Annotated in this window: 88 protein-coding genes and 23 pseudogenes (1 of these 111 cut by a window edge); 58 read left to right on the plus strand and 53 right to left on the minus strand. The window is 36.8% G+C overall.

What is annotated here, in order from left to right; translation table 11 throughout:
* Window positions 1-568 precede the first annotated feature (568 nt).
* Together V3224_RS13750 and V3224_RS13755 are read left to right on the plus strand one after the other, a co-directional pair.
* Window positions 569-1,585 (plus strand): DNA-3-methyladenine glycosylase family protein, encoded by a 1,017-nt coding sequence (locus tag V3224_RS13750; protein WP_334471164.1) that lies wholly within the window; start codon window positions 569-571, stop codon window positions 1,583-1,585.
* 178 nt (window positions 1,586-1,763) lie between these two features.
* Window positions 1,764-2,738, plus strand: a complete 975-nt coding sequence (locus tag V3224_RS13755; protein ID WP_334471165.1) for an IS701 family transposase — start codon at window positions 1,764-1,766, stop codon at window positions 2,736-2,738.
* 237 nt (window positions 2,739-2,975) lie between these two features.
* On the opposite strand, the pseudogene V3224_RS13760 reads toward V3224_RS13755, so the two are convergent.
* The 9 genes and pseudogenes from V3224_RS13760 to V3224_RS13795 form a co-directional block, all read right to left on the minus strand.
* Window positions 2,976-3,581 (minus strand): annotated as a pseudogene (locus V3224_RS13760) (fimbrial biogenesis chaperone); the annotation flags it as partial.
* A gap of 101 nt (window positions 3,582-3,682) precedes the next feature.
* Entirely contained in the window at window positions 3,683-3,925 is a 243-nt protein-coding gene (locus V3224_RS13765; protein ID WP_334471167.1) for a hypothetical protein, read from the minus strand.
* A gap of 2 nt (window positions 3,926-3,927) precedes the next feature.
* The gene (locus V3224_RS30010) at window positions 3,928-4,902 is read right to left on the minus strand and encodes an IS701 family transposase (protein WP_442890620.1); all 975 of its coding nucleotides are present in this window, start codon (window positions 4,900-4,902) and stop codon (window positions 3,928-3,930) included.
* A gap of 30 nt (window positions 4,903-4,932) precedes the next feature.
* A pseudogene (locus V3224_RS30015) lies at window positions 4,933-5,829 on the minus strand (fimbrial protein); the annotation flags it as partial.
* 14 nt (window positions 5,830-5,843) lie between these two features.
* Window positions 5,844-7,205 (minus strand): fimbria/pilus outer membrane usher protein, encoded by a 1,362-nt coding sequence (locus tag V3224_RS13775; RefSeq protein ID WP_334471170.1) that lies wholly within the window; start codon window positions 7,203-7,205, stop codon window positions 5,844-5,846.
* A gap of 154 nt (window positions 7,206-7,359) precedes the next feature.
* The gene (locus tag V3224_RS13780; protein WP_334471172.1) at window positions 7,360-8,562 is read right to left on the minus strand and encodes a fimbria/pilus outer membrane usher protein; all 1,203 of its coding nucleotides are present in this window, start codon (window positions 8,560-8,562) and stop codon (window positions 7,360-7,362) included.
* A gap of 11 nt (window positions 8,563-8,573) precedes the next feature.
* Window positions 8,574-8,891: a fimbrial biogenesis chaperone gene (locus V3224_RS13785; protein WP_334471174.1), complete on the minus strand. Its 318-nt coding sequence runs from the start codon at window positions 8,889-8,891 to the stop codon at window positions 8,574-8,576.
* Window positions 8,892-9,055: 164 nt separating this feature from the next.
* Window positions 9,056-9,466, minus strand: coding sequence for a fimbrial biogenesis chaperone (locus V3224_RS13790; protein WP_334471176.1), 411 nt, complete (start codon window positions 9,464-9,466; stop codon window positions 9,056-9,058).
* 51 nt (window positions 9,467-9,517) lie between these two features.
* Window positions 9,518-9,856 (minus strand): fimbrial protein, encoded by a 339-nt coding sequence (locus V3224_RS13795; RefSeq protein ID WP_334471178.1) that lies wholly within the window; start codon window positions 9,854-9,856, stop codon window positions 9,518-9,520.
* Between V3224_RS13795 and V3224_RS13805 the strand changes: the two are divergent.
* Window positions 9,841-10,815 (plus strand): annotated as a pseudogene (locus tag V3224_RS13805) (IS701 family transposase). The gene V3224_RS13795 and the pseudogene V3224_RS13805 overlap by 16 nt on opposite strands.
* On the opposite strand, the gene V3224_RS13810 reads toward V3224_RS13805, so the two are convergent.
* Window positions 10,798-11,172, minus strand: a complete 375-nt coding sequence (locus tag V3224_RS13810) for a fimbrial protein (protein WP_334471182.1) — start codon at window positions 11,170-11,172, stop codon at window positions 10,798-10,800. The pseudogene V3224_RS13805 and the gene V3224_RS13810 sit on opposite strands and share 18 nt — an antisense overlap.
* Before the next feature lie 977 nt (window positions 11,173-12,149).
* Here V3224_RS13810 and V3224_RS13815 point away from each other — a divergent pair.
* The 20 genes and pseudogenes from V3224_RS13815 to asd all read left to right on the plus strand — a co-directional run bounded on the left by V3224_RS13815 (window position 12,150) and on the right by asd (window position 33,672).
* Window positions 12,150-12,779, plus strand: a complete 630-nt coding sequence (locus V3224_RS13815) for a bifunctional 4-hydroxy-2-oxoglutarate aldolase/2-dehydro-3-deoxy-phosphogluconate aldolase (RefSeq protein ID WP_334471184.1) — start codon at window positions 12,150-12,152, stop codon at window positions 12,777-12,779.
* Window positions 12,780-13,291: 512 nt separating this feature from the next.
* Complete coding sequence (locus V3224_RS30020; RefSeq protein ID WP_442890392.1) at window positions 13,292-13,708, plus strand: penicillin-binding transpeptidase domain-containing protein; 417 nt, start codon at window positions 13,292-13,294, stop codon at window positions 13,706-13,708.
* A 645-nt stretch (window positions 13,709-14,353) separates the two neighbouring features.
* Complete coding sequence (locus tag V3224_RS13825) at window positions 14,354-15,322, plus strand: IS110 family transposase (protein WP_032115191.1); 969 nt, start codon at window positions 14,354-14,356, stop codon at window positions 15,320-15,322.
* 26 nt (window positions 15,323-15,348) lie between these two features.
* Window positions 15,349-16,359, plus strand: a pseudogene (locus V3224_RS13830) (IS91 family transposase).
* A gap of 347 nt (window positions 16,360-16,706) precedes the next feature.
* A complete protein-coding gene (locus V3224_RS13835; protein WP_334471186.1) occupies window positions 16,707-16,874 on the plus strand; it encodes a hypothetical protein in 168 nt (55 codons plus the stop codon).
* Window positions 16,875-17,224: 350 nt separating this feature from the next.
* The gene (gene mnmG, locus V3224_RS13840) at window positions 17,225-19,114 is read left to right on the plus strand and encodes a tRNA uridine-5-carboxymethylaminomethyl(34) synthesis enzyme MnmG (protein WP_334471188.1); all 1,890 of its coding nucleotides are present in this window, start codon (window positions 17,225-17,227) and stop codon (window positions 19,112-19,114) included.
* Window position 19,115: 1 nt separating this feature from the next.
* Window positions 19,116-19,742 (plus strand): annotated as a pseudogene (gene rsmG, locus V3224_RS13845) (16S rRNA (guanine(527)-N(7))-methyltransferase RsmG).
* Between the two features lie 548 nt (window positions 19,743-20,290).
* Window positions 20,291-20,672 (plus strand): annotated as a pseudogene (gene atpI / locus V3224_RS13850) (F0F1 ATP synthase subunit I).
* Between the two features lie 36 nt (window positions 20,673-20,708).
* Window positions 20,709-21,533, plus strand: coding sequence for a F0F1 ATP synthase subunit A (gene atpB, locus V3224_RS13855; RefSeq protein ID WP_334471190.1), 825 nt, complete (start codon window positions 20,709-20,711; stop codon window positions 21,531-21,533).
* A gap of 51 nt (window positions 21,534-21,584) precedes the next feature.
* Window positions 21,585-21,824, plus strand: a complete 240-nt coding sequence (gene atpE, locus V3224_RS13860; protein WP_000429386.1) for a F0F1 ATP synthase subunit C — start codon at window positions 21,585-21,587, stop codon at window positions 21,822-21,824.
* A gap of 59 nt (window positions 21,825-21,883) precedes the next feature.
* Entirely contained in the window at window positions 21,884-22,354 is a 471-nt protein-coding gene (atpF, locus tag V3224_RS13865) for a F0F1 ATP synthase subunit B (protein WP_334471203.1), read from the plus strand.
* 14 nt (window positions 22,355-22,368) lie between these two features.
* Complete coding sequence (atpH, locus tag V3224_RS13870; protein ID WP_334471204.1) at window positions 22,369-22,902, plus strand: F0F1 ATP synthase subunit delta; 534 nt, start codon at window positions 22,369-22,371, stop codon at window positions 22,900-22,902.
* Window positions 22,903-22,916: 14 nt separating this feature from the next.
* Window positions 22,917-24,458: a F0F1 ATP synthase subunit alpha gene (gene atpA / locus V3224_RS13875; RefSeq protein ID WP_334471205.1), complete on the plus strand. Its 1,542-nt coding sequence runs from the start codon at window positions 22,917-22,919 to the stop codon at window positions 24,456-24,458.
* A gap of 49 nt (window positions 24,459-24,507) precedes the next feature.
* Window positions 24,508-25,371 carry a F0F1 ATP synthase subunit gamma gene (gene atpG / locus V3224_RS13880; RefSeq protein WP_334471207.1) on the plus strand — a complete coding sequence of 288 codons (864 nt, stop codon included), beginning with the start codon at window positions 24,508-24,510 and terminating at the stop codon, window positions 25,369-25,371.
* Between the two features lie 34 nt (window positions 25,372-25,405).
* Window positions 25,406-26,788, plus strand: coding sequence for a F0F1 ATP synthase subunit beta (gene atpD, locus V3224_RS13885; RefSeq protein WP_032115577.1), 1,383 nt, complete (start codon window positions 25,406-25,408; stop codon window positions 26,786-26,788).
* A 21-nt stretch (window positions 26,789-26,809) separates the two neighbouring features.
* The gene (locus V3224_RS13890) at window positions 26,810-27,226 is read left to right on the plus strand and encodes a F0F1 ATP synthase subunit epsilon (protein ID WP_334471212.1); all 417 of its coding nucleotides are present in this window, start codon (window positions 26,810-26,812) and stop codon (window positions 27,224-27,226) included.
* A 197-nt stretch (window positions 27,227-27,423) separates the two neighbouring features.
* On the plus strand, window positions 27,424-28,794 hold the full coding sequence (gene glmU / locus V3224_RS13895; protein WP_334471214.1) for a bifunctional UDP-N-acetylglucosamine diphosphorylase/glucosamine-1-phosphate N-acetyltransferase GlmU: 1,371 nt from the start codon (window positions 27,424-27,426) through the stop codon (window positions 28,792-28,794).
* 147 nt (window positions 28,795-28,941) lie between these two features.
* Window positions 28,942-30,774: a glutamine--fructose-6-phosphate transaminase (isomerizing) gene (gene glmS / locus V3224_RS13900; protein ID WP_334471216.1), complete on the plus strand. Its 1,833-nt coding sequence runs from the start codon at window positions 28,942-28,944 to the stop codon at window positions 30,772-30,774.
* A gap of 312 nt (window positions 30,775-31,086) precedes the next feature.
* Entirely contained in the window at window positions 31,087-32,379 is a 1,293-nt protein-coding gene (locus V3224_RS13905) for a glycoside hydrolase family 10 protein (protein ID WP_334471218.1), read from the plus strand.
* A 189-nt stretch (window positions 32,380-32,568) separates the two neighbouring features.
* Window positions 32,569-33,672, plus strand: coding sequence for an aspartate-semialdehyde dehydrogenase (gene asd / locus V3224_RS13910; RefSeq protein ID WP_334471220.1), 1,104 nt, complete (start codon window positions 32,569-32,571; stop codon window positions 33,670-33,672).
* 70 nt (window positions 33,673-33,742) lie between these two features.
* Here asd and gyrB read toward each other — a convergent pair whose 3' ends face one another.
* From gyrB to dnaA, 4 genes are read right to left on the minus strand one after another with little or no spacing between them, the layout of a single operon-like run.
* On the minus strand, window positions 33,743-36,157 hold the full coding sequence (gyrB, locus tag V3224_RS13915) for a DNA topoisomerase (ATP-hydrolyzing) subunit B (RefSeq protein WP_334471222.1): 2,415 nt from the start codon (window positions 36,155-36,157) through the stop codon (window positions 33,743-33,745).
* A 25-nt stretch (window positions 36,158-36,182) separates the two neighbouring features.
* On the minus strand, window positions 36,183-37,271 hold the full coding sequence (recF, locus tag V3224_RS13920; protein WP_334471223.1) for a DNA replication/repair protein RecF: 1,089 nt from the start codon (window positions 37,269-37,271) through the stop codon (window positions 36,183-36,185).
* A gap of 12 nt (window positions 37,272-37,283) precedes the next feature.
* Window positions 37,284-38,390 (minus strand): DNA polymerase III subunit beta, encoded by a 1,107-nt coding sequence (dnaN, locus tag V3224_RS13925; protein WP_334471224.1) that lies wholly within the window; start codon window positions 38,388-38,390, stop codon window positions 37,284-37,286.
* A 4-nt stretch (window positions 38,391-38,394) separates the two neighbouring features.
* Entirely contained in the window at window positions 38,395-39,780 is a 1,386-nt protein-coding gene (gene dnaA, locus V3224_RS13930) for a chromosomal replication initiator protein DnaA (RefSeq protein WP_334471225.1), read from the minus strand.
* A gap of 686 nt (window positions 39,781-40,466) precedes the next feature.
* On the opposite strand from dnaA, the gene rpmH reads away from it, so the two are divergent.
* The 5 genes from rpmH to mnmE all read left to right on the plus strand — a co-directional run bounded on the left by rpmH (window position 40,467) and on the right by mnmE (window position 44,325).
* Window positions 40,467-40,610: a 50S ribosomal protein L34 gene (gene rpmH / locus V3224_RS13935; protein ID WP_004906236.1), complete on the plus strand. Its 144-nt coding sequence runs from the start codon at window positions 40,467-40,469 to the stop codon at window positions 40,608-40,610.
* 13 nt (window positions 40,611-40,623) lie between these two features.
* Window positions 40,624-40,983: a ribonuclease P protein component gene (rnpA, locus tag V3224_RS13940; RefSeq protein ID WP_334471237.1), complete on the plus strand. Its 360-nt coding sequence runs from the start codon at window positions 40,624-40,626 to the stop codon at window positions 40,981-40,983.
* Window positions 40,947-41,207, plus strand: coding sequence for a membrane protein insertion efficiency factor YidD (gene yidD / locus V3224_RS13945; RefSeq protein WP_072012864.1), 261 nt, complete (start codon window positions 40,947-40,949; stop codon window positions 41,205-41,207). Before rnpA ends, yidD begins: the two co-directional genes overlap by 37 nt.
* Window positions 41,208-41,209: 2 nt before the next feature.
* Entirely contained in the window at window positions 41,210-42,847 is a 1,638-nt protein-coding gene (yidC, locus tag V3224_RS13950; RefSeq protein WP_032115588.1) for a membrane protein insertase YidC, read from the plus strand.
* Between the two features lie 113 nt (window positions 42,848-42,960).
* Entirely contained in the window at window positions 42,961-44,325 is a 1,365-nt protein-coding gene (mnmE, locus tag V3224_RS13955; protein WP_334472032.1) for a tRNA uridine-5-carboxymethylaminomethyl(34) synthesis GTPase MnmE, read from the plus strand.
* Between the two features lie 340 nt (window positions 44,326-44,665).
* On the opposite strand, the gene V3224_RS13960 is transcribed toward mnmE, so the two are convergent.
* Window positions 44,666-45,163: a TIGR00645 family protein gene (locus V3224_RS13960; RefSeq protein WP_032115590.1), complete on the minus strand. Its 498-nt coding sequence runs from the start codon at window positions 45,161-45,163 to the stop codon at window positions 44,666-44,668.
* A gap of 1,174 nt (window positions 45,164-46,337) precedes the next feature.
* Between V3224_RS13960 and V3224_RS13965 the strand changes: the two genes are divergently transcribed.
* A complete protein-coding gene (locus V3224_RS13965) occupies window positions 46,338-46,790 on the plus strand; it encodes a hypothetical protein (RefSeq protein WP_334471242.1) in 453 nt (150 codons plus the stop codon).
* Between the two features lie 160 nt (window positions 46,791-46,950).
* On the opposite strand, the gene V3224_RS13970 is transcribed toward V3224_RS13965, so the two are convergent.
* Window positions 46,951-48,306 carry a nucleobase:cation symporter-2 family protein gene (locus V3224_RS13970; protein WP_442890422.1) on the minus strand — a complete coding sequence of 452 codons (1,356 nt, stop codon included), beginning with the start codon at window positions 48,304-48,306 and terminating at the stop codon, window positions 46,951-46,953.
* Window positions 48,307-48,664: 358 nt separating this feature from the next.
* On the opposite strand from V3224_RS13970, the gene V3224_RS13975 reads away from it, so the two are divergent.
* Together V3224_RS13975 and V3224_RS13980 are read left to right on the plus strand one after the other, a co-directional pair.
* Window positions 48,665-49,639 carry an IS701 family transposase gene (locus V3224_RS13975; RefSeq protein ID WP_334471244.1) on the plus strand — a complete coding sequence of 325 codons (975 nt, stop codon included), beginning with the start codon at window positions 48,665-48,667 and terminating at the stop codon, window positions 49,637-49,639.
* A gap of 19 nt (window positions 49,640-49,658) precedes the next feature.
* Window positions 49,659-49,820, plus strand: a pseudogene (locus V3224_RS13980) (formate dehydrogenase cytochrome b556 subunit); the annotation flags it as partial.
* A gap of 28 nt (window positions 49,821-49,848) precedes the next feature.
* Here V3224_RS13980 and V3224_RS13985 read toward each other — a convergent pair.
* On the minus strand, window positions 49,849-50,721 hold the full coding sequence (locus V3224_RS13985) for an IS982 family transposase (protein ID WP_334467716.1): 873 nt from the start codon (window positions 50,719-50,721) through the stop codon (window positions 49,849-49,851).
* A 118-nt stretch (window positions 50,722-50,839) separates the two neighbouring features.
* Between V3224_RS13985 and V3224_RS13990 the strand changes: the two are divergent.
* Window positions 50,840-51,097, plus strand: a pseudogene (locus V3224_RS13990) (hypothetical protein); the annotation flags it as partial.
* Between the two features lie 197 nt (window positions 51,098-51,294).
* On the opposite strand, the pseudogene V3224_RS13995 reads toward V3224_RS13990, so the two are convergent.
* The 3 pseudogenes from V3224_RS13995 to V3224_RS14005 all read right to left on the minus strand — a co-directional run.
* Window positions 51,295-51,702 (minus strand): annotated as a pseudogene (locus V3224_RS13995) (transposase); the annotation flags it as partial.
* A gap of 197 nt (window positions 51,703-51,899) precedes the next feature.
* A pseudogene (locus V3224_RS14000) lies at window positions 51,900-52,223 on the minus strand (transposase); the annotation flags it as partial.
* 197 nt (window positions 52,224-52,420) lie between these two features.
* A pseudogene (locus tag V3224_RS14005) lies at window positions 52,421-52,663 on the minus strand (IS701 family transposase); the annotation flags it as partial.
* A 23-nt stretch (window positions 52,664-52,686) separates the two neighbouring features.
* Here V3224_RS14005 and fdhE point away from each other — a divergent pair.
* The 6 genes and pseudogenes from fdhE to V3224_RS14040 all read left to right on the plus strand — a co-directional run bounded on the left by fdhE (window position 52,687) and on the right by V3224_RS14040 (window position 61,014).
* Window positions 52,687-53,835 (plus strand): annotated as a pseudogene (fdhE, locus tag V3224_RS30025) (formate dehydrogenase accessory protein FdhE).
* Window positions 53,836-53,854: 19 nt separating this feature from the next.
* A pseudogene (selA, locus tag V3224_RS14020) lies at window positions 53,855-55,281 on the plus strand (L-seryl-tRNA(Sec) selenium transferase).
* 160 nt (window positions 55,282-55,441) lie between these two features.
* Window positions 55,442-57,307, plus strand: coding sequence for a selenocysteine-specific translation elongation factor (gene selB, locus V3224_RS14025; protein WP_334472034.1), 1,866 nt, complete (start codon window positions 55,442-55,444; stop codon window positions 57,305-57,307).
* Window positions 57,308-57,452: 145 nt separating this feature from the next.
* Window positions 57,453-58,460 (plus strand): annotated as a pseudogene (locus V3224_RS14030) (zinc-binding alcohol dehydrogenase family protein).
* Between the two features lie 361 nt (window positions 58,461-58,821).
* A complete protein-coding gene (locus tag V3224_RS14035; RefSeq protein WP_334471251.1) occupies window positions 58,822-59,817 on the plus strand; it encodes an NAD-dependent epimerase/dehydratase family protein in 996 nt (331 codons plus the stop codon).
* A gap of 30 nt (window positions 59,818-59,847) precedes the next feature.
* Entirely contained in the window at window positions 59,848-61,014 is a 1,167-nt protein-coding gene (locus V3224_RS14040) for a nucleotide sugar dehydrogenase (protein ID WP_334471253.1), read from the plus strand.
* Between the two features lie 131 nt (window positions 61,015-61,145).
* Here V3224_RS14040 and V3224_RS14045 read toward each other — a convergent pair whose 3' ends face one another.
* From V3224_RS14045 to prlC, 8 genes and pseudogenes are all read right to left on the minus strand, one after another.
* Window positions 61,146-61,466, minus strand: a complete 321-nt coding sequence (locus tag V3224_RS14045) for a spore coat protein U domain-containing protein (protein WP_334471254.1) — start codon at window positions 61,464-61,466, stop codon at window positions 61,146-61,148.
* Between the two features lie 394 nt (window positions 61,467-61,860).
* Window positions 61,861-62,662, minus strand: a pseudogene (locus tag V3224_RS14050) (Mom family adenine methylcarbamoylation protein).
* Entirely contained in the window at window positions 62,607-62,819 is a 213-nt protein-coding gene (locus tag V3224_RS30030; RefSeq protein WP_442890426.1) for a Com family DNA-binding transcriptional regulator, read from the minus strand. The pseudogene V3224_RS14050 and the gene V3224_RS30030 overlap by 56 nt, the downstream one beginning before the upstream one ends.
* A gap of 298 nt (window positions 62,820-63,117) precedes the next feature.
* Window positions 63,118-63,636, minus strand: coding sequence for a biotin/lipoyl-binding protein (locus V3224_RS14055; RefSeq protein WP_334471255.1), 519 nt, complete (start codon window positions 63,634-63,636; stop codon window positions 63,118-63,120).
* Between the two features lie 50 nt (window positions 63,637-63,686).
* Complete coding sequence (locus V3224_RS14060; protein WP_334471256.1) at window positions 63,687-65,387, minus strand: type I secretion system permease/ATPase; 1,701 nt, start codon at window positions 65,385-65,387, stop codon at window positions 63,687-63,689.
* Between the two features lie 162 nt (window positions 65,388-65,549).
* The gene (locus V3224_RS14065) at window positions 65,550-68,216 is read right to left on the minus strand and encodes a hypothetical protein (RefSeq protein WP_334471258.1); all 2,667 of its coding nucleotides are present in this window, start codon (window positions 68,214-68,216) and stop codon (window positions 65,550-65,552) included.
* A 231-nt stretch (window positions 68,217-68,447) separates the two neighbouring features.
* The gene (gene rsmJ / locus V3224_RS14070; RefSeq protein ID WP_334471259.1) at window positions 68,448-69,215 is read right to left on the minus strand and encodes a 16S rRNA (guanine(1516)-N(2))-methyltransferase RsmJ; all 768 of its coding nucleotides are present in this window, start codon (window positions 69,213-69,215) and stop codon (window positions 68,448-68,450) included.
* A complete protein-coding gene (gene prlC, locus V3224_RS14075; protein WP_334471261.1) occupies window positions 69,216-71,258 on the minus strand; it encodes an oligopeptidase A in 2,043 nt (680 codons plus the stop codon).
* A 1,078-nt stretch (window positions 71,259-72,336) separates the two neighbouring features.
* On the opposite strand from prlC, the gene V3224_RS14080 reads away from it, so the two are divergent.
* The 3 genes and pseudogenes from V3224_RS14080 (at window position 72,337) to V3224_RS14090 (ending at window position 75,187) form a co-directional block, all read left to right on the plus strand.
* Window positions 72,337-72,507 carry a hypothetical protein gene (locus tag V3224_RS14080; protein WP_334471264.1) on the plus strand — a complete coding sequence of 57 codons (171 nt, stop codon included), beginning with the start codon at window positions 72,337-72,339 and terminating at the stop codon, window positions 72,505-72,507.
* A gap of 150 nt (window positions 72,508-72,657) precedes the next feature.
* Window positions 72,658-73,323 carry a condensation domain-containing protein gene (locus V3224_RS14085; RefSeq protein WP_334471265.1) on the plus strand — a complete coding sequence of 222 codons (666 nt, stop codon included), beginning with the start codon at window positions 72,658-72,660 and terminating at the stop codon, window positions 73,321-73,323.
* 515 nt (window positions 73,324-73,838) lie between these two features.
* A pseudogene (locus tag V3224_RS14090) lies at window positions 73,839-75,187 on the plus strand (AMP-binding protein).
* A 115-nt stretch (window positions 75,188-75,302) separates the two neighbouring features.
* On the opposite strand, the pseudogene V3224_RS14095 reads toward V3224_RS14090, so the two are convergent.
* A pseudogene (locus V3224_RS14095) lies at window positions 75,303-75,758 on the minus strand (transposase); the annotation flags it as partial.
* A 70-nt stretch (window positions 75,759-75,828) separates the two neighbouring features.
* Between V3224_RS14095 and V3224_RS14100 the strand changes: the two are divergent.
* Window positions 75,829-76,041 (plus strand): annotated as a pseudogene (locus tag V3224_RS14100) (IS701 family transposase); the annotation flags it as partial.
* On the opposite strand, the pseudogene V3224_RS30035 reads toward V3224_RS14100, so the two are convergent.
* A pseudogene (locus V3224_RS30035) lies at window positions 76,036-77,011 on the minus strand (IS701 family transposase). The pseudogenes V3224_RS14100 and V3224_RS30035 sit on opposite strands and share 6 nt — an antisense overlap.
* Window positions 77,012-77,101: 90 nt before the next feature.
* Window positions 77,102-77,614 carry a Spy/CpxP family protein refolding chaperone gene (locus tag V3224_RS14115; RefSeq protein ID WP_310511053.1) on the minus strand — a complete coding sequence of 171 codons (513 nt, stop codon included), beginning with the start codon at window positions 77,612-77,614 and terminating at the stop codon, window positions 77,102-77,104.
* Between the two features lie 154 nt (window positions 77,615-77,768).
* On the opposite strand from V3224_RS14115, the gene cpxR reads away from it, so the two are divergent.
* The 4 genes and pseudogenes from cpxR (at window position 77,769) to trmL (ending at window position 81,784) form a co-directional block, all read left to right on the plus strand.
* Window positions 77,769-78,464 carry an envelope stress response regulator transcription factor CpxR gene (gene cpxR / locus V3224_RS14120; RefSeq protein ID WP_334471273.1) on the plus strand — a complete coding sequence of 232 codons (696 nt, stop codon included), beginning with the start codon at window positions 77,769-77,771 and terminating at the stop codon, window positions 78,462-78,464.
* Window positions 78,461-79,831: an envelope stress sensor histidine kinase CpxA gene (cpxA, locus tag V3224_RS14125; RefSeq protein WP_032115781.1), complete on the plus strand. Its 1,371-nt coding sequence runs from the start codon at window positions 78,461-78,463 to the stop codon at window positions 79,829-79,831. The genes cpxR and cpxA overlap by 4 nt, the downstream gene beginning before the upstream one ends.
* A gap of 397 nt (window positions 79,832-80,228) precedes the next feature.
* Window positions 80,229-81,188: pseudogene (locus V3224_RS14130) on the plus strand (NAD-dependent epimerase/dehydratase family protein).
* Window positions 81,189-81,280: 92 nt separating this feature from the next.
* Window positions 81,281-81,784 carry a tRNA (uridine(34)/cytosine(34)/5-carboxymethylaminomethyluridine(34)-2'-O)-methyltransferase TrmL gene (gene trmL / locus V3224_RS14135; protein WP_334471276.1) on the plus strand — a complete coding sequence of 168 codons (504 nt, stop codon included), beginning with the start codon at window positions 81,281-81,283 and terminating at the stop codon, window positions 81,782-81,784.
* A gap of 28 nt (window positions 81,785-81,812) precedes the next feature.
* On the opposite strand, the gene cysE is transcribed toward trmL, so the two are convergent.
* The 4 genes from cysE to V3224_RS14155 form a co-directional block, all read right to left on the minus strand.
* Complete coding sequence (cysE, locus tag V3224_RS14140) at window positions 81,813-82,628, minus strand: serine O-acetyltransferase (RefSeq protein ID WP_334471278.1); 816 nt, start codon at window positions 82,626-82,628, stop codon at window positions 81,813-81,815.
* A gap of 25 nt (window positions 82,629-82,653) precedes the next feature.
* Entirely contained in the window at window positions 82,654-83,676 is a 1,023-nt protein-coding gene (gene gpsA, locus V3224_RS14145) for an NAD(P)H-dependent glycerol-3-phosphate dehydrogenase (RefSeq protein ID WP_032115784.1), read from the minus strand.
* Entirely contained in the window at window positions 83,676-84,152 is a 477-nt protein-coding gene (gene secB / locus V3224_RS14150) for a protein-export chaperone SecB (RefSeq protein ID WP_334471280.1), read from the minus strand. Before secB ends, gpsA begins: the two co-directional genes overlap by 1 nt.
* Before the next feature lie 72 nt (window positions 84,153-84,224).
* The gene (locus V3224_RS14155; RefSeq protein WP_032115786.1) at window positions 84,225-84,662 is read right to left on the minus strand and encodes a rhodanese-like domain-containing protein; all 438 of its coding nucleotides are present in this window, start codon (window positions 84,660-84,662) and stop codon (window positions 84,225-84,227) included.
* 339 nt (window positions 84,663-85,001) lie between these two features.
* Between V3224_RS14155 and envC the strand changes: the two genes are divergently transcribed.
* Both envC and V3224_RS14165 read left to right on the plus strand, forming a co-directional pair.
* Complete coding sequence (gene envC / locus V3224_RS14160; protein ID WP_334471283.1) at window positions 85,002-86,291, plus strand: murein hydrolase activator EnvC; 1,290 nt, start codon at window positions 85,002-85,004, stop codon at window positions 86,289-86,291.
* 2 nt (window positions 86,292-86,293) lie between these two features.
* The gene (locus tag V3224_RS14165; RefSeq protein ID WP_442890433.1) at window positions 86,294-87,253 is read left to right on the plus strand and encodes a divergent polysaccharide deacetylase family protein; all 960 of its coding nucleotides are present in this window, start codon (window positions 86,294-86,296) and stop codon (window positions 87,251-87,253) included.
* Between the two features lie 102 nt (window positions 87,254-87,355).
* On the opposite strand, the gene V3224_RS14170 is transcribed toward V3224_RS14165, so the two are convergent.
* The gene (locus V3224_RS14170) at window positions 87,356-87,730 is read right to left on the minus strand and encodes an SMR family transporter (RefSeq protein WP_032115788.1); all 375 of its coding nucleotides are present in this window, start codon (window positions 87,728-87,730) and stop codon (window positions 87,356-87,358) included.
* Window positions 87,731-87,883: 153 nt separating this feature from the next.
* Here V3224_RS14170 and V3224_RS14175 point away from each other — a divergent pair, with 153 nt between their 5' ends.
* Entirely contained in the window at window positions 87,884-88,858 is a 975-nt protein-coding gene (locus V3224_RS14175; protein WP_334468201.1) for an IS701 family transposase, read from the plus strand.
* A gap of 504 nt (window positions 88,859-89,362) precedes the next feature.
* Here V3224_RS14175 and V3224_RS14180 read toward each other — a convergent pair.
* Window positions 89,363-90,235: an IS982 family transposase gene (locus V3224_RS14180; protein WP_334471286.1), complete on the minus strand. Its 873-nt coding sequence runs from the start codon at window positions 90,233-90,235 to the stop codon at window positions 89,363-89,365.
* A gap of 849 nt (window positions 90,236-91,084) precedes the next feature.
* Window positions 91,085-91,570: a hypothetical protein gene (locus V3224_RS14185; RefSeq protein WP_334471288.1), complete on the minus strand. Its 486-nt coding sequence runs from the start codon at window positions 91,568-91,570 to the stop codon at window positions 91,085-91,087.
* A gap of 825 nt (window positions 91,571-92,395) precedes the next feature.
* Here V3224_RS14185 and rfaD point away from each other — a divergent pair.
* Genes rfaD through rfaC form a run of 3 tightly spaced genes read left to right on the plus strand, consistent with a single transcriptional unit; the run spans window position 92,396 to window position 95,369 of the window.
* Complete coding sequence (gene rfaD / locus V3224_RS14190) at window positions 92,396-93,334, plus strand: ADP-glyceromanno-heptose 6-epimerase (RefSeq protein WP_334471290.1); 939 nt, start codon at window positions 92,396-92,398, stop codon at window positions 93,332-93,334.
* 11 nt (window positions 93,335-93,345) lie between these two features.
* Window positions 93,346-94,392: an ADP-heptose--LPS heptosyltransferase RfaF gene (rfaF, locus tag V3224_RS14195; protein WP_334471292.1), complete on the plus strand. Its 1,047-nt coding sequence runs from the start codon at window positions 93,346-93,348 to the stop codon at window positions 94,390-94,392.
* A 2-nt stretch (window positions 94,393-94,394) separates the two neighbouring features.
* Window positions 94,395-95,369, plus strand: a complete 975-nt coding sequence (rfaC, locus tag V3224_RS14200; RefSeq protein WP_334471294.1) for a lipopolysaccharide heptosyltransferase RfaC — start codon at window positions 94,395-94,397, stop codon at window positions 95,367-95,369.
* A 167-nt stretch (window positions 95,370-95,536) separates the two neighbouring features.
* Here the strand turns inward: rfaC and V3224_RS14205 are convergent, their stop codons facing one another.
* Window positions 95,537-97,003 carry a glycosyltransferase family 39 protein gene (locus V3224_RS14205; protein WP_334472037.1) on the minus strand — a complete coding sequence of 489 codons (1,467 nt, stop codon included), beginning with the start codon at window positions 97,001-97,003 and terminating at the stop codon, window positions 95,537-95,539.
* A gap of 181 nt (window positions 97,004-97,184) precedes the next feature.
* Window positions 97,185-98,462, minus strand: coding sequence for a lipid IV(A) 3-deoxy-D-manno-octulosonic acid transferase (waaA, locus tag V3224_RS14210; protein WP_334471297.1), 1,278 nt, complete (start codon window positions 98,460-98,462; stop codon window positions 97,185-97,187).
* A 312-nt stretch (window positions 98,463-98,774) separates the two neighbouring features.
* On the opposite strand from waaA, the gene coaD reads away from it, so the two are divergent.
* The gene (gene coaD, locus V3224_RS14215) at window positions 98,775-99,257 is read left to right on the plus strand and encodes a pantetheine-phosphate adenylyltransferase (RefSeq protein ID WP_334471299.1); all 483 of its coding nucleotides are present in this window, start codon (window positions 98,775-98,777) and stop codon (window positions 99,255-99,257) included.
* A 19-nt stretch (window positions 99,258-99,276) separates the two neighbouring features.
* Here coaD and mutM read toward each other — a convergent pair whose 3' ends face one another.
* Window positions 99,277-100,086: a bifunctional DNA-formamidopyrimidine glycosylase/DNA-(apurinic or apyrimidinic site) lyase gene (gene mutM, locus V3224_RS14220; RefSeq protein WP_334471301.1), complete on the minus strand. Its 810-nt coding sequence runs from the start codon at window positions 100,084-100,086 to the stop codon at window positions 99,277-99,279.
* Between the two features lie 106 nt (window positions 100,087-100,192).
* On the opposite strand from mutM, the gene rfaL reads away from it, so the two are divergent.
* Window positions 100,193-101,446 (plus strand): O-antigen ligase RfaL, encoded by a 1,254-nt coding sequence (gene rfaL / locus V3224_RS14225; protein ID WP_334471303.1) that lies wholly within the window; start codon window positions 100,193-100,195, stop codon window positions 101,444-101,446.
* Window positions 101,447-101,482: 36 nt separating this feature from the next.
* Here rfaL and V3224_RS14230 read toward each other — a convergent pair whose 3' ends face one another.
* From V3224_RS14230 to radC, 8 genes and pseudogenes are all read right to left on the minus strand, one after another.
* A complete protein-coding gene (locus V3224_RS14230) occupies window positions 101,483-102,487 on the minus strand; it encodes a glycosyltransferase family 8 protein (protein ID WP_334471305.1) in 1,005 nt (334 codons plus the stop codon).
* Entirely contained in the window at window positions 102,484-103,449 is a 966-nt protein-coding gene (locus tag V3224_RS14235; RefSeq protein WP_334472038.1) for a glycosyltransferase, read from the minus strand. Before V3224_RS14235 ends, V3224_RS14230 begins: the two co-directional genes overlap by 4 nt.
* Window positions 103,450-103,574: 125 nt before the next feature.
* Window positions 103,575-104,372, minus strand: coding sequence for a lipopolysaccharide core heptose(I) kinase RfaP (gene rfaP / locus V3224_RS14240; RefSeq protein ID WP_334471306.1), 798 nt, complete (start codon window positions 104,370-104,372; stop codon window positions 103,575-103,577).
* Entirely contained in the window at window positions 104,365-105,489 is a 1,125-nt protein-coding gene (locus tag V3224_RS14245; RefSeq protein WP_334471308.1) for a glycosyltransferase family 4 protein, read from the minus strand. The genes rfaP and V3224_RS14245 overlap by 8 nt, the downstream gene beginning before the upstream one ends.
* Before the next feature lie 4 nt (window positions 105,490-105,493).
* Window positions 105,494-106,564: a lipopolysaccharide core heptosyltransferase RfaQ gene (gene rfaQ, locus V3224_RS14250; RefSeq protein ID WP_334471309.1), complete on the minus strand. Its 1,071-nt coding sequence runs from the start codon at window positions 106,562-106,564 to the stop codon at window positions 105,494-105,496.
* 746 nt (window positions 106,565-107,310) lie between these two features.
* On the minus strand, window positions 107,311-107,478 hold the full coding sequence (gene rpmG, locus V3224_RS14255) for a 50S ribosomal protein L33 (RefSeq protein WP_334471311.1): 168 nt from the start codon (window positions 107,476-107,478) through the stop codon (window positions 107,311-107,313).
* Window positions 107,479-107,489: 11 nt separating this feature from the next.
* Window positions 107,490-107,726 carry a 50S ribosomal protein L28 gene (rpmB, locus tag V3224_RS14260; RefSeq protein ID WP_334471313.1) on the minus strand — a complete coding sequence of 79 codons (237 nt, stop codon included), beginning with the start codon at window positions 107,724-107,726 and terminating at the stop codon, window positions 107,490-107,492.
* A 245-nt stretch (window positions 107,727-107,971) separates the two neighbouring features.
* Window positions 107,972-108,614, minus strand: a pseudogene (gene radC, locus V3224_RS14265) (RadC family protein).
* A gap of 193 nt (window positions 108,615-108,807) precedes the next feature.
* Here radC and coaBC point away from each other — a divergent pair.
* The 3 genes and pseudogenes from coaBC to slmA all read left to right on the plus strand — a co-directional run bounded on the left by coaBC (window position 108,808) and on the right by slmA (window position 111,174).
* Entirely contained in the window at window positions 108,808-110,022 is a 1,215-nt protein-coding gene (coaBC, locus tag V3224_RS14270; protein ID WP_334471315.1) for a bifunctional phosphopantothenoylcysteine decarboxylase/phosphopantothenate--cysteine ligase CoaBC, read from the plus strand.
* Entirely contained in the window at window positions 110,000-110,458 is a 459-nt protein-coding gene (dut, locus tag V3224_RS14275; RefSeq protein WP_334471317.1) for a dUTP diphosphatase, read from the plus strand. Before coaBC ends, dut begins: the two co-directional genes overlap by 23 nt.
* A gap of 114 nt (window positions 110,459-110,572) precedes the next feature.
* Window positions 110,573-111,174 (plus strand): annotated as a pseudogene (slmA, locus tag V3224_RS14280) (nucleoid occlusion factor SlmA).
* Between the two features lie 82 nt (window positions 111,175-111,256).
* On the opposite strand, the gene pyrE reads toward slmA, so the two are convergent.
* Both pyrE and rph read right to left on the minus strand, forming a co-directional pair.
* Entirely contained in the window at window positions 111,257-111,907 is a 651-nt protein-coding gene (gene pyrE / locus V3224_RS14285; protein ID WP_334471319.1) for an orotate phosphoribosyltransferase, read from the minus strand.
* A gap of 73 nt (window positions 111,908-111,980) precedes the next feature.
* Window positions 111,981-112,697: a ribonuclease PH gene (gene rph, locus V3224_RS14290; protein WP_334471321.1), complete on the minus strand. Its 717-nt coding sequence runs from the start codon at window positions 112,695-112,697 to the stop codon at window positions 111,981-111,983.
* 118 nt (window positions 112,698-112,815) lie between these two features.
* Here rph and V3224_RS14295 point away from each other — a divergent pair, with 118 nt between their 5' ends.
* Window positions 112,816-113,679 (plus strand): YicC/YloC family endoribonuclease, encoded by an 864-nt coding sequence (locus V3224_RS14295; protein WP_334471322.1) that lies wholly within the window; start codon window positions 112,816-112,818, stop codon window positions 113,677-113,679.
* 699 nt (window positions 113,680-114,378) lie between these two features.
* Here the strand turns inward: V3224_RS14295 and V3224_RS14300 are convergent.
* Window positions 114,379-114,595 (minus strand): annotated as a pseudogene (locus tag V3224_RS14300) (transposase); the annotation flags it as partial.
* 20 nt (window positions 114,596-114,615) lie between these two features.
* Window positions 114,616-115,343 carry the 3' portion of an IS701 family transposase gene (locus tag V3224_RS14310; RefSeq protein ID WP_334470580.1) on the minus strand. Its footprint extends 247 nt past the window's final position, so 728 of the gene's 975 nt are visible here — the last part of the coding sequence; its start codon lies off the right edge, out of view; its stop codon occupies window positions 114,616-114,618.

A 115,343-nucleotide genomic window follows, 5' to 3' on the forward strand; every position in this document is an offset into this window, starting at 1 on the left:
GTCACTCCACAACAGCAATGCCAATAATTAACATAAATTCAAAATTAAAACCAAATTAATAAAAATAAACCAATCTATCATTAACATTTGATGTTAATAAAAAAATAATCCATAGTAATTTTCTTTCTTTACTTAAAAAACGCTTAATAGTTTTCCAGCTTAAACAATATTTTCATTACTATAATGTTAAATAAAAAACGGTTAATTATTATTTTCATTTAAACAATATTACAAATAAAAATAATTTTATTTAGCTAACCAGCCCATCTATTAATAACAAATAAACGCTATTTCAATAGGATTAATATTTAATAATGATAAAAACAGCAATTATATTTAATGGTAAATTTTAAAACATAAAATAAACTAACCATTTCCTTCTTAAGTGAAAATAACAGAATAAATAACCAAGGAAAATTAAAAATCAAGAATGAATGAATAAAAAGAGTTAACAATACACTATCATGTAATTTAGCTTTTCATCGCGTAGGCAACTCACAATAACATTTGGTAATATCATCCAGCCCCACAGCAAACAATAGCAATTTTTTTAGTTTTCAGCTCGCTGATGACAGAATTAGATGCGGAAATTCTTGCCTTTAATTTACTCGCTTTTATGTTACTATTTTTTATCAAATTAAACGCCAACTGTTCACTAAGTTTAAAATTAAATAACCATAACAAAATGCTAGACAAAAAAACCATTATTCATTTACCAAACAATTATCATTACCAAGACTTTCTTGCCTATCACTCACGAGATAAGCAAAATGTGGCAGAAATTATTACCAATAACCAATTAAGAAAAGGAATTACATGCTGTGGCCAGCCGACTGAGTTAACGTTTATATTAAATAAAAATAGCATTTTGGTTTCTCTGCAAACGGATAATCCAGCTGCCGTTATCACTGAGCAGCAGCTTGAAAAACTAGCAAAAAATATGCTAGGTTTATATCAACCCGTTGAGCTTTTTGAAGATAAATACCATAACCATCCAGTTATTGGTAATTTAATTTCTCGTCAACAAGGTTTAAGGGTTTATCAAGCAGCAACAGCATTTGAAGCAATTACTTGGGCAATTATAGGGCAACAAATTAGCATCGCTGCTGCAATTGCTATTCGCCGTCGATTTATTCATGCTTTTGGTAAACAACCCTCGTCAGGAATTTGGTGTTTTCCTTCTTTTTATGCGATCCATGCTGATGATGAACAGAAACTAAGAATATGTGGATTCTCTATCGGTAAAGCAAAAACCCTTATTGCATTATGCAATATGTTAAAAAATAACCATCACCTATTAAATCTTCCAGTAGATGAAAATAATCTGGCAACATGGACGCAAAATTTGAGTGAAATAAAAGGAATTGGTCCATGGACAATCAGTTATTCCTTGCTGCGCGGCTTCAATTATTTGAACGGTTCTCTACATGGTGATGTCGCCGTCCAACGTAATCTTCAGTATTTATTAAATTGCAGTGAGAGAATAAGTGCAAAAGAGATAGAAAAATGGTTAGCACAATATTCTCCCTGGAAAGCGCTCGTTGCTGCCCATCTCTGGCAACAACAATCTAACGCTAGCTATTAAACAGACAAATTATATTAATCAAAACCAACATAGAAAATATGCTGACATTTGATAATCGCATTTAGCAGTAGTTAGCTTAAATAACGAAATACCAGCCGTTTAATATTATCACGAGTTTCGCAATCTCCAAAAAAGAAGTATAAATTTAAAAACAAGAAAAAATCAGGGTGTTCATATTTTGTCGGGTTATCCATGTATTAAAGATATCTATAAAACATTCTTACAAGTAAGCAGTTTAAGATACTCTGGTTTAGCGTTATCAGAAGTAAGCCCATCGCCTTTATCTCATGACACTGTTAGCCGATGGCTAAAAAGTAGATGTTTTAGACCTAAAGACCTATGGCAATTAGTTGAACCTTCTATAGACAAAAAAAGCCCTTGCGTACTAATTGCCGATGATACATTGATTGCCAAAACACGTAGTAAAAAAATAGAGATGGTCCATTATCAATATTCAGGTAATGAACATGAGGTTATTGCTGGCATAGGTTTAGTTAATTTGCTTTGGCATGATCTGACGAAGGTTGAATCAATTCCTATCAATTATCGTATTTATGATAAAGATTCTGATGGAAAAACAAAAAACACGCACTTTTCCGAAATGCTCACTCTTGCTAAAAAAAGAGGGATCATGCCAGAAGCCGTAGTGATGGATGCTTGGTATTCTAGCCTGGATAACCTGAAATCAATTCGCTCTCATGGTTGGATCTGGGTAACCACGCTGAGGAAAAATAGGATTGTTAACCATAACAAACAACTGAACAAGTTAGACATCTCAGAAGAAGGAACGTCAATACACTTGCGAGGATATGGTTGGGTAACCGTTTTCAAATTTACAGCCAAAAACAGCCGTATTGATTACATAGTAACAAACAAAGAGAATCCCACCCGTCAATACCTCAAATCTATCATGGATGCCCGTTGGTCTGTTGAAGTTTATCATCGAGAAGTTAAACAAAACTGTGGTATTGAACGCTGTCAGGCTCGCACGAGCCGAGCGCAAAGAAATCATATTTTTCTCGCTATTTCTGCGTGGTTTGAACAACATAAACGTCGTATATCTGAAAAAATAACCCTTTATCAACAAAATTGGGACGTAATCAAAAGTGCTATTACTGAGCAAATCCGTGTTTTATTAGCGTACCCAAATTAGTTTTGTGCGAAACTCGTGATTATTTGATTTTTTTCACTTGATTAACAAATTTACCCTCATCATTAATATATTCCAACAAAATCTCATTACCTAAAATAGTCACGAGTTTCGCACAGGCCTATAAAATTCTAGAAATGGCTTAAAAGTAATGATTAATCTGCAAGTTACTGAAATGCATAAATTTACTTAATTTACAATAAGTTATATTTAATTTATAAGGTTTTATCTATTTACATATTATGCTGAATTAAACTTAAAAATAGAGCGTTTTTTTATTGGTGCGAAACTCGTGATAGTATGACTTTTATTTTCCACGGTTTGTTGTGAGAAAGGTGAGAGGATAACGGTTTTAGATAAAATATTATTTTTATTTGTTGGGTTATAAAATGCAGCCAGAGTAAAAAAATGGCCGGTTGGGTTATCAATAACAACTGATCCTCCAGCCTTACTTATTTTTATATGCTCAATGACACTCTGAGACGTTTGGCTAATATTTTGTGGTCGATAAAACAGTTTAATTCGTGTTGTTAGTGCTAACTGTAAAATATTATCCGTTTTTAAACTATCGGGTTTTGGCGCAATATCCAGCACATTAAGATAAAAAATAGATTCGCGATCAGTTGGCAACTGGTTTGCTAACTGCCGAATATGAAGCTGGGCGCCTCCTCTTGGATTTATTTTTACAACTGGGGGCGTCACAACAAAAGGTGCTTGAGTTGTATCCGGTGTAGAATCAATATTACCTTCATCAACCCAACTTTGTACCAGCGATGGGTTATCGCTGGAATTAACTAATTGAATAACAGCCTCTTTTCTTTCAGCAGAAAAAATAACTCGCGTGCCTTTAAGAAAGACACTACACTACTTGAGAAAGCCATAAAATAGAGTAAGAAAGCTAAGTAATTTTTTTTCGCCATTTTTTTGATCCTTATAATTAATCGTATTTAGTCATAAGAAAATACTAAAGTTGCCGTTGAGGTTATTTTTCCGGCTGAAATATTATTCAGATCATAAGCGTAGTAATAAGCCGCCATGTCAATGGAAAACGAGGGAGCTAATGCACTGCCAGCCGCAATATTAAAAATAGATGTCGCATTGCCTTGGACACTTTCACTGCTGGAAAATAGAATGGGTGATGATGTTTTATTCCTTTGCACAAGGCGAAACCCGACACGAGTTTCGCACAAAACTAATTTGGGTACGCTAATAAAACACGGATTTGCTCAGTAATAGCACTTTTGATTACGTCCCAATTTTGTTGATAAAGGGTTATTTTTTCAGATATACGACGTTTATGTTGTTCAAACCACGCAGAAATAGCGAGAAAAATATGATTTCTTTGCGCTCGGCTCGTGCGAGCCTGACAGCGTTCAATACCACAGTTTTGTTTAACTTCTCGATGATAAACTTCAACAGACCAACGGGCATCCATGATAGATTTGAGGTATTGACGGGTGGGATTCTCTTTGTTTGTTACTATGTAATCAATACGGCCGTTTTTGGCTGTAAATTTGAAAACGGTTACCCAACCATATCCTCGCAAGTGTATTGACGTTCCTTCTTCTGAGATGTCTAACTTGTTCAGTTGTTTGTTATGGTTAACAATCCTATTTTTCCTCAGCGTGGTTACCCAGATCCAACCATGAGAGCGAATTGATTTCAGGTTATCCAGGCTAGAATACCAAGCATCCATCACTACCGCTTCTGGCATGATCCCTCTTTTTTTAGCAAGAGTGAGCATTTCGGAAAAGTGCGTGTTTTTTGTTTTTCCATCAGAATCTTTATCATAAATAAGATAATTGATAGGAATTGATTCAACCTTCGTCAGATCATGCCAAAGCAAATTAACTAAACCTATGCCAGCAATAACCTCATGTTCATTACCTGAATATTGATAATGGACCATCACTATTTTTTTACTACGTGTTTTGGCAATCAATGTATCATCGGCAATTAGTACGCAAGGGCTTTTTTTGTCTATAGAAGGTTCAACTAATCGCCATAGGTCTTTAGGTCTAAAACATCTACTTTTTAGCCATCGGCTAACAGTGTCATGAGATAAAGGCGATGGGCTTACTTCTGATAACGCTAAACCAGAGTATCTTAAACTGCTTACTTGTAAGAATGTTTTATAGATATCTTTAATACATGGATAACCCGACAAAATATGAACACCCTGATTTTTTCTTGTTTTTAAATTTATACTTCTTTTTTGGAGATTGCGAAACTCGTGCCCGACTCCTTTAGCACCTTGTTGAGTGGTATTTATTAACACTGTTTTATCGGCACTATGTAAATTATTGCTGGCCAAAAACATGGCAATATTTCGCGTCGTTTTATTGCCTGCTAAAAGATCGCTGCAGCTAAAATTGAGGGTAAAAGGCTGATAACCAGGCCGGTCAATATTTTTAATATCACTGATACTAACGATAGGTAAATTAACCACTAATCCTTTATTTGAAAAATCACAGGTAGTGGCAATAGGATTATATTTAATAGTAATCGGTTGAAGAAAAATATCATTTTCATCAACCGGCCATTGCCAGGTTAATAAAAATTCAACTAATTTTAGTACAATCCTAACTAACCACACCAAAATACCCAACGATGAAGCATCTGATACCAAGATAAAGGGTGAGATAACCACAGTATCACCAGCCACTTCAGTATAATTACCACTTGGTTTACTCTTCAATAAGCTAAACTGTAAGGAGAAGTTATTATTCAAATTCGATGCAGGATGGGTACCTCTAGCTAAGTTGGTTACGCGATCTTTTCCTAACGCAGTCATTGTAACCTGGACAAACTGCTTACCACCATGAAATCCTATTGTTGCTGTTCGACCATTAAATGGCGAAGCAATACCAATCGCATTAGGAAAAAATAGCCCTGGGGAGCTACAGGAAAATGTTCCTGGGAACGTGGTTTTATCCGTTTTTGCTACTACCATTGATGCACTACTAAAATCAGCCGATAAATCATAATATAAACTCGGCACTGTGATAGTGCTGTTGGGTTTACAATCGGCATAAACCAATTGACTGAAGGAACACGCTGATAATAATAAAAAATTTATTGCTAATTTATTCATCTTATTTTCCCCAGCTATTGGCAAATATTACGATTGATGTTCAAGGTATGAATGGGTTGCTGGATGGTACATTCTGTTTTACCTTCAATATTCAATTTGACATTCAATGATTGTGGTAACTGATCACTTTTTATATACAGCACACTTGACTGCCCAACATGACCAACAAATTCACCCTGACTATCAGTAACCTCGGTACCAAAAGGTAAATTGCTACCATCGGCAAAAGTCGCTTTTAACATATAAGTTTTTCGCTGATCGGTTTCTAATTTGATATGACTAACCGCCCCGTCATAGGGGATCACATGCGCTATATTGTCAGTAATTTCTGCACCTGAGGTCTGACTGGTATGAGAAAGAGTATAAACATTTGTACGATAAGGAGTGGCATTGGTTACTAATCCTAACCCCTGTTTATTGGTAAGCACCGTTCGATTATTATTAACGGTTAAATTTTCAGCCATTGGTGCTTCTAATACCGTTAATGTATTCGCTGTTTCACCGGAAGCAAGAATATGGTAGGGAAATGCAACGATGGTTCCTCTGGCATTCAAACCTGACTGTCGATAATTATTAGCCTCACTATATGAAGCACCAATCGTACTATAAGGGTTACGGTAATTTACACTACCACTAATTAAATTATTACAACCGGTCTGATTTGAAGCGGTTAACGTATAATCGATCAAATCATATTTACCCGCTGTCCCACTGACACTAATATTGGCCTGTTGATAGTTGGAATTTGTCAGGTAGACACCCGAATTGAGATAAGCATTACGACCAAATAGATTAATTGGAACACTGGCGCTGAGGTAATAACGGGTTTCTTCTTTTTGATCGGTATTTCTTACCCGTGAAACGGATAAGTTATAGGTAATATTTTTATAATTATTTGAGTAACCTATTTGATATTCTCGACTGCTGCCGCCAACATTCCAATAGTTTCTCAGCGTACCAGCCAAAAAAATAACACCATTATCTTTCCCCAAATGCTGATTTAAATTTAAATTAAATGTATTTCTGGCACGGGCACCCCGTAAGGCATCAAAAGTTGCCAAATCTAAATCTGATGGATTATTTTCATTTCGATCATTAGGATTATTTTTAATCGTCGTTTGATATTTAAGCCATGCTTGATAATTATCATGGGCATAAATGGAATCAACAAAACTATAATAATCTCCCGTTGAATAACGATAGGCCGCTATAGTCAGATTGGTAGCGGTGGTTGATAAAAACTTACTATAAGCCAAGCGAAAACTTTGTCCTCGTTTGGTTCCTGTATCTAAATAAGCTGCAGCATGGGTCGCATCAACCGAAACAGCACCAAACGGAAAATTCCAGCCACTGCCAAGTATACACGAGTTTCGCACCAATAAAAAAACGCTCTATTTTTAAGTTTAATTCAGCATAATATATAAATAGAAAAAATCTCATAAATTAAAAATAACTTATTGTAATTTAAGTAAATTTATACGTCTTAGCAAGTTACAGATTAATTATTGTTCTGAAGCCATTTCTAGAATTTTATATGCCCGTGCGAAACTCGTGTATAATAGCAGCATAATCACGACTACCAATAAAGCCGGTATAAACGGTGACTAAATTATTGATACCATAATAGGCTTCTGCTTGAGCAAATTTCGGTTGGAAATGGGTATTGGTCATTTTTGCTTGCCCAGCCAAAATGCTGTAAGTATAAACACCCGCTTTCATCATATTAGGTACCGCTGAAAATGGCACCGTAAAAGACTCTTGCCGGCCATCGGCTTCCTGCACAACAACGGAAAGATCGCCCGCTCCTCCTGCTGCACGTAGATCACTAAACTCGAACGCTCCAGGCGGAACGGTTTCTTGATAAATTAGATTTCCATTCTGATATACTTTTACTAACGCATTGGTTTGAGCAACCCCTCTGACAATCGGCGTGAATTCTTGGCTGGAGTTAGGTAACATATTCATTTCCGTGGTTAATGCACCACCTCTAAAACGAATACTACTAAACAAGGCAGAGGGGGAATAAAAATCACCTAACATCAAATTTGAAGATATAGCGCTGAAAGAACGGCGTAAGTAGCGGGTATTATTTTGCCATTTATGATCACCACTGGAATAGTAAGAATAACTTGATTCATTTCGAAATTGCCAGGCACCTAAATTAATACTGGTATTTAAATTGGCAAAAAAAGCTTCATTACTCTGTTTACGATTTTTTTTCTCTTGATAGTTATAATAATTGGTATTATAAGAGAGAATAATTGCTGGGACACCATGGTCCCAATTCACTGGATCAACATAACCTATTTCCGATTTAACTAAAGAAATTTGCGGCACTGAAATATTTAATGTTAACTGATTAACATCTAAATAGTAGTTGATATCATTGACTAAATTATCTAACGAGACAGTCGTTTTTTGTTCAATCATCTGTTTTGTGTGAGATGAAAGTTTTAAACCTAATTTTTTAGCATCCTTAGCATCAATACTAATATTTTGATTTTTTTCGCCAATATTAACTTCAAATTGACCTTTCCAATCATCATTAACATAGATATCGACCAATTGTTTACCTGGCGGAATTTCACTATTCTGATAAAAACGAGATATATCTCCTTGAGCTGATTTTCCTACTAGCAAAGAAGTATCAAACTCCTCTGCAAATAACTCCGGCATACAATCCAATATACCTAATAAAATTAAGCTATTATAAAGATAATATATTTTTTTCACGATTTATCTTCTTATTTAAGGTTAATATTTCTTGTTTTATAGACGCCAAAATCATCAACATAAGTTACGGTTAATTTATTATGCTTAACCTTATTTTGTAGCGGTAATTTAAAGTCTGATAATGGAGGGATCATATTCGATTTTATCAGGCTTTTTTTTTCCTCATTAATATGAGTAATTTTTGCAATCGTGAAATAATATTTAGAATTATTTGTTACTATTAGATCATTATCCTCTAATTTATAACTTATTTTTTTATATACATCTGCCGGAGGAGTAATTAATTCCTTTGGCCGATAAAATAATTTAACTCTTGATTTAATTGCCAATTGCAAAACGCCACGAGTTTCGCACAGGCCTATAAAATTCTAGAAATGGCTTAAAAGTAATGATTAATCTGCAAGTTACTGAAATGCATAAATTTACTTAATTTACAATAAGTTATATTTAATTTATAAGGTTTTATCTATTTACATATTATGCTGAATTAAACTTAAAAATAGAGCGTTTTTTTATTGGTGCGAAACTCGTGAACGCTTTTACCTTGGGTATTTTCTGGGTATAGTGGAATATCAAGAATATTTAAATAAAAAACGCTTTCTCTATTTTTAGGTAATTTATGCGATATCATTTTTATTTTTAATTGTTGTCCTTTTAGTCCCGCTATTTTTACAATAGGTGGAAAAACATAAAAAGGTGAATGACTCTTTTCTGGGGTAGAGTTTATATTGCCATCATCAACCCATGATTGTACTAATGCTGGTAATTTTCCATTATTTGTTAATTGTACCGTAACATTCCCTTTAGCTTCATAATAAATGATACGAGTCCCTTGCAGTACAATATTGGCTAATATATTTTTAGAAGAAATAATTAATATAATAAATAACAAAAATTTTTTCATAATAAATAGTCCGTTAAAAACCAGACTCAAAAAGAGCCTGGTTAATGTTATTTACAAATAAGAGATGGTATAGATTAAGTTTGAATGCAATGGACCCGCTTTAGCAGGTTCCGCTCGCGTTTTATAATAACTAACGATAAATGTTAACTCGTCAGCTTGTGGTGCTGTTTTATCTCCTTTTACTCCTGTATCAAAAGGGGTATTTAATGGAATAGCGGTCGTGGTAGCACTTGGGGTAGACAAACTAAAACCAACATTTTTTGCTACGTTAGGATTATTTTCATCTACCGTATCATTCACTAAATCACGAGTTTCGCAATCTCCAAAAAAGAAGTATAAATTTAAAAACAAGAAAAAATCAGGGTGTTCATATTTTGTCGGGTTATCCATGTATTAAAGATATCTATAAAACATTCTTACAAGTAAGCAGTTTAAGATACTCTGGTTTAGCGTTATCAGAAGTAAGCCCATCGCCTTTATCTCATGACACTGTTAGCCGATGACTAAAAAGTAGATGTTTTAGACCTAAAGACCTATGGCGATTAGTTGAACCTTCTATAGACAAAAAAAGCCCTTGCGTACTAATTGCCGATGATACATTGATTGCCAAAACACGTAGTAAAAAAATAGAGATGGTCCATTATCAATATTCAGGTAATGAACATGAGGTTATTGCTGGCATAGGTTTAGTTAATTTGCTTTGGCATGATCTGACGAAGGTTGAATCAATTCCTATCAATTATCGTATTTATGATAAAGATTCTGATGGAAAAACAAAAAACACGCACTTTTCCGAAATGCTCACTCTTGCTAAAAAAAGAGGGATCATGCCAGAAGCCGTAGTGATGGATGCTTGGTATTCTAGCCTGGATAACCTGAAATCAATTCGCTCTCATGGTTGGATCTGGGTAACCACGCTGAGGAAAAATAGGATTGTTAACCATAACAAACAACTGAACAAGTTAGACATCTCAGAAGAAGGAACGTCAATACACTTGCGAGGATATGGTTGGGTAACCGTTTTCAAATTTACAGCCAAAAACGGCCGTATTGATTACATAGTAACAAACAAAGAGAATCCCACCCGTCAATACCTCAAATCTATCATGGATGCCCGTTGGTCTGTTGAAGTTTATCATCGAGAAGTTAAACAAAACTGTGGTATTGAACGCTGTCAGGCTCGCACGAGCCGAGCGCAAAGAAATCATATTTTTCTCGCTATTTCTGCGTGGTTTGAACAACATAAACGTCGTATATCTGAAAAAATAACCCTTTATCAACAAAATTGGGACGTAATCAAAAGTGCTATTACTGAGCAAATCCGTGTTTTATTAGCGTACCCAAATTAGTTTTGTGCGAAACTCGTGTAAATATTGACCATCCGTTGATATCGTACTTGGTGATGAAAAATGGAATTTTAAATTACTGCCTGAACCTCCAGCAGGTGCACAATCAGAAAAAGTTAACTTAAATGCTTTCTGATTTTTTTGAACAACCGCAAATGCCGCTGTTCCTGCATCAGCAACAGAAATGCGATCTAATAATATAGTAAAGTTTGCACTATCACCTCCATTAATTTTACAAGTAGTATCACTTATAGCACCAACAACTGAAATTATTCCACCTGCTGAATTTGTCGCCGCTAATATATTTGACGAAAATAAAGTCGCAGATAATAGCAATAACGGGAGTATTTTCTTAAACATAATTAACTCCAAAAAATAAATGAATAAGCCAATAAAATAAAATTTATTTTATTGGCATAATGATGAAAGGTTAATAATAAATAACATTAACCTAAATTGATATTAGATGCCCCTATCTAACTTACAAGAAAGCTAAAGTTATATTTTATTTTTTGTGATTTATATCAAAGTAAATATTTTATTTAACAATCAATAAATAAAATCATTTTTATACTTAATAAATAAGTTAATTATTAACAAATTAACTTAGATTTATGATAATGAAATAATTAAAAAGAAAAATATTACTCGAATTAATTACTGCTTTTGGTATACATTAGCAGATATTTTATCTAATTAATAAAATGAATTTTTTATTCCAGTCAAGATCTACACTTATCTAAATTAAAATCACCAAAAAATTAAAATTTTATGCTAAATTTTACACCAAAAATCATTTATTTTTTCATTAATATAAAAAATCAACATTTATTGTTATGTTTCTATTTTTCAACAAAAAATAACTAAAAATAGATATAATTTTATATTCTTCTTTAATAAAAAAATATAAAAATATTTATTCAAAAAGTAAGGCTCATTAATAGAAAAACATTAAGAAATAATAAATTGTTATAATATTTTACCGATGAATTTTTATAAAGATATCTCGCATTTTTATTTTATATAATAAAAAATCAGTATTAATAAAACATAACGTGGTAAAGTAATTTTTTAATATCAATTATAAATAAAAGATACAAACAGCGTGTTTAATGATAAAAATAAATTAACCGGTTATTTAAGTAACACGATTATTTTTTGCAACCATTAATCTTATTGAATAATCATCTTATATAGCTAATAAAAATAGTGAAAAACGGTGTAAGCTAATGATTCTGTAATTAGTAAATATCGTTATTTAACATAAAAGTGCTATCATTCCAATTCAGCAATAAAAAGCATTACTCGCCAATTTCAACACTAAAGGAAGATTGATTATGCTCACACTGATAGATAAATTACGAAAATTTAAGATCATTCCGGTTATTACCATTGAACGAGCACAAGATATTGTTCCCTTAGGCGAAGCATTAGTTAAAAACGGATTACCAGTAGCAGAAATAACGTTCCGTACGCCAGCAGCAGCAGATGCGATCAAACTGCTTAAAGAAGCGATGCCGAACAAAATTTTGATTGGTGCAGGCACCATTATCAATCGAGAACAGATTAGACAAGCCGAAGCGGTTGGCGCTGAATTTATCGTTTCACCAGGTTTAAACCCCGATACGGTAAAAGCGTGTCATGAATTAGACATACCCATTATTCCCGGTATAAATAACCCAACCCAAATCGAGCAGGCCATGCAATTGGGTATTAATTGTGTCAAGTTTTTCCCTGCAGAGCCTTCTGGCGGGTTATCTATGCTCAAAGCACTGCTTGCACCCTATCCGAAATTAGAAATTTTGCCAACCGGTGGAATCAATCTAGAAAATATTGGTAATTATCTTGCTTTGCCACAAGTTATTGCTTGTGGAGGATCCTGGATGGTTAATAATAAATTAATTAAAGCTAAAGATTGGGATACTATTGGCCAACTTACCCGCCAGGCAATTAAGTTAGTTAAGTGATATTTAATTTCAACTGTAATAAGGTCAACAGCTGACCTTATTTTCCAATCTATTCACCCTCTAAACAGCGCCGATATGCAAACGATCAATTATAACAAAGATGGCTTTACAGTTAACAGACCAGATTATAAAAATGATATTGTTGATATATTTGATAACAGCGATAGCTATAATTAACGCAGACACAACACTTATCAATGCTGATTCGATCACCATGTTCTGTTTTTCGTTAACCAAAAATTAAATAAACCATTAACTGCATTAACAAAAATAGTCAGCCACGACTTGTTTTCATCGTGAGCACCAGCTTTTCTTTGTGTGTTCAGTGTTACAAATTTGATAGCGATCTTGTTAATTTTTTTCTCTATTTTTTACTTAATACTTGAGCGGTAATGATCAAATAATAAAAAGAAACGCTGCGAACAATAAATAAAAACAGGTCCTATGTTTAGTATTAACCCTAACAAAAATATGATAGTGTCTATGGTACATATTATTTAAAGAATACAAATATGAATAAAAAATTAGTTGTTATTATTTTACTATTTTTACCACTAACTACTCAGGCAAATAACATTTCTAATGATAGTAATAACATCACCAAGCCGCTAAACAAGATAACGGAAAGTAACGTTTCTAGCGAAATAAAAAAAATCTTTCAGCAGCAGCATATACGTGGTGTATTAACCATTTATGATGGCAAATCAATTAACAACTATGGCAACCAGATAAAACGTGCAGCAACCCAATATGTTCCTGCATCAACATTTAAAATTGTTAATGCCTTAATTGCTTTAAAAAATCAAAAAGTGACTGTTAACGAAATTTTTAAATGGGATGGACAGCCCAGATATCTTAGTAGTTGGAATAAAGACACGAGTTTCGCACCAATAAAAAAACGCTCTATTTTTAAGTTTAATTCAGCATAATATATAAATAGATAAAACCTTATAAATTAAATATAACTTATTGTAAATTAAGTAAATTTATGCATTTCAGTAACTTGCAGGTTAATCATTACTTTTAAGCCATTTCTAGAATTTTATATTCCCGTGCGAAACTCGTGAAAGATATGAATATGCAAGAAGCAATGAAATTATCCGCTGTCCCTGTCTATCAAGATGGTCGCCTCCGACGACGACTTGTCATTGCTCGTTAGTACTGATATAACCTCAACTCTATTTTCTCAACCTCACGAGTTTCGCACAGGAATATAAAATTCTAGAAATGGCTTAAAAGTAATGATTAACCTGCAAGTTACTGAAATGCATAAATTTACTTAATTTACAATAAGTTATATTTAATTTATAAGGTTTTATCTATTTATATATTATGCTGAATTAAACTTAAAAATAGAGCGTTTTTTTATTGGTGCGAAACTCGTGAACCTTTTAGTCCCTTGTATCTTGAAATTTGGTTATAATAATAGCGATTAGATTTGGCAAGGTGTATGTAATCCGATTGTCCCTGGGGTTTATAGCCCGTAGCAAAGCGAATGATGCATACACTTAGCCACTCATCTGAAACCCGAACAGTTGTCCGTAATTCATAACGTATTTGCAAGGATGGGTAATATGAGTCAGCTAAATCCAATTTGTGTAGGAATTGATGTTTCTAAAGCTTCATTGGATATTGCAGGCACCAATAACATTGAGCAGTTCAGAGTCAGCAATAACCCTGACGGGTTCGATACCATCATTTATCAACTGAAAAAGAACAACATAGCCTTGATTCTGATGGAAGCTACAGGTGGTCTCGAGGCAGCGATTGCATGCGCTCTTCAGGCTGAAGGTTTTGATGTTGCCGTTATCAATCCCAGGCAAGCCAGAGACTTTGCTCGATCCATGGGCTATCTGGCAAAGACTGATAGAATAGATGCCAGAGTTTTAGCTCAGATGGCTGATGTCATTAACCGCCATCCTGAGCGGTCACGTTTTATCCAGGCTATTCCTGATGCAGAGCGTCAGATTCTTGCTGCTATGGTGGTGCGCAGACGCCAGCTGATTGCAATGCTTGTAGCTGAAAGAAACCGGATGCATCCATCTCACCCGCAAAACAGAAAAAGCATCAGTAACATCATCAATGCACTAGAAAATGAACTTAAACGGATTGACGAGGATATGCATAAGCATATTACGGATCATTTCAACGAGCTTGCAGAGCGGCTAAGTACTATCAAAGGCATTGGTATGATGACTGCTGCTACATTGCTGGCAGAAGTCCCTGAGTTAGGGAAACTCTCGCGCAGGGAGATCAGTGCACTGGTTGGGGTAGCTCCTGTTAATAGAGACTCGGGAACCATGCGTGGCCGACGAACCATTTTTGGCGGTCGGGCCGGAGTTCGAACCTCTTTGTACATGGCTGCACTGGTTGCAACTCGTTTCAATCCGGTGATAAAAGCATTTTACACACGGCTGGTTGCAGCAGGAAAAGCCAAAAAAGTGGCGCTGGTTGCCTGTATGCGCAAACTGCTGACTATCCTGAATGCGATTCTCAGAAAGAACCAAGAATGGGATGAGTCGTATCATAACGTTGCTCCATAAATATACTGTTCAAGACAGTTGCTTTTATGTCACCGCGTTTTAGTCATGTTTTTCAATTTGGTCAACGCTGGCTCAATTGGCTTAACCGTCAACCGCCTAATACCGTTCGCCCAGTTGTGATGCAAACCATGGTAAAGATTATGGCTTGCGGCACTTCGCTTATGGGATGGTCAATTTGGCGATGCCCTGACCCTGAATGTAATCATGAGAAGCGGGTTAAATTTACCTGCAAAAGCCGAAGCTGCCCTCATTGCGGCGTAAAAGCTTGCCTACAATGGATTAACAATACGCTGGCCTGGTTACCTAAAGTCCCTTGGCAACACATTACTTTTACCATGCCTGGTGAATATTGGCCTGTTATTCGCGTCAATCGGTGGCTGCTCGGTGAAATGAATCGATTAGCCGCTGATGTGGTATTAACTATCTGCCGTGATCTCAATATCACCCCCGGCATTTTCACTGCCATCCACACTTGGGGACGTGACCAAAAATGGCATCCACATATTCATCTTTCAACCACAGCCGGCGGGGTCACTAAAAATAACACCTGGCGAGATATGAGCTTTTATCGCGAAAACGTCATGACTATGTGGCGACATCGGATAACCGAATCGTTGAGAAAACATTATTACACCCTGACGATTCCTGATGAGCTTAAATGTGAAGGGCGAAGCAAATTTTCTTGGAATCGCCTACTTAACACTCACTACAAACGTGGCTGAAATATCAATCTCTCTAATATCCTTTCCAATATCACCCATGTCACCCTTTATCTCGGATTTTATCTAAAGAAAGCCCCTGTCTCGCTTAGTCGTTTAAAACATTATGCCGGTGAAGATAACATCAAGTTACGCTATAAGAGTCACCGCACAAAAAAACAGGAAAAAGAGGTCATAACATCCGACGAATTGATTACCCGGTTTGAGTCTCATGTACCTCAAAAATGGTTTCACATGATCCGCTATTACGGTTTTTTAAGTCCATCAGCCCCAATGCGAAAAATGTTAACAGAGGTTGTTTATCCGTTAATCCAGTAGGACACGAGTTTCGCACCAATAAAAAAACGCGCTATTTTTAAGTTTAATTCAGCATGATATATAAATAGACAAAACCTTATAAATTAAATACAAATTATTGTAATTTAATAAAATTTATGTGTTTTAGTAACTTACAGATTAACCATTGCTTTTAAGCCATTTCTAGAACTTTATATGCCTGTGCGAAACTCGTGAGGATAAAAAATCCGCTAAAAAAATCACCTTTCGAAACATGTATCGACATGTCTTTAAAGTCGATCCACTGGCTTGTCTCTTATGCGGGAAAGAATTACTCTTCGCAGGAATGAATTTTGGATTGAAGCTTAAAGAGCTTATGGCTCGTCACGATGAATTGGCACGTTTGCGGTGGCAATAAAAACTCACTAAAGGATCATAATGCAAAACGCGTTGGAGAAACATTGGAGATTGATATTTTGGAACATGAAGTGCCAAAAGATCTTGCAGAAATTTGGATCGAAAAGAGGAAAGATAAAATTATCGATTTGGATAAATAAAAGCCAAATAAATGTGTATAACTTTGCGAAAAAGCAGGGAATAACCCGTAGTTATCCATAGAATAAGCTTGAATGCCAAACTTGGTTGTGGATAACTAGCCATGTTAATCCCAGCTTATACGGAGTAGGATCACTTATCATTCACAGCTAAAGATCATAAATAAGATAATGATCTTCTTATGGTATTTGCACTTATCCACAGAAGATCGCGATCCTAATAAAAGATCTAATAAAGAGATCTTTAAATAAAAAGATCTTATTTATATTAGGCAAAGATCATATAACTTGCCTCTTAGCAAAACACGAGTAAAATTCACTTCCCAAGTCATACTTAATACTAAGGTTTATACATGTTTTACCCAGAACAATTTGATGTCATTATTATTGGTGGAGGCCACGCTGGTACTGAAGCAGCTATGGCTGCTGCTCGTATGGGACGTCAAACTTTACTTCTAACCCATAATATTGATACGTTGGGCCAAATGTCATGCAATCCAGCTATCGGTGGAATAGGTAAAGGACATCTGGTTAAAGAAATTGATGCCTTAGGTGGCATTATGGCTATTGCAACAGATAATGCCGGGATCCAATTTAGAACGCTTAATGCAAGTAAAGGTCCAGCAGTACAAGCAACCAGAGCTCAAACTGATCGAGTACTTTATAAGCAAGCGATTAGAACTGCGCTAGAAAATCAAAATAACTTAATGATCTTTCAACAAGCTGTTGAAGACCTGATCGTAAAAAACGATCAAGTTATTGGCGTGATAACCAAAATGGGATTAAAATTTCACGCAAATTCTGTCGTATTGACCGTAGGTACCTTTCTTGACGGTAAAATTCACATAGGATTAGAAAATTATAGTGGTGGTAGGGCTGGTGATCCCCCTGCTATTAGCCTATCACATAGATTAAGAGAACTAGCTTTACGAGTAGATCGACTTAAAACAGGTACACCCCCTAGAATTGACGCAAGAACTATCGATTTTTCCCAATTGGCACCACAATTTGGTGATGATCCCACCCCTGTTTTCTCTTTTGTCGGATCAGCTGAACAACATCCTCAACAATTACCTTGCTACATCACTTATACGAATGAAAAAACTCACCAAGTGATCCGCGATAATTTAGATCGTAGTCCTATGTATGCAGGAATTATTGAAGGAATAGGTCCCCGCTACTGCCCCTCTATTGAAGATAAAGTTATGCGGTTTGCAGATCGTTCTGCACATCAAATCTTCCTTGAACCAGAAGGGCTAACCAGTAATGAAATTTATCCTAATGGAATTTCTACTAGTTTACCTTTTGATGTACAAATGCAAATTATACATTCGATGAAAAGTCTAGAAAATGCGCGTATTATTCGACCCGGATATGCAATTGAATACGATTTCTTTGATCCCCGAGATTTAAAGCCAACTTTAGAAAGTAAATTTATCAAAGGGCTATTTTTTGCAGGTCAGATTAATGGAACAACTGGTTATGAAGAAGCAGCAGCTCAAGGTCTACTAGCTGGACTTAACGCAGCTAGTTATGCTTTTGAACAAGAGGGATGGTTCCCTCGTCGTGATCAAGCCTACATTGGTGTTTTAGTTGATGATCTTTGTACCTTAGGCACTAAAGAACCCTATCGAATGTTTACTTCACGAGCAGAATATCGTCTTATGCTACGAGAAGACAACGCTGATCTTCGTTTAACCGAAAAAGGGTACGAACTTGGTTTAATCGATGAAAGCCGTTGGCAAAAATTTTGTCATAAAGTTGAATTAATTGAACAAGAACGTCAAAGGTTACGTAGCCTTTGGTTACATCCTAATTCAGATAAAATCAGTGATCTTAATGAGATATTAACTGTTCCGCTTTCAAAAGAAGCGAACGGCGAAGATTTACTTCGCCGCCCAGAAATGAGTTATAAATTACTTACTTCGTTAAACTATTTTTCACCTGCAATTGATGATCCACAAGTCACAAGTCAAGTTGAAATTCAAGTAAAGTATGAAGGTTATATTACTCGTCAACAAGAAGAAATAGAGAGACAGCTGCGTAATGAATATACTGCTTTACCGACCAATTTAGATTACAAGCAAATAACCGGTCTTTCTAATGAGGTTATTGCAAAGCTTAATGATCATAAACCTAGTTCTATTGGCCAAGCGTCGCGTATATCAGGTATTACGCCAGCCGCAATATCAATATTATTAGTCTGGTTAAAAAAACAAGGTTTATTACGTCGGAGTGCTTAAAATGAACTTAATAACCTATTTTAAAAATTTATTAGATAAAACAGATATTATTTTGACCGATCAACAAATACAACAGCTAATTGTCTATATTGAGTTATTAAATAAATGGAATAAAACATATAATTTAACATCAGTTAGATCACCAGAACAAATGGTTGTTCGTCATATTTTAGATAGTATTATTGTTGACAAATATCTTATCGGTAAACGATTTATTGATGTGGGTACAGGCCCAGGATTACCTGGTATACCCCTTGCTATTGTTCGCCACAATGATCATTTCACACTATTAGATAGTTTGGGAAAACGGGTTAGGTTTTTGCGACAAATACAACATTAATTGATGCTTAAAAACATCGAGCCTATTCAAAAACGAGTTGAACATTACCAACCAGTAGAAAAATTTGATGGCATAATTAGTCGAGCATTTGCTTCATTACAGGATATGCTTTCATGGTGTCAACATCTTCCGAAGAAAAATGGAGGACAGTTTTACGCACTTAAAGGTATCCTTTCTGCAAATGAAATATTAACTTTTTCTTCTAATTTTAAGATAAATAAAATTATTTCGTTGGATGTACCAGAACTCGATGAACAGCGACATTTAGTAATTTTAGGATTCAACTAATATTGTTTTTGATCAAAAAAAGTGACATTTTTTAGTCATAAAAAATAAATTTTTAAATGTTACCATTATTTTTATATCAAAATTTTAAATAGAAAGTATATTAACTTTATTGTTACATTTAAATAATAAAAAAACGATAATAAATTTATTGATATATTATATTATTAATTAGTTATATAAGGTTATCTACAAGTATTTCTCCTCTTTATTTTTAATAAAGAAACAATTAATATTTTATCTTTGATTTTTCAATTTTTCTTACTTATTTCTTTTTAAGTAAATTAATAACCATATTAAAATGTGACAAAGATCATATTTTAAAATTTAATATAATTAAATAATAGTAATTAAATTGACATTATTTTGTTTATTTTCGTGTTGGATCGAAAATTTTAAATATTTGTTCACGTTTTCGCTACTTATTGATTGAATTCATTTTTAGGGGTCGTATAATTTGCAAGTTTTTGTCTCTTGACACTCTCGAGCAAAGGCAGTTTTATACGCACTCAGCAATTTAAGGTTTAAAATACTGGGAGAATATAAGAGTCATGTCTGTTTCCCTCTACAACGGTAAAATTGCTTTAAAACTGTTGTTATTTCAGTTAATGGCGCTTGTGGTCCTCAGTATCAGTATAGCTTTCTACATGAATAGTGTAGAATGGGGCTTATCTGCTTTTGCGGGTGGGATTCGCATGTTGGTTACCTAATGCTTTATTTATGCTGTTAATACGTTATCAAAAGGCAGTTAAAAAAGATGTTCCTATTCACATTGCATGGTTTTTTACCATTGGTGAGGGAGTAAAAGTTATTATAGCAATAACTGTATTGGTAATTGCTTTAGGTATATTTAAAGCAGCATTTGTACCATTAGGTTTGACCTATTTAGCTATGTTGATTATTCACATCATTACACCAGCTGTAATTAGATAGTGAGCATTTTTAAACAACAAAAGGGTAAAAGACATCATGTCTGCATCAGGAGAAGTGATGACTACGGGAAGTTACATAGGACACCATCTAAATAATCTTCAGTTGGACCTGCGTACCTTCAAATTAGTTGATCCCCATAATAACAATGATCAGACGTTTTGGACGTTAAATATTGACTCGCTTTTTTTCTCAGTTGTCCTTGGAATTATTTTTTTGTGGCTCTTTAGAAAAATTGCTGTTAATGCAACCAGCGGCGTACCTGGTAAGTTACAAACTGCAATAGAAATGGTCATCGGTTTTGTCGATAATACCGTTCGTGATATGTATCATGGTAAGAGCAAAGTCATTGCACCTTTAGCTTTGACGGTGTTTATTTGGGTGTTATTAATGAATACCATGGATTTGTTACCAATCGATTTACTTCCCTATATTGGCGAACATTACCTGGGATTGCCAGCATTGCGTGTTGTTCCAACCGCAGATGTAAGCATTACTATGTCAATGGCGATTGGTGTATTTATCTTGATCATTTTCTACAGTATCAAAATGAAAGGATTAAGTGGGTTTACGAAAGAATTAACTTTACAACCATTCAATCATCCTATTTTTATTCCTATTAATTTGATTCTAGAAGGTGTTAGCCTGCTGTCTAAACCGGTATCTCTAGGTTTACGGTTATTCGGTAATATGTATGCAGGTGAATTGATCTTCATTCTTATTGCGGCTTTGTTACCTTGGTGGTCACAGTGGATACTTAATCTACCCTGGGCGATTTTCCATATACTGATTATTACGTTGCAAGCCTTTATTTTTATGGTTCTAACTATCGTTTATTTATCGATGGCGTCAGAAGAACATTAATTTCAACTTATTAATAAATTTTTATTTAACTGAAACAAACTGGAGACTGTCATGGAAAACCTAAATATGGATCTGCTGTACATGGCTGCCGCTGTAATGATGGGATTAGCAGCAATTGGTGCTGCAATTGGTATTGGCATCCTAGGGGGAAAATTCTTAGAAGGCGCAGCTCGTCAGCCAGATTTGATTCCTCTATTACGTACGCAGTTCTTTATTGTTATGGGCTTAGTTGATGCCATTCCGATGATTGCTGTTGGTCTGGGGCTATATGTGATGTTCGCAGTTGCTTGATAACACAAGCCAAATGGGAAAGAACATTAATATGTTAATTTTTAAAGAGGTATTGTGCGATGAATCTTAATGCCACAATCCTCGGCCAGGCTATTGCATTTGTCCTGTTTGTTTTGTTTTGTATGAAGTATGTATGGCCTCCAACTATGGCGGCGATTGAAAAACGTCAAAAAGAAATTGCTGACGGTTTATCTTCTGCAGAACGAGCTAAAAAAAACTTGGACTTGGCGAAAGCTGATGCGACCGAACGACTGAGAAAAGCAAAAGCAAAAGCACAAATCATTATTGAACAAGCTAATAAACAACGAGTTCAAATGATTGAAGAAGCAAAAGTAGAGGCTGAAGCTGAACGTAACAAGATCGTTGCTCAAGCGCAAATCGAAATTGATGCTGAGCGTAAGCGTGCACGTGAAGAGTTGCGTAAACAAGTTGCTATGTTAGCAATTTCAGGTGCAGAAAAAATAATTGAACGTTCCGTTGATGTAGCTACTAATAGCGACATCGTTGATAAATTGGTCAACGAACTGTAAAGGAGGAAAGGGGCATGTCTGAAATTACTACGGTTGCTCGCCCCTATGCCAAAGCAGCTTTTGATTTTGCTGTAGAAAACCAACTTGTTGATAAATGGCAAAATATGCTCAGTTTTATTGCTGAAGCTACCCGTAATCAACAAATAGGTGAGCTGCTTTCTGGTTCAATAGCACCAGAAACATTAGCGAAAACATTTATCACTATTTGTGGTGATGAAATCGATGAACATGTTCGAAATCTAATTCGCATTATGGCTGAAAACGGGCGTCTAAGTACGTTACCAGAGGTTTTGAAGCAATTCATACAATTACGCGCTTTTCTGGAGTTAACCGTTGATATTGACGTCATTTCTCCCACTGAGCTAAATGAAAAACAGCAATTTAAAATTTCTGCAGCGATGGAAAAACGTCTGTCACGTAAAGTTAAGCTGAATTGCAAAATTGATAAGTCTGTTATCGCAGGAGTCATTATCCGCGCCGGAGACCTGGTTATTGATGGTAGCGTGCGTGGTCGTATTGAGCGTTTAACTGACGTCTTGCAGTCTTAAGGGGATTGGAGCATATGCAACTGAATTCCACCGAAATCAGTGAACTGATCAAGCAACGTATTGCTCAGTTTGATGTCGTGAGTGAAGCTCACAATGAAGGTACAATTGTTTCTGTTAATGATGGGATCATTCGTATTCACGGTTTAGCTGAAGTTATGCAAGGTGAGATGATAGCACTACCTGGTAATCGTTATGCTATTGCGCTCAATTTAGAGCGTGACTCAGTTGGTGCCGTTGTCATGGGACCATATGCCGACTTAGCCGAAGGTATGAAAGTAAAGTGTACAGGTCGTATTCTTGAAGTACCAGTAGGTAGAGGATTACTTGGGCGAGTTGTTAATACCTTGGGTGAGCCAATTGATGGTAAAGGGCCTGTTGAGCATGATGGTTTCTCTGCCGTTGAAGTTATCGCCCCTGGCGTTATTGATCGTCAATCAGTTGATCAACCTGTACAAACAGGATACAAATCCGTTGATGCTATGATCCCTATTGGGCGTGGTCAACGTGAGTTAATCATCGGTGATCGCCAAACCGGTAAAACCGCATTAGCCGTTGATGCCATTATTAATCAGCGTGATTCGGAAATAAAATGTATTTATGTAGCAATTGGGCAAAAAGCCTCAACTATTGCTAATGTGGTTCGCAAGCTTGAAGAGCATGGAGCACTCGAAAATACGATAGTTGTTGTTGCTACTGCATCTGAATCTGCTGCATTGCAATACCTTGCGCCTTATGCTGGCTGTGCAATGGGTGAATATTTTAGAGATCGTGGCGAAGATGCGCTAATTATTTATGATGATCTCTCTAAACAAGCGGTTGCTTATCGACAAATTTCGCTATTGTTACGGCGTCCTCCTGGACGTGAAGCCTATCCAGGTGATGTTTTTTATCTTCATTCTCGTTTACTTGAGCGTGCTGCCCGTGTTAATGCTGAATATGTTGAAAAATTTACTAGTGGAGAAATCAAAGGTAAAACGGGTTCATTAACAGCATTACCGATTATTGAAACGCAAGCTGGTGATGTCTCTGCATTTGTACCTACTAATGTAATTTCAATCACGGATGGACAAATTTTCTTGGAATCTAACTTATTTAATGCGGGTCTTCGCCCGGCAGTTAACCCAGGAATATCAGTATCACGTGTAGGTGGTGCGGCTCAGACTAAGATTATCAAGAAATTATCTGGTGGCATTCGTACCGCGTTGGCGCAGTATCGCGAGTTAGCTGCATTTTCACAATTTGCTTCTGATTTAGATGATGCGACACGTAAGCAGCTTAATCATGGACAGAAAGTTACTGAATTGTTGAAACAGAAACAGTATGCACCAATGTCAGTTGCGCAGCAGGCGTTATCTTTATTTGCTGCTGAACGGGGTTATCTGGAAGATGTTGAATTAGCAAAAATTGGTGATTTTGAGACGTCATTGCTGGCTTATGCTACTCGTGAGCATTCTATCTTGCTGAAAGAAATTGATCAGACAGGTAAATATAACGATGAAATCGAAGCTAAGTTGAATACCTTGCTCGATTCTTTTAAAGCAACTCAATCCTGGTAATTCTATTCGGCCTTTATTGAGACCGTTTGGTTAATAAGGAGGAGCTGAAATGGCGGGCGCAAAAGAGATACGTTCTAAGATCGGTAGTGTTCAAAATACACAAAAGATCACTAAAGCGATGGAGATGGTTGCTGCATCCAAAATGCGCAAAACACAAGAGCGTATGGCAGCTAGTCGTCCTTATGCAGAAACTATGCGTAGTGTAATTGGTCACTTAGCATTAGGTAATTTGGAATATAAACATCCATATCTTAAAGAGCGTGATGTTAAACGTATTGGTTATTTAATTGTTTCAACTGACCGTGGTTTATGTGGTGGCTTAAATATTAATTTATTTAAAAAATTACTGACAGAAATGAAAACATGGACTGATAAAAGTGTCAAGATTGATCTGGCATTAATTGGTTCTAAAGCAGTTTCATTCTTTAATTCGGTTGGTGGTAATATTGTTGCTCAGGTAACCGGGATGGGAGATGATCCTTCTCTGTCTGATCTTATTGGACCCGTGAAAATTATGTTAGAAGCATATGATGAAGGGCGTCTAGATAAGTTGTATGTGGTAACTAACAAATTTGTTAATACCATGACTCAAGTACCAACGATTACTCAATTATTGCCTCTACCTGCGGGTGATGATGAAACATTGAAAAAGAAATCTTGGGATTATTTGTATGAACCTGATCCCAAGATACTACTGGATACCCTGTTGCGTCGTTATATCGAATCACAGGTTTATCAGAGCGTCGTTGAAAACTTAGCTAGTGAACAGGCTGCTCGAATGGTAGCAATGAAAGCAGCTACTGATAATGGTGGTAACCTGATCAAGGAGTTGCAGTTGGTTTACAATAAGGCTCGTCAAGCCAGCATTACTCAGGAACTTACCGAAATAGTTTCGGGAGCTGCCGCAGTTTAATGGCTAGGTTTACGAATTACGTAGAGGATTCAAGATGGCTACTGGAAAGATTATCCAGGTAATCGGCGCCGTAGTGGATGTCGAATTTCCTCAAGATGCGGTACCCAAAGTGTACGACGCGCTTGAGGTAATGAATGGTAAAGAAAAACTAATTTTAGAAGTTCAGCAGCAGTTGGGTGGCGGAGTTGTTCGCTGCATCGCGATGGGGACTTCTGATGGTTTAAAACGTGGTTTAGACGCTGTTGATTTAGCTCACCCAATTGAAGTGCCAGTCGGTAAAGCGACATTAGGGCGCATCATGAATGTATTAGGTGATCCTATCGATATGAAAGGTGAGATCGGTGAAGAAGAACGTTGGGCTATTCATCGTGCCGCCCCTAGTTATGAAGATTTATCTAATTCAACAGAATTGCTCGAAACTGGTATCAAAGTTATGGATCTTATTTGCCCATTTGCTAAAGGTGGGAAAGTAGGATTATTTGGTGGTGCTGGTGTTGGTAAAACAGTAAACATGATGGAGCTTATTCGTAATATTGCGATTGAGCATTCCGGTTATTCGGTCTTTGCAGGCGTCGGCGAGCGGACTCGTGAAGGTAATGATTTCTATCACGAAATGACAGATTCAAATGTATTGGATAAAGTTTCTCTGGTTTATGGTCAAATGAATGAACCGCCAGGAAACCGTCTACGTGTTGCTTTAACAGGATTGACAATTGCAGAGAAGTTTCGTGATGAAGGGCGAGATGTATTGTTATTTATCGATAACATCTATCGCTATACATTAGCAGGAACAGAAGTTTCGGCCCTGCTTGGTCGTATGCCTTCGGCAGTGGGTTATCAACCGACCTTAGCGGAAGAAATGGGTGTATTGCAGGAGCGTATTACATCAACTAAAGCTGGTTCAATAACGTCAGTTCAGGCGGTATATGTTCCTGCCGATGATTTGACGGATCCCTCTCCAGCAACTACTTTTGCTCATTTGGATGCAACGGTCGTTCTTAGTCGTCAAATTGCGTCATTAGGTATTTATCCTGCTGTTGATCCATTGGATTCAACTAGTCGTCAGCTTGATCCATTAGTTGTAGGGCAAGAGCACTACGACGTAGCACGTGGTGTTCAGTCTATTTTGCAGCGTTATCAAGAATTGAAAGATATCATTGCTATTCTGGGAATGGATGAGCTGTCTGAAGAAGATAAATTGGTTGTTGCACGCGCTCGTAAAATCCAGCGTTTCCTATCTCAACCATTCTTTGTGGCTGAAGTTTTTACTGGTTCACCGGGAAAATTTGTTTCTTTAAAAGATACTATCCGTGGCTTTAAAGGTATTTTGAATGGTGATTATGATCATCTGCCTGAGCAAGCGTTTTATATGGTAGGTACTATCGAAGAAGCGGTAGAAAAAGCGAAAAATTTATAATGTCGCTGATGGGAGGTTGATATGGCTGCAATGACATACCATCTGGTTGTGGTAAGTGCTGAAAAGCAGATGTTTGACGGCCTTGTCCAGAAAATCCAGGTGACAGGCAGCGAAGGGGAGCTGGGGATTTATCCTCAACATACACCGCTGCTAACTGCCATTAAGCCTGGCATGATACGTATTACCAAACAGTTTGGTGAAGAAGAACTAATCTATCTTTCTGGTGGTATTCTTGAAGTTCAACCAAATGGTGTTATCGTATTGGCTGATACAGCAATCCGTGGCAAGGATTTGGATGAAGCTAAGGCATTAGAATCTAAGCATAAAGCGGAAGAGCATATTCGTAAAGCACATGGTGATGTCGATTATGCTCAAGCATCAGCAGAGGTAGCGAAGGCAATTGCTAAATTACGTGTCATCGAGCTGATGAAAAAATGATATAATCCTAAGAATTTATTTAAACTTTACAGCTATTTTTATAAAAATTAGGTAAATACAGGGAGTGAGACAATTTATTTATGTTTCGCTCCTTTTCTTTTATATAGACAGTAAGCTTTTTTATTTGAACGAAATATGTAGTAATTTGTTCAATAAATAGTTTTACTTTTACCTAACTGATGGAGTTATTAGGTTTTATGTCTATGAACGCAAAAAGTGTTGTGATCCTCGCGGCGGGTAAAGGTACCCGCATGTATTCTTACTTACCAAAAGTTTTACATCCACTGGCAGGAAAACCAATGGTGCAGCATGTTATCGACACATCATTATCACTTGGGGCATCTAATATTCATTTAGTTTATGGTCATGGTGCTGATTTAATTAAATTAGTTTTAGCTAATCAACCTATTAATTGGATCTTACAGGCAGAGCAATTAGGAACAGGACATGCAATGCAGCAAGCAGCACCTTATTTTGCTGATGATGAAGATATCCTGATGCTTTATGGTGATTCTCCACTTATCACAAAAGAAACACTTGAACAATTAATAGAAGCTAAGCCTGACGGAGGAATAGGGTTATTGACGGCAATCGTTAATGAGCCGACAGGTTACGGGCGTATTATTCGTCAAAAAGGTGAAGTAATTGGCATTGTTGAGCAAAAAGATACAACGGAAAATCAAGCTAAAATTAACGAAATTAATACCGGTATACTAGTTGCTAATGGTGCTGATTTAAAGCGATGGCTGAAAAAACTTAATAATAGCAATGCTCAAAATGAATATTATGTTACCGATATCATTTCATTGGCGCATGAAGAAGGCTGTAAAATAAATGCAGTTCATCCTACCAAATTGAGTGAAATGGAAGGGGTGAATAACTGTTTACAGCTTTCGGCGCTTGAACGTATTTATCAACAAGAACAGGCAGAAAAATTATTATTGGCAGGTGTTATGATTATTGACCCTGCTCGTTTTGATTTGCGTGGTACATTAAAGCACGGGCGTAATGTAATTATTGATACTAATGTTATTATTGAAGGGGATGTTGTACTGGGTAATAATGTGCATATTCATGCCGGATGTATATTAAAAAATTGTACGATAGATGATAATTCAATTATTAGTGCTTATTCAGTTATAGAAGATTCAGAATTATCTACCGCCTGTACAATTGGCCCTTTTGCTCGTTTACGTCCAGGGACTAGACTGGCAGATAAAGTGCATATTGGTAATTTTGTTGAGGTTAAAAACACCGCTTTAGGTGCGGGTTCTAAAGCAGGGCATTTAAGTTATCTAGGTGACGCCGAAATTGGTGGAGATGTTAATATTGGCGCAGGAACAATAACTTGTAATTATGATGGGGCTAATAAATTTAAAACAATCATTGGTGATAATGTTTTTGTTGGCTCAGATACGCAAATAATTGCACCGGTTACCATTGCTAACGGGGCAACTATTGGTGCTGGAACGACGCTTACTAATGATGTTAAGGAAAATGAACTTGTTATTAGCCGTGTTAAACAGCGGCATATTGTCAATTGGCAGCGTCCAATAAAGAAAAAATAGTCGCAAAATAAATAGTGATGATTAATCATCTATTTTATAAATAATAAACCCAATATCTACAGGCTTTGGGAACGGTAAAACCGAATATATTAATCAGATTACGACAGCATAAGAGCTGTATGCTCTTCTATTTTGGAATGAAAACCGATGTGTGGAATTGTTGGTGCAGTAGCACAACGCGATATAGCTGAAATTCTTATTGAAGGGCTTCGTCGACTGGAGTACCGGGGTTATGACTCTGCCGGTTTAGCCGTGGTTGATGATAAAACCAATCTGACACGATTACGTGAAACAGGTAAAGTTCAGATCCTGGCAGATGAAGTGGAAAAACATGCTGTAATTGGTGGCACAGGGATTGCGCATACTCGTTGGGCGACGCATGGTCAGCCAAGCAAAAAAAATGCCCATCCGCATACATCTGAATATATTGCGGTCGTTCATAATGGGATTATTGAAAATTATCAACAACTACGTGAACAACTTAAAAAGCAAAAATATGTTTTTACTTCAGAAACTGACACCGAAGTTATAGCCCATTTAACACATTGGGAATTACAAAAAGGTGGTACCTTGCTAGAAGTGGTACAGCGTGTTATCCCCCAATTAAAAGGCGCTTACGGTACCGTTATTATGGATAGCCGTACTCCTGGATTGCTAGTGGCTGCGCGTTCGGGTAGCCCATTAATTATAGGTTTAGGTGTTGGTGAAAATTTTCTAGCATCCGATCAATTAGCGCTTTTGCCGGTTACACGTCGCTTTATCTATTTAGAGGAAGGTGATATTGCTGAAGTGACTCGTCGGACAGTGCGTATTTTTGATCAACAAGGCTCAGAAGTTGAACGAGAACAAATAGAATCCAATATTCAGTATGATGCTGGTGAAAAAGGAATTTATCGCCACTATATGCAAAAAGAGATCTATGAGCAGCCTTTAGCAATAAAAAATACCCTCGAAGGGCGCTTTGATCAGCATGATAGTGTTATTTTTAGTGAATTAGATAAAAAAGCCCAAAATCTATTATCTCAGGTTGAACATATTCAAATTGTTGCTTGTGGGACTTCATATAATGCCGGAATGGTTGCCCGTTACTGGCTTGAATCTTTAGCAGGTATACCCTGTGATGTAGAAATTGCTTCTGAATTCCGTTATCGCAAACCAGCAAGACGTAAAAATAGCTTATTGATCACCCTTTCTCAATCGGGTGAAACAGCGGATACCTTAGCAGCATTAAGATTATCGAAACAGCTTGGTTATCTGGCATCGTTGGCAATATGTAATGTTTTAGGCTCATCTTTAGTCCGTGAATCAGATTTTGCATTAATGACAAAAGCTGGTGCAGAAATTGGCGTAGCATCCACCAAAGCGTTTACTACCCAATTGACGGTTTTATTATTATTAGTTGCTTATCTGATTCGCTTTCAGGATAAAAACATTACTCTTGAGAAAGACATTGTTCAGGCATTACATGCATTACCTGCTCGTATTGACAGTGTGTTATCGCAAGAAAAAATGATTGAAGATTTAGCAGAGGATTTTTCTGATAAAAATCATGCTCTTTTTCTTGGCCGAGGTGATCAATTTCCGATAGCGGTTGAAGGTGCATTAAAGCTAAAAGAGATTTCTTATATTCATGCCGAAGCTTATGCAGCGGGTGAGTTGAAGCATGGCCCATTAGCACTGATTGATGCCGATATGCCAGTAATTATTATTGCGCCAAATAATGAATTACTCGAAAAGCTAAAATCCAATATTGAAGAAGTCCGTGCTCGTGGCGGCTTACTTTATGTTTTTGCTGATAAAGACGCCGGTTTTATTGACAGTGAAAATATGAAAATTATTCCATTACCACATGTTGAAGAGCTAATTGCCCCGATTTTTTATACCGTTCCACTACAATTATTATCTTATCATGTTGCGCTAATAAAAGGCACGGATGTTGATCAACCAAGAAATTTAGCTAAATCTGTGACCGTCGAGTGAGTTCGGTATAAAGAGTGATATTTAGGCTATTGTCAATAAATTATTGTATATAATAGACTAAGATAGCTTTTTTATTTTTACCTTTTATTACATATTTCTATGCTAAAAAATACGCTCCATTCTAGCGTATTTTTTTAATAATATTAAAGGATAGCAAGCTAAAAATTTATTATTCAGTTAAGTTATTTTGGTAATTGATTACCTGAAAAATAAATATTTTAATATTTAATAAATTGATTAATATAATACCATCAATTAAACAATACTCACAGCTTATCAAGCCCTAACTGTAAACAAAATAAGGAATCAAGGATGCTATTGCAATTAAAGGGGATAAAGTGGTTTATTACTTCGTTATTTTGCTTGTTTTTAGTTGTTGGTTGTAATAATAAAAAAATAGCTGATGAGCAAAAGGCCACGATTAAACAAGATATACCAGTACGTGGTGTATGGTTAACGACCGTATCTCGGCTTGATTGGCCTTCTCTTTCTTCAGTTAACCTTGATTCAGAAAAGCTCAGAATTGAAGTACAGAAAAAAGAGTTAACGGATAAACTGGATAATTTGGTGAAGCTAGGCATTAACACCATTTTTTTTCAGGTAAAACCAGATGGTACTGCGTTTTATCATTCTCATATTCTCCCTTGGTCTGACGTGTTTACCGGTGTAGTCGGTAAAGACCCAGGTTATGATCCGTTGGCGTTTATTATTGCTGAGGCGCACAAAAGAAATTTAAAAATACATGCTTGGCTAAATCCCTACCGGGTTTCAATGGATACGCAACCAGAAACCATTACTTCACTGCAAAAGACACTTAATTCTCCGCCTGCTAGCGTTTATGTTTTACATAAAGATTGGATACGAACTGCCTACGACCGTTTTGTACTTGATCCAGGCTTACCAGAAGTTCGTAATTGGATCACCAGTATTGTTGCTGAATTAGTTAAAAGCTATGATATTGATGGCATACAGTTTGATGATTATTTCTATTATGAAACTCCTTCCTCCAAACTCAATGATGAGGCAACGTTTCAACGATACGGTCAGGGATTTTTAGATAAAGCCAGTTGGAGAAGAAATAATACCTTGTTGTTGATTCGAGAGGTTTCTTCAACAATCCGTTCGTTAAAACCCACTATTGAATTTGGCATCAGTCCAGGCGGTGTATGGCGAAATATTTCCGATGATCCACGAGGCTCGGATACTAAAGCTGGTGGGCCTACTTATGACAGAGTCTATGCTGATACCCGATTATGGGTAAAAGAAGGTTTATTAGATTATATAGCCCCGCAAATTTACTGGCCTTTTGCCCGCGAAATTGTCAAATATGATGTGATTGCAAAATGGTGGGCTGATGTGGTGAGATCGACTAACACTAAATTGTATATTGGGGTGGCATTATATAAAGTTGGAGTGCCATCTCAAACAGAGCCTGATTGGTCTCTTGACGGCGGTGTCCCGGAGCTAAAAAGACAACTCGATCTTAATGATGAATTACCTGAAATAAAAGGTGAGATCCTATTTAGAGAGGGGCTCCTTCAGTCTCAGCAAACGGCAGAGGCAGTAAAATATCTTAAATCCCGTTGGAATAGATCAGCGCAGTAAAGTTATTGACCGTTATTTTAAGTAAAACACCCTTAATATTGGGTGTTTTGTTTTATCAGTTATAAATAGATTTTTATTTATTAAATAATCAGCTTTAAAAAATGGCATAAATGATTTCAATTTGCGATTATTGTTTATAAATGGCGACGACTTTACTTAGCAACAACATTCAGATTGGATATAACAAAAATGAAAAATGTCGGATTTATTGGTTGGCGAGGTATGGTTGGTTCTGTACTGCTGCAACGAATGGTGGAAGAAGGTGATTTTAATAATATCAATCCTGTTTTTTTTACTACCTCTCAACATGGTGAATTGGCACCAAAATATGGTCAACATCAATCAACACTGCTAGATGCTTTTGATCTTGATGGATTAAAGGAATTAGAGGTAATAATTAGCTGTCAGGGTGGAGATTATACCGATCAAATTTACCTTAAACTGCGTGCGACTGGTTGGTCAGGTTACTGGATAGATGCCGCCTCTTCCTTACGGATGAAAGAGGATAGCATTATTATTCTTGATCCTGTTAATCGTCAATATATTGATCAGGGTTTAAATGAAGGGATAAAAACCTTTGTTGGTGGCAATTGCACGGTCGGTTTGATGCTAATGGCTTTAGCTGGCTTATTTGCTGAGAACTTGATTGAGTGGGTTTCGGTCGCAACCTATCAGGCGGCTTCTGGCGCAGGTGCGCGTAATATGCGTGAATTATTAGTGCAAATGGGTGAGTTACATGCACAGGTTGCTAATGAACTGCAAAATCCCGCGGCGGCGATTTTATCGATTGAGAAAAAAGTCACTGACTTCACCCGTAGTGGAAAGATGAGCACAGAAGCCTTTGGCGCGCCATTGGCCGGTAGTTTGATCCCCTGGATAGATAAACAATTGCCCAATGGTCAAAGTCGTGAGGAATGGAAAGGGCAGGCTGAAACTAATAAAATTTTAAATAACTCTAGTTATGTTATTCCTGTCGATGGTTTATGTGTTCGTATTGGAGCATTACGCTGCCATAGCCAGGCATTTACCCTAAAATTGCAAAAAAATGTTGCGATTGAGGATGTTGAGCAAATTTTGTCCGCACATAATGATTGGGTTCGCGTTATTCCTAATGAGCGTGAATTAACTATTCAAGAGTTAACGCCTGCGGCAGTAACAGGCACCTTAAATGTTCCGGTTGGACGCTTGCGTAAATTAAATATGGGGCCAGAATATTTATCCGCTTTTACGATTGGTGATCAGCTATTATGGGGAGCGGCAGAGCCTTTACGCCGTATGTTAAAAATATTATAAAAATATTAGATAGTTATCTATAATAAAAAGTCCCAATTTAGATATGGGGCTTTTGTTTTGCCATTTGAAATTAAATGTCTATATTTTCTGCTTTTAAGGCGTTTTCTTCAATAAAAGCTCTACGTGGTTCAACCGCATCACCCATTAGTGTGGTAAACAGTTGGTCAGTTGCGATGGCATCTTTAACGGTAACACGCATCATACGGCGGGTATCTGGGTTCATCGTTGTTTCCCATAATTGCTCTGGATTCATTTCGCCTAATCCTTTATAGCGTTGTACCATCAAGCCACGGCGTGATTCTTTTGATAACCAGTTCAATGCATCTTCAAAGGAAGAAATAGTCTGGCGACGCTCCCCTCTTTCCACATACGCACCATCCTCAATCAGATCTCCTATTAGCTGACCAATTTTAGTTATGCGTGTATATTCAATACCATGAATGAAATCGAAATCTAGATTGTAATCGGTATCAATGCCATGGGTTCTTATACGTAAAACCGGTTCAAATAATTGGCGTTCACTATTTTCATTAATATGATAGCTATAAGTACTACCATGTTCTTCATTATCGGTTAGGCGCTTAACTAGCATGTTGATCCAATTTTCTATCTTGGATTTATCTTTCAAGTCATTTTCTACCAAGGTAGGCTGATAAATAAGATTATTTAATAAAGCTAGTGGATAGACACGCTCTAAACGTTTGATAATTTTTTGAGCAGCATTATATTCAATGATTAACTTTTCCAATGGCTCACCTTTCAATGCCGGGGCATGAGGGCTAGTATAGAGCGAGGTGTTGTCTAATGCGATTGAAATCAAATATTCGTTCATCGCCTCATCATCTTTAATATATTGTTCTTGCTTACCTTTTTTCACTTTATATAAAGGTGGCTGAGCAATATAGACATGGCCTCGTTCGATAATTTCTGGCATCTGACGATAGAAGAAAGTTAATAACAATGTCCGTATATGAGAGCCGTCGACATCGGCATCGGTCATGATAATAATGCTATGATAACGTAATTTATCAGGATCATATTCATCACGGCCAATACCACAACCTAAAGCAGTTATTAAGGTGGCGACTTCCTGTGAGGAGAGCATTTTGTCGAAACGCGCTTTTTCAACATTAAGAATTTTACCTTTTAACGGTAAAATTGCCTGATTTTTTCGGTTACGCCCCTGTTTGGCAGAGCCGCCTGCGGAATCACCCTCCACTAAATAAAGTTCTGATAAAGCCGGATCACGCTCCTGGCAGTCTGCTAATTTACCGGGTAATCCTGCTAAATCAAGGGCACCTTTACGGCGCGTCATTTCGCGTGCTTTACGGGCAGCCTCGCGGGCACGGGCGGCGTCAATGATTTTGCTAACAACGATTTTGGCGTCATTAGGATTTTCTAATAGATATTCGACCAGTTTCTCATTCATTAACGTTTCAACAACGGTTTTTACTTCGGAAGAAACTAGCTTATCTTTTGTTTGTGACGAAAATTTTGGATCGGGAACTTTAACAGAAACGACAGCAATTAAACCTTCACGGGCATCATCACCAGTAGCACTAACTTTGGATTTTTTCTGATAACCTTCTTTATCCATGTAACTGTTCAGTGTACGTGTCATGGCGGTACGGAAACCAACCAGATGGGTTCCTCCATCACGTTGAGGAATGTTGTTGGTGAAACAATAAACATTTTCTTGGAAACCGTCATTCCATTGCATGGATATTTCTACATTAATACCCTCTTTTTCCGCCGAAAAATAGAAAACACTCGGATGGATTGGGGTTTTATTCCGACTTAAGTATTCTACAAAAGCTTTGATTCCACCTTCATAATGAAAATGATCTTCTTTATTATCACGTTTATCAATTAAACGAATGGATATACCTGAATTAAGAAAAGAGAGCTCCCGTAACCGTTTTGCCAAAATATCGTATTCAAATTCGGTAACGGTTTTAAATGTGTCCAAACTTGGCCAGAAACGGATATAGGTTCCCCGCTCATCAGTTTCTCCGACAATCGATAAAGGTGCTTGTGGAACACCTAATTGGTAAGTCTGTTCATGGACTTTTCCCTCGCGACGGATAGCTAGCTCTAATTTTTCTGATAAGGCATTAACAACAGAAACACCGACCCCATGTAAGCCACCAGAAACTTTATAGGAATTATCGTCAAATTTGCCGCCAGCATGAAGAACGGTCATGATGACTTCTGCGGCAGATACACCTTCTTCTTCATGAATATCGGTTGGAATACCACGTCCATTATCGAGAACAGAGATGGAGTTATCGGTATGTATCGTTACAATAATATCGCTACAATACCCTGCCAAGGCTTCGTCGATAGCGTTGTCGACAACCTCGAAGACCATGTGATGAAGGCCTGTACCATCGTCGGTATCACCGATATACATGCCTGGGCGCTTACGCACCGCGTCTAGCCCTTTTAATACCTTGATACTTGAGGAGTCATATGTATTCGACATCAACGTTTCTCGCTAATTTCTGATCCTATGGTTGAATTTCTATTTTGCCATGTTTTACGCAAAACATCCTGCTATTTCCATCTAACATATCTTTAACTTGCGCGATGGTAATCGCGCTAACAAAGACCTGAGCTTGCGTCGCTTTAAGCCGTTCGGCTAATAATTGACGGCGATCCTTATCTAACTCAGAAGCAAAATCGTCTAACAGATATAAGCATCTTTGCCCACTCTGTCGGGTGAAATATTCACCTTGTGCTAATTTTAATGCGCACATTAATAATTTTAACTGCCCGCGCGATAGTATATCTTCAACGGCAATTCCTTCTACGCGGATCCGTAAGTCAGCTTTGTGTGGCCCTAATGCGGTATAGGTAAGCATTCGGTCACGTTCAAATTGCCTTACTAATATATCTGAATAATCGGTTTCTTTATCCCATCCTTGCTGAAATGAGATGCTAAGTGAAAATTCAGGTAAGAACTGTTTACAGGTGTTTTCAATATCTTTCGTAATTCTTGCAATATAGCTGGTTCGCCATTCACTTATTTTATGGGCCAGAGGGATCAGTTCATAATCCCAATGACGCAGCTCATTATAACTTGTTACTTGGCGTAATGCTGCATTACGTTGCTTTAATAGCCGTTTTAAATCAGACCAGGCAGCAAAAAACTGAGGTTCATTGTGGAAACATCCCCAATCAAGAAAAGCTCGACGATATTTAGGGCCACCATTTAATAAGGTAAAACCTTCAGGAGTTATTAGTTGCATTGGTAATAATTTAGCTAATTCAGCAATTTTATGCCCATCATTGCCATCAATGCGAACTTTACTTTCACCGTTACGATCTTTACTTAATCCCAAAGTCAGTTCACGTGATTCTGGCTCTATAGGAACAAGACGACCATGTAAAACAAAATTATGTTGTTGATGACGAATGACACGTGCTACTTGAATGCTACGAAAAGCTCTACCATGTCCTAATGTATAGATCGCTTCAAGAATACTTGTTTTTCCGCTGCCATTTGGCCCAATTAAAAAATTAAAACCGGTTGCTAATGTTAGATCCGCACTTTCTATATTACGAAAGTCGCGGATAAGTAAACGCGAAAGCATCATAGAATTTAGATATTACAGACGCATTGGCATAACAACATAAGCTGCCGCATTACTAGCTACATCTTCGATTTGTACGCTTGAATTTGAATCAGTCAACAACAAATTAACTTGTTCACATTTTAGTGTATTTAAAACATCGAGGATATAACTGACGTTAAAACCAATTTCTATCATCGAGCTTTGATAATTAACATCAACAATTTCTTCTGATTCTTCCTGTTCTGGATTGTTTGCGGTAATTTTAAGTTGATTTTCGCTGATATAGAGGCGTACACCGCGAAATTTTTCATTTGATAAAATTGCAGCTCGTGAAAATGCTTGTTTAAGTTTATTACAATCCGCGGTCAATGTTTTATCTGGATTTTTGGGTAGAACACGTCGGTAATCAGGAAAACGACCATCAACTAGTTTTGAGGTGAAAATAAAATCACCAACATGAGCTCGGATATTATTACTACCAATCTGTAACTTAAGTGACTCGTCGCTACTATCCAGTAATCGCATAAATTCTACTACCCCTTTGCGAGGAACAATTACTGAATGAGTTGGTAAATTCTCATCAATATTAATATTAAGTGAACAGACCGCTAAACGATGGCCATCGGTAGCGACAGTGCGTAATTCTTTACCTTCAGTTTCAAATAGCATGCCATTAAGATAATAGCGTACATCTTGGTGTGCCATTGAAAACTGGGTAGCTTCAATTAGACGTTTTAACGTCGTTTGAGGGAGTTCAAATTCGACTTCACTTTGCCAATCGTCTAGGTTTGGAAAATCAGTGGCAGGCAGAGTCGAAAGCGAAAAACGGCTACGACCGGAACGCACCAGTAGACGCTCTCCTTCAAGAGTAACTTTGATTTCTGATCCATCGGGTAACCCACGCCAGATATCGAAAAATTTACGGGCAGGTACCGTGATTGAACCATTTTCACCTGGTTGTGTTAGTGTCACTTTTGCGACCATTTCTACTTCTAGATCGGTACCTGTTAATGAAAGTGTTTTTTCACTGACTTGCAGTAATAAATTACCTAAAATAGGTAATGTAGGCCGCCCACCAAGTGGACCACTAACTTGTTGTAGTGGTTTGAGTAATTGTTCACGTTCAATAGTAAATTTCATAGCATTAGGATGATAATGTTCTGATTAAGTTAGAAAAATCCTCTTTGATGTCGTGACTTTCCTCCCGTAACTGCTCGATTTTTCGACAAGCATGGAGTACGGTTGTATGATCTCGTCCACCAAAAGCATCGCCAATTTCGGGCAAACTATGGTTTGTCAGCTCTTTTGCTAATGCCATTGCCATTTGCCTCGGGCGCGCCACAGAACGGGAACGGCGCTTGGATAACAAGTCAGCAACTTTAATTTTATAATATTCAGCAACGGTTTTTTGAATATTATCAATAGTGACCAGTTTTTCTTGTAATGCGAGTAGATCGCGTAATGCTTCACGAACAAAATCAATGGTAATTGCGCGACCAGTAAAGTTAGCATTGGCGATAACCCGATTCAACGCCCCTTCCAGTTCTCTAACATTTGAACGCAAGCGTTTGGCAATAAAGAAAGCGACTTCATCAGGTAGTTGCATCTGATTTTCGTCCGCTTTTTTCATCAAAATAGCAACACGGGTTTCCAATTCTGGTGGTTCAATCGCAACCGTCAATCCCCAACCAAAACGAGATTTTAGTCGATCTTCAACTCCATTAATTTCTTTAGGATAGCGATCTGAGGTCAGAATGATTTGCTGGTTACCTTCGAGTAACGCATTAAAGGTATGAAAAAATTCTTCTTGAGAGCGCTCTTTATTAGCAAAAAACTGAATGTCATCAATTAATAATGCATCTACCGAGCGATAATAACGTTTAAAATCTTCAATCGCATTATTTTGTAATGCTTTTACCATATCTTGGACAAAACGCTCAGAATGCATATAAACCACTTTTGCATTCGCTTTATGCGCCATGATGTTATTACCTACAGCATGAAGCAGGTGAGTTTTACCTAATCCTGTACCACCATAAAGAAAAAGAGGGTTATAAGCTCCGCCAGGATTGTCTGCTACTTGGCTGGCAGCGGCACGAGCAAGTTGGTTTGATTTACCTTCGACAAAGTTATTAAATGTATGCTTAGGGTTCACATTTGAACGATAGGCGATTTCAGGTTGAACTTGGGTTTTATCCCAACTAGGGCGTACTGTTGAATTTATTGGCGTCGAAATAGTTTTATTTGCTACGCTATGCGTTGAGGTACCGCTTGCGGTTATTTGCGGTTTATTACCCACTTCAAATTTCAATGCAGGCACATCAGAACCACAAAAATCACTCAATAATTCATTAATATTATTGATGTATTTATCTCTTACCCAATCTAATACAAAACGGTTAGGAGCATAGAGTGCTAATGTATTATCACTCAATTCTGCCTGGAGAGGGCGTATCCACATACTGAATTCTGTGGCAGGTAACTCATCCTGCAATCGGGCAAGACATTGCTGCCAAAGTGAAAATGACACGACGGACTCCCCTAAAACAAGACCAATGGAAAATTATTAAATTTAATAGGTAATAAAAATTGTTAATACCCCAGAAAAGATTTACCGAAAATTTGCGTGATAAACTAAATCAGCTTGTACAAGCTATGATCTCAGTACACTATAATAGATCATAACGCAAAATTTGAATAAGATCCTCACTCTTTTACACAGTTTTAGCACTTTTTATCCACAGGATTAAATTTAGGATCAAGATGTATAAAATGAATAAGGAAGTAAAAAGAATACTAGCACATATATTAGATATACATAACACCTAGTAACAGATAACTTTAGATCAAACTAGACGATTAGTCTCTATTTTGAGCCAAATAATTTTTTGATCTCTTAATGATCCTTAAGATTTCCATGAGAATCCGTATAATTTTGCACCTTGTGTGTGATATCATCATTTTTCCAGTTTTCTGGCAGTGCTTGGTAAGAAAGAAAAGTAGGGTATTCGTTTAAGTTTTATCGTAGCTAATGGTGGAGAAAAGCGTTGAATTTTTCTCCCGCATTGCGTAATGCTAGATATTTTATTACAATCCAGCCTCTTTGCTATATTGGTGTTGTTACGATTGGATATATCAGTATTGTTTGTTCCACTGGTCACCCACGAATTTACTGAATCAATAATAACTATTTTGTTAAGTTAGGTAGAAGCCGCTATGAAACGCACTTTTCAACCGTCCGTACTAAAACGTAACCGTTCTCACGGTTTCCGTGCTCGTATGGCCACTAAAAATGGTCGTCAGGTTTTGGCTCGTCGTCGTGCTAAAGGCCGCGCTCGTCTGACCGTTTCTTCAAAGTAATAACCCTATCGAAGTGGTTATGCTTGCTTTTCCTAGGGAGTTAAGATTATTAACTCCCAGGCATTTTGATTATGTCTTTAAGCAGCCACAACGGGCGAGTTCTCCAGAAATCACCATTCTTGGACGCCTCAATGAGCTGGGATACCCGCGCATCGGTCTTGCTATCGCAAAAAAAAATGTTAAACGGGCACATGAACGCAATCGAATTAAGCGATTAATGAGAGAATATTTTCGTTTACATCAGCATGAGTTGCCTTCGATGGATTTTGTGATATTAGTAAGAAAGGGGGTTGCTGATTTGGATAATCAAGAAATCACCGAAACATTAGGCAAATTATGGCGTCGTCACTGTCGTTTGGCTCGCGGTTCTTAATCTCGATAATAAGAGGTTATCAATTGATAGTAAGTCCATTGTTAGGGCCGCGATGCCGTTTCAACCCTAGCTGTTCCCAATATGGGATCGAAGCACTATATCGATTTGGATTGATAAAAGGTGGTTGGTTAATGATGAAACGCGTATTAAAATGCCATCCTTTACATAGAGGTGGTGACGATCCTGTTCCACCTAGACAGAATGACCATAATAGAGAACATTAACGATGGATTCGCAACGCAATCTTTTATTCATCGCTTTGCTATTTGTTTCGTTTTTAATTTGGCAGACATGGGAAAGTGATAAAACACAGCCTATAAAGACTGACCAAATCGTAAAACAAATGGATATGCCAAGTCATGATGACCAAGCTAATCTAGGTAATGAGCAAGCTAAATTTATCACAGTAAAAACTGATGTGCTTGAATTACGCATCAATACCCGTGGCGGCGATATTGATCAGGCTGAGCTGTTGCTTTACCCTAAGGAATTACATTCATCTGATCCGTTTCGTTTACTGGAAACCAGTAAAGATTTTATTTATCAAGCACAGAGCGGCTTGATCGGTCAGGATGGTCCCGATAACCCTGGCTACAATAATGGATTGCGTCCTTTATATCTCTCAAATGCAACCAGTTATGTGTTGCAAGATGGCCAAGATGAACTGCGTGTTCCTCTTACCTTTACTGGTAAAGATGGAGTGGTTTATCAGAAAGTCTATCTATTAAAACGTGGTAAATATAATATTTCTGTTGAGTATAATATTGACAATAATAGTGCCAAACCATTGACGCTAGCTTTTTTTGGTCAGTTAAAACAGACTGCAGAACTACCAAAAGAGCGTGATACAGGAAGTAATAATTTTGCCTTACATACTTATCGTGGTGCAGCATATTCTTCCGATGAAACAAATTATAAAAAATATAGTTTCAGTGATATTACTGATAATAGTTTAAACGTTAATACTAAAGGTGGTTGGGTCGCAATGTTGCAGCAATATTTTGCTACAGCATGGATCCCTGGCTATCAGAACCAAAACGCTTTTTATACAATCGATTTAGATAAATCCATTGCTATTATTGGCTATAAGAGTTCGCCAATAACAGTTGCGGCTAATAGTAAAGGAAATTACACCTCAACCTTGTGGGTAGGTCCTGAATTACAATCGGAAATGGCAGCAGTTGCACCACATTTAGATTTAACTGTGGACTATGGTTGGCTGTGGTTTATTTCTCAACCGTTATTTAAATTATTGAAATTTATTCATGGTTTTATAGGTAACTGGGGCTTTTCCATCATTGTTATTACTTTTATTGTGCGCGGGATTATGTATCCATTAACTAAAGCACAATATACTTCAATGGCAAAAATGCGTCTGTTGCAGCCCAAACTTGCGGCGATGAAAGAACGGATTGGTGATGATAAGCAACGTATGAGCCAAGAAATGATGGCTCTCTATAAAGCAGAAAAAGTCAATCCGTTAGGTGGTTGTCTGCCTTTATTGATTCAGATGCCTATTTTCCTAGCTTTATATTATATGTTGATGGGTTCTGTCGAGCTGCGCCATGCTCCCTTTATTGGTTGGATCCAAGATCTATCAGCTCAGGATCCATACTATATTCTACCGTTGTTAATGGGTTTGACGATGTATATTATTCAGAAAATGTCGCCAACGACAGTAACTGATCCTATGCAACAGAAGATTATGACCTATATGCCGGTTATTTTTACGGTATTTTTCTTGTGGTTTCCTTCTGGTTTGGTTTTATACTATATCGTTAGTAACCTGGTGACGATTATCCAGCAACAAATTATTTATCGTGGATTAGAAAAGCGTGGCCTACATAGTCGCGATAAAAAATAAGTTTTGGCATTTTGTTATTTGCAATTAAAGAAATAACAAAATAGAAAATGTATTAAGGCGGTCATTAGACCGCCTTAATCATATTTATGGTAAGAATTGAGAGTAAAATGAGTATATATAACAATGATACAATTATTGCGCAGGCAACCCCTCCTGGACGTGGTGGTGTTGGTATTTTGCGAATATCAGGGCCAAAAGTTGTTGAAGTTGCCCGCATTGTTTTAGGTAAAATACCTCGACCTCGCTATGCGGATTACCTGCCTTTCTATGATAACAATGGCAAAGTGTTAGATCAGGGAATTGCCCTCTATTTTCCTGCCCCCAACTCATTTACTGGTGAAGATGTTCTTGAATTGCAAGGGCATGGTGGGCATATCATTATTGATTTATTACTTAAACGGATTTTAGCTATCAATGAGATCCGGATTGCTAATCCAGGTGAATTTTCTGAGCGCGCCTTTCTTAATGACAAAATGGATTTAGCTCAGGCGGAAGCTATTGCTGATCTAATCGATGCAAGTACTGAGCAGGCTGCTCGTTCAGCGGTAAATTCGTTACAGGGTGTTTTCTCACAGCAGATTTATGAAATGGTGGAAGCGCTTACTAACTTGCGTATTTACGTTGAAGCTGCAATTGATTTTCCAGATGAAGAAATTGATTTTTTATCTGATGGTAAGATAGAAACAAAATTGAATCAGGTAATAGCCCATTTGGATAGTGTGCGTTTACAAGCTTATCAAGGTAGCTTATTACGAGAAGGCATGAAGGTTGTGATTGCAGGACGACCGAATGCAGGTAAATCTAGCTTATTAAACGCGCTATCTGGCCGTGAAACGGCGATTGTAACGGATGTTGCTGGCACAACCAGAGATGTATTACGTGAACATATTCATATTGATGGTATGCCTCTGCATATTATTGACACGGCAGGCTTACGTGAAGCGACAGATGAAGTTGAGAGAATAGGTATTGAGCGAGCCTGGCAAGAAATAGAGCAAGCAGATCATATATTATTTATGGTGGATAGCACCACTACAGAAGCAACTGAACCTGAGCAGATTTGGCCGGAATTTATGGCGCGATTGCCGAAATCTTTACCTATTACGGTGATTAGAAATAAAGTCGATATTACTAATGAACCAGTAACAATAACAAAAGTTAGTAATTACTCACTTATTCGCCTGTCAGCCTATCGCAAAGAAGGTATTGATTTATTACGTCAACATTTGAAAGAAAGCATTGGATTTAATCATCATATAGAAGGCGGATTCTTAGCCAGACGACGTCATATTCAAGCACTTAATATTGCCGCAGAGCATTTACAGCAAGGTTATCAACAGTTAGTGGTTGCTCACTCTGGTGAGTTATTAGCAGAAGAACTTCGTTTGGCTCAACAGGCATTAAGTGAAATTACAGGGGAATTTAGCTCCGATGACTTATTAGGTCGTATTTTTTCCAGCTTCTGTATTGGAAAATAGCATGCAAACAAAAACAATCACTCTACATCAGCAGGCAGATCTATTTCAGGCAATGACTTGTTAAATTTTAAGCTACATTGATATCCTCTCGACCTAAAGGTCGAGAGTTGTTACTGTTTCTGGATCACAAATTGTTCTTTAGTTGGCTCTATTTTCGATTAAAATGTTTTGCTTTAAGTAGTTTAATATTTCAACGGCTTTAAATATTATTAAATAACGCAAATTAACTGACCATTTTTTAGTGTAATTTATCGGAATATGTTTATCTAACCCTGGCGTAAAGGAGATAATTTTTCCCTATTGTTATATAGCACTGGGGAGAATGATTTAACTCGATTCATTAGCTTTTGGTATTTTTACTCATTCTATCAATATAAGCCATGCCAAAGGCAGATAAAACAAAAGCCAAATGGATAATTACACTCCACATTATTTTATTATCGGCTACTTTTTCAGCTTCCATAAACAGTCGTAAAAGATGAACCGAAGAAATAGCAACAATTGATGAGGCAACTTTATTTTTAATGGAATTGACATCCATTTTGCCCATCCAGCTTAATTTTTGATGTTTATCATCAACGGTCATTTTTAAAATAAAGTTTTCGTAACCTGAAAACATCACCATAACTAAAAGCCCACCAACCAGTGCAATATCAACCAGTGATAAAACCGTTAATATTAATCCTGATTCAGTGATAGTAAAAAGTTCAGGAATGATATGAATTATCTGCTGAAAAAATTTTAAAGTGAGTAAAATAAATCCAAATGATAGTCCTATATAAACAGGAAAAAGTAGCCATCTTGATGCGTAAATGATTTTTTCTATCGACTTTTCCATGTTATTTATCCTTTTTTTAGGTGAATTTCTAAAATTTAATTGCCAAAAGTATTATTTTTGCTTAAAAAAGAAACAAAATTTAGATACTGTTTTATAATGTGATTTTGATAATTATCATTAGTACTAGATTGAGATATTTTCCAACATAAAAGTTTTTTGTTAAATACCATTCGTAATACGGATTTCGCGACTAAAGCTAGTTTATCATTAAGTGTAATTGGGGATCTTCATTTTCTTTCTTGGTCTTTATTTTTAATATTTTATTAACAATAAAAAAACATTCTAAGAAGACAATTGGCTTCATTACTAGCATATTGTTTTATCAATTCGTTATAATAAAACTAAATTGAATATAGCTAATGATAAATGGTATTTATTCTATTAAAATTTTTATATTAAATTAGTAATTGCTATATTATTTATTATATTAATCTATTAAATCTTATCTTGGTCATCATTAGAAATGATAGAATACATTAATTTATTTAATAATGAAATGATTTAATTGAAAATATAAGCAAAGATTTAAAAAAAATTTTAAAATTTATATAAATATTAGAGCTCATTAGATTAAATATTTATTGGTTGTGTTAATATTATATAAAGCACTGTTTGAAATTAGAGCAATCATATTTATTTTTGACTAAATATGCTAAAAATTAATATTTAATAGTGGTTAAAAAAAGACCATTAAGAGATGTTTTATCATAGACAATCAGCGCAAATAAAAACCATATTAATAAAGTTAAGCATGATTTAATTATCTATTTGAAAGATAAATTAATTGATTAATATAAAGCATGCAGATTAATATATTATAATAAATAAAAAACTCATCAATATTAAGAAATATAGTTTAGCATAATATATGAAATTTGATTTTCAGCTGGATCTTCTAATAATATGGTTAGGCGCTATCGACTAAAATATTAACATATTATTTACATTATGTTTTTATCGTAATCTCGAATTTAAAAGTAGAATTTGAGCTAGCAGATGAATTAATGTTTTTTTAGATGTCTATCAAATCTGACTATTATCAATCATCAATTTTCAATGAGACAGATCGCACAAATAAGCCAATCATAATAGCTATAAAAAATAATAAACATTAATATGTTTCTGTTTTGTTAAAATTGATAATTTTTATAGCTATCTGATTATAGGAGTGATTATGATTGTCGAATTTCTTGTTATTTGGCGCCGCTGGAACTTCCAACTATTAACGATTGCTTATTTACTGACAACTGGATTCTCCGCGAATGCAACAACCTGCAACTTAATGAATAAATTGACCAAACGACCGCTGTTAATGGAAGTCACACAACCCTATTCTGCTGATAATCCGATGGCCGGTGTACTTTATAAAATGGTTTTCTCTGCTGATGGTAAATACGATTACCATATTCTCAATAATGGCAAACAATACCACGGAAAATACCGTTATCGCCTGGTGGAGCCAAATATTGGTGTAATTGACGCCCAAGAAGAGTTTGAAGGTCAAGCTACCCACTATACCATCACCTTACTATGTGAAAATGAACATAGCGGCGTCTATTTTTATCAACAAAGTAAAGGTATTGGAGGGCAGAGAGTTAATATTGGCCGCTATTATATTGATAAATAGTGTTATTGAGAGCACTTTTCGCTGAGCCTAAGTTAAAGTATGTTACTTATAACAAAGGCTAGTGAAAACTACAAACTCAACACTGGTTGAAGTTTGGGTTATTGTTTAAATGTTAACGATTAACTTGCCAATAAGTAAATGCAGCCGTTAATCGTTGATTTTATTTTACTAATTCTCCTGATTTTTCTCGGTTTTTCTCAATAATAACCATCGTTTTATTGCTCTTATAGGGGCATATGGTGACATATTGGCGGACAGAAGGATCTGTTTCTTCCATCAGCGTGGACGATGCTTTATTAAGCGTTAAATTGGCCAGAATGGCGATCACTGTACCTATGGTGATGCCGCTATGGAGGAACATTTGCATCATGCTAGGAAAACCTTCAAATAATTGTGGTACCATGATAGGCATCAGGCCAAGAGCTAATGTTAGTGCTACTACCATTTCGTTATTATTATGTCGATAGGTAATATTGCTGAGCGTGCGAATTCCTGATACGGCGACCATACCAAACATTATGACGCCGGCTCCTCCTAATATCGGTTTAGGAATTGCTACCACCAATGCGGCCATTTTGGCAAACATACCCATTAGAATGAGAAGCACTCCCGAAACGGAGACAACGAAGCGGCTACGCACACCGGTAAGACCAATCAGACCAACATTTTGAGCAAACGCAGCATAGGGAAAAAGATTAAACAGCCCTCCTACCATAGTTGCAATACCACAGGCATTGAGACCGTTACGTAAAGTGGTAGCATCGGCCTTTTTGTCAAGCATATCGCCAATAATCATCATTGATGACATGGTTTCTATCATCACGACCACCATAACCATAGATAGTAGTGCGACCGGGACAATGTGAAATTCGGGCTTAGCTAGCCACATAATTTGGGGAAAATTAACCCAGGGTGTTGAATTGACGAAATGAAAATCAAGCGGCAGAAAGCAACTCCAGATAACCGTACCACCTATTAAACCAAGAAGCACAGCAATATTTTTGATCATTCCTGTCATAAAGTGATAGATATGAAGAATAATAATAAGTGTCAGAGCTGCCATGACAAGCGGTAGAATGCTCCCGCTATTACCACTAATAATCCAATTGCCTGCAACGGGCATTAGCGAAAGCCCAATCAATGTCACAATCGAACCCATGACAACTTTAGGGAAAAAACGTACAAGATGGTATATCCAGGGTGCGCATATCAGCGTGAATAATCCGGCGATAATTACGGCGCCGGAAATGCCGCTAATACCATACTGTTTACCGATTAGCATCATTGGAACCAGTGCGGCAAATGTGCAGCCTTGCACTAATGGTAAGCGACAGCCAATCCATGCCCCAAAACCGAACGATTGGGCAATAGTTGCTATTCCGCAGATAAACAGATCAGTACTAATTAATAGAATAATTTGCTCTACGGGTAAGCCGACAGCATTACCGATGACTAATGGAACGGCGACTGCGCCAGCATACATCACTAAAACATGTTGCAGTCCGTAAAGTATCATTTGCCCAATGGGAAGTATTTCGTTAACTGGGGCTGATTGGTGCTTGATGTATAAGAAATTAATACCAGAAAAGGTTACTAATTAACCTATGCCCTGATGAACCCATTTTTATTTTTTCTAAGTTTTGCCAGAATTATTTTTGAAGGTTGAGATAAAAAACAGAATAAAGGGTTAAGGAGCGATTAATTATTAATCAGTTTTGAACAAAAGATAGATCTACCCTATAGTGAGTTTTTATTGCCACCGCAAACGTGCCAATTCATCGTGACGAGCCATAAGCTCTTTAAGCCACGAGTTTCGCAATCTCCAAAAAAGAAGTATAAATTTAAAAACAAGAAAAAATCAGGGTGTTCATATTTTGTCGGGTTATCCATGTATTAAAGATATCTATAAAACATTCTTACAAGTAAGCAGTTTAAGATACTCTGGTTTAGCGTTATCAGAAGTAAGCCCATCGCCTTTATCTCATGACACTGTTAGCCGATGGCTAAAAAGTAGATGTTTTAGACCTAAAGACCTATGGCGATTAGTTGAACCTTCTATAGACAAAAAAAGCCCTTGCGTACTAATTGCCGATGATACATTGATTGCCAAAACACGTAGTAAAAAAATAGAGATGGTCCATTATCAATATTCAGGTAATGAACATGAGGTTATTGCTGGCATAGGTTTAGTTAATTTGCTTTGGCATGATCTGACGAAGGTTGAATCAATTCCTATCAATTATCGTATTTATGATAAAGATTCTGATGGAAAAATAAAAAACACGCACTTTTCCGAAATGCTCACTCTTGCTAAAAAAAGAGGGATCATGCCAGAAGCCGTAGTGATGGATGCTTGGTATTCTAGCCTGGATAACCTGAAATCAATTCGCTCTCATGGTTGGATCTGGGTAACCACGCTGAGGAAAAATAGGATTGTTAACCATAACAAACAACTGAACAAGTTAGACATCTCAGAAGAAGGAACGTCAATACACTTGCGAGGATATGGTTGGGTAACCGTTTTCAAATTTACAGCCAAAAACGGCCGTATTGATTACATAGTAACAAACAAAGAGAATCCCACCCGTCAATACGTCCAATCTATCATGGATGCCCGTTGGTCTGTTGAAGTTTATCATCGAGAAGTTAAACAAAACTATGGTATTGAACGCTGTCAGGCTCGCACGAGCCGAGCGCAAAGAAATCATATTTTTCTCGCTATTTCTGCGTGGTTTGAACAACATAAACGTCGTATATCTGAAAAAATAACCCTTTATCAACAAAATTGGGACGTAATCAAAAGTGCTATTACTGAGCAAATCCGTGTTTTATTAGCGTACCCAAATTAGTTTTGTGCGAAACTCGTGACATAATTTTATTGATAAACAAGATATTATTTGGGCTAAAAATATTGATAAAATTTTAAAAAATCAAGAAGTCGGTGATGTTGGTCAATATAATTTAGGTCAAAAAGCGGTATTTTGGTTGGCAACAATTTGCCTGTTTTTGCTTTTGATTAGAGGTATTATTAACCTGAGTTCGGGATAAGCATTATCAATTATACTTGAAGATACGTACCTGCAACAGGTATCTTTGGTTTAGATGGCATTAAACAATATGCAACCAGTCCGCCTAATAAATTCACTACAAAGTTAGCCGGAGAGCGATGTCGCGTATGCTCTATTTGACAAAGATTTTTTAACTCATCAAATACCGTTTCAATGACAGAACGATGACGCAAGATGGCTTTGTCGAAACAAGTCTGTTTAATAGGCTTCATTTTCTTCTTGATATTCGTTATAAGGCTAATTCCCATCGTTTTGAGTTGCTGTTTCAGTGAAGCCGATAAATACCCTTTATCTGCGTACAAACAACCAGAAAGATCCTTTGTCAGCTCAGGCAATGGTTTCCGATCATCGGTGTTTCCTGGTGTGAGTCGAAAACTGAGTATTTCCCCCAAATGATTGATAATTACATGAAGCTTGAAACCAAAGAACCAACCTGTTGAATTTTTTCCCCGTTCAGCTATCCCATTGAAGACTTTATGTCTGCGGATCCGTAAGTTATCACACACCGCTATCGGAGTAGAATCGGCAACCGATAGCCCCGTGCATTTTCCCTTAATTGACTCAAACAGTGCCGTTAACGCTAAGGCACTACGCGGAAGTAACTCTACACAGCGTGAATAGGATGGCAAGTTAGGAAATTCCTTCCGGAGATATAAGCGGACATAATAGAGATAAAATACCTTGAATTGCCTGAATCGGAGTTGATGAAACAACACAACCAGTGTCATCATTTCCGCCAACGAAAGCTGAGTAGACCGTCTACGACGCTTAGTACCGTTAGTCAGCAAATATTCATGCATTTTTGGCTCGAAGTCTTTGCAAAAATCATCCATCAGGCAATAAAGTTCAGTAAGATTTTCCATAATTGTTTAACAATGCTCTACTCTTTAACCAGACTGTTAGAGTATTTTAACAAAACAGGCTCATTCAACTATTTGAATATCAAGACTTTCTCTTTATTTCTTATCCCGAACTCAGGTTATTATTATTTGGCGTCCTTATTTTGCTGACTATTTTCCCATCCCAATTATTCGTTTGGCATTGCTGCTTCATTCTGTTGCGGCGATTGGTTTAATAATGACGATTATTATTCATGTTTATGCCGCTATATGGGTAAAAGGCTCTATTCGAGCAATGGTTGAAGGGTGGGTAACGCGGGCTTGGGCGAAAAAACATCACCCTCGTTGGTATCTTGAGATTGTTGAAAAAGAGAAGCCACAGCAAGAAAAGAGCAGCTAACAGCGTTTTTTTCGAGTAGTAATAACAGAGGCAGAATAATTATATTCTGCTTTTTTTATGTTATTTATCCGTTTATAGATCCCTGTTAGCTTTTGGTCTATTCTGAGATTTATTGGGCAATAATGGTAAAATAAATCATCAAAGAGAGCATATCTATGAGCATTAGGATTTTACCTAAACACGAGTTTCGCACAAAACTAATTTGGGTACGCTAATAAAACACGGATTTGCTCAGTAATAGCACTTTTGATTACGTCCCAATTTTGTTGATAAAGGGTTATTTTTTCAGATATACGACGTTTATGTTGTTCAAACCACGCATAAATAGCGAGAAAAATATGATTTCTTTGCGCTCGGCTCGTGCGAGCCTGACAGCGTTCAATACCACAGTTTTGTTTAACTTCTCGATGATAAACTTCAACAGACCAACGGGCATCCATGATAGATTTGAGGTATTGACGGGTGGGATTCTCTTTGTTTGTTACTATGTAATCAATACGGCCGTTTTTGGCTGTAAATTTGAAAACGGTTACCCAACCATATCCTCGCAAGTGTATTGACGTTCCTTCTTCTGAGATGTCTAACTTGTTCAGTTGTTTGTTATGCACGAGTTTCGCACCAATAAAAAAACGCTCTATTTTTAAGTTTAATTCAGCATAATATGTAAATAGATAAAACCTTATAAATTAAATATAACTTATTGTAAATTAAGTGAATTTATGCATTTCAGTAACTTGCAGATTAATCATTACTTTTAAGCCATTTCTAGAATTTTATAGGCCTGTGCGAAACTCGTGTTATGGTTAACAATCCTATTTTTCCTCAGCGTGGTTACCCAGATCCAACCATGAGAGCGAATTGATTTCAGGTTATCCAGGCTAGAATACCAAGCATCCATCACTACCGCTTCTGGCATGATCCCTCTTTTTTTAGCAAGAGTGAGCATTTCGGAAAAGTGCGTGTTTTTTGTTTTTCCATCAGAATCTTTATCATAAATACGATAATTGATAGGAATTGATTCAACCTTCGTCAGATCATGCCAAAGCAAATTAACTAAACCTATGCCAGCAATAACATCATGTTCATTACCTGAATATTGATAATGGACCATCTCTATTTTTTTATTACCACGAGTTTCGCACAGGCATATAAAGTTCTAGAAATGGCTTAAAAGCAATGGTTAATCTGCAAGTTACTAAAACACATAAATTTTATTAAATTACAATAATTTGTATTTAATTTATAAGGTTTTGTCTATTTATATATCATGCTGAATTAAACTTAAAAATAGCGCGTTTTTTTATTGGTGCGAAACTCGTGATTACGTGTTTTGGCAATCAATGTATCATCGGCAATTAGTACGCAAGGGCTTTTTTTGTCTATAGAAGGTTCAACTAATCGCCATAGGTCTTTAGGTCTAAAACATCTACTTTTTAGCCATCGGCTAACAGTGTCATGAGATAAAGGCGATGGGCTTACTTCTGATAACGCTAAACCAGAGTATCTTAAACTGCTTACTTGTAAGAATGTTTTATAGATATCTTTAATACATGGATAACCCGACAAAATATGAACACCCTGATTTTTTCTTGTTTTTAAATTTATACTTCTTTTTTGGAGATTGCGAAACTCGTGCTAAAGAAGAGATAGGTAAAAATGAACCAGCCAAAAAAGGCATCTGTCATATCCCGCCGGTTTTATTTCCAGATTTAAACAATCTATATCAATCCCGAGCTGAACGTTTCCAATCATTAGCGACGGCAGAAAATCCATTTAGTGAATATCTCATCTTTGCTTCCCATGTTACCCGCGCTCAGCAAAATGCGCTGTATGATAATCCTTTGATGATGGATATCACGGATATCCTGCAACAATCGATGATCGTCAATAAACCGCCATTAGATTGTAAAACTTTTATCCGCACTGACCATTGGCATAAATTATTTAATTGCTGAACTGGCTCCTGTGGTACCCGAAGAAGTAAAGCCCGCATTAGAAAACTTAACCAAAGTTTCTATACATGAGTTGGAGTTGATGGCAACAGCGTTACTCAATGGTGAATTTAGCCAAGTACCACCAGAACAAGCATTGTTTATTTGGGCTGCCCTTTCCTTGTTTTGGGCACAAATGGCCAGTCAAATCGCGGGTAAAGCTACCGCTGAATATGGTGAGCATCGTCAATTTTGTCCGTTATGTGGCAGTATTCCAGTTTCTAGTGTGGTGCAAATAGGGATAAATCAAGGGCTGCGTTATTTACATTGTAATTTATCACGAGTTTCGCACCAATAAAAAAACGCGCTATTTTTAAGTTTAATTCAGCATGATATATAAATAGACAAAACCTTATAAATTAAATACAAATTATTGTAATTTAATAAAATTTATGTGTTTTAGTAACTTGCAGATTAACCATTGCTTTTAAGCCATTTCTAGAACTTTATATGCCTGTGCGAAACTCGTGTTTATGTGAAACTGAATGGCATGTTGTGCGGGTAAAATGTAGTAATTGCGAACAAACAAAAGAATTAGATTATTGGTGCCTAGCTAGTGAATATGCGGCGGTTAAGGCTGGAAGTTGTGGTGATTGTGGCAGTTATTTAAAAATTCTCTATCAGGAGCGAGATGCCAAGGTTGACGCAGTTGCTGATGATCTGGCTTCCCTGATCCTGGATGCTAAATTGGAAGAAGAGGGATTTGCGCGTAGCAGTATTAATCCATTTTTATTTCCTTGCGAATAATTTAAGTTATCAATCGCTTATGTCCAAAGATGTTACTTCATTATATCGTCAGTTACCTGCCATCGATTATTTACTGAATGAAGCGCCGGTTTTATCGTTGATAGAAGGTTATGGTCGAACTCAAGTAACAAAGATATTACGCAATATGCAGCAGCATGCACGTGAACAAATAAAACAGCAGCAATGTTTACCTGTGTGGCAAAGTGACTGGATTGGTGCGCTTACTCATCAACTCCAACGGCAGGAGAATTGTGCCATACGGCCAGTTTTTAATTTAACCGGCACGGTGTTACATACTAATTTGGGGCGTGCGTTAATGGCAGAAGAAGCGATTGAAGCGGTTGCTCAAGTGATGCGTTATCCAGTGACCTTAGAATATACGCTTAATGACGCAGCGCGTGGACATCGTGATCGAATATTAGCTGATTTACTCTGTGAACTAACGGGTGCTGAAGATGCTTGTATTGTCAATAATAATGCTGCTGCAGTGTTATTAATGTTAGCAACTACCGCGGCCGGACGGCAGGTTATTGTATCGCGAGGAGAATTGGTCGAAATTGGCGGCGCATTTCGCCTGCCAGAGGTAATGAAACAGGCTGCCTGTCAGCTGGTAGAGGTAGGAACAACCAATCGAACTTATCTCCAAGATTATCAGCGTGCAATAAATGAAGAGACTAGTTTGTTAATGAAAGTCCATACCAGTAATTACAGTATCCTAGGTTTTACCGCCGAGGTTGAAGGCCATCAGTTAGCTCAGCTTGGTGCTAAATATAATATTGCTACTGAGATTGATTTAGGTAGTGGTGCGCTAATTGATATGAGCCAATATGGCTTACCGGCTGAGCCGATGCCACAACAATATCTGGCTCAAGGAATTGATCTGGTGTCAATTTCAGGCGATAAATTACTTGGTGGCCCGCAGGCGGGTATTATTCTAGGCAAAAAAAGTTGGATAGAGGCTATTCAACAACATCCGTTAAAACGCGCGTTACGAGCAGATAAAATGACGTTAGCCGCCCTGGAAGCTACATTAAGACTCTATCAGCATGGCGAAAAAGTGACAACTTCGTTACCCACCCTTAACTTTCTGGCACGACAGCAACAGGAAATTCGCCAGCTGGCGCAGCGGCTTATTGAACCGATAAAGCGCCATTATAGTGGTCAATTCAGGGTTAAAGATGAAGCCTGTTTTTCGCAGATTGGTAGTGGTTCACTACCCAATGAACGATTGCTAGTTGGGCAATAACATTTACGCCTAAAGATAATAAAAGTAATCAGTTGCTATCACTGGCTCGCCAATGGCGATAATTAGCTACTCCTGTTATTGGTAGGATTTCAGCTGGACGCTTATGGCTAGACTTACGCTGTCTAGATGATGAGGCTAAGTTATTACAGGTTTTATTAAAACACGAGTTTCGCACCAATAAAAAAACGCTCTATTTTTAAGTTTAATTCAGCATAATATATAAATAGAAAAAAGCTCATAAATTAAAAATAACTTATTGTAATTTAAGTAAATTTATACGTCTTAGCAAGTTACAGATTAATTATTGTTCTGAAGCCATTTCTAGAATTTTATATGCCCGTGCGAAACTCGTGTAAAACAATGATTTTTGCCACCTCCGGTCATGTTGACCATGGAAAAACTGCCTTGATTCAGGCAGTGACAGGGATCAATACGCTGCATTTACCGGAAGAAAAAAAACGCGGCATGACAATTGATCTTGGCTTTGCGTATTGGCCACAAGCAGATGGTCGCTTGATTGGTTTTATTGATGTTCCCGGTCATGAAAAATTTCTCGCTAATATGTTAGCTGGTATTGGCGGCATATCCCATATATTGCTAATTGTTGCTTGTGATGATGGCATTATGACTCAAACCAAAGAGCACTTGGCTATTTTGCGCCTCATCGGCCGCCCGCAAATAACGACCATATTAACTAAAGCTGATCGCGTTTCAGTTGAGCGGATCCAAACGGTACAAACCGAAATCTCACAATTATTGACAGAGTATGGCTGGCCTCAGTCACTCTGTTTTGTCACTTCTACCTTAACTGGAGAAGGCATTCCTTTATTACGATCACATTTGCAAATGTTACATGGTCAAGCTGGCCAGCATGCCAAACTTGGTCATCGATTTCGTTTGGCGATCGATCGGGTGTTTAATGTTAAAGGCACAGGTTTAGTCGTTACTGGAACGGCTTTGTCCGGCCAAGTCTCTGTTGGTGATACCCTATGGTTAACTGGAATAAATAAGCAAGTCAAAATTCGGCGATTGCATGCGCAAAACCAGCTGGTTTCACAGGCACAAGCCGGTGATCGGATCGCTTTAAATCTGACGGGTGATATTAGCAAAAAACAGATTTCTCGTGGTGATTGGTTGTTAAGTGAACAACCGGCGTTTGCGGTTAATAAAGTTCTGGTTGAAGTTGAAACGAATGAATGTTTAAAAAATTGGCAGCCGTTACATCTCTATCATGCCGCTAGTCATGTGACCGGACGTATCGCTTTATTAAACCAGCCACCCGATAAACCATTACTGGCTGAGTTGTCGTTGGATACTCCTTTATGGTTGGTAGATAATGATCGATTAATCTTGCGTGATATTAGTGCGCAGCGAACTTTGGCCGGTGCGCGAGTGGTTAAACTTCATTCGCCGCGCCGCGGTAAACGGCAAGCCGAATTCCTATCGTGGTTATCGCAGTTGGCTAATATCACTGGCGATAAGGAAAATTTGGCTTTTCAGTTGCCAACCGGCGAATTATCACTTAGGGATTATGGTTGGGCACGTCAACTTGCTCATTCTTCATTACAAGCGTTAGTTTCGCAATTTGATGTGCTGATAGTTAACGATATTGCATTTTCTCAAATTAATGTTCAGCAGGCTAAACAGCATTTGATGCAAATATTGGCCGATTATCATCAACATCATGCTGATCAACTAGGAGTGGGCCGTGCACGCTTAAAACGGATGGCATTACCTGGGTTGAATGATGAACTGGTGTTTAGCCTACTGCGTCAACTGGTTGATGAAAAAAAGCTGATGCAAACCAATGGTTGGCTCCATTTAGCTGAACATAGTTTGGTGTTTGACCAACAACAGGAGCAATTATGGCAAAAATTAGAACCCTGTTTTGTGGCAAACCAGCCTTGGTGGGTACGAGAATTGGCAGTAAAAATTCAACAAGATGATGCCATCATTCGCCATTTGTTGCGAAAAGCGGCAAACTTGGGTTTAATTACGGCGATTGTGCCGGATCGTTATTACCATAATCTACAAATTCAACAATTTGCTGCCATTATTCGACATTATAACCATCTAGAGGGAGCCATTACGGTGGCTAATTTTCGTGATGAGTTAGCAATAGGACGAAAATTAGCGGTTCAGATTTTGGAATTTTTTGATCGAAGCGGTTTTACCCGACGTAAATTTAACGCGCATATTTTAAGAGATCAGGGATTGTTTGAATAAATTATTTTTCGTTATTTTTAAGTTGATCGATTTGAGCAGCAGATAAAATTATTAAAATGTTAAGCATTTAGCATAATTTTTTATAGTCGCAATATATTCATTTTTCCTTTTATTGATTGAAATTTCTTGCTTTATGGAGTCAGCCATGAGAGCGATTGTTTTTACTGATCCTACCCTACCACTTAGCGATATACATTCACTTTATGAAATCGAGCTAGCAAAGCCCCAACCTCAGCCGCGTGATCTGTTGGTTAAAATTGCTGCTATTGCGGTCAATCCGGTGGATACAAAAATGCGCCAGCGTGAAACACCCAAAACACCAAGTATTTTAGGTTGGGATGCTTGTGGAGTGGTGGAGTCGGTAGGTAGTGAAGTTACGTTATTTAGACCAGGCGATTGGGTTTATTATGCCGGCTCTATCGATCGGCCAGGATGCTATGCCGAATATGGACTGGTGGATGAGCGGATTGCCGGGCATAAACCAACAGCGTTAACTGCCGTTCAGGCAGCAGCTTTGCCATTGACCTCAATTACTGCTTGGGAGCTGCTATTTGACCGACTAGCGGTTGCGGAGAATGGTGCTGCTGGTAAATCGATATTGATTATTGGTGCCGCCGGTGGTGTGGGTTCAATACTGATCCAATTAGCGCGTAAACTGACTAAGTTGCAAGTTTTCGCTACCGCTTCACGGCCGGAAACACAGCAATGGGTCAGTGAGTTAGGGGCGCATGCGGTTATTGATCATAAAAAACCGTTTAGCCAGCAGCTTGCTGCATTAGGCATTCAGCATGTCGACTATGTGGCTTCATTACCCACAGTGATGACTATTATCAGCAGGTATTAGATATTCTTATTCCCACAAGGAAAACTGGCATTAATCGACGATCCTAAAACCTTTGATATTATGCCAATGAAACGTAAAGCCCTTTCATTGCATTGGGAGTTTATGTTTACGCGTCCTGTTTTTCAGACTGAAGATATGATCAAACAACATCAATTATTGCAACGGGTGGCAGGATTAATTGATCAGGGGATATTAAAAACCACCATCAGTGAAGAAGTTGGTAAAATCAGTGCTGAAAATTTGCGATTTGCCCATCAAATGATAGAAAGTGGCAAAGTAAAGGGCAAGCTAGTATTGGCTGGTTTTTAATTTAATGATTAGGGTTTTGATCTAATTTTCGAGGTGCTTAATTTGCACTTCTTTTTATTATTCACGAGTTTCGCACCAATAAAAAAACGCTCTATTTTTAAGTTTAATTGAGCATAATATGTAAATAGATAAAACCTTATAAATTAAATATAACTTATTATAAATTAAGTAAATTTATGCATTTCAGTAACTTGCAGATTAATCATTACTTTTAAGCCATTTCTAGAATTTTATAGGCCTGTGCGAAACTCGTGTTATTGACTAATTGTATATGTTGGCGAAGGAAATAAGTGCCGGATGCGCTTTTGTATTACACAAAAGATAAATATTTTTCATTTCTCTATAGAACCTAAAAATAGCTATGAAATATTTAATAACAGGATGTGCCGGTTTTATTGGATTTACGTTATGTCAGCGTTTATTACAACATGGTCATGATGTTGTTGGGTTGGATAATCTTAATCATTACTATGATCCTGGTTTAAAAAAAGCCCGCCTTGAGCGCTTAACAATTTATTCGCAATTTCAGTTTTTGCGGCTGGATATTATTGAGTGGGAAAAGGTAATTGAAGTGATTACCTTAGGTAAATTTGATAGAGTGATCCATCTGGCAGCGCAAGTGGGTGTCCGCTACTCTTTAAAGGCTCCTTTCGCTTATGCAGATAGTAATTTAACCGGTTTTCTGTCGATATTGGAAGGTTGTTATTATGGTCAAATCCCTCATTTGATTTATGCTTCTTCCAGCTCGGTATATGGTACCAATAATCAATTTGCTTGTTCTACCAATATGTCCGTTGATCATCCCATCTCCCTCTATGCTGCCACCAAAAGAGCTAATGAGTTAATGGCGCATGCTTACTCTCATCTGTATAATTTGCCGACCACTGGGTTACGTTTTTTTACCGTTTATGGTCCTTGGGGTCGGCCAGATATGGCATTATTTAAATTTACTAAAGCTATTTTGGAGATGAAACCGATAGATGTATATAATAATGGCGATCTGAGCCGCGACTTTACTTTTGTTGAAGATATTGTTGAAGGAATATTATCGATTACTGATATTATTCCGCCAAAAAAGAGCGATAAATCTTTAACGGCTAGCAGTGATGCGCCTTATCGTATTTATAATATTGGTAATGGTCAGCCAATAAAATTATTGGATTTTATTTCTGCTCTCGAGCAGGCATTAGGACAAAAAGCCATTAAAAATATGCTGCCGATGCAAGCCAGTGATGTCCATACCACCTGGGCTGATACCAAAGATTTGTTTTCGTTAACCGGTTATCGGCCACAGATTTCGATTAAAGAAGGGGTAAAAGCGTTTGTTGACTGGTATCGGACTTATTATCACGTTTAGCCTGGATCCTAAATATTTGAGAGGTTAGTTTTGAAAATTGCTATTGCAGGAACAGGTTATGTTGGCCTGTCGAATGCGATGTTGTTAGCGCAACATCATGAGGTGGTTGCGTTAGATATTATTGCTGAAAAAGTAACAATGCTGAATAACCAGCAATCGCCGATAGTGGATAAAGAAATTGAAGCGTTCCTGACAGAAAAAAAATTGAACTTTAGGGCAACGACTGATAAACAACAGGCTTACCAGGGGGCAGATTATGTGATTGTTGCTACCCCGACTGATTATGATGCCAAAACTAATTATTTTAATACTTCTTCTGTAGAAGCAGTGATTGATGATGTAAACCACATTAATCCAGCCGCTACCATTGTTATTAAGTCAACCATCCCGGTGGGGTTTGTCGCCCGCTTGCAACAAGAGAAAGGGTATAAAAATATCATTTTTTCACCGGAGTTTTTACGTGAAGGCAGAGCGCTATATGACAATCTTTATCCTTCTCGTATTGTAGTGGGTGAACGTTCCGAACGTGCCAAGATTTTTGCCGATTTATTATTAGAAGGCGCACTGAAAAAAGATGTCGCGGTGCTATTTACTGATGCCACCGAAGCGGAAGCGATAAAATTATTTGCCAATACTTATCTGGCGATGCGAGTGGCCTATTTTAATGAGTTAGATACTTACGCTCATAGCCGCGGATTGGATAGTCGTCAGATTATTGAGGGTGTTTCACTTGATCCGCGGATTGGTAGCCACTATAACAACCCCTCTTTTGGTTATGGTGGCTATTGCTTACCAAAAGATACCAAGCAGCTACTGGCTAATTATGATGATGTACCAAACAATTTGATTAATGCGATCGTAGAATCGAATCGAACGCGTAAAGATTACATTGCTGAAAGGATTATTAGTCAAAATCCGCAAAAAGTAGGCGTTTACCGGTTAGTGATGAAAGCTGGCTCGGATAATTTCCGCGCATCGGCCGTACAAGGTGTGATGAAACGGATCAAAGCAAGGGGAATTGAAGTAGTGGTTTGTGAGCCGGTTTTACAACAAAGTGAGTTCTTTCACTCCAAAGTAATTACCGATTTGGCCGATTTCAAAGCCCAGTGCGATATTATCTTGGCCAATCGATTGGTGCCGGAACTGGAAGATGTAAAACAGAAAGTTTATAGCCGCGATCTATTTGGTCACGATTGATAATTAGCCATATTTTGACGCCAATCGCAGCTTAAGATTGGCGCTTTGATTATTGCTGATTTGCCTATTTTTATCACTGGCGAGTTGCCATAGCTGCGAGTGGTGGCAGCTTTTTATAGTCTCCCTGATAATCAAAAAGCGACATTTACCGTTAGTGTATCGCTATAGTTACCGGATTGATTAGGGGTAGCTTGGCCTGTTAGCACTTTCGCTACATAATTGTAGGTACGGGTCAACTGATCGCCACTAATGGTGGTGGAGTTGGCACTAGACCACAATTCGCTACCACTCGATCCCCAACGAGTATTGGTTGTACCTTGGTAAATATCATAGCTGATCAAGCCACTGCCCTTTTTCATATTACGCACATTGCTAACTGCATTGGTACCATTGTTGATCCCCACATTGTAGAGACTGCCTTTAGTGCAAGTAATAGAAATAGTTTGCGACACATATAGCGCGGCAAATCATTTGATACCGAAAGGCAAAATATTTGATACGCTCAAAAAACACACAAAGGAAAGTTATTTGATACTAACTGCGGTATCGAGGTAAATATTTTACTTCTCCTAAAAACATCATGAACTTGGTTTTAACGTTTCCGGCTTAGGATAACCTGAGTTCGGGATAAGCGTTAGTTATGAGAAAATAAAAATAGCTCATTTATCAATAAAAACCTTTTAAAATCAATAAAATGATAAAAAAAGGAATATTTTTAGTTGGTTGTAGGTTAAAAAATAAGCTATTTTCTCTGCTAAAATCATGAAAAAAGCCAAAATTTAGCACTGTTTTATGTAATAATTTTAATTTAAGTAATTGAATATATAATGAAAAAATTTATATTCCTTATCCCGAACTCAGGTTAGGATAAGGTTGCACTTTAAATAATTTTGTATTGAGGCGCTTCTTCGCGCGTTTGTTCAAAAAGCGGATATATAGCTAAGCGACATTATTTTGATAACAGCCAGCTATACTTTTTTGCCATATATCGGGGCATCAGCTGTTATCATTTTTAAGTCGGTTGGCTATATCGGAACTGCTGGAAGCCATGAACGGTTGCACGCGCTATATTGGCCCTCAGGTATTCTCCTCGCTTGCCGCCTCGCGTGATCGCGGTGCGAGCTATTTCGTGATACCACTCACCATCAAGCTCATAGAATCGCGAGTAATGGCTGCCGATATATTCAAAATTACTGGCCTGATACACCACGCCACAACGTCCACAGCGCTCATCTGCAAAGGATTGTACCCATTGCACCTGAGGATAAAGTAACCTGATAGTTTTCAGTGCATAGCTGATCGCTCGTGACTCTGAATTTTTAGGCATGTCATCATGCAGCCACAAGCGGTTAAGCTCCATATACTCACGATTCCCCGTGCCGGCGACCACTTTTGCACCGCTGTTAGGATTCAGGGCGTACCCCCACTGCATTACGCCAACCAGTGCCCTACCTGAGAATACCCCAAGATGTAGCCAGGAATTATTAACGAATCGCCGGCTATAATGCCGACTTGTTACAATAACGCGGGCCAGCCAGCAGGCAATGGTTTCTACCCTCAGCTCGTGTGAGCCGTATCCGACAATCTGCTCGTTATCGAAAATCGGTTTGGGTGGCGTGAGGATACGGGACGTATTGATGTGCTTCATTACTGGTCTCCGTTTGGCGTTCGGAGACGCTGGGTGAGGGACTGCTCATCCTCATTTCATTAAATGCCTTACAACGCGGACACTTGATCTGGATGTAAATCGCGTTTGCTTTTGCCAGCAACCGGTGACAACCACAGCAACGTATCTCTTGTAACATCTTCTGATATCCCTATTTAATTAAAAAATATCATGTTACACGTTAAGTATTGTGAATGTAGTTAAGCCACTGTAATTGATCTGTTTTGACGATCGATAACGCTTTATTGATCGTCTATATCGCTGATGTTTTATGTTATCCGACAAGAGTTCAGTAGTGAGATTTTGCTGTACATAAAACACCCCAAAATGGATTAAAATTTAATCAAAACCTCGATTTTAGCCCTAAATCGGCATTTTGGCTAAAATTTGAACGGTAAATGCAGTGTTTTTTGCCATGCATTTTCCTCATCAAGCCATCATTTAGGCTTATTTTGGCAGGAAACAGGCGAAATCCTTTTTTGCAAAAAACCTTGGTTTAATTGAATAAGTTCGCTTATATCATGTTTCTTCATTTCACCTTGTAAAGCGGGTGAGAAAATCAACCGTTTTTTGCCCAGCTGTTCAGCTAATAAGCGGGCTTCTCTTACTAACAGTTCGTGGTATTGTTTTAGTTTTATATTGTATTCTGCATGTACTTCAACGGTGTTGAGTGTTAAAAGAATTTGTCCTGCTTGTACTTTTTCACCATTATTAACGGATAGTTGTTCAATGATCCCGCCGTATTGATGTTGAATAGTTTTATGATTGCCTGCCACAATCACATTACCTGATACAGGAACCCCTTTATCTAAAGGAGCCAGTGCAGACCATAATAAAAAACCACCAAATCCAATAGTCACTAATGACCAGCCTAAGTATACAGCTCGTTTTTCATTACTGATTAATTTGTCTGTTAAGATAGGAGATGATTTGTGATATTTACCTTGTGCTAACATATTTTTTTCCATTTATTGCTATTATTTTTACAGACTGAAATATTGAAGGATCACGTTGTTAGTTGTGACGTTTTATGTTCATTTAATAATGTTTGTGGTGTTCCAAAACGTGGTGACATTCCGGCTTGTAAAATTAGCACATGCTCTACATATCTGAGCAGAAAAGGGCGATGGGTAATTATAATAAGGGTGCAATGTTGTTTTTTAAGTTCTTCAATCGCAAGGCACAGGGCTTTATCTCCTTCGCTATCAAGATTAGAGTTAGGTTCATCGAGAATAATTAAACGGGGAAGGCCATAAATAGCTCGCGCCAAAGCTAATCGCTGTTTTTGTCCGCCAGATAAGCCACGGCCGTATTCGCCTAATTGAGTGTCATATCCATTAGGTAAAGTGAGAATTAAGTCATGCACTCGAGCAATTTTGGCGGCAGTAATTACTTTGTCTACGTCAATTTCAGCAAAACGAGCAATATTTTCTGCGATTGTACCATCGAATAATTGTATATCTTGCGGTAGATAACCAATGTGAGGCCCTAAAATTTCTCTATCCATTTGGTGAATATTTGCACCATCCAACCGGATGTATCCTAAAGTAGGAGGAAGCGCGCCGACAAGTATCCGAGCTAATGTCGATTTCCCAGCACCAGATGCACCAATAATAGCCAATGTTTGGCCGGCAGAGAGTGAAAATTGGATATCAAATAACAGCGGTGGATATTCAGGATCACGGCGGTAGAGAACATTTTCAACGCTTAATTCGCCAGTTGGCGCAGGTAAAGTCATCACTTGTTTACGGGGAGGATGCTGTTTGAATAACTGATCTAAGCGTAAATAAGCCTGTTTGGCATTATTATATTGTTTGCTAACAGCAATAAGTTGGTCGATCGGGCTGAGTACACGTCCCATCAGAATAGAACTGGCGATCATCATACCTGCGGTCAATTCATTATTAGTGACTAACCAGGCCCCCATGCCTAATACCAGAGATTGCAGCATCAAACGTGAGGTTTTTGACCATGCGCTGGTGGCTGAAGTTCTTTCGCTGGCTAAATTCTGTTGGGATAAAAAAGCGTGATGGTAGCTTAACCAGCCGCGACGTATATTACCTAACATACCCATTGCCTCGATTACATCTGTATTACGCAAGTGGATAGAGGCCTGATTAATAGCTTTCCGAGCCATTAGATTGGCTTGCGCTAGTGGTTTATGAGTATAACGTTGATTCAGCCAGGCAAGTAGGGAAATAAAAGTTGCGCCACCTAAGGCTAGATAGCCTAACCATGGATGGAGTAAAAACACCACACAGAGGAAAAAGAGAAACCAAGGCGCATCAAATAAAGCAAATAGAGCGTTCCCTGTTACGAATTGGCGTAGTGTTGTGAGATCACTTAACGCTTGGCTGGCTTGTGAATCATTATATTTTAAGCTTTGCTGATAAGCTGCATTGAATACCGATTGATTAACTGATAGGTCTAGGCCTGTGCTAATACGTATAACAATCAGATTACGCACCCATTCGAGTACGCCAATAAATAAATAAATGCAAATAACAAGTAGTGTCAACATTAATAACGTCATTTTATTATTTGACGCCAAGACACGATCATAAACTTGTAACATATAAATGGAGGGGGCTAGCATCAGTATATTAATGATAGCGGTAAATATGCCAATACTATAAAACGCTTTTTTATATGTTTTTATTTCATTAATTAATATATTGCTATTTTTAGTTTTTGAATTATCTGTCATGCTATTCCCATTTTTATTTTTATAAGATTCAATCCTAATATTCATTATGTAAATAATTAAAATATTGGAAAATGTTTTTCATTTTCCAATCCGGTTAAAATTAATATGACAATTTTAAAATTAGTAAACGACGTTGTTTTTATTAGGTTATATTATCTATTCCTATGGATAAATAGCGTTTTCATAATCAATCGTTCCATTATCACTCCCTATATTTTGATTATTTTCAACCTGATAATCAGCATAGCCCATATCCGAATGTTGTCTATGATAAATATTATTTTCATTATGTTTATTATTGGATAATGGTTGATAGGAAGGGTTATGGCTGAAGGGCTTGTTCTTATAAAGAATGTCAGTAGTAATCTTATTGTCAGGGCTTTTATTAACTGACTGATGGTCATTTGTTGTTAAATGAATTTTTTTATGGTCGGTATATCCGTGATTTGTATTGCCAATGTCACCATAACCTTGTTCGAACACTATTACCTCTTCAATAATATCAACTTGTGGAGAATAAGAGGCGAGAAAATCCTTGAAACTGTAGTTATAATCAATGGAAAAGAAAATATGACCTTGAAAATTATGGTGATCATTAGATAACATGCCAATGTCAGTGCCATTATAAAATATTTTTACTTTAGTAGAATATTTATAACTATCAGAAATTCTTACTATATCATTATTTTCATTTCTTGGAATTTGATAATCATTTGGATCGTATTTAAGTTGAAAAAGAGAACCCTCTGGATATTTGTCAAAGTTTATTAAGCCAATATTAAGATGGTTATTTGAGTGATCTTTTTTTTCGTATCGGTGGGCAAAAATGGAATCGATAAGTCTATATTCATCGGGTATGTCAGTATATTCAGTACCCTCTTTGTCACAAACTGCAAGTTTATAGGCGTCGTCTTTTTTTATTAATTTTAGATATGTTATTTCTTTTGGTAATTGATAACGAATATTTTTGCCATGATCATGAATAAATAACTCACTACCATCAATAATATTATTATTTTGGTCGGTTATTTCTTCAGTAATATAAAATCCGGTGGTCTTGAAATTATAAATTACTTTATCATCTTTATAAATCACCGCTTCGTATACATCATCATCTATGCTTGAACTTCCTTTATTGTCTAATAATTCACCCTTTTTAATCGTGTACGGCGGTTGTTCTTGTGAAGTTGCATATTGGGCTAATGGGGAATCTTTATGATTGTATATTTTGGTACCGTTGAGTTGTGATGATGGCAGATCTTTTTGCTGAATATGATTGATACTAGGGCTTAGTAACTCATTTTTATGTAAATGTGGCTGATCAAAATATGGGTCTTTAAGAACTTCTCTACCATCTATCAAAGAAGCTTTATATTGTTGCTCCTCTTTTTCAACAGCCAGATAAACCTTGCCACCATAGCTTGTATGCAGATTATGAAGCGCATTGGAAAAAACAAAGGATTTTTGCTGTTGGCCATCAATTTGTTTGAAGAAACCGGTTTCGCTAAGTAATTCGCTAACTTTTTCTTCTCCATCATATAAAGATAATGCACTGACCATACCCTTACCGAGTTTTTTTACATTGAAAATAGTACCTAAAGGTTTATTGGCCAAGTTCATATTAGTTAACGCATTAGGATTAATTTCTGTTAATTGAGTAATTATTTCATTTACTCTTTCTTCAGTTATTTTTCCCTCAAAAGTTTTTTGATCGTATTTTGAGTTTATAATTTTGAGTTTATGTTGATATTCATAACTATCGGTAAAATATTTAGTGCCATCTTCATTGGTAAACACTAATTTAATTTCATTGTTATTATTTTCAATTAATTTTAAATAGTGATAATCACCAGTTATTTTAATATCGAAATAATCTCTAGATGCTGCATTATAGCAACGAATATAATTACCATAACCTGTGTATTCTACAGTAGCAAATTTACCAACAAATTCTTTTGTTTCTAAACTTTTTATATCAGCGGTATAATAATTTACATTTTTAATTTCACCATCTATTATTTCTTTTTTGCTAGCAATAAATTCACCTTTAGTCACTTCTAAAGCATTTATTTTTTGCATGGCATTATCGCTATTATTTTCATTAAGCCAATTTTTAAAATTATCATTTTCATTTTTAATTAGCTCTAAATATTTTTCTGGATTTTCATTATGTAAAAGATTTTTTAATAATTCAGGTTTTTTTGCTTTTAAATACATAGTAAGAGCAAGACCTACTTTATAAACCTTGGCATTTTCATGAAAGTCATTTGAATATTTTAATTTTAAGAACTCAGATATATTTTTTGATTTTATTTCATCTTCAGTTAGATCAATGCTATTTGCTTGGGCATTAAATTTATTATCGGGAAAATATTCAATATAATCAGCTATGCCCTCTTTTAATATGCTAGGTAAGTGAGCTTCATTAGCTATATTTATATTAGTTAAATAATGGCTAAACTCATGTTTAAGATTAAAAACATTGCCCTGTTGATATACATATATAGTCGGTGGATTTCCTGAGTGAAATTTACCACCTTCGGTTCCTAAACCTTTTTCTTTACCATAATGTTGGTAATCTTCGTTATTATCGAATATATATATTTCAAGTGGCTTTTCGCTTGATTTAATATTTTTTAAATCAGCAAAAGTTTTAAAATCATTTACCGCCTGTTGGATTTCTTCAATTATTTTATTTTGTTTTTTGGGGGAGAGATTTCTATAATTAAGAATAACTTTTATTTTTTCTGTTATGGTTATTTCTTGTTTTGAGGTTTTGGTGTTGAAATAATAATCAAATGTATCCTGTTGTTTTATTTTATGATCCACAAATTATCTCCAATATTATTAACAATATCCATTTAAACAATAACATTTGTTAAATTACATTTTTTTTAAGGTTATTGCAAGTTTATTTTAATGTTTATAATATGAATATTATTTAAAAAAAATGGTATTTTTAGAACAATAAATAGGGTATATTTTTATAGAAGAGTTAATATTGATATAATATTTCGCTTTTTATCAACATTTTTGGTTATTTATTATTTTTATGAATATTTAACGGAGTGAATCAGTTGAAAATGAATAAATATCAAAACGATGATCTTTAGTTTTGATCGTCGCTTGTGGAGAGATTGCTGCTAGGGGGGATGCATAATTGGGTCGTTTCACCACAACTCGGCGTTTAGCTATTGTCATTGCCGGAATTAAAAGGCTGTCAGCATCGTCATCATTACCAACAAGCGATTGAAAAACGCGCATTTCTTTTTTTACTAAGGCACTCTTTTGTCGATGGGGATACATCGGATCGAGATAAACTACATCTGGTGCGTGTGACAGCGTTGTCAATGCATCGATGCTTGAAGCGTGTATCAATGTCATTCTCTGTCTTAACCAGCCTCCTATTTCAGCGTCAGCGTAACCCCGTTGTAATCCGTCATCAAGAAGTGCCGCAACTATGGCATGACGTTCATACAGCCGGACTTCACAGCCTAGTGCAGCAAGGATAAAAGCATCTCTGCCAAGACCGGCAGTAGCATCAACAATCGTCGGTAAATAGGATTTTCTGATGCCAACTGCTTTGGCAATAGCTTCATTTCGACCACCACCAAATTTACGTCGGTGTCTCATTGCCCCTGAAACAAAATCAACATAAATGCCACCTAATTTAGGTTCGTCTAATTTTTTTAATTGTAAATACTGGGGTGTTAGCACTAATGCCATTAATGCAGCAGGCTTGTGTTTAAGTTGCCATTTGTCAGCAATCAGCGATAAGGCGCTTTGAGAAGCGCCAGGTTCACAAATTAATTGAATATCAATTGCCATTTATACATTAATACCATAACTTTGTAACATTGCATCCAGCTTAGGTTTTCGTCCGCGGAAACGTTCAAACAGTACCATCGGTTCCTCTGAACCACCACGACTTAAAATATTATCAAGAAATGATAACCCAGTACTGCGATTAAAAATACCTTCCTCGGTAAATCGTGAAAATGCATCGGCAGCTAAAACGTCGGCCCATAAATAACTATAGTAACCGGCACCATAACCACCGGCAAAAATATGGCTAAATGCATGAGGGAAACGGCCCCACTCGGGTGACGGCACTACAGCAACCTGTTGTTTAACCGATCGTAAGGTTGATAAAATTTGGCCGCCTTTTTGCGGAGAATACTCAGTATGTAAGCGAAAATCAAACAAACCGAATTCTAATTGACGAAGAATAAACATTGCGGCCTGATAATTTTTGGCTGCTAACATATTATCTAACATTGATTTTGGTAACGGTTCACCTGTTTCATAATGACCTGAAATGAAGGTAAGTGCTTCAGGTTGCCAACACCAATTTTCCATAAATTGACTGGGTAGTTCGACCGCATCCCAAGGCACCCCTTTAATACCAGCTACATCCGCTACATCAATTTGGGTTAACATATGCTGTAAACCATGGCCAAACTCATGAAATAAGGTAATAACTTCATCATGGGTAAACAGCGCGGGTTTATCACCAACAGGTTGGTTAAAATTACAGGTTAGGTAAGCCACAGGTTTTTGGTAGCTGCCATTGATATGCTTTAATCTCCCCGCACAATCATTCATCCAAGCACCGCCACGTTTATGTTCTCGGGCATAGAGATCTAAATAGAAGCTGCCGCATAAATCACCACGTTCATTATATAATTCGAAGAAACGTACATCGGGATGCCATATCTCCACATCATGACGCTCTTTTGCTGTCAAACCATAAATTCTGTTAATGACTTCGAACAGACCGTTGATAACCCGTTGTTCTGGAAAGTAAGCACGTAGTTGTTCATTATCAATTGAAAATTTATGCTGTTTTTGTTTTTCACTATAGTAACCCAGATCCCAGGGCTCAAGTTTCTCAATTCCGTAGTGATCCTTAGCAAACTGGGTCAATTCCGCAAGCTCTTTTTCACCTTGATGGTAGGCTCGTTGCGCAAGATCAGTAAGAAAATCCAGAACCTGTTTGGGTGATTCGGCCATTTTAGTGGCTAAAGATTTTTCAGCAAAATTATTAAAACCAAGTAATTGTGCTAATTCGTAACGTAAGACTAAAATTTCATCCATAATGTCACTATTATCCCATTTACCAGCGTTTGGTCCCTGATCAGAAGCACGGGTATTATAGGCGTGATGCATTTCTTGGCGTAGTTGACGATTATCAGCATAAGTCATAATTGGCAGATAGCTTGGCATATCGAACGTGAATAACCAGCCTTCTTCTCCTTTAGATTTAGCTAATGCTTTTGCTGCTAAAAGAGCACTTTCCGGTATGCCAGTTAACTGATCACTATTTTTAATCAGTTTCGTCCAACCCGTCGTTGCATCTAACACATTATTGCTAAACTTAGTTTTTAATTCGGCAATTCGAATAGCAATTTCACCATAACGTTTCTTTTTTTCTGCTGGTAAACCAATTCCGGATAATTCAAAATCACGTAACGTATTTTCAATTGATTTACGTTGTGCTTGATTGAGGGTATCAAATTCAGCACTATTTTTTAACGATTTATAAGCTTGGTAAAGACCGGTATGTTGCCCCATCCAGGTACTAAATTCTGATAGCATAGGTAAACAGGTATCATATACTTGTCGTAATTCGGTGCTATTTTTTACTGCATTGAGATGACCTACGGGTGACCAGGCTCGAGAGAGTTTGTTGTTAGCTTCTTCTAATGGTTGACATAAATTGTGCCAGTTAAAGGTGCTATTTTCTTTAAATATGGTCTCAATTGTCTGCCGATAGTTGTCTAATACGGTTTTTATCGCAGGGAGAACATCTTGCGGTGTAATGGTTGAAAAATGAGGTAACACAGATTTCGTTAGTAAAGGATTTGTCATAATAAAAACATCCTGTGATTAATTATACTACTTGATAGGTACAATTAAATATTAAATAAGAGATGTGATTAAGATATGGCTACAAACGGCTGAGTTCAATATGAAGACAAATATTTTATCTTTTTTTTTACCAGATTGTTTAAATAGCTAGGTTTAGAATTTCTGAAACACGAGTTTCGCACAGGCATATAAAGTTCTAGAAATGGCTTAAAAGCAATGGTTAATCTGCAAGTTACTAAAACACATAAATTTTATTAAATTACAATAATTTGTATTTAATTTATAAGGTTTTGTCTATTTATATATCATGCTGAATTAAACTTAAAAATAGCGCGTTTTTTTATTGGTGCGAAACTCGTGTGAAAATAAGATTATAATGATTGCTAATTTTTCCATGGAAGATCATCGTCCCCGGTGGGGTGGCTGGACTTCAAATCCAGATGGGGCCGCCAGCGGTCCTTGGCAGGTTCGACTCCTGTGGTCGACTATAACGATGTATTAACTCTGAATGGTTCAGGTAGTTATTTCCGTTAACAATTTAATGTGGTGGTCAGTTTTAGTTGGTCATAAAACACTAAATAAATTGGAAAATGTGAAACCCCGCACGAAAATAAACCAATAAAGAAGATAACGTATTAAAACCATTAGTTATGGTAGGTTAATGATATGTATGCATATTTTTAAAAATACTGACGATATCTGCCATTTTGTCCCAGGTTACTGATCGCGTTTGAAATGGGTAATAAAAATGAAAATTCTTAATTCTTAGAGGTTGTAACGCGACAACCTAAAAACCACTAATATCTAACACTTCACTGCGCAAGCAAGGTTTGAAGGAGCTTGATATCGTCGGTTGACTGGGCAAATAAAAAAGAAGCGTTGAAATACCAGATTGTCTCGATTTTCTGACCATTACCGTACTTGTGACGTTATAAGTTCACTTAACTGAGCATATATCTGATTGATAGCAGTTTTTGCTGCTGAGCAAAAGTAATAACCAGCTGCTGCTTACTATCAATAAAACTCTACTAAGGCAGTGGAATTACCCTTTCTCACAACATACAAGGAAAAATATACCATGAAACAATGGCTTGTGACTAAGTGGGAAAATGCATTTTATTTATCCGATAAATCATCTGATAACGCTGAAATTTCCAATACACTTTTTTCAATAAAATTAACAGGTGAACTTAATCGTGACATTTTTATGTTGGCTCTGTCCCATGCACTAAAGCAACCAAGTTTTTAGTGGACGTTTTTATGGCAAAACGAATTAAAAAAATGCCATGTTGAGGTACCGACACAAGGTGAATATTATGATTTTTCACAACACGATTCACCGCAGCAGTCTGGCCAAGATAATCTTAATGCCCTTTACCAACATCGATTGATCCCTGGTGTGACACCATTATTTAAATGGTGCTTATGCTATCTGGGTAAAAACGATCAGCAGATGGAGCATGTATTAAATTTTGTTATTCATCATCTAATTATTGACGGCACCTCATTTCGTCAGTTTATGTTTAATGTCCAGCGCTTTTATCAATTATTAATAGAGTCTCAACCATTACCGCAATGGGCATCGCCAGAATGTTATTTCATCAATCAACAGCCAGAAAACAGTTTAACTCAATCAGAATTGGCGCTGGCGGAACAACGTGCACAAGATTTAATTGGGCAACCGTGTCAATTAATGCTACCTCGCAGTTCGTATAAGAATGAAAAGGTAGAAAGTAAAATGTTATCGTTACCTGAAACTCTTGTTAAAAGTATCCAGGTTTTAGCGGATAAGTATAATGCAACCCGGCATATTATTTTACAGGCAATATTTGTTGGCTTACTTCACCGTTTATCGAGTCAAAATGATATTTTCATGCTCTCGCCAGTGAGTATGCGCCCGATCTCTCGCGGCGAAGAAGGCGGATGTTGGGTCAACACTGTCATTTTAGGTCACCATTTTACCGCAGATTTGAGTTGGTCTAACTTATTTGAACAAATCATTTTGCAACGTAAACGCTGGAAAGCGGCAAAACATATCCCTCACGAGTTTCGCACAGGCATATAAAGTTCTAGAAATGGCTTAAAAGCAATGGTTAATCTGTAAGTTACTAAAACACATAAATTTTATTAAATTACAATAATTTGTATTTAATTTATAAGGTTTTGTCTATTTATATATCATGCTGAATTAAACTTAAAAATAGCGCGTTTTTTTATTGGTGCGAAACTCGTGTCCCTTTGGCAAATATCATTAATGCGTTGCGTAAACAGAAAAAAGAACATTCATTAGAAAGGTTCAATCTGATGTTTGCTGAAACGGTGGCATTAAACCACAGCTATCGTTTCAGTGATGGCGTCACCGTCTGCGAAAATTATGAATTTATCGAAAGTAGTAATGACCTACAACTACTGTATTGCCAGGCAGAAAATGGTGAAATCCATTTACGTTTAAATATCGCGCCAACCATTAATCAGGATGGGCTATTTAACGCTTTTATGGTGCAATATCAAACAGCGTTAGAGACAGTGTTGGTAAATTCTGATCAGCGTATCATCGATTTACCGCTGCTTACACCGGCTATGATAGCGAAGATAGATCAACGTAATGCTACCGCCGTCGCTTGGCCTGACCATACTTTGGCACAACAATTCTATACTCATGTGTTAGAACAACCTGACCATATTGCGCTTATTGATGATGTGACCGGTCAACAGTGGAGTTATGGCCAACTTCACCAGATTGCAACCCATATCGCTAATCATTTAAATGCCATGTTTACTGATCCGCGTCAAATGATTGTCATGTTGCATATTGAACCTCTGGCGCAGTTGGTGATTGCTATTTTGGCGGTACAGTATGCAGGAATGATTTATTACTGTATTGATCGTAGTGCACCTGAGGAGCGTAAAGCAGTGATGAAGGGGGTGGTACAGCCCGATTTACTGTTAGTCGATCAACCCCAAATGTTTGCTCTGGCATTACCGCAATTAGAGATATCACTTCTGCTGGAGGAGGCTCAAACGTCTTTGTTTGATGCCATATCTCCCTTGAGCCAGAGGCCAAATGGGTCGGTTGAAGATCTGAGTCACCTAATTTTTACCTCCGGTACCACAGGCACCCCCAAAGGTGTGGCATTATCTCATCAGTCAGTGATGAGTACCTTATATCAGCCTCGACACCTGCCAGTCTCACAGCGTGTTCTCTATTCTGCGAATGAAACTTTTGATTGTGCAACGCTGCAGTTGTGGTCAGCTTGGATCCATGGTGCGACGGTCATTACCCCAGAAAGAAAAGCCATTGCTGATCCACAGCGAATGCAGAAGCTGATTGAGAATTATCAACCAGATAATATTTTCTTAGCGACGGGATTATTTGATAGCTACATGCAGTCTGTTAAGGCCGCGCTTTTTTCAACGGTTGATACGGTGATTTTTGGGGGGATGTTGTTAACCCTACAGCGGTGCGTGCTGCCCAGCAGGCTGGGGTCAAAAATTTGTTTAATATCTATGGTCCGGCGGAAACGTGTGTTTACAGTTTTGCTTATGCGGTACGTCGCCAAATCAACGGCCCGGTTCCTCTTGGCTGGGTTTCCAACAACATGCAGGTCTATATTCTTGATTCGCAGCAGCAACATGTTTCTGATGGCGGCATTGGTGAACTCTATTTTGTCGGTCAGGGATTAGCGCGTGGTTACCATCATCGGCCAGATTTAGATGAAAACGCATTTGTTGAAATTACCCTTCCCGGTTCTAAGAAAGAAAAGGTTAGAGCTTATCGCAGTGGTGATTACGGTTTTTGGAGTGAAGAGGGATTGATTTTTGTCGGACGGCGTGATGATCAGGTCAAAATCAGGGGCTGTCGTGTTGAATTAAAAGAGGTGCGCCTGGCACTGGAAGCTGTATCGGGTGTCATTCTTGGGGGGGCATAGCGCCTGGAGAAGCCGGTCATCGGGAACTACATGGTTTTTATATTAGTAATAATCCGTTGGATAGCAGCCAAGTGCGTAAAGAGCTAGCTGATAAATTCACGAGTTTCGCACAAAACTAATTTGGGTACGCTAATAAAACACGGATTTGCTCAGTAATAGCACTTTTGATTACGTCCCAATTTTGTTGATAAAGGGTTATTTTTTCAGATATACGACGTTTATGTTGTTCAAACCACGCAGAAATAGCGAGAAAAATATGATTTCTTTGCGCTCGGCTCGTGCGAGCCTGACAGCGTTCAATACCACAGTTTTGTTTAACTTCTCGATGATAAACTTCAACAGACCAATGGGCATCCATGATAGATTTGACGTATTGACGGGTGGGATTCTCTTTGTTTGTTACTATGTAATCAATACGGCCGTTTTTGGCTGTAAATTTGAAAACGGTTACCCAACCATATCCTCGCAAGTGTATTGACGTTCCTTCTTCTGAGATGTCTAACTTGTTCAGTTGTTTGTTATGGTTAACAATCCTATTTTTCCTCAGCGTGGTTACCCAGATCCAACCATGACACGAGTTTCGCAATCTCCAAAAAAGAAGTATAAATTTAAAAACAAGAAAAAATCAGGGTGTTCATATTTTGTCGGGTTATCCATGTATTAAAGATATCTATAAAACATTCTTACAAGTAAGCAGTTTAAGATACTCTGGTTTAGCGTTATCAGAAGTAAGCCCATCGCCTTTATCTCATGACACTGTTAGCCGATGGCTAAAAAGTAGATGTTTTAGACCTAAAGACCTATGGCGATTAGTTGAACCTTCTATAGACCACGAGTTTCGCACAAAACTAATTTGGGTACGCTAATAAAACACGGATTTGCTCAGTAATAGCACTTTTGATTACGTCCCAATTTTGTTGATATAAGGGTTATTTTTTCAGATATACGACGTTTATGTTGTTCAAACCACGCAGAAATAGCGAGAAAAATATGATTTCTTTGCGCTCGGCTCGTGCGAGCCTGACAGCGTTCAATACCACAGTTTTGTTTAACTTCTCGATGATAAACTTCAACAGACCAACGGGCATCCATGATAGATTTGAGGTATTGACGGGTGGGATTCTCTTTGTTTGTTACTATGTAATCAATACGGCCGTTTTTGGCTGTAAATTTGAAAACGGTTACCCAACCATATCCTCGCAAGTGTATTGACGTTCCTTCTTCTGAGATGTCTAACTTGTTCAGTTGTTTGTTATGGTTAACAATCCTATTTTTCCTCAGCGTGTTTACCCAGATCCAACCATGAGAGCGAATTGATTTCAGGTTATCCAGGCTAGAATACTAAGCATCCATCACTACGGCTTCTGGCACGATCCCTCTTTTTTTAGCAAGAGTGAGCATTTCGGAAAAGTGCGTGTTTTTTGTTTTTCCATCAGAATCTTTATCATAAATAAGATAATTGATAGGAATTGATTCAACCTTCGTCAGATCATGCCAAAGCAAATTAACTAAACCTATGCCAGCAATAACATCATGTTCATTACCTGAATATTGATAATGGACCATCTCTATTTTTTTACTACGTGTTTTGGCAATCAATGTATCATCGGCAATTAGTACGCAAGGGCTTTTTTTGTCTATAGAAGGTTCAACTAATCGCCATAGGTCTTTAGGTCTAAAACATCTACTTTTTAGCCATCGGCTAACAGTGTCATGAGATAAAGGCGATGGGCTTACTTCTGATAACGCTAAACCAGAGTATCTTAAACTGCTTACTTGTAAGAATGTTTTATAGATATCTTTAATACATGGATAACCCGACAAAATATGAACACCCTGATTTTTTCTTGTTTTTAAATTTATACTTCTTTTTTGGAGATTGCGAAACTCGTGACTAGGCTTGTTACGAAATATTTAATATCTTGCTCGAGATAGCTGTTTTTGATGTTGCTTCTCCAGTATTATTTTTTGCTCGTGTGTTAATAATTTGTAAAATTGGTTATATATGCGAGCTATTTCAACTTGTTGTTCAACAATGTCTTGTGCCAGTTTTTCTGCTGTTACGCGAAAAGCAACATCATCAAAAATATCTGCTGTCATCAAATTATGTAAAATTTCACGTTCTTGTCGCGAAACTCTATTTTTAAAGCTTTGTTGTCGTTGTGAAGCCATCAAGTCACGCATTTGCTGGCGTTGTCTTTCGCTTAATGTAATACCTTTCATTAAGGGGATAAATATATCATAGGGATTGCATAGTCTATCTCTTGTTATGTTACGCTTAGAAATATGGCTATCATATTTTACAGCCTGTATTTTTTCGGCAGATTGTGATGTTGCTATACTAACATCTGCTGCTTCGGCTAAAGCCGCTGTTGAGCCAACAATAAATAGCGATGATGTAAAAGTTATCATTGCCCAGTGACGCATTAATAATTTACTCCCGCCCTCTTTGAATAAAAATGTTAATATTATACTAACTATATCCGTGTGGTTGAAAACTAGCGTCAGAGCGTGTAAAAGAACCTAAAGTCATGGCATCGCGGCGATTCTTGTCGTATTTTGCTCTTGGAGGATATGACTAATGCATAAAATCTTACTTGTTGATGATGACCGCGAACTGAGTTCGCTGTTAAAAGAATTACTTGAAATGGAAGGCTTTAGTGTGATCATCGCCTATGATGGCGAGCAAGCATTAACGCTTCTCGATTCAACAATTGATCTATTGTTACTTGATATCATGATGCCCAAGAAAAATGGTATTGATACATTAAAAGAGATACGTAGACAATATCAAATTCCGGTGATTATGTTAACCGCTCGTGGCAGTGATTTGGATCGTGTTCTTGGTTTGGAATTAGGTGCAGATGATTATTTACCTAAACCATTTAATGATCGTGAATTAGTTGCACGTATACGAGCCTTACTGAGACGTTCAAATTGGAGTGAGCAAAGTCAGGATAATCTTAATTCGTCAATTTGTCAGGTAGATGGTTTACAGTTAAACCCAGGACGACAAGAAGCGAGTTTTAATGGCAAGGTGCTCGATCTTACTGGAACAGAATTCACTTTACTTTATTTATTAGCACAACATCTTGGTCAGGTTGTTTCTCGTGAACATCTTAGCCAAGAGGTTTTAGGGAAACGTTTAACCCCGTTCGATCGTGCTATTGACATGCATATCTCAAATTTGCGGCGTAAATTACCTGAGCGGACAGATGGATTACCTTGGTTTAAAACCTTACGTGGACGAGGGTATTTGATGGTTTCAGCAACATGATAAATAGTTTGACAGCCAGGATATTTGCCATTTTTTGGTTTACGCTGGCTTTAGTATTGATGTTGGTATTGATGGTACCAAAGCTTGATTCAAGGCAAATTACACCGCTGTTGGAAAGCGAGTACCGTCAAGGTCTTATGTTAGAACAGCACATAGAAGCTGAATTAGCTGGCGACCCAATTAATGATCTTATGTGGTGGCGCCGGCTTTCTAACGCCATTCAAAAGTGGGCTCCGCCAGATCAGCATCTTATCATGGTAACCAGTGAAGGACGGGTTATTGGCGCTATGCCCAATGAAATGCAGGTAATTCGTAATTTTATTGGGCAATCAGATAATGCTGATCAGCCGAAAAAGAAAAAATATGGTCGAGTCGAAATGTTAGGGCCATTTTCTATTCGTGATGGGGAAGATCATTACCAACTTTATTTGGTTCGTCCAGCCAGTAGTCCACAATCTGATTTTATTAGCTTGCTTTTTGATAGGCCTTTTTTGTTGTTAGTTGCAACAATGCTAATTAGTGCTCCCTTGTTATTATGGTTAGCATGGAGTTTAGCAAAACCTGCCAGAAAATTGAAAATGGCAGCAGATGATGTTGCTAATGGTAATTTACGTCAACACCCTGAATTGGAATCTGGTCCGCAGGAGTTTTTGGCGGTAGGAAACAGCTTTAATCAGATGATTAGTGCGCTAGAAGGAATGGTTAGTGCGCAACAACGGATGATTTCTGATATTTCCCATGAGTTACGCACCCCGTTAACACGTCTTCAATTAGCCACCGCATTATTACGCCGCCGACATGGGGAGAGCAAAGAATTAGAACGGATTGAAACTGAAACATTGCGCCTTGATGGTATGATTAATGATTTGTTGGTACTGTCTCATAGCCAACATAAGAATGAAATATTGAGACAAAATATTAAAGTTACCGATCTTTGGAATGATATTTTGGACAATGCTACGTTTGAAGCTGAACAGATGAATAAAACACTTAATGTAACGGCTTCTCCTGGTACTTGGACAATTTATTGTAACCCTCCTGCATTGGGTAGCGCGTTAGAAAATATTGTTCGTAATGCCTTACGGTATTCCCATAATCGTATTGAAGTTGCATTTAAAGAAGAAAATCAAGGTATTTTGATCACGGTAGATGATGATGGCCCAGGCGTATCAAAGGAAGATCGGGAAAAAATCTTTCGTCCCTTCTATCGAACTGATGAAGCGCGAGATAGGCAATCAGGCGGCACAGGTTTAGGGCTAGCTATTGTCGAAACAGCGGTTTTTCACCATAAAGGGTGGGTAAAAGCTTCTGATAGCCCATTAGGCGGACTAAGATTGCAATTATGGTTACCGCTTCATGGACGTTAATTGCTTTAAGTAAAAAGTTTTGTCATTACATTAATTGATGTTTTCAACGATATTGGCTTTATAACTACTTAGAATCACGAGTTTCGCACAGGCGTATAAAATACTAGAAATGGCTTAAAATCGATGATTAATCTTCAAGTTACTAAAACACATAAATTTTATTAAATTACAATAAGTTGCTTTTGATTTATAAGATTCTGTCTATTTATATATTATGCTGGATTAAACTTAAAGATAGAGCGTTTATTTATTGGTGCGAAACTCGTGAGAATTATATTGATATGCTTAACAACTAAAAGTTATGTTTTTTATGAAAATTAGGCTTCTTATAGTAGACTACTACCAACCTTTATTTTGTCCAAAATATATAAAAGATTAAGAAAGTAGAAGGATATTTATGCTAACAATCCTCGGTGGCTCCGGTTTTATCGGTACCCGTCTTGCTAATCAATTAAAAGCACAATAAATTGAGTTTAAAATCGTTGATATTAATAAAAGTCAGGCACATCCAGACAACTGGCTATTTGGTGATGCCACTAAAGTAGAAACTTTATTGGAGCCATTAAAAGACACTTCCATTATTATTAATCTAGCGGCGCAACATCAGGATAATGTGCATCCTATCAGTCTCTATTATGAAGTTAATGTGGATGGCGCGAAAAATGTTTGTCAGGTTGCTGAGCAGTTAGATATTAAACATATTATTTTTACTTCTTCGGTGGCGGTTTACGGTTTTGTTGAGCAGGAAACTGGTGAAGATGGTAAATTTCAGCCTTTTAATGATTATGGTAAATCGAAGTTGGCGGCGGAAGGTGTCTATGATGACTGGCATGCTAAAGATAGCCAACGGACATTAGTGGCTATTCGACCGACAGTAGTTTTCGGTGAGGGTAATCGCGGTAATGTTTATAACCTTTTTAGACAAATTGCTGCCGGGCAGTTTTTGATGATTGGTTCTGGCAATAATCAGAAATCGATGGCGTATGTGGAAAATGTTGCTGCCTTTTTATATTTTGTTACTAAATTAAAAGCTGGCCGTCATATCTTTAATTATGTTGATAAACCTGATTTCACCATGGATCAGTTAACCGAAATTATTTGTCTGGCATTGCAAAAACAGAAATCCAATCTACGTATTCCGTATTCGTTGGGCCTTTTGGCGGGTTATTGTTTTGATTTGCTCGCTAAAATAACGGGTAAAAATTTTCCTATAAGCAGTATTCGGGTTAAAAAATTCTGTTCTCGCACTCAATTTAAATCTAATAACATCGCTGATACGGGATTTGAACCGCCGGTAACCTTGGCAAAGGGGATAGAAAATACCGTTCAGTTTGAGTTTAAAAAATCATTAGATTAATAAAAAATTCTGTTTGCTTAATTGGGCACAATTGAAAGCGTTAACAGTGACAATGATTGTGTTAGAATACAGTACTTATTGTTGAGGGCTGTATGTTAAACATCGTTTTATTTGAACCTGAAATTCCACCGAATACCGGTAATATTATTCGTCTATGCGCGAATACTGGCTGTCAGTTACATCTCATTGAACCATTGGGTTTTACCTGGGACGATAAACGGTTACGGCGGGCAGGGTTAGATTATCATGAGTTTGCCGATATTCAGCGCCATCATGATTATTTTGCTTTTCTAACTAGTATTGCTTTGTCCAACGCACATTGTCAGACAGCATCTGCTAACCGTTTATTTGCTTTGACAACCAAAGGAACGCCAAGCCATAGCAGCGTAACGTATCGGCCGGGGGATTATTTAATGTTTGGGCCGGAGACCCGCGGTTTACCTGCATATGTTCTTGATGAATTACCAACCAGTCAAAAGATCCGTATCCCAATGTTAGCAGATAGCCGCAGTATGAATTTGTCCAATTCTGTTGCAGTGGTGGTATTTGAAGCATGGCGCCAGTTGGATTACTCCGGTGCACTGTTGCGTGAGTAATTTTATTCACCACCGGTTGATGGCATGGTTAGATACCCTCACCAAAACCATGGATTGAGTTGCTAAAGTTTTGATCCATATCTAGTGAAGGTTTTTTGCTGTTCGGTGTTCCCACTTTGCGTGCTGGTACTCCTGCCACGGTAGTATGAGGTGGTACATGGTGTAGCACTACTGAACCCGCGCCAATTTTAGCGCCCTTGCCAATTTCTATATTGCCTAAAATTTTTGCTCCCGCCCCGATCATCACCCCTTCACGAACTTTAGGATGACGATCTCCACCTGTTTTGCCGGTTCCACCAAGGGTGACTGATTGCAGTATCGAAACGTCATTTTCAACTACCGCCGTTTCGCCTATAACGATACCTGTTGCGTGATCAAGCATAATACCGTAACCAATACTAGCCGCGGGATGGATATCAACCCCAAAAGAGACAGATATTTGGCTTTGCAGATAAGTTGCTAATGTCGTGCGATCCACTTTCCATAACCAGTGGCCGATACGATAAGCCTGTAAAGCATGAAAGCCCTTTAAATATAATAATGGGATTGAATATTTGTCGACTGCCGGATCACGTTGCACGATGGCTTTTAGATCACGAGCGGCATAAGCGATCATTTGTTTATCATTTTTATAAGCATCTTGAATAATCTCTCGAACGGCAATCGCTGGCATAATCGGGGTAGCTAACTTGTTTGCTAGGATATAACTTAATGCATTACCAAGATTATCATGTTTAAGTAATGTCGCATGAAAAAAGCTGGCTAATATTGGTTCACAGTTGGCTAAAATTTCACCCTCTTGCTTTATTATCGTCCAAATTTCCTCAAGTTGCTGTCGAGACATATTCACACTCTACTATTTTTAATGATCAAGAAGCACGTGTATCATTAGTTTCGTCTTTGGTTGCGCGGCTAAGTAATGTATTTGCCGCTTCGAGTACATTTTTATTACCGTACAGAACCTGATAGATTTGCTCGGTAATTGGCATATCTACACCAACACGTTGCGCTAATGCACGGACTTCTTTGGTATTTAAGTAACCTTCAACCACCTGACCAATCTGCTTTTCAGCTTCTTTAGTCTGCATGCCTTGGCCGAGCAACATGCCAAAGCGACGATTACGCGATTGGTTGTCGGTACAAGTCAAAACCAAATCACCTAAACCAGCCATTCCCATAAATGTAGAGGATTGAGCACCCATAGCGATGCCTAAGCGGCTGATTTCAGCTAATCCTCGGGTGATCAACGCTGTGCGAGCATTGGCGCCAAATCCGATACCATCGGACATGCCGGCACCAATCGCAATGACATTTTTGACCGCACCACCTAACTGCACACCGATCATATCTGGATTTTTATAAACTCGAAAACTCTTACCGCAATGGAAAAGTTGCTGTAGCTCTTCACTAAATTCTGCATTAGAAGCGGCTACCGCAATAGCAGTTGGTAAGCCGGCAGCCAGTTCTTTGGCAAAAGTTGGGCCGGAAAGAACAGCTAGCTGAATTTTATCTCCGAACGTTTCGCGGGCAACGTCTTGTAACAGGCGTCCAGTCCCGTGTTCGAGCCCTTTTGTTGCCCAAATAATGCGTGAATGTTGCGTTAAGTAAGGTTGGATATTTTGTAAAACTTGATTAAATGCATGGCTTGGAACGACGATCAATATATTGTGGCTTGCGGTTATTGCCGTCTTCAGGGAAACTTCAGGTAACAAATTGTCTGGGAATGGAACGTCGGGTAAAAATGCTTGGTTGCAGCGCTCTTGTTGTAATTTTTTAATGTGCTGAGGATCATGTCCCCAAAGCAAAACGTGGTGGCCATTACGGGCAAGTGTAATGGCTAATGCGGTGCCATAAGAGCCGGCACCGATAACTGTCATCGAAACAGTGTTCATTAAGCTTCCTGATGATCTGCCGAATTTTCAGTTTCGGCAGTATGCTGTTGTTGTAGATAGTTCATAAACAATGCATCAAAGTTAACAGGCGCTAAGTTTAGTTGAGGAAAAGTTCCACGGCTAACTAAATTGGTAATACATTCACGCGCATAGGGAAATAAAATATTTGGGCAATAAGCGCCTAAACAATGAGCCATTTGGCTTTCTTCGATAGCATCAATAGAGAAAATGCCGGCTTGTTGCACTTCGCACAGGAAAGCGGTTTCTTCAGCGACGCTGGCGGTAACCGTGACCCGTAAGATAACTTCATAAACATGTTCAGCTAATTCACTAGACGAGGTGTCTAAATCTAATTTGACTTCTGGTTGCCAGTCTTGCTGAAAAATATTGGGGGCACTTGGTGTTTCAAATGAGATATCTTTAGTGTAAATTCGTTGGATCTGGAATACCATCTCTTCATGACTTTGTTCTGACATAATGTTAATTACCTTTTAAATTTCCTTATGATATTGAATTGTATAAACATAATTGCTGATGTGTCCGATGAATTACTTTTTGCCGCGGGCTAGAGGTAAATTTTCGCTAGACCAGCCGGTAATTCCTTCTTTTAGAATAAAGACACGTTCAAAACCATATTGCACCAGTTGTTCAGCTGGTTTAGATGCTTCCATGCCATTTGCTGAGACAACAATAATGGGTTTTTGCTTATGTTTTTCCAATTCTCCGATATTATTGTCTTTAATCTCTGATGGCGTCAGGTTAATTGAATCAATAATGTGTCCTTTACGAAAATCGTCACGGGAACGTAAATCAATACTGATCGCTTCTTCTTTATTAATCAATTGTATCGCTTGGGCACGGGTGATATTTTTTGTTTTAGCGAACAAACCCTTAAAGGTTAAGATAATTACAGCGATCAGCAAAGCGATCCAGGCGAGACTGAGTATTGGATGTCGGCTAATAAATTGCATGATTTCTTGCATCATCTGGGGTAATTACTCCCGTAGTTAGTAATAGATAGATCTAGGTTGCAAAGTATACCTTTGTCGCTGCGCAATTACAGCCAATTTGCAAAAATGACTAGGTTTTTTGCAAATTAGTGTTCGTACCGGCGATATTTGCCAGCGATATCAGTTAATTGATACCACTTAAAAAGTAGCTGAATGAAAGTAATATTAATAATAACCTATAGTTATTTTATAATTTGTTGTATAAATGAAGAAATTAAGTTTTTTCAGTATTATCCTAAAAGAAGCAGAAATGTTTACTAATTATATTAATTGTCAATAATTTTAAGTGATATTGTTTCAGGATGCTGAACTAAGATGAACAATACCAGCCGATATGGTTTAATCCTAATCCTTTTGGCTCTACTAAAGAGAGTAGTGGTTAAGTCGTTACTCTGTGTCTCGCTATTTCTTATCTGGCCATTGATTACCACAGCCAATCCCATCAGTGACAATAAAGTAAAACTTAAAGATCTGTTATCAAATATTGCAGAAAAAGAGAAAAGTGTTAAACAGCAGCAAGCTGAAAGAAATCATTTACTTGATCAATTGAAAAATCAGGAAAAAAATATTGCTGCTGCTGGACGAGCATTACATGAAACACGGAAAAAACTTTCGCAGTTAGCAAAAGAACTAACGCAATTAAATGAAAATATTAGCCGTTTACAACAGCAAAAACAGCTCCAGGAAACATTATTAGCTAAGCAGCTCGATGCCGCGTTTCGATTAGGCCAGCAAAAAGGGATTGAATTGTTATTTAAAGGTGAACAAGGACAACGAAAAGAGCGTATTTTAGCCTATTATAGCTACTTAAATGCAGCCAGAGAGCAAACGATTATTAAATTGCAGCAAACAACGACCTTACTTGCTGAGCAGAAACAACAAAAGCAGCAAACGCAATTGGCACAGAAAAAAAACTTAGCCAAACAAGATCAAGAAAAGAAAACGCTAGATTCGGCGCAGGATGCTAGAAAGAAAACTCTGATATCGTTGGAATCGACTTTAAAAGCGGAGCAAAAAATTTTGGCGGTGATGAAACGTAACGAAACACTGTTGCGTAGTAAAATTGCCAGAGCTGAACGAGAGGCAAAAGTTAGAGCGGAAAGGGAAGCGAAAGAGGCGGCACGTATACGAGCAAAACAACGGCAGGCACAGCAAAAAGGAACCACTTATCGTCCAACTGAAGATGAGCGGGCTCTGATGGCGCGTACTGGCGGTTTAGGCCGTCCTGTTGGTCAGGCTCTGTGGCCTGTTCATGGCCAGATCCTTCATCACTATGGTGACAGTATTTCCGATGAATTACGCTGGAAGGGTATGGTAATCAATGCCGCTGAAGGAACAGAGGTTAAAGCCATTTCTGCCGGCCGTGTTTTACTGGCTGATTGGCTACAAGGCTATGGTTTGGTGGTGGTTATTGATCATGGTCAGGGAGATATGAGTTTATATGGTTATAACCAGAGTGCATTGGTGAATGTTGGTCAACAGGTTCGTTCGGGTCAGCCTGTTGCGTTAGTGGGTAGTAGTGGTGGACAGCAACGTTCCTCACTCTATTTTGAGATCCGTCGTCAAGGTAAAACCGTTAATCCACAGCCTTGGTTAGGGAGATAACAGTGCAAAAGCGGATGGTTTTGATAATCATGCTTCTATTGTTACTTGTAAGCGGACAAGTCAATGCTGGCAAATTAGCCATTGTGATTGATGATATTGGTTATCGTAAAACGGAAGACAATCAGGTATTAGCTTTGCCGGTGGCACTTTCGATTGCCATTTTACCAGACTCCCCTTATGGCAGAGAAATGGCCGAAAAAGCTTATCAACAAGGGCGAGAAATTTTAATTCACATGCCGATGAAGCCGATTAGCCATCAACCACTGGAAAAAAATACCTTAACGCCTGAGATGAGTGCCAGTGAAATAGAGCAGCATATCGTTGCTGCGATTAAGCGAGTACCTCACGCCAAAGGTATGAATAATCATATGGGCAGTGCGATGACGGCTGATTTAGCGGCTATGATAAATGTTATGCGTGTGCTTTGGCATTATGATCTCTATTTTCTCGATAGTGTGACGATAGCAAACACTAGGGTCAATGAAGCGGCTAAAGTTTTTACGTTGCCAACCTTACGTCGCAACGTTTTTTTAGATGATATAAAAACAGAAGTACAAATTCGTAAACAGTTTGCCCATGCCATTTCATTTGCCCGTAAGCATGGTAGCAGTATTGTTATTGGTCACCCTTATCCTGCTACCATTGATGTGTTACAACAAACATTATTTAAGTTACCTGATGATATTGAACTAGTTGCGGTTAGTACTCTACTTAACAATAACATAAAAGATAAATTGGCAAGTCAAACGGTTAGACAAAATCCAGAGAAAGTTCCGGTGCGACCCTTGGCATTGCCGAAAGTTGTCAGCGGTTACTGCGAAATATCACCAGTCACAAAAGCATTATCGGGTATTGATTTAATGATATATTTTGTCGATGCGATGTATCATGATCCTGACTTAAAAAAACTATTTACTGAACAGAGAAAGCCACTGCTTGGCAAAAATGTTTCACCATATTAATATGATAACAACTGACCACTAAGTCATATTACTATATTCGAATGAAAAAACTTGTCATAATACTTTTTTTTCATCTCTTTAATAAATAAGTAAAAATTGTATTTATACGCTTTTTGAGACAAAAACTATGCCGGTACAAATAAATGCTAAACCGATTATTCTAATAAAATTTACATTTTCTTTTAAAAAGAAATATCCTATGCAAGCAGTTATAATATAGCCAATTGAGAGTAGTGGGTATGCAAGACTTACTTCAACTTTTGCAAGAACTGCCATCCACAAACCGATGCTTAATACATAGCATAATAATGCAGATACGAACCAGTAGTTTAATGCTAAAGATAGCGAAAAGTTAAAAAATCCAAGGAAATTTGTTGGAATAGCATTTATTGTTAGCATTGTTTTTTTCAAAAAAATTTGAGCTAAAGCGTTAAGACAAACACTTGTTAATGCTATTGTAAATATGAATATATTCATAGTTAATTTCTCTTCTGTAGAGTCTATTCCTTTTGGAAATAGATTTTATTTATAGGCATTTTATAGTGGATGTTTTTTATTATTCACGAGTTTCGCAATCTCCAAAAAAGAAGTATAAATTTAAAAACAAGAAAAAATCAGGGTGTTCATATTTTGTCGGGTTATCCATGTATTAAAGATATCTATAAAACATTCTTACAAGTAAGCAGTTTAAGATACTCTGGTTTAGCGTTATCAGAAGTAAGCCCATCGCCTTTATCTCATGACACTGTTAGCCGATGGCTAAAAAGTAGATGTTTTAGACCTAAAGACCTATGGCGATTAGTTGAACCTTCTATAGACAAAAAAAGCCCTTGCGTACTAATTGCCGATGATACATTGATTGCCAAAACACGTAGTAAAAAAATAGAGATGGTCCATTATCAATATTCAGGTAATGAACATGATGTTATTGCTGGCATAGGTTTAGTTAATTTGCTTTGGCATGATCTGACGAAGGTTGAATCAATTCCTATCAATTATCGTATTTATGATAAAGATTCTGATGGAAAAACAAAAAACACGCACTTTTCCGAAATGCTCACTCTTGCTAAAAAAAGAGGGATCATGCCAGAAGCGGTAGTGATGGATGCTTGGTATTCTAGCCTGGATAACCTGAAATCAATTCGCTCTCATGGTTGGATCTGGGTAACCACGCTGAGGAAAAATAGGATTGTTAACCATAACAAACAACTGAACAAGTTAGACATCTCAGAAGAAGGAACGTCAATACACTTGCGAGGATATGGTTGGGTAACCGTTTTCAAATTTACAGCCAAAAACGGCCGTATTGATTACATAGTAACAAACAAAGAGAATCCCACCCGTCAATACGTCCAATCTATCATGGATGCCCGTTGGTCTGTTGAAGTTTATCATCGAGAAGTTAAACAAAACTGTGGTATTGAACGCTGTCAGGCTCGCACGAGCCGAGCGCAAAGAAATCATATTTTTCTCGCTATTTCTGCGTGGTTTGAACAACATAAACGTCGTATATCTGAAAAAATAACCCTTTATCAACAAAATTGGGACGTAATCAAAAGTGCTATTACTGAGCAAATCCGTGTTTTATTAGCGTACCCAAATTAGTTTTGTGCGAAACTCGTGTTATTTAAACAATTATATAGTAGTTTTTGTGGTTCCTCATTATATTTCATGAGATATTGTTTTCTACTAAAAGAGTAACCTCGAGCTGTTACAGGGGTGTTGAAGATTGTTTTAATCGCATATTCATTAATATTACTACCGAATTCTTTTAAGATTTCAGCTGATAGACTCCTTGGACCATTTGGTTCGAACAAAATCCATGCTTTTGCTAATTTTTCACAAGATGTATTTCTTAATATAAGAGAAGCAAATATATTACTTCTTGCATATCCACTTATCAGCCAAGGTTGACCAATACTTTTTGCCTTTAAAAAATAAATGATTGTAGGAGATTGTCCTGTTAAATCAATAATATAATCTCCTTCCTTTAAGCCTGATTTTTTCGCTTGATATTCAGCTGTTTTAATGTATTCACAGACATTACTCCCTAGTTTTAAAATATTATTATTTATTAAATTAACCTGAGTTCGGGATAAGCATTATCAATTATACTTGAAGATACGTACCTGCAACAGGTATCTTTGGTTTAGATGGCATTAAACAATATGCAACCAGTCCGCCTAATAAATTCACTACAAAGTTAGCCGGAGAGCGATGTCGCGTATGCTCTATTTGACAAAGATTTTTTAACTCATCAAATACCGTTTCAATGACAGAACGATGACGCAAGATGGCTTTGTCGAAACAAGTCTGTTTAATAGGCTTCATTTTCTTCTTGATATTCGTTATAAGGCTAATTCCCATCGTTTTGAGTTGCTGTTTCAGTGAAGCCGATAAATACCCTTTATCTGCGTACAAACAACCAGAAAGATCCTTTGTCAGCTCAGGCAATGGTTTCCGATCATCGGTGTTTCCTGGTGTGAGTCGAAAACTGAGTATTTCCCCCAAATGATTGATAATTACATGAAGCTTGAAACCAAAGAACCAACCTGTTGAATTTTTTCCCCGTTCAGCTATCCCATTGAAGACTTTATGTCTGCGGATCCGTAAGTTATCACACACCGCTATCGGAGTAGAATCGGCAACCGATAGCCCCGTGCATTTTCCCTTAATTGACTCAAACAGTGCCGTTAACGCTAAGGCACTACGCGGAAGTAACTCTACACAGCGTGAATAGGATGGCAAGTTAGGAAATTCCTTCCGGAGATATAAGCGGACATAATAGAGATAAAATACCTTGAATTGCCTGAATCGGAGTTGATGAAACAACACAACCAGTGTCATCATTTCCGCCAACGAAAGCTGAGTAGACCGTCTACGACGCTTAGTACCGTTAGTCAGCAAATATTCATGCATTTTTGGCTCGAAGTCTTTGCAAAGATCATCCATCAGGCAATAAAGTTCAGTAAGATTTTCCATAATTGTTTAACAATGCTCTACTCTTTAACCAGACTGTTAGAGTATTTTAACAAAACAGGCTCATTCAACTATTTGAATATCAAGACTTTCTCTTTATTTCTTATCCCGAACTCAGGTTAAATTACATGTATAATTATTAGTTTTTATAGCTGGTTGCCTATAAGGGCGTTCAGATATATATTGATTTAACAGCATAAAGGTAATTAATTGAGTAAAAAAAGAAAAAAATAACATTAAATTATTTTTATCTTTTTCAACTGAATTTAATATAAGGATACTTGCTAATATCCAAAAGTATGAATATAAAGATTGAGTTCGCCAATAATTACCATCTGTTCCTATAGTACAAACATAAGGCATTAATAGCATAATTATAACTAAAGATAAATTTTCCCAATTAATATTAATCTTGTTAAAATAGAGTAAAATAATACTAATAATACTAATAATACTAATAATACTAATAATACTAATAATACTAATAATACTAATAATACTAATAATACTAATAATACTAATAATACTAATAATACTAATAATACTAATAATACTAATAATACTAATAATACTAATAATACTAATAATACTAATAATACTAATAATACTAATAATACTAATAATACTAATAATACTAATAATACTAATAATACTAATAATACTAATAATACTAATAATACTAATAATACAGCTAATAGGGGTAAATATAAGAATTAATCTATCTGAAAAAATATTTATATAATTATTTGGAGATAAAATACAAAATAATAATATAGAAAGCCCAGTTATAAAAAAATATAGAGTATATATTTATGTAACAAATTTTTTATTAATAAATAAAAAAATATAACCTCAAATATAATTAATATTTAATGGGGGAAAAGTATCAAATCTAAATAGGTTAGCAAAAGTATGACCATTAGCCAGAGAAAATTGTAGCTTAGTACTTTCTATTATACGATCAGAAAATGAGATTATTGAACCATCTATTAAATAACACGATAATAAAAGTAATATTATTGCAGTGCATACGGATATAACTGTATGAAGAATAAATAATTTTTTAATAAAGAATAGATAAACGACAAAAATAATAGCAAGTAACATTGCGGAGCTCGGTTTTCCCATAAAGCATAACCAACCGCCGACTCCTATAAAAATTGCACCAATGATTTTTTCATATCGATTATCACTTTCTATTTTTAATAGACCAATAAGAGATAGGATTACACTTTGAAATGTTAATATATTATAATTAGGAGTTAAAATGCCAATGGAAAAAAATAAAAGAGAAGTACAAGCAATAGCAATATTTAATACGAAGGGCTTTTCGTTCACTATATTGATTTTTTTATTAAGAAAAAGGCCAATGAAAATGTTAGTAGTACGTTAAAAATTCTTAGTAAAACAATATTTTCATTAAAGAGTACATAGAAAGGATGATAAATAAATCCAAATAAAGTAATTGGTAAATTAAATGTATATTCATATGGGTAAGCTATATAATTTAAATAAGCACCTTCATCAGAAAAATCAAGTCCATATTTAGCATAATGTAAAAACCAAAAAATCGTTAGCACAGAAAAAATAAATTGATAAAAATCAATATATTATTATTTATGAAGTTAGGTTTCACACCTATCATTCTATTTCTCCGTGTTACTTTAGAAAAAACATAATTAGAAAAGATAGCCATTTTTTCTATCATTTTATATGTATTTATACTTCTATTCTTGTTTGTGTTGCTTATTTGTATAGTCTACATTGCTTATAGATTATGAAGTATATTTAATTATTATTACATTTGGTACATTAAAATTTTCTAATTTTTGTTAATTAATTCATAATGATAGCATCCAAAATTTTTGAAAATAAATGATAATGCCAATTGAGACTATATCACGAAAAGTAAAATTGGAAAAGAAGCACTTATAAATAGGGTAAGTAATGGCTATCCTATTCTATATAACAATAGAATAAGAGATTATTTGTTACTGAAAGAGTCAGTGCTTACTAAGGAATTAAATAATAAGAGAGAACATGGTGCAAGTATGTTTATTGCTTTTAAATGTGTCGTAATAAGTTACTGTGGTTAACGTGGGATAAATGTTATTATCACCTAATATAAGCAACAATGATCTCGATTGAGTAGAGGTAAATCCAATGATCATAGTCACGGGTGGGGCTGGTTTTATTGGCAGCAACATTGTTAAAGCACTGAATGATATAGGGCGTAGCGACATTCTGGTGGTCGATAATCTTAAAAATGGCGCTAAATTTGTTAATTTAGTCGATTTAGATATTGCAGATTATCTCGACAAAGAAGATTTTATTGCCAGAATAATGGCTGGTGATAATATTGGTGAAGTTGACGCAGTTTTTCATGAAGGCGCTTGTTCATCTACCACTGAGTGGAATGGTCAGTATATGATGAATAATAACTATGAATATTCGAAAGAGTTACTTCATTACTGTATTGAACGAGATATTGCGTTTTTGTATGCTTCTTCGGCTGCAACTTATGGTGGGCGCAGTGATCATTTTATTGAAGAGCGGCAACATGAAAAACCATTAAATGTATATGGTTATTCCAAGTTTTTATTTGATCAATATGTTCGTGGGCTTTTACCACAAATTACTTCACAAGTTTGTGGCTTCCGTTATTTTAATGTTTATGGTCCGCGTGAGGGGCATAAGGGGAGCATGGCCAGTGTCGCTTTCCATTTAAATAGCCAAATCAATCAAGGGCAAAGGCCAAAACTTTTTGCCGGTAGTGAAAAATTCAAACGTGATTTTATTCATGTCAGTGATGTTGCTGCGGTTAATTTATGGTGTTGGCAAAATAAAATCTCCGGCATATTTAACTGCGGTACCGGTAAGGCGGACTCTTTTCAGGCGGTAGCTGATGCGGTAATCGCTTTTCATCAGGAAAAAAAACTGGCAGTGGAATATATTGCCTTTCCTGATAAATTGAAAGGTTGTTATCAGGCATTTACCGAAGCAGATCTCACCAAATTACGTGCTACGGGTTACGATAAACCGTTCAAAACTGTGGCGGAAGGGGTTGCTGACTATATGCAATGGTTAAATTGCAATGATTAAATGGAAATAGTATGAAGATACTGGTAGTTGGCCCGTCATGGGTGGGCGATATGATGATGTCGCAGAGTCTTTACCGTACTTTGAAGACCCTACACCCAGACGCAGAAATTGATGTTATGGCATCTGATTGGTGTCGGCCACTATTAAACAAAATGCCTGAAGTCAGGCAGGCCATATCGATGCCTTTGGGCCATGGTCGTTTAGCTATCAGTGTACGTCGTCAGCTTGGTATTCATTTACGTACTCAGAGTTATGATCAAGCCTATATTTTACCCAATTCTTTTAAATCTGCTCTGGTGCCTTTTTTTGCCAAAATACCAATACGGACAGGATGGCGCGGTGAGATGCGTTATTGGTTGCTGAATGATATTCGCCTATTAGATAAAGCCGCTTTTCCACAAATGGTTCGGCGTTATGTGGCTTTAGCTTATCAAAAAGGCACTGTTAACAACGCCGATGAGATCCCCAAGCCTATTTTATGGCCGCAACTTGCGGTGACAGAAACAGAGATTGTCCAGAGTAAACACATTTTTCATATTCCAGAACAGTTACCGATTATCGGTTTTTGTCCAGGTGCAGAATTTGGCCCAGCTAAACGCTGGCCAGCTTATCATTATGTTGAGTTGGCGCAATTATTATTTGCTGCCCATGGTTATCAAATTTTAATCTTTGGCTCGCAAAAAGATAGTCGTATCGGTGAAGATATTCGACAGTCACTTTCTGCAGATTGTCGGCAGCATTGTTTTAATCTGGCAGGTAAAACAACCCTTGAGCAGGCAGTTAATCTACTGGCATCTTGTCGAGCTGTGGTGACCAATGATTCCGGGTTAATGCATATTGCGGCAGCATTAAATCGGCCTTTAGTAGCACTTTATGGGCCAAGTAGTCCGGATTTTACGCCACCATTGTCAAATCGAGTAGAAATTATCCGTTTAATAACCGGTTATCATAAGGTGAGGAAAGGTAGTGCAGAAAGTGGCTATCATCAAAGTTTGATTGATATAAAACCCGAATGCGTGTTCACCGCATTAACTCAGTTATTGGCGGAGAGCCAATAGCCATGAAAGTGTTGATTGTTAAAACCTCATCGATGGGTGATGTATTGCATACTTTACCTGCACTGACTGATGCAGTTATGCGCTATCCTGATATTCAGTTTGATTGGGTTGTTGAAGAAAATTTTGTCGAAATTCCACGCTGGCATCATGCTGTTAAGCGAGTTATTCCGGTAGCTATTCGACGCTGGCGAAAAAACTGGTTGGCAAAATCTGTCAGGCAGCAAAGAGCCGTTTTTCGTGCCCAATTGCAACAGCAAGAATATGATGCTGTGATCGATGCACAAGGATTATTGAAAAGTGCTTTTTTGATCACACGGTTAGCTAGTGGTGTAAGTCATGGTTATGATTGGAAAAGTGCTCGCGAGCCTATAGCAAGCCTATTTTATGATTGTCGCTATAGTGTCAATAAACAGCTGCATGCGGTTGAACGTATCCGACAATTATTTGCTGATAGTTTACATTATAGTAAACCGACTATTGTCGGTGATTATGGTATTGCAGCCTATTTTTCGCCACCGGCTTTGGCAAAAGAAAACGATCCTTATATTATTTTTTTCCATGCCACCACACGTGATGAGAAACATTGGCCTGAGTCCCATTGGCGACAATTGATCACCGCTGTAGCAGCTAAAGGCTTAACAGTTAAATTACCGTGGGGAACCAATCTGGAACATCAACGTGCCCTGAGGCTGGCCGCTGGTTTTAAGCATGTTGAGGTATTGCCTAAGCTGTCATTAGACAAATTAGCTCAACAAATTGTCGCAGCCAAAGCAGTAGTCTCTGTTGATACAGGATTAAGCCATTTAACCGCTGCACTGAGCAAACCGAATATTACCCTCTATGGCCCTACAGATCCGGGATTAATTGCCGGTTATGGTGAAGCACAACAAGCAATTGTTTCAGCTGATGGCAATATGGCGACAATTAAACCGAATGAAATCTACCAACGATTAGTTTTAATAATAGACAATAAATAGTGAAAATTTTTATCTATCTATTTGTTGACAGATAAGGCACAACCGAGCAAGGCAATCTACTCAGTTAAACTTAAGTTAGCTTTAGTAAAACTGTGAGGTTGATACAAATATAGGTATCAATTTTGTGACAATGAAAATTTTCTTCCTATTTCATTGTCACTCTATTTTTAATGATAATTTTTTTCTGGCGCAATAAATCCCAAGCACATTGATTGCGGATCAGCGTTTGGTTCTGATTGGTAGATAATGGCTTCTTTTTTAATGGTAAATTGTGGCCAATGTTTTGACATCCGAGTAAAATTTTCTTGGCTGCAATCTTTACCTTTTCGCCCTAATAATAAAGCACCATGTTTTTTAATTGTTTCTGCCGTAATATCGCGATAATAAACATTCGGTGGCTGATCTTCACTGCTATCCCAAGGCTGGATAGTGTGTGGCCTATCAGAAGCATAGATAATAAACCATTGATAAAGGTTATCTTCGCCACCAACATATTTTAATGGTTGACCATATTTTTGCCGCCAGCGCTGTTGTCCTTCTGCCGTGAGTGCTTTAATACCGATCATTTTCTGGCCAGCGCCACGGATATTATAATTTAATACCAGGCAGTAACCTAAAAAGATCAGGCCGCCAATGATAATTAAACCAAAAAATGTCTTTCGTAGTGATTTCTTGGGCGAAATGGAGATAGAGCCAATAAATAATGGCGCCGCAATCATCATAAATGGTTGTAACCATTCGGTCATCCGCCCTCCATCATGAAACAAAAACCAACCAAAAATTACGGCCAAGGGAAGGAGTAAAATAAAATTAACTAATTGATTGGGTTGCTCTTTAGGCCAGCCTATTTTACCACCTAATAGATAGAGAATTATGGTAGCAATAACTAATGGGTAGAAAACAGATAATGTTGAGCTGACCACATGCAGGTTAAAGCCTTGTTCGATCTGTGAATCAACCCATTTAAAGGCAGAAAAATCATTTTCTAATAGCCAGAACAAATTAGGCGAGATCAATGCAAACCAAAGTGCAATTGCAATATAAAAAAGGGGTTGTTGATAACTTTTGCGCACCTTAGGCACGAAAAGGGTTAATAAAAAAACCGTGCCAACCAGGGCCAATGTTGAATACTTACCCATGGTTGCCAAGCCAGATACCAGTGCAAAAGCAAGCCACCATTTAGGATGATCATAAACAGCACGCAGGAAGAAGAGTAGCACCCAGGGCCATAGAGTGACCAAAATATAGTTATCATTATAAGGAATGATATCAAAATTAATGATGCCTGATAAATTTAGTATCAATAATGCAAACCAAGCCAATTCAATTTTGTGACTGAGGCGGTAAGCCAGTTGCCATACCCCTATCATACCAATGGCTATACCAACAAAGTGAATAAAATACCAATAAAAACTGTAGGAGAGGTTTAAGTAGATGGCGGGCCACATAACGGCACCAACAAACCAAGGGTTTTTGGGGGAGCCCCATTCACCGTTCATTCCCCAGTTAACTGCTTCAACAGCATCGTAAGGTACGGTTGGATCTAAAAAATAACTTCCACAAATCCATAAAATTGCATAAATCGATACCCACAGATAGAGCAATATTTTTGAATTTGAGTTAGATAAAGGCATATTATTTTTCATCGTTAGTTATAAAATTGGAGGGTAAGGATCCCATTTATTTGAATTAAACCAGTAACACTATAATGAAGAAAAGACAAAATATGTAGTATTTGTTAAGTTATATTGTTTAGTGAATTATCATAAGTGCTATTTCGCTATCGGTTTTAGCGATATTCAATAATATTCGTATTTAGTGGGTTACTGGTGGCAGGTAGGGTTCCAGTAGCTTTAGTAATTTTTGCAATGCCCCTTGATTCTCATGTAAAACTTCTGCTGCTTGACGACCATGGTATAGACGATAATCTTCATCTTTAAGCAAATGGGAAACAGTAACGGTTAAGGATTTACTATCATTAACCGTAATAAGACCACCGGCTTGTTTTAGTTTGGTACAAATATCTTTGAAATTGAAAGTATAAGGCCCCATTAAAACAGGCAGGGCATGTGCGGCTGCTTCCAAAGGATTATGCCCCCCTTTTTCAACTAAACTGCCGCCGACAAAGGCCAGATCAGCAATACCATAGAGTAGCATCAGTTCACCCATTGTATCACCAATAATAACTTGAGTATCCGTATTGGGAACGCGATTTTCACTACGGCAAATATAGCGTAGTTTAGCTTTTTGGGTTAACGCTTTTGCTAGTGCAAAGCGTTCCGGGTGGCGAGGAACAAGGATCAGCAATAAGTCGGGAAATTGTTTTAATAGTTTAGTATGAGCCTGTAAAATAATTGACTCTTCTCCTTCATGGGTACTGGTAGCAATCCAAACCGGGCGGTGTGGAGCCCATTGTCGACGTAATGTTATGGCTTTTACAGCCAATTCAGGGGTGACAGAAATATCAAACTTTAGACTACCTGTAACATTCAATTTTTTTCTTGCTAAACCCAATTTAATAAAACGTTCGCCATCTTCTTGGTTTTGTGCTGCGATTAAGGTAATTTTTTGCAATAACTTTTTGATAAAATAACCTAATTTTTGATAACGTGCCGCTGATCGTTCAGACAGACGGGCGTTAGCAATAACTAATGGGATTTTACGTTGTCTTAATTGAATAATAAGATTTGGCCAAAGTTCTGTTTCCATAATTATGGTTAATTTAGGATCCGCATGATTAAGGAAACGGCGTACAGATCCTGCCAAATCGTAGGGTAAATAGACATGTTGAACATCATCACCAAATGCAGATAAAACACGCTCCGAACCAGTTGGGGTCATGGTAGTAACGGTAATTGGTAGTGTTGGATAGTGATGGCGCAATGCTCTAACTAACGGAACCGCGGCTAAGGTTTCGCCTACTGAAACAGAATGTAATAATATACCGCCGGGAATTACCTTACCATTACAAAAACCATATCGTTCACCCCAACGTTTGCGATAAGCGGGAGATTTGTGACTACGCCACAATAAACGCAACCAAATAATAGGTTGAATAAGGTAAATAAGTATTTGATATAGACGTAATAACATTCTATCACATTGACTGGTTGAGATTAGCACTATAGTAGCATATTGCACATAAGAAAGTGCAATGAATATCTATTTAAATAGCGTTTTTATTCATCATTAAAGATAAAATTTTTTAATATTTTGTCCGTTAATTAAAATTAAACTAGTGATTAACTAAAAATATGATAGTAATTATCATTTATTTTCAAAAGATAATAAATTGTAGCTATTCTTATCAATGATAGAGATTTATTTTGTCAACATAATTGTTCAATATGCTTAAACAATACGATAATATGTGTTCAGTTGTTCGTTATTAGTGAAAATAACTTTATGAAAAAAAAAGCAATTTACCCTGGTACTTTTGATCCTATAACTTACGGCCACTTGGATATTATAGAGCGCGCTGCCTTAATATTTGAACAGCTAATATTGGCTATTGCTGATAGTTCGCGTAAAAATCCGATGTTTACCCTCGATGAACGTATTTTGTTTGCTAAAGAACAGACAAAACATTTAACTAATGTTGAAGTAATCGGGTTTTGTGGGCTCACGGTAAATTTTGCGCAAAAACACCAGGCTAATATTTTGATTAGAGGTGTGCGAACCGTGTCGGATTTTGAATATGAATGTCAGTTGGCTAATATGAATAGTCATCTAATGGCTGATCTAGAAACCATCTTTTTATTACCTTCTCCGAAGTTTTCGTTTGTTTCTTCTTCTTTGATTAAAGATGTTGCCCGCTATGGCGGTGATACTTCATCTTTTATACCAGAACCAATAGCTAAAGCAATGTTGCAAAAAATTGAACAATAAAAACGAGTTATACTTCAGTTTATTTTTGGCAACTATGACAGAAAAAAGTACTGCGTTGCCCTAGTTTTATTGATTCAATCAGTTGACCGCAATGGGTACAAGCTTGATCTTTTTTACCATAAACAAACAGTTGTTGAGCAAAGTAACCCGGTTTGCCATCTGACTGTAAAAAATCTTTCAATGTTGTTCCACCCTGTTCTATTGAACGTTGAAGAACTTGTTTAATTTGAATAACTAAATTGCTGATCTCTTTTTTTGTCAATGAATGTGCAGCTCTGGTTGGCAGAATTTTGGCAGCAAATAGCGCCTCATTAGCATAAATATTGCCTACACCGACGACGACTTTATTATCCATTAACCAAGGTTTGATGGCGGTTTTTTTATTTTTTGCTCGTTGATAAAGATAATCGGCGCTAAAATCGATAGAAAGTGGTTCCGGCCCTATATGGGAAAGTACAGAGCAATTAGCCAGGTCATTAGTCCATAACCAGGCACCAAAACGTCTGGGATCGGTATAACGCAATATTTTGCCATCGGCTAGAATCAAGTCGATATGATCGTGTTTTTCGGCTAATTGTTGCTTGGTTAAGATGCGTATACTACCTGACATACCCAAGTGAATGATTATCCAACCATGCTGGAGCTGAATGAGTAAATATTTAGCGCGCCGTTTAACACTGATTACTGATTCATTGGCGATATGTACAATTTCTGTCGCTACCGGCCAGCGTAATTTACTATTGCGTACTATGCTATATTGTATTTTATTACCAACCAAGTAGGGTTCAATTCCACGTCGGCTGGTTTCAACTTCAGGTAGTTCTGGCATAGATCCCTTAATTATGTAACTAGTCGTTAATGTTAATATATACTACTGTATCTTGTGTTGGTTAGTCGATAGAATAGAATGCGTTAATATGTTATCAGGAGTGCAAATGAAGAAACTTATCTCTATAATTAATAAACGATTTAATTACCAATCTTATTGGAATTTAGGGATAGTCTTTTTTTTTATTGCTATTTATTTTCTTGATGGTGTTACACGTTATAAACATGCCTTAGCTGGATTAATTTATCTTACTGCGATTGTCTATTTAATTAAAGATAGAAAGCGTGTTTTCAGTATATTTAAGAATAATTTATTTTTATCCTTAGTGTTTTTTGTTTTGGCAATGCTTTGTTCATTAATTATTTCTAAAGATGTTAGCATTTCATTAAAAGCTATTAATAAAGGTGTTGTAGAAAAGTTATTTGTTACTGCAATAGCTATTGCGATACTACTCTATCGAGAAAAGAAAGAGCACATAACTAAGCTATTAATTTTCTCTTTAATTTTTTCTATTTTACCGTTAGCCATTAAGGAAATTTTGCAATATATTGATGAATATCATCAAGGTGTGATGCCTCTATCAGCATTTGAACATCGATATATTTCTGATTGGTTAATATTTATTGCACCCGCTTTGTTTGCTTTGTGGTTATATAAAGGTGTAAAAAATAAGATCTTATTTTTCTTGCTTTCGGTTATTTTTCTCGCAATAACAATCGGCACATTACAGCGAGGTACATGGTTATCTATTGCAGTAATATTTATTATCTGGTGTGTAGTAAAAAAAGAAATTAAATTGCCGGTTATTGCTGTTATTGCTGTTATTGCTGTTATTGCTGTTATTGCTGTTATTGCTTGTAGTATCTTATTGTCAGGTTTAGCAGCAGTTAATCAAGGGCAGTTTGATAACTTATTTTACAAATTAGAACAGACTAATAGTAGTCATCGATATGGTAATGGTACTCAGGATTCAGCATTAGATTTGATTAAAGAGAATCCAATAACCGGTTATGGCTATGGCGAGCAGTTATTTTATAAAATTTATAATGAAAGGGTAATTGATTATCCTGACTGGGTTTTTAAACAATCGATTGGGCCTCATAATACAGTTTTGTCAATTTGGTTTGCCGCTGGAATATTTGGACTAATTGCTACCTTCTATCTTTTTGTTTCAATTTTTATCTATTTATTTAATGGATATCGTAATAATACGGTAAAAGATGGTTTTTTGATCCTGATGTTGATATTTATCGGTGATATGATCGTTAGAGGTTTGTTTGAAACTGTAAATGTTTCAAATATGGCTATCATAATAGGAATAGCATTAGCACTGAATAGCGATAAAAAATTGATTAATTAGCTAAGAGAAAGCACCTATCTGTAAGGTGCTTTAAAATTATTTTTTTAGTAATTTATATTTAATTAAACATAACAAACCATGCACATATTTATGTTGTAAAAATAGATGCTTATATTTTTCTTGTAGTTCCGTTCTCTTTTCTGCGATTTTTAATGGCTGATCTTTCCACGGTGAGTGAATATATGAGTTGAAAAAAAATTGACTGGCCGGATAATTAATACCCCAAGTATGCCAGGGTTTTGTGACGCCAGTATAGTGGATAAGAATGGTGCTATCAGTTATGGTATTTTTGTATTTGGATAAATCGTGGTAAGCCAATTCATTTTTCAACGTATATATACAGTTATAATCACGAGATAAATAGATGTTTTGCGTCTGAAATAATATATTTAGTGCATCTTGATCAAGGTATTTTAATTTACCAAAATTCGTTTTTCCGCGTACCAGTTCTAATGATTTTTTGGATAAATCATTTTCAATCCATTTCTTTAAATTCACATAGATTACGCCGGCATTAAAATATTTGCCATTTAAATCGGTTAACTTTAGTCGAGTCGCACTTGATTGCTGCATGTTGTCGACATCGAGTACCACGGCGGCAAAAGAATTCGCTAAGTTTAGCTGAAATAGTTCTTTTAGATTGCCTTTGCAAATAACATCAGCATCTAGATATAAAATAGAGTTTATGTTTGTACTTAAATATTCAAAAGCGATTAATCTAAAATAGGTGGCATAAGACCAGAAATCTGAGGTTGATAATTGTTTTAATTCTTCAGCATCTAACAGATAGATAATTATATTAGAATTATACTTTGTTATCATTTTTTGGAAACGTTGTATATATTCGTCATCAATATAATCAGTAAATAGGTGAAAATTGAAATCTGTATCAATATTATTTATTAATACGGAATTTATTGATATCGCTGCACCAAGTAGGAAATTTTTATCAACGCCATAAGCAATGTTAAAATTTTTATTCTTTTCAAGAAGATTTTTTTTCCCCGTAATATTAAAACTTTGTTTTATAAAATGCTTCATGATAAACATAGCCCTTTAACTCTTTTAAAGAGAATTTTAAATTTTGCTAAATAATAGTGAGTATAATTCTTTAAACCTTCGTGGTATTTTCTTTGTTTAAATTTATGTTTAGCGCAATATCTTAAAAGGTGTACGCTTTCTGCTTTTAATAGCGGTTTATTTTGCCAGGGGGAAGCATTTTTTGCTTTTATGAATGGTTGGGAAAAAGGTGATATTGCCCACTCATGCCATGGCTTGGTCGGGCCAATATAGTGAATAAAAATAGTATCAATAGCAAACGCAGCATGTTTAACGCTTTTCAGACCATAATTTATACTATATTGAGTATTATATTTTTTGGTTAGATAGATTATTTTATTTGCTAGCAGAATATTTAAAACATCTTGGTCTAAAAAAGAGAATTTATTTTTTAACGCATTATTTTTAAGTAATCTCATTGCCTGCGTTGAAATATCCTCTTCTGCCCAGCGATTAAGATTAATGAATAAAAATCCAGCATTAAAATATCCTTGCGAGATATTTTCTACTTCTAATTCGAATGCTCTTTTTTGCCACCATTTTTCATCTTTTTCGGTCACAACTGCAGCAATTTCATTATTATTGAAGTGAATGTTTTGTAATCTATCTAAACTATTATTACATATGATATCTGCATCTAAGTATAAAATTTTATCTAATTTATTTGAAAAATAGTCAGCAATGATGAATCTAAAGTAGGTGGCATAGGACCAGTTTTTAGTACTAGGTAATGATTTTAAGCTCTGATCGTCAACCAAATAAATATTTATTTCAATTTTATATTGTTGCGCAAGAGTATCGAACAAGGTTTCTTGCTCATGATCAAAATAATCGGTAAATATATGGAAACAATGATTATTATTAATATTATGCAGTGCAATTGATGTTATCGAAATTCCGCAACCATATAAAAATTTTTGTCTACCCCATAGGCAATATGGAATTTAGGGTGGCAATCAGCATGCAAATTTGGCGTTAAGCAGAGTTTTTGCGTAATAACTTTATGCTTGTCAAAATACATGTACTATACCTATTTCCTAAAATTTTTTATAAAACAAAACGTTTAGAGTTATAATCCTCTCCTAACGGTTCTTTCTTTTATTCTTTCTGCTTTAATATTAGCGCTCGATATCAATTTTTGTTCATTGTTGAGAATATTTTTTAAATTATCAGAAAAATAAATCTGCATAAAACGAAAAATATCTCGTTGGGTTAAACCAATATTCAGTGATGAAAAATATAATCCAATCAAATCCTTATCTTTCCAACGTTTTGGTACATACTGACGTATTTGGGCACGATGCAAGTCAATGATTGAAATCTTTAATTTTTTGTCATCGTCGTCAAAGGGCAAATGTAATAAAAAATGGCAAATATAGCAATCGCGATGATTGACGCCACATGCATGCATTTTACGTACTATTTCAGCCATTCGACAAATTAATATTTTTTTAGTACTAAATTGGGGAGCTGAATTTTTCCAATTTGCGCAGTACTCTTCTAAGCTAATGGTTGGAATCAGCGCTTCGGTAATAATAAATGACTTACGGCGTAAAGGATTAATTCCTTTTTGACAGAAAGCTTTACCATGCATAGTGTCAATGCCTGCCTCAGTTAGACGATGGATTGCTTTCCATTCTCTATCCGCACCTAATACTGGTAAGCGTAAAGAAAATAGATTTTTTAGTACTTCTTTTAACGTAGTACCATAATGAATTTTGAGAAAATAACTTTTTTCATTGAGCATAAAGCATAATGTTTTGCGTGTCTCTAATTGACGAAAAATTTTACCATCTAATTTTTCTATTTCTATAAAGGGATCTTTGCCTTGCCATAAGTTTTTAAAAGGTTGTTTAAGTTCAAGCATGCTGGCATCCCAAAATAATATCTGCAGCTTTTTCAGGCAAACTGTATAAATCTTGAGTATCAGCAAAGTGGCGTGCAGATTCTGACCATTGTTTTAATAGAGATTTATTAGTTAAACTTGTTGTTAAAGCATTATTAAGATTTTTTTGTTTATAAGGCTCATCTATTACTATGCCACAATCTGCATGTTTGATATAGAACGCATAGCCACATATATCTGTTGTAATTACTGGTAAACCCGCTGCAATGGCTTCGATTAATACTATGCTAGCAGCCTCTTGATAGGCAGGATGGATTAACATATCAGCAGCAGCCATCAATTCTGCTATATCATTACGCCCCTGAAAAAATAAAACTTGTTTATCTATCCCCAAATTTTTTGCTAGCCGTTGATAACGGGTAGGTGAGTCTTGTCCTACTACCATTAACATAGTCTTATTTTTTATTTTGTCAGGCAGGGAAGCTATTGATTTGAGTGTTCTGTCTACGCCTTTACGTTTAAAATCTGAACCGACTTGTAATAAAAGAAATTGGTCTTCAGAGATAGCATTTTTTTTACGATAAATTGGTTTTGCGTCAATAATTTGTTGGTCATATTTTCTACTAAGGTCAATGCCCGGTGGTAACAGATAAAAACGTGCGTCAGGTGTTTTGTAATGTTTTTTAAAATCATTAATTTGATGTTGGGTAAGCATTAATAATTTGGTGTGACTGTCTGCATCAAAAACCTCTTTTTCATAAGCAATATAATGTTTGTATCGTTTGGTCAGTTTATAAAAAAAACCTTTTTCTTTTTCAACTTTTTCTGCATAACAAACATCTGCTGCATAATAAATATCTAATCCTGGCATCTTATTAAAACCGACAATAATATCAGCCGGATGCTGGGTTAAATGTGTTTTGACCTGATGATAAAATGCTTCATTACGCCCATTATTTGTATGTGCTTTAACTGGGATTATGATAACGTTAATATCAGCAGGAATTTCACCATCCCATACCATTGTGTAAACACGTATTTGATGCCCTCGTTTTTGGCAAGCAGAGAGAATCTGAATGAAATCTCTTTGTAGTCCACCAAAAGGGAAATATTTGTATAAACAAAATGCAATTTTCATCGGATTATATCTCTATCTCAGATTTTATGGTTTGTATATCCATTGGTAACATTTTTTTTGTAGCGGTAATAACATCTTTAACTGGAATTATTGATAGATACTTTTTATTACGATCACGTTCGTGTCGTTCTGGCATTTTTTCATAATTACCAGCCCAAATTTGAATAACGTTTTTACTCCATGGTTTCCAATATTGATGATCTGTCGCACCGAACAAGCAAATAATAGGGGTTTCTAATGCTGCTGCAATATGCATTGGTGCTGAATCTACACCGATGAATAAGGCGGCATGGCTAATTAGAGCACCTAATTCTGGAAATGTTGTTTTTCCTGCAAATTCGGTAATGGGTGATTGACGACATTGTTGTGCAATATTAGCCACACAGCTGAGATCATCTTTACTGGGACCTGATGTTAGTATCACCTGGTATCCTCTAGATTGTAGATTATCAATCACCTCAGCAAATTTTTCATCATCCCAGCACTTAAATTTTTGTCTAGCTGTTGGTTGGATAACAACATAACTACTATGTACCCCTAGAGATATTAATCGGTGATTAATTTTTTCCCAATCGTTTGGTTGATAAGTCATTGTTGTACTGGAATACCAAGTATTAAGTTGAAGTGGTTTTAATATAGAGAGATTTTGTTCAACAACATGTTTTCCCGTTGGTTTAACCATATGTGTAAAACTTTCAGACCAATAGTTTGTATTTCTATAGTTGAATTGGTGAGAAATTTTTATCTTGGCAGGGATACATCTTACCAAAAAAGGTACAATCCATTGATCAGCTAAATTTATAATTAAATCATAATGATTTTTTCGTAATTTATTGATTAATAAAATAAAATTAACTAATTTGGCTATTGTGTTATTTTTTTTGTTTTTAATGCCATAAAATGCATGAATTTCTCTATTTTCAGACAAAATTGGTATTGTATCTTGGTAGAGAAGAATATCAATTTTAGCGGCTGGATAATTTTTTTTGAGCGTGCTAATAACAGGTGTTGTCAGCAACATATCTCCATGAAATCGCATTTTAATGATCAGAATTTTTTTAAATTGTTTATCCACTTGCTGCAGTCACTCTTGAATTGTTTGTTTATAAGTTTATCTGATTTTTGACCAATGTTATCATTATAAATTCAACAAATTTAAGATAGTTAATTTATTAGAATAATCTAAATGGTTACCTATTTTGGCATTAAAAATAACTTTTATTTTAAAAAATTTCAGCAGATTTGAAAAAATAATAAAAATTTGAATTTATATAAAGTAAAGGATTTTTAATATTATCAATTATCTTAACAATAAAATTACTGATTTGTAATTTATTATCTACTATTTTTTACTACACATCACGCTATCTATCTATTTTTTAAAAAGAATACACTGAAAAATTATCTATTTTGCTACCAACATTAGTAACTGTTACTGTTGATAAATTAATAAATATCTGATATCAGATAAAGTTGAGAATTTAAACTTACTTAAATTGCGACTGACCAATTTAATTGGTTTAATTAACTCAAGGCTAAAATGTCTTAATATTTTTAGTATTGAATCTTTGGACAACTTTTCTTAGGTACCATACCACTAGCCAGTAATAATAACTTATGGCGTATTTTAAACCATTAACGATTTATTTCTTGATGATAAATAAGAATATTAAAAGTGAGATATGAATTTTTCAAATAGGGCGTAGATCTTGTTGTGAAAAGAATGGAATGAATAAAAATGTGAATAATATAAAGCTTTGTTTTATATATCTAAAATACTATATAAAAAACCCAGCTTGCGCTGGGTTTTTTATTAAGAAGTTATTTAATTTTAGCTTCTTTATAAATCACATGCTTACGAACAACTGGATCGAATTTTTTCATTTCCAATTTTTCAGGTATAGTACGTTTGTTCTTCGTTGTCGTATAGAAGTGACCTGTACCTTCAGAAGAAACCAGTTTAATTTTATCGCGAATACCTTTAGCCATTCTTTAGCTCCTTAGTATTTCTCACCACGGCTGAGAAGCTCAGCAAGAACTGCGTCGATCCCTTGTTTATCGATTATACGCATGCCTTTTGCTGACACACGAAGCTTTACGAAACGTTTCTCAGATTCAACCCAGAAACGGTGAGAGTGCAGGTTTGGCAGAAAGCGGCGTTTAGTTGCATTCATTGCGTGTGAGCGTTTGTTACCACTCATCGGGCGCTTACCAGTAACTTGACAGACTCGTGACATGTCTATTTCTCCAAAAATCTAATCAGCTCGAGCTTTATATCGGGAATGACTGCCTCGTCAGACTTGGAAGCCTATCTCAGCAAATTTTCTTAATATAAAAAATAACTTAACTTCAGTAAAACTCACTGAGATAGGCTCTTCTTGTCAAACCCGAGATCCTAAAAGGTGGCGTATTATACGCCCTCTAGCGCTTTCACTCAAGCCCAGAACTAATAAAGTTGCTATTTATTAGTCAAAATGTGGTACTAGAGTAGACCAAGTTCGACAAATGAAAGGCATTTTTTATGAGTGACGACAAAATGGTCAAGCAATTTTATATCTATCAAACGGCAAGCATTAGCAATTTTTTCGGTGACAATTTTATCCGCTAAACTGGGCTCTGGGTTACCCGAAGGATGATTATGTGCAAGAATAATGGATACTGCATTTACTTTAACCGCCTGCCTTAAAATTTCTCTTGGATGTACTTCTACGCGATTTATGGTGCCTTTAAACATTTCTTCATAGCAGATAATTTGATTTTGGTTGTTTAAGAATAATACAATAAAAATCGAGTAGATATTTTTTCAAGTGCTTAGGACTTCTCATAATACTTTGATTAATAAGTTGTTGTGTAAAGAATCGTTTAGCGATTTCACCAATCGCTTGTAATTGTGAATACTTACAAACTCCTAATCCCTTGTGCGCTGAAAATTGTTGATAATCAGCAGTTAATAGTTTGTGCAACGAGCCAAATTCTTTTAATAAGTTTTCAGCCAATATTAAAACCGGAAATCCAGGCAATCCTGTGCGAAGAAAAATGGCCAAAAGCTCTTGGTCACTTAATGATGATGCCCCATAAGCTAAAAGCTTTTCTCTAGGTTTAAGTGCATAATTTATTTCGTCCATATGTTTTTCCTGTCTATTTCCTTGTAGCTTTGACAGGTTACAGCATGCCAAAATATGGGCCAAAATTTTCTAGCGTAGTTGCGTAGCGTTTTGCAAAAAAGTTTTTTTATAGATAAAAATTGATGGTATTCTCACCTAAACTTCAGCTTATGGTAATATCAGTAGACTCATCATTTGAATTTGGATATATATGATGGCAGAACTTACAGGTAAACATATCGTACTTGGCATTAGTGGTGGTATTGCTGCTTATAAAACACCAGAATTAGTTCGTCGTTTGCGTGACCATGGTGCAATTGTACGTGTGGTAATGACGAATGCCGCCAAATCTTTTATTACACCTTTGACGCTACAGGCTGTTTCGGGCTATCCAGTTGCTGATGATTTATTGGATCCTGTCGCAGAGGCTGCAATGGGTCATATTGAATTAGCTAAATGGGCAGATTTAATTATTTTAGCGCCTGCAACTGCAGATTTGCTGGCTCGTTTATCCGTTGGTATGGCGAATGATTTATTAACAACGGTCTGTTTAGCTTCAGAGGCAACAATAGCTGTCGTACCGGCAATGAATCAGCAAATGTATCGCGCTAATATTACTCAGCAAAATATTGCAATACTTAAAGAACGCCATGTTTTAGTTTGGGGCCCAGATGAAGGTAGTCAAGCTTGTGGTGATGTTGGCCCTGGTCGAGTGTTAGAGCCGTTAGCTATTGTTCAATTAGCTAAGAATAGTTTTCAGCATAAGCTAGATATGGTAAACCTGCATTTAGCAATTACTGCGGGGCCAACACAAGAAGAAATTGATCCCGTTCGTTTTGTGACTAATCATAGTTCAGGGAGAATGGGTTTCGCGATAGCACAAGCTGCTGCAAAACGAGGGGCTAATGTAACACTTATTACCGGTCCAGTTAATTTACCAACACCTGCAGGCGTTAAACGTATTAATGTTATCAGCGCGTTGGAAATGTATAGTCAAGTACATAATATAATTGATAAACAAGATATTTTTATTGGATGTGCCGCAGTTGCTGATTATCGACCAAAAGAGTTTACAAAAGAAAAAATTAAAAAGCGGGCAGATGAAATTACTCTGACATTGGTAAAAAATCCTGATATTGTGGCAAGTGTTGGTAAATTGACTAAAAATCGTCCTTATGTCGTTGGATTTGCAGCAGAGACACAAAATGTGGAAGAATATGCCCGTAATAAGCGTACCCAAAAAAATCTGGATCTTATTTGTGCAAATGATGTTTCATTAGCTGATCATGGGTTTAATTCAGAAAGCAATGCCTTGAATTTATTTTGGGAAGATAAAGAGATATATTTACCACATAGCCATAAATTAGAGCTTGGTCACCGTTTACTCGATGAGATACTTCAACGTTATGAAGAAAAAAATAGACATTAAAATTCTTGATCCTCGTGTAGGAAATAAATTTCCGTTGCCAACTTATGCGACAGAAGGATCTGCTGGGTTAGATCTACGAGCTTGCTTAGATCAGGCTATTCAATTAGAACCAGGTCAAACTGAGCTATTACCTACAGGATTAGCAGTGCATATTGCAGATCAACAATTAGCTGCAATCATTCTTCCTCGTTCAGGTTTAGGACATAAACATGGTGTTGTATTAGGAAATTTAGTCGGTTTAATCGATTCTGATTATCAAGGTGAATTGAAGGTTTCAGTCTGGAATCGTGGTGATACAAGTTTTACTATTGAACCTGGTGAGCGTATAGCACAAATGGTTTTTGTACCAATTGTTCAAGTTGAATTTGATCTGGTACAAGATTTTGAAACGACAAAACGAGGTAGCGGTGGTTTTGGTCATTCAGGTCGTCAATAATAATCTTGTTATTTATAAAATATTATAAATTTATTAAATTTTGTGCTTTATAAATGATGAAAGGCAAGGATTGCGTGGTCTGTTTTGTTGTTTTATCAGGGGTCTTGTTTCGCCATGGCAGGAAAAGAGATAACAAAGAAGAAAAACAGGCGTGAGGAAATCTTGCAGGTGCTTGCGCAAATGTTAGAAACCAGTGGTGGTAGTCAACGCATTACCACAGCTAAGTTGGCAAGTCATGTTGGTGTATCTGAAGCAGCACTTTATCGACATTTCCCTAGTAAGGGAAAAATGTTTGATAGTCTTATTGAATTTATTGAAAATTCTTTAATTTCACGGATTAATCTGATTCTGCAAGATGAAAAAGATACCATTAGGCGTATTCGGTTGATTTTAATGTTGATACTCGGTTTTGCGGAGAAAAATCCTGGATTGACACGAATAATGACGGCACATGCGTTGATGTTTGAGCAAGTTCAGTTACAAGATAGGATTGCCAATTATTTGAACGTATCGAAGCGCAATTTAGACAGGTTTTAAAGGAAAGAAAAATACGTGATAAGTAAAGTTTTAGTTATGATGAGAGCTTATTAGCATCTCAATTATTAGTGTTTTGTGAGGGGATGCTATCACGTTTTGTACGTTCAGAATTTCGGTATTGCCCAACTAAAGAATTTGATGCACGCTGGCCTATGTCTTGGTGCAGTTACAATAATTAATTGTACTACTCACTCCGCCTGATATTTGGGCGGAGTTTTTTTTATGTTAGTGGGTTAATAAAATTGCTAATTTTTTTATTTGTTAAGAGGGAGTGATACCGTAATTCTCACGATAAGCTTTCATCGTAGCTAAATGGGTTGACATATTCGGATTTTCACTTAAATAATTAATTAAATCATTCAAAGTGATAATAGAAAATACCTTGCATTTGAATTTTTTTTCGATTTCTTGGACGGCGGATAGATTCTTTTCACCTTTCTCCTGACGATCTAGACTTAATATAACAGCACTAAGTTTAGCTTTATGTCTCTTAATTATTTCTGCAGATTCTTTGATTGCAGTTCCTGCTGTAATAACGTCGTCAACGATCACAACGTTTCCTTTTAATGGGCTACCGACTAATTCCCCACCTTCCCCATGTTTTTTAACTTCTTTACGATTAAAGCAGTAAGGCTTATCGAAGTGATAATCCTCAGATAGTGCAACTACCATGGTTGTTACGATCGGGATACCTTTATAGGCCGGACCAAAAATAATGTCACAAGTAGGATTATGATCCATAAACGCTTGGGCATAAAAATGACCGAGTGCAGCTAAATCTTTTCCTGTATTAAAGAGGCCAGCATTGAAAAAATAGGGGCTCTTACGACCAGATTTCAACGTAAATTCACCAAATTCCAATGCTTTTTTTTTCATGGCGAGTTTAATAAATTCGCGCTGATAACCTTTCATTAAATTTTCCTCTTTAATTTATTCTCACTTTAATTAATCGCTATAAAAAGACCGTTAAACAGATGATTAAAATTTATTGCTCTAATGCTTCTTTTTGGGCGGTAAAAATAATTTGTAAACCATTTTTTGCTAAAGAAAGCAGTGATAGCAGCTCTTCATGACTAAATGGCTCACCTTCGGCAGTACCTTGAATTTCGATCATTTTACCATTATCCATCATGACAACATTCATATCTGTTTCTGCGGCAGAGTCTTCAATATATTCTAGATCACAAATAGGTTTGCCATCCACTATGCCGACAGAAACCGCAGCAACCATAGATTTAAGTGGGCTTTTTTTCAATTTTCTTTCTGCGACCATTTTATTTAATGCGTCAGTTAAAGCGACACAGGCACCAGAAATTGCAGCGGTACGAGTCCCTCCATCAGCCTGAATAACATCACAATCTAGTGTAATGGTATATTCACCTAATTGCTTTAAATCAACGGCGGCACGCAGAGAACGGGCAATAAGGCGTTGTATCTCCATGGTGCGACCCGTTTGTTTGCCTTTTGCTGCTTCGCGTATATTACGAGAATTTGTTGCCCGTGGTAGCATACCGTATTCCGCTGTTATCCAACCTTGTGATTGGCCTTTTAAAAAGCGGGGAACGCCTTCTTCGATTGTGGCGTTACATAATACTTTGGTATCACCAAATTCAATCAGAACAGAGCCTTCGGCATGTTTAGTATATTGGCGGGTGATTTTTATAGGGCGCACCTGATTAGCTTCTCTATTCTCTGGACGCATGGTGTTATCTCCGTAGTTAAACAATGTTGGTGGCGCATTATACGTTCTTCGACATTGAATGCCTATCCTATGGTTTCACTCAAGGTTATAATTTAATTTTTATTTATAGGAACGAAATATGATCCATAGTATGACCGCTTTCGCACGACGAGATATAAAAAGTGAATGGGGAAATGCGGCTTGGGAGCTGCGTTCCGTTAACCAACGTTATCTTGAAACTTATATTCGCTTGCCGGAACAATTTAGAAGTCTCGAACCTGTTATTCGTGAGCGTCTACGTGCCAGATTAACCCGAGGGAAAGTAGAGTGTAGTTTACGTTTTGAACTTAGTTCACATCAACAGAGTGAATTAGTACTGAATGAAGAGTTAGCTAACCAATTGATTAGAACTGCTAACTGGGTAAAAAAGAGTAGTAGTGAAGGAGAAATTAATCCGTTAGAAATTCTTCGCTGGCCTGGTGTTATGTCGGCTCAAGAACAGAATTTGGATGTTATTTGTACGTATTTGCTTAAAGAATTAGAACTTGCTTTAGATGATTTTATTCTCAATCGGGAAAGCGAAGGCAAGATGCTAAAAATAATGATTGAGCAACGGCTAGATGCTGTTTGTCAGGAAATTCAAGCGGTTCGTCGTCAAATGCCTGAAATTTTAAAATGGCAGCGTGAGCGCTTACAAACAAAATTAGAGGAGGCAGAAATTCAGATAGATAATAATCGATTAGAACAAGAGCTTATCATATTAGCGCAACGTATTGATGTTGCAGAAGAGCTTGATAGGCTGGATGCTCATGTCAAAGAAACACGTAATATTCTTAAAAAACAAGAAGCTGTTGGCCGTCGGTTAGATTTTATGATGCAGGAGTTTAATCGTGAAGCTAATACCTTGGCCTCAAAGTCTATTAATAGCCAAGTGACTAATTATGCTGTTGAATTAAAAGTATTAATAGAACAAATGCGTGAGCAGATTCAAAACATCGAGTAGATTCTCAAGTAAATTCACTAAATATCATAACTTGCAACTAATACCAATGAGCCAGTGCGAATACTGGCTTTTTTAATTCAACAAGTTTCATATGATCACGAGTTTCGCACAGGTCTATAAAATTCTAGAAATGGCTTAAAAGTAATGATTAATCTGCAAGTTACTGAAATGCATAAATTTACTTAATTTACAATAAGTTATATTTAATTTATAAGGTTTTATCTATTTACATATTATGCTGAATTAAACTTAAAAATAGCGCGTTTTTTTATTGGTGCGAAACTCGTGATGATATCACCAAAGCGCACATTATTGGTGTACTTAAAAGGGTACTTAGTTGGTTTTAAGTACACTAATTTAAGGACACCCTCAATAAAATATGGGAAAACTTAACGACATATAAAAAAGAACATGGATATGAAGTGGAGAACTCTTTGTAAGATGCTCAGACGGTGGTGAGCTATATTTTATTTTCCAAGCTAATAAAAAAATAAACAAGTATTGTACACGAGTTTCGCACCAATAAAAAAACGCGCTATTTTTAAGTTTAATTCAGCATGATATATAAATAGACAAAACCTTATAAATTAAATACAAATTATTGTAATTTAATAAAATTTATGTGTTTTAGTAACTTACAGATTAACCATTGCTTTTAAGCCATTTCTAGAACTTTATATGCCTGTGCGAAACTCATGAAAGGGTTATTTTTTCAGATATACGACGTTTATGTTGTTCAAACCACGCAGAAATAGCGAGAAAAATATGATTTCTTTGCGCTCGGCTCGTGCGAGCCTGACAGCGTTCAATACCACAGTTTTGTTTTAACTTCTCGATGATAAACTTCAACAGACCAACGGGCATCCATGATAGATTTGACGTATTGACGGGTGGGATTCTCTTTGTTTGTTACTATGTCACGAGTTTCGCACAAAACTAATTTGGGTACGCTAATAAAACACGGATTTGCTCAGTAATAGCACTTTTGATTACGTCCCAATTTTGTTGATAAAGGGTTATTTTTTCAGATATACGACGTTTATGTTGTTCAAACCACGCAGAAATAGCGAGAAAAATATGATTTCTTTGCGCTCGGCTCGTGCGAGCCTGACAGCGTTCAATACCACAGTTTTGTTTAACTTCTCGATGATAAACTTCAACAGACCAACGGGCATCCATGATAGATTTGAGGTATTGACGGGTGGGATTCTCTTTGTTTGTTACTATGTAATCAATACGGCCGTTTTTGGCTGTAAATTTGAAAACGGTTACCCAACCATATCCTCGCAAGTGTATTGACGTTCCTTCTTCTGAGATGTCTAACTTGTTCAGTTGTTTGTTATGGTTAACAATCCTATTTTTCCTCAGCGTGGTTACCCAGATCCAACCATGAGAGCGAATTGATTTCAGGTTATCCAGGCTAGAATACCAAGCATCCATCACTACGGCTTCTGGCATGATCCCTCTTTTTTTAGCAAGAGTGAGCATTTCGGAAAAGTGCGTGTTTTTTGTTTTTCCATCAGAATCTTTATCATAAATACGATAATTGATAGGAATTGATTCAACCTTCGTCAGATCATGCCAAAGCAAATTAACTAAACCTATGCCAGCAATAACATCATGTTCATTACCTGAATATTGATAATGGACCATCTCTATTTTTT

Source organism: Arsenophonus sp. PmNCSU2021_1, assembly GCF_036919435.1.
Lineage (GTDB): Bacteria > Pseudomonadota > Gammaproteobacteria > Enterobacterales > Enterobacteriaceae > Arsenophonus > Arsenophonus nilaparvatae.

Coding starts and splice junctions, on each gene's coding strand:
- V3224_RS14055 (WP_334471255.1), bottom strand. CDS start 63,636: ATGTTAGCACAAGGTAAATATCACAAATCATCTCCTATCTTAACAGAC.
- V3224_RS13815 (WP_334471184.1), top strand. CDS start 12,150: ATGCTCACACTGATAGATAAATTACGAAAATTTAAGATCATTCCGGTT.
- V3224_RS14155 (WP_032115786.1), bottom strand. CDS start 84,662: ATGATGCAAGAAATCATGCAATTTATTAGCCGACATCCAATACTCAGT.
- V3224_RS13965 (WP_334471242.1), top strand. CDS start 46,338: ATGATTGTCGAATTTCTTGTTATTTGGCGCCGCTGGAACTTCCAACTA.
- V3224_RS13890 (WP_334471212.1), top strand. CDS start 26,810: ATGGCTGCAATGACATACCATCTGGTTGTGGTAAGTGCTGAAAAGCAG.
- V3224_RS30020 (WP_442890392.1), top strand. CDS start 13,292: ATGAATAAAAAATTAGTTGTTATTATTTTACTATTTTTACCACTAACT.
- rfaD (WP_334471290.1), top strand. CDS start 92,396: ATGATCATAGTCACGGGTGGGGCTGGTTTTATTGGCAGCAACATTGTT.
- atpA (WP_334471205.1), top strand. CDS start 22,917: ATGCAACTGAATTCCACCGAAATCAGTGAACTGATCAAGCAACGTATT.
- atpD (WP_032115577.1), top strand. CDS start 25,406: ATGGCTACTGGAAAGATTATCCAGGTAATCGGCGCCGTAGTGGATGTC.
- V3224_RS13810 (WP_334471182.1), bottom strand. CDS start 11,172: ATGTTTAAGAAAATACTCCCGTTATTGCTATTATCTGCGACTTTATTT.
- dut (WP_334471317.1), top strand. CDS start 110,000: ATGAAGAAAAAAATAGACATTAAAATTCTTGATCCTCGTGTAGGAAAT.
- cpxA (WP_032115781.1), top strand. CDS start 78,461: ATGATAAATAGTTTGACAGCCAGGATATTTGCCATTTTTTGGTTTACG.
- secB (WP_334471280.1), bottom strand. CDS start 84,152: ATGTCAGAACAAAGTCATGAAGAGATGGTATTCCAGATCCAACGAATT.
- V3224_RS13985 (WP_334467716.1), bottom strand. CDS start 50,721: ATGGAAAATCTTACTGAACTTTATTGCCTGATGGATGATTTTTGCAAA.
- V3224_RS13905 (WP_334471218.1), top strand. CDS start 31,087: ATGCTATTGCAATTAAAGGGGATAAAGTGGTTTATTACTTCGTTATTT.
- prlC (WP_334471261.1), bottom strand. CDS start 71,258: ATGACAAATCCTTTACTAACGAAATCTGTGTTACCTCATTTTTCAACC.
- mutM (WP_334471301.1), bottom strand. CDS start 100,086: ATGCCAGAACTACCTGAAGTTGAAACCAGCCGACGTGGAATTGAACCC.
- rsmJ (WP_334471259.1), bottom strand. CDS start 69,215: ATGGCAATTGATATTCAATTAATTTGTGAACCTGGCGCTTCTCAAAGC.
- glmU (WP_334471214.1), top strand. CDS start 27,424: ATGTCTATGAACGCAAAAAGTGTTGTGATCCTCGCGGCGGGTAAAGGT.
- gpsA (WP_032115784.1), bottom strand. CDS start 83,676: ATGAACACTGTTTCGATGACAGTTATCGGTGCCGGCTCTTATGGCACC.
- rfaL (WP_334471303.1), top strand. CDS start 100,193: ATGAAGAAACTTATCTCTATAATTAATAAACGATTTAATTACCAATCT.
- coaD (WP_334471299.1), top strand. CDS start 98,775: ATGAAAAAAAAAGCAATTTACCCTGGTACTTTTGATCCTATAACTTAC.
- rfaP (WP_334471306.1), bottom strand. CDS start 104,372: ATGCTTGAACTTAAACAACCTTTTAAAAACTTATGGCAAGGCAAAGAT.
- V3224_RS14170 (WP_032115788.1), bottom strand. CDS start 87,730: ATGAATATATTCATATTTACAATAGCATTAACAAGTGTTTGTCTTAAC.
- recF (WP_334471223.1), bottom strand. CDS start 37,271: ATGATGCTTTCGCGTTTACTTATCCGCGACTTTCGTAATATAGAAAGT.
- rpmB (WP_334471313.1), bottom strand. CDS start 107,726: ATGTCACGAGTCTGTCAAGTTACTGGTAAGCGCCCGATGAGTGGTAAC.
- V3224_RS14035 (WP_334471251.1), top strand. CDS start 58,822: ATGAAATATTTAATAACAGGATGTGCCGGTTTTATTGGATTTACGTTA.
- rfaC (WP_334471294.1), top strand. CDS start 94,395: ATGAAAGTGTTGATTGTTAAAACCTCATCGATGGGTGATGTATTGCAT.
- pyrE (WP_334471319.1), bottom strand. CDS start 111,907: ATGAAAGGTTATCAGCGCGAATTTATTAAACTCGCCATGAAAAAAAAA.
- V3224_RS14230 (WP_334471305.1), bottom strand. CDS start 102,487: ATGAAGCATTTTATAAAACAAAGTTTTAATATTACGGGGAAAAAAAAT.
- dnaN (WP_334471224.1), bottom strand. CDS start 38,390: ATGAAATTTACTATTGAACGTGAACAATTACTCAAACCACTACAACAA.
- V3224_RS14245 (WP_334471308.1), bottom strand. CDS start 105,489: ATGAAAATTGCATTTTGTTTATACAAATATTTCCCTTTTGGTGGACTA.
- V3224_RS14115 (WP_310511053.1), bottom strand. CDS start 77,614: ATGCGTCACTGGGCAATGATAACTTTTACATCATCGCTATTTATTGTT.
- rfaF (WP_334471292.1), top strand. CDS start 93,346: ATGAAGATACTGGTAGTTGGCCCGTCATGGGTGGGCGATATGATGATG.
- V3224_RS13750 (WP_334471164.1), top strand. CDS start 569: ATGACAGAATTAGATGCGGAAATTCTTGCCTTTAATTTACTCGCTTTT.
- V3224_RS14205 (WP_334472037.1), bottom strand. CDS start 97,003: ATGCCTTTATCTAACTCAAATTCAAAAATATTGCTCTATCTGTGGGTA.
- V3224_RS13790 (WP_334471176.1), bottom strand. CDS start 9,466: ATGAAAAAATTTTTGTTATTTATTATATTAATTATTTCTTCTAAAAAT.
- V3224_RS14295 (WP_334471322.1), top strand. CDS start 112,816: ATGATCCATAGTATGACCGCTTTCGCACGACGAGATATAAAAAGTGAA.
- envC (WP_334471283.1), top strand. CDS start 85,002: ATGAACAATACCAGCCGATATGGTTTAATCCTAATCCTTTTGGCTCTA.
- V3224_RS14180 (WP_334471286.1), bottom strand. CDS start 90,235: ATGGAAAATCTTACTGAACTTTATTGCCTGATGGATGATCTTTGCAAA.
- atpE (WP_000429386.1), top strand. CDS start 21,585: ATGGAAAACCTAAATATGGATCTGCTGTACATGGCTGCCGCTGTAATG.
- V3224_RS13825 (WP_032115191.1), top strand. CDS start 14,354: ATGAGTCAGCTAAATCCAATTTGTGTAGGAATTGATGTTTCTAAAGCT.
- selB (WP_334472034.1), top strand. CDS start 55,442: ATGATTTTTGCCACCTCCGGTCATGTTGACCATGGAAAAACTGCCTTG.
- V3224_RS14080 (WP_334471264.1), top strand. CDS start 72,337: ATGAAACAATGGCTTGTGACTAAGTGGGAAAATGCATTTTATTTATCC.
- waaA (WP_334471297.1), bottom strand. CDS start 98,462: ATGTTATTACGTCTATATCAAATACTTATTTACCTTATTCAACCTATT.
- V3224_RS14060 (WP_334471256.1), bottom strand. CDS start 65,387: ATGACAGATAATTCAAAAACTAAAAATAGCAATATATTAATTAATGAA.
- gyrB (WP_334471222.1), bottom strand. CDS start 36,157: ATGTCGAATACATATGACTCCTCAAGTATCAAGGTATTAAAAGGGCTA.
- yidD (WP_072012864.1), top strand. CDS start 40,947: ATGGCGTCGTCACTGTCGTTTGGCTCGCGGTTCTTAATCTCGATAATA.
- V3224_RS13970 (WP_442890422.1), bottom strand. CDS start 48,306: ATGATACTTTACGGACTGCAACATGTTTTAGTGATGTATGCTGGCGCA.
- atpF (WP_334471203.1), top strand. CDS start 21,884: ATGAATCTTAATGCCACAATCCTCGGCCAGGCTATTGCATTTGTCCTG.
- rpmH (WP_004906236.1), top strand. CDS start 40,467: ATGAAACGCACTTTTCAACCGTCCGTACTAAAACGTAACCGTTCTCAC.
- cpxR (WP_334471273.1), top strand. CDS start 77,769: ATGCATAAAATCTTACTTGTTGATGATGACCGCGAACTGAGTTCGCTG.
- V3224_RS13835 (WP_334471186.1), top strand. CDS start 16,707: ATGAATTGGCACGTTTGCGGTGGCAATAAAAACTCACTAAAGGATCAT.
- atpG (WP_334471207.1), top strand. CDS start 24,508: ATGGCGGGCGCAAAAGAGATACGTTCTAAGATCGGTAGTGTTCAAAAT.
- cysE (WP_334471278.1), bottom strand. CDS start 82,628: ATGTCTCGACAGCAACTTGAGGAAATTTGGACGATAATAAAGCAAGAG.
- rpmG (WP_334471311.1), bottom strand. CDS start 107,478: ATGGCTAAAGGTATTCGCGATAAAATTAAACTGGTTTCTTCTGAAGGT.
- trmL (WP_334471276.1), top strand. CDS start 81,281: ATGTTAAACATCGTTTTATTTGAACCTGAAATTCCACCGAATACCGGT.
- V3224_RS13960 (WP_032115590.1), bottom strand. CDS start 45,163: ATGGAAAAGTCGATAGAAAAAATCATTTACGCATCAAGATGGCTACTT.
- yidC (WP_032115588.1), top strand. CDS start 41,210: ATGGATTCGCAACGCAATCTTTTATTCATCGCTTTGCTATTTGTTTCG.
- glmS (WP_334471216.1), top strand. CDS start 28,942: ATGTGTGGAATTGTTGGTGCAGTAGCACAACGCGATATAGCTGAAATT.
- asd (WP_334471220.1), top strand. CDS start 32,569: ATGAAAAATGTCGGATTTATTGGTTGGCGAGGTATGGTTGGTTCTGTA.
- atpB (WP_334471190.1), top strand. CDS start 20,709: ATGTCTGCATCAGGAGAAGTGATGACTACGGGAAGTTACATAGGACAC.
- coaBC (WP_334471315.1), top strand. CDS start 108,808: ATGGCAGAACTTACAGGTAAACATATCGTACTTGGCATTAGTGGTGGT.
- V3224_RS13795 (WP_334471178.1), bottom strand. CDS start 9,856: ATGGATAACCCGACAAAATATGAACACCCTGATTTTTTCTTGTTTTTA.
- V3224_RS30030 (WP_442890426.1), bottom strand. CDS start 62,819: ATGTTACAAGAGATACGTTGCTGTGGTTGTCACCGGTTGCTGGCAAAA.
- atpH (WP_334471204.1), top strand. CDS start 22,369: ATGTCTGAAATTACTACGGTTGCTCGCCCCTATGCCAAAGCAGCTTTT.
- mnmG (WP_334471188.1), top strand. CDS start 17,225: ATGTTTTACCCAGAACAATTTGATGTCATTATTATTGGTGGAGGCCAC.
- rph (WP_334471321.1), bottom strand. CDS start 112,697: ATGCGTCCAGAGAATAGAGAAGCTAATCAGGTGCGCCCTATAAAAATC.